Here is a 115,343-nt window from a genome sequence, read left to right as displayed (position 1 = left end):
GCGCGCTCGCCGACCGGCAGGTTCCCGGTGTCCAGCACGAGCATGCTCCCTCCCTCCGTCGGATCGAAACCTAACGCTGGCCCGACGGGGCGGGGAGGGCTGTGAGTGCACGGGCGCGACCGACAGTGCACGGATGCGGGGACGGCCCGTCGCCGTGCGACGGACCGCCCCCGCGGACCGGTCGGTGGGTCAGCCGACCGAGGCGGGGAACCGTTCCCAGACCCGGTGGTCGGCCATCAGCCGGTGCACTGCGGTGAAGACGTCCTCGCCCGAGTCGCCGGTGATGACACCGGGCGTACCGGCGACGCCCGCCTGCTCCAGCACGGAGACACCGGGGCCCCAGGCGCCGATCGCCTTGGCGTGCCGCCAGCACTCCTCGACCATCAGCAGCACCCGGGGGTCCACCGGGGCCGTGCCGGCCGGCGCGTCGGGGGCCGGCGGCGCGTCCGGTGCCGGGGCCGGTGCGGCGGCGACCAGCAGCGCGTCGAGTTCGACCGACCGGCCGGTGGCGAAGCTGCGCTGCGCCGGAAGGTCACCGATCAGGCCGCCGTGCGGGGCGATCAGCAGCGGCACCATGTCGGCAGCGAAGACCGCCTGGCGCACGTCGCGGACCGTGTCGAGATCGGCCTCCGGGTCGACGACGATGCCCACCATCCGCCCGTCGGCCGGCCACTGCCGTCCCACCTGGGACAGCGCGGGGCTGGGCGTGACGTCGGCGAGCGGCACGGTCGGCTCTGGCGCGGGCAGCCCGAGACCGGTGGCGACCCGGGCGCAGAGCACCGGGTCGATGTTGGCCAGGCACTGGAGCTGCCGTTCCTTGATCTCCTGGTGATAGCACCTGCCCAGCTCGAAGGTGTAGGCGGCGACGATGTGCTCCCGCTCCACCGGCGACATGCTCAGCCAGAACAGTCGCACCTGGCTGTAGTGGTCGTCGAAGGAGACCGGGTTGGCCCGGACCTTCGGCGCCTCGGCCACCCGCACCGGCACGTCCACGAAGGCGTTCTCGGCGTCCCCGGCCGGGAACGGGTTGCCGCCGTCGAGCGAGTTCGGCCGGTACGGCGCCACCCCGGCGTGCACGGCGTGCTGGTGGAAGCCGTCGCGCAGCATGTCGTTGACGGCCGCGTGCGGCCGGTTGATCGGGATCTGCGGGAAGTTCGGCCCGCCCAGGCGGGTGAGCTGGGTGTCGACGTACGAGAAGAGTCGGCCCTGCAACAGCGGATCGTTGGTGACGTCGATGCCGGGCGGCAGGTGGCCGACGTGGAAGGCGACCTGCTCGGACTCGGCGAAGAAGTTCGTCGGCGTACGGTTCAACGTCAGGCTGCCCACCAGCTGCACCGGGGCGAGTTCCTCCGGCACGATCTTCGTCGGGTCGAGCAGGTCGATACCGGCGAACGTCTCCTCCGGGGTGTCCGGGAAGACCTGGAGACCGAGTTCCCACTCCGGGAAGGCGCCCGCCTCGATCGCGTCGTACAGGTCGCGCCGGTGGAAGTCCGGGTCCATGCCGGCGAGCATCTGGGCCTCCTCCCACACCAGGGAGTGCACGCCCAGCTTGGGCTTCCAGTGGAATTTGGCCAGCACCGTCTCCCCCGCCTCGTTGACCAGGCGGAAGGTGTGTACGCCGAAGCCCTCCATGGTCCGGTACGAGCGCGGGATGCCCCGGTCGGACATGTTCCAGATGGTGTGGTGCTGCGCCTCGGTGTGCAGCGAGACGAAGTCCCAGAACGTGTCGTGTGCGCTCTGCGCCTGCGGGATCTCGCGGTCCGGGTGCGGCTTGCCGGCGTGGATGATGTCCGGGAACTTGATCGCGTCCTGGATGAAGAAGACCGGCATGTTGTTGGCGACCAGGTCGAAGGTGCCCTCGTCGGTGTAGAACTTCGTGGCGAAGCCCCGGGTGTCGCGCACGGTGTCCGCCGAGCCGCGTGACCCGAGGACGGTGGAGAACCTGACGAACACGTCGGTCGTCCGCCCCTTGCGGAGGAATCCCGCCCTGGTCACGGCCTCGGCCGCGCCGTACGCGGTGAACACGCCGTGCGCTCCCGCGCCTCGCGCGTGCACGACCCGCTCGGGGATGCGCTCGTGGTCGAAGTGCGTGATCTTCTCGCGGAGGTGGTGGTCCTGGAGCAGCACCGGTCCTCGGGGACCGGCCTTGAGCGAGTGGTCCGTGTCGCGCAGCCGTGCCCCCTGCGCGGTGGTCAGGTAGGCGCCCTGCTGACCGTTGGCAGTGGCCGGAGCGCCGGTGCGCGCGCCGGTCGGCGTACGGGTCTGCGGGCTGCCCTGCTCCGGCTTTGGCGGCAGCGGATCCTGCGGCGTGGTCGGCTCCGACACTGTCGGTGGCGCGCTGCCCGGTTTGCCGGGCACTTCCGGCGTGAGGGCGTCGGTGACCTTCTCCGCGGCGGACTCCACCGCGTCCTTGACCACCTTCGCGGGGTTACGGGCATCCATATCGGCAAGTACCTCCTGGAACACAAGTACCGGATGCCACCGCGATACCCTGGCCGGAGTCGGCAAAACAGGGCGAACGGTATGAGTCTGGTAAGGCCCGTTCCTCGGTGCTCGGCTAGGTCCGGCGGGCGTGCACGCGTTCGATGGTGCCGTAGGTGAGTCGTTCGGTGGCGACGACCTCGACGTCGAACTGTCGCAGGGTGTGCAGCGGGCGACGCGTGTAGTGCTCGCCCTGCAACGGCACGCTGACCAGGTCGACGACGTGCTGCGCGGCGCGCAGGATCGGGTGCGCGGCGACGATGTGGTCGGCGAGCAGCAGGTCACCGCCGGGCCGCAGCACCCGGACCGCTTCGGCGAGGGCGGCCCGCTCGTCGGGAACGCAGCACAGCGCGAAGGTGCAGGCGACGGTGTCGAACCGCGCGTCGGGGAACGGCAACGCGGTAGCGTCGGCGACAGCCAGCGCAACCGTACGACCGAGGTCGGCGGCACGCCGCCCGGCCGCACGCACCATCCGGGGACTCCAGTCGACGCCGCTCAGCCGCACGTCGGCCGAGTAGTGCGGCAGGTTGAGGCCGGTGCCGACGGCCACCTCGAGGGTCTGCCCGCTGGCGCGCCGGCACACCCACCGGCGGCTGGTCCCGAGCAGCCGGCGTTCCGCCGAGGCGGTCCGCCGGTCGTACCCGGTGGCCCGGTCGTCCCAGTAGTGGATGAGTCGGTCACGCCGTCGCATGTGCAGCACCCCGCTCTCCCGACCGACCCCGCCGCGACCCGGACATCGGCCCACCCCGATCGTGCCACCCGCCCACCACGCCCGACCAACCCCGGCTCCAGGCCGGCAGCCGGTTGATCAAGAGGTTTTGGCCCTGCGCGCCGAGGTGTCGTGACCAGAACTTCTTGATCGACGCGCCGGAACGGGGGGCGGGCGGTGGGGCGGGCGGTGGGCGGTTTACCGCCTGGAGGAGCGGCGGCGGCGTAGCTCGGCCGCGACCGGCACGAGCAGCGCGAAGCCGAACAGCCCGGCCAGCCCCCACGGGTGGTGGTCGGTGGTCGCCTCCACCCGGCGGGCCGCGCCGGAAGTGACCACCTCGCCGTGGATCCGGTAGTCGCCGACAGCCGGGGCCGGCAGGGCCATCGGGATCCGCACGACGCGTTCCTCCCCGGCGGCGAGATCCGGCGTGTCCGGGGACGCGACGAAGCCGGTCGGCTCCGGTCCCCGACCGACGGTGAACGACAGCGCCACCGCCACCGGCACCGGCTCGTCGTTGCGCAGCCGCAGCACCACGGTCCGCTGCGCGGCGGCACCGAACAGGGCGGGCCAGCCGCCGTCGCGTTCGACGTGTGCTCCGACGACGACCGGGGGGCGGGTTCCGGTCTGCCGGACGGTGCCGCCGGATCGCCGGGTCGCGCCGGTCACGCGCAGCGGCGCGGTCGCCGTGAGCCGGCCCTCCATCGTGCGCACCCGCACCTGGCAGGGGCAGCCGTCGGGTGGCGCGACGACGGTCAGCGGCGTCCCACCGGCACCGGTGCCGGGCAGGTGGATCTGGGCCGAGGTGTCCACCGCGCAGCGGGGCGGCGTACCCGCGTCGCACAGCTCGATCACGACGGTGCCGGCGGGCCAACCGGTGAGCCGGACCAGCACCTGCTCCCCCGGTCTCGCCTCGGCCCGGTCCAGCGTCACCCGAGGGTCCGGCGTCGGGGCGACGGTCAGGGCGAGGCCGGCGAGCAGGGCGGCGGCACCGTACGCGAGCCATCTCATGCCGGTGTCGACCGGCGACGCCGGATCGCCCGCACCCGGCTGACCAGCAGCCCGCCGAGGGTGGCGAGCAGCACCGCCGTCCAGACCCAGGGCACGGCCCAGGTCGCGGCGGTGCGGTGCACGGTGGGCAGCATCCGGTCCGGGGTGGCCGGGTCGACGGCCACGTCGGCGGCCAGCCGTCCGGCCGGCACCACGCCGTTGATCTGTTCGGTGACGGTGATCGCCGCGCCGGGCAGCAACTCGGGCACGGTGACCGGCTCGGTGCGGGCCAGTCCGATGCCGAACGGCGCGGTCAGGCGTACCTGGGTGGTGCCGGTCAGCCGGGTGTTGCCGGTGTTGCGCAGCCGGTAGCTGACCACGACCGGCCCGGTGCCGAACGGGTTGACCGGGTTGTCGTAGCCGATCCGCATCGCCTCGACCTGAAGGCCGGGGCGCACCGGGCCGGCGACCCGCAGATAGATCCGGGCGGCCACGCGACGGTCGAGCCTGACCTGCCCGCCGCCCTCCGCCACCTGGGCGATCGAGGCGACCACACCACCGGCGTGGTCACCGGGGCTCGCGTTGGCCGGTACGCCGATCCGGAACGGCAGGATCACCTGCTCGCCCGCCGGCACCCGGTAGGTGCGCTCGGCGAACTGCGTCCAGGCGCCCACGTCCACCGCCGGACGGCTGGCCGGTTGCAGCGCGAAGCCGCCGTCGTCGGTGGTGAAGGCGTCGGCGCCGTACACCGCGAAGGTCATCGCGGCCGTGCTCAGGTTGGTCAGCGCCACCCGGTCCTCGATCACCTGACCGGGTTCGGCGTCGTGGACGAAGTAGCTGCGGCCGGTGGGGCCGGACGGTCCGGACGGCTGCACCGCCCAGGTGAACCCGGCGTCGCTCGGCGACGGTGACGGCGCGGGAGCCGGCGCGGCGAGGGCGACGGCCGGTCCGCCGGCCAGCACGCCGGCGAGGACGGTGAGGACCAGGGTCGCGGCGACCAGGTGCGGGGAAGGGCACCTCGTCATCGATCTGCGCACAACAAGATGCCCTTCCACGCGTCAGGACAGGGTGAGGGTCAGGGTGGCGGTGTAGTCACCCGGACCGGTGGCGGCCGGGACCCCGAGGCCCAGGTCGGCACCGCACCGGAAGCTGCCGGCGCTGGCACCGGCGGCGGAGCCGCACAGGGTACGGGCGCTGCCCAGACCCGTGCCGTCACCCGGGTTGGCCCGCCCGCCCGGGTTGACCACCCCGGACGAGCCCACCAACTTGTCGGCGAGCACGGACGCGTTCGGCGTCCAGCCGAGGTTGTCGGCGGCGATGGTGCCACCGAGCGCGCTGGTGAAGTCCTCCACCTGACCGACCACGTTCCAGCCGGCGTTGGTGCCGCGCAGGTCGCTGACGGTCACCGCGTTGAGCGCACCGTCGGCGACCCCGCCGGGGTGCACGGCCGACAGCGCCACGGCACTGCCCGACGAGGTCAGCGTCAGCGGACCGGACTGGAGCACCGTGGCGGTGATCTCCTGCTCGGCACCGCTGGGGCCACCGGTGGCCCCACGGAAGGTGATCGGGGTGAAGGTGTCCTGGCTGCGGTCGCTGGAGGCGTGTGCCGCGAACGTCAGCACGTAGCACTGGGTCACGGTGCAGTCGACCGTGTCGCCGTTGCCGTCGGTGTAGCTCGGCACCAGGTCCAACGTGGTGGAGAAGGTGCCGTCGGCGGCGAGCCTGACCTGCGCCGCGGACGACGAGGCGTTCTTGTGCACCCACTTCACCGGCTTGTACGGGCGGGAGTTCACCCAGTGGTTGTCGACCTTCGGGCCGAACGCCACATAGACACCGACGCCGCCGTTGGCGTCCGGGTCGAACCCGGAGCCGGTGACGGTGACCGACGTCCCCTCGGGGTCGAGGGCGGCGGACGGGTCCACGGTGACCGACGGGGTGGCGGGGCCGCCGCCGCCCGTGCCGGTGGTGAAGGTGAACGACGTCGGGTCCATCACCGTGCCGGCGGTGAAGAAGCCGGCGAAGGCGGTGGCCCCGGTCTCGGTCAGCGTGGTGGTCAGGTTGCTCCAGCTCACCGAGTCACCCGAGACGGTCGGGCTGGTGCCGCCGGTGCCGAGGGTGGCGATGGCGGCCTGCTCGATCTGCACCGGCTCGAACCCGCCGCCGCTGACCTCGAGGTCGACGTCGGCGAGCAACGATCCGCCCGCGCCGTCCACCACCACGGTGGGGTTGGCCAGGGTGATCTTGAAGAAGTGCGACGGGTACGAGAACACGACCGTGCCGCCGTAGTTGACGGTGGTCGCGCCGGTGGCGCTGTCGTACGTGCCGCCGGTGACCGGGAACTTGAAGGTGCCGTCCGCGTTACGGGTGGCGCCGTCGGCGACCCCGATCGGCGGGTTGCCGTTACCGGTCGAGACGTACGCCCGGAACGAGCTCTTGAAGCCCCAGTCGAGGCTTCCCGCGGTGACGTCGGCCGGTGCCGCCGTCGCCGGGGCCACCACGGCCAGTGACGCGGCGGCGCCGAGCACGGCTGCCGACGCCCACCGGTACGACCGTCGGCGGATACCGCCGGGTCTGGGTACGGACATGAGTCTTCCTCTCGGAGGGGGTAGGGCTCGATTAGGTTAGGCTCACCTAATCTTTTGCGAAATCCTCCGAACACCCTCTTGCGGAACCCGCAAGATCGACTTAGGTTAGCCTAACCAATCTTCGGAGGTCACTCATGCCTGCCCGCCTCGCCGCCGCCCCGGTCAGCGTGGTGCTGCTGGTCATCGGCGCCCTCGCGGCCGGCCCCGCGTACGCGGACACGGTCGGCAGGGGCCCCGACGGTCAGCGGCTCTCCGTCACCCGGACGAGCGCGATCCCCCTCGCCGGTGCCACGGTCACCGTCGCCGGCTCCGGTTACGACACCGCCAAGGGCGTCTACGTCGCGTTCTGCGTCGACAACGGCGCCAGTGCGCCACCCTCGCCCTGTGGCGGCGGCATCGACACCAGCGGCGCCAGCGGCGCCTCGCACTGGATCTCGTCGAACCCGCCCGCGTACGGCGAGGGGCTGGCCGTCCCGTACGGCTCCGGCGGCTCGTTCAGCGTCCGGCTCCGGCTGACCGCGACGATCGGCGACGTGGACTGCACCGTCCGGCGCTGCGTGGTGGCCAGCCGCAACGACCACACCCGCAGCTCGGACCGCTCGCAGGACGTCAAGGTCCCGGTCACCTTCGCCGCACCGGCGGCCAGCCCGACCACCCGGGCCGCCGCCCCCGCGTCGTCAGCCCCCGGCGGCACCACTCGGACCTCCGCCGCCCCGGCACCGGCCGCCTCCGGCGCGCCCGCCGGTACGACCCCCTCGGCCGGCGCCGTCGAGGGCTCGGCCCCGGCCGACGCGGGTACGCCCACCGGTGCGGGCGGCACCGGCACCGACCCGGTCAGCGGCGACCAGCAACTGCTCACCACCCAGGTCAGCGACAGCGGACCGGCCGGACGCTGGTTCACGGTCACCGTCGCCGGACTCGCCGCACTGCTGGTCCTGCTGGTGGTCCTGCGGATCCGCCGACGTCGGCAGGCGCAGCGGTGAGGCGAGTACTGCCCGCCCTGCTGGCACTGTCCGCGCTGCTCGGTCTCGTCGCCTGCGACGCCGCCGCCGGCACGCCGGGCGCCACCCCGGCGACCGGCTGCGGGCCCGCCACCGCCGTGGTGACCGACACCGACGTGGTCCCGGTCGGCGGCGATCCCGGCAGCAGTCTGCCGGCCACCGTGGACTCGGCCGACGGGACGACGGTCACCGTCACCGACGCCAGCCGCATCCTCGCGGTGAACCTGTACGGCTCCATCGCCGAGATCGTCTTCAGCCTCGGCCTCGGCGGTCGGGTGATCGGGCGGGACACCTCCACCACCTTCGCCGCCGCCGCGCACCTGCCGGTGGTCACGCCGGCCGGACACGACCTGGCCGCCGAGGCGGTGCTGCGGCTGAACCCGACGGTGGTACTCGCCGACACCAGCATCGGCCCGCCCGAGGTGCTCACCCAACTCCGTCGGGCCGGTATCCCGGTGGTCCTGATCGACGACGAGCAGAGCCTCGCCGCGATCCCGCGCAACATCCGGGCCATCGCCGCCGCCCTCGGCGTACCGGCGGCCGGGGAACTCCTGGTGTCCCGGGTGGAGGGTGAGATCGCCGAGGCCCGCCGCAGTGCCCCGGCGGACGGCCCGCCACTGCGCATCGCGTTCCTCTATGTCCGGGGCACCGCCGGGGTGTACCTGATCGGCGGCAAGGGCGCCGGCTCCGACGAGATGATCCGGGCGATCGGCGCGACCGACGCCGGCACCGAGATCGGACTGTCCCGGTTCCGGCCGCTGACCAGCGAGGGTCTGATCAACGCGGCACCGGACGTCATCCTGGTGATGACCGACGGGCTGGAGTCGGTCAAGGGCGTGGACGGCCTGCTCGCCCTGCCCGGCGTCGGCCAGACCCCGGCCGGTCAGCACCGCCGGATCGTGGACATGGACGACGGGATGCTGCTGAGCTTCGGGGCCCGGACCGGCCGCACCATCCAGGCCCTCGCCGAGGCGGTCCACCGACCGTGCACATGAGACGACCTCTGCTGCTGGTCGGGCTGAGCGTCGCCCTGGTCCTGCTCTGCCTCGTCGCGGCCGGCACCGGGCAGGTCCAGGTGCCGCCCGCCGAGGTGCTCGGCTCGCTGCTGCACCGCATCGGGCTCGACGTCGGGCCACTGCCGAGCGCCCCGCACGGGGAGAGCGCCCTCTGGGTGGTGCGCTTCCCCCGGGTCGTGCTCGCCGTCGTCGTCGGTGCCGCGCTCGGCTGCGCCGGTGCGCTGATGCAGGGCGTCTTCGGCAACCCGCTGGCCGAACCGGGCGTCATCGGCGTCTCCTCGGGTGCCGCGGTCGGTGCCGCCACGGTCATCATCACCGGTGTCGCCACCCTCGGCGGCTGGACCGTCGCGGTCGGGGCCTTCCTCGGCGGTCTCGCCGCCACCGCCCTGGTCTATTCGATGTCCCGCACCGGCGGACGCACCGAAGTGGTCACGCTGGTGCTGACCGGCATCGCGGTCAACGCGGTGGCCGGCGCGCTGATCGGCCTGCTGATGTTCTTCGGCGACGCCGACGCCGTACGCGCCATCGCGTTCTGGCAGCTCGGCAGCCTGGCCCAGGCCAACTGGGCGGCTGTGGGAGTGACCCTGCCGTGCGCGGCCGTCGGCATCGCGATCGCCGTCGCCACCGCCCGCCGCCTGGACCTGCTCGCCCTCGGTGACCGGTCGGCCCGGCACCTGGGCGTCCACGTGGAACGGTTGCGACTCGCCATGATCGGGGTGACCGCGCTGCTCGGCGCCGCTGCGGTGGCCTTCACCGGCGTGATCTCCTTCGTCGGGCTGGTCGTGCCGCACCTGGTCCGGATGGTCGCCGGGCCGGGTCACCGGCTGCTCCTGCCGGCCAGCGCGCTGGGCGGGGCCATCGTGGTCGTCGCCGGGGACCTGGCCGCCCGCACCCTGGTCGACTACCAGGAACTGCCGCTCGGCGTGCTGACCGCCGTGGTGGGTGGCCCGTGCTTCTTCTGGCTGCTGCGCCGGACCCGGGCCCGGGCGGGAGGATGGGGATGAGACGGACGGTGCCGGAGGTCGGTCGCGAACCGATCGGTCTGCGGGTGGACCGGTTGGGTGTCCGGCGCGGCGGCCGACCGATCCTGACCGACGTGACTCTCGACGTCCGGGGCGGGGAGCTGCTGGCGCTGGTCGGGCCGAACGGCGCCGGCAAGAGCACCCTGCTCGGCGCCATCTGCGGTGACCTGGCCCCGGCTTCCGGTGACATCGCGTTCGCCGGTCGGCCGCTGCACCGGTGGGCTCCGGTCGAGCTGGCCCGGCTCCGCGCCATGCTGCCGCAACGCGCCACCATGACGTTCCCGTTCACCGTCGGCGAGGTGGTCGCGATGGGCCGCGCCCCGTGGGCCGGGACCGGGTACGCCGCCGAGGACGACGACGCGGTCCGCGAGGCCCTGCGGCTGACCGGCACCGAGTCCTTCACCGACCGGGTCTTCTCCGCGCTCTCCGGCGGCGAGCAGGCGCGGGTGGCGTTGGCCCGGGTGCTCGCCCAACGCACCCCGATGCTCCTGCTGGACGAGCCGACCGCCGCGCTCGACCTGCACCATCAGGAGTTGGTGCTCCGGCTCGCACGCGAGCGGGCCCGCCGGGGCGGCGCGGTGGTGGTCGTCCTGCACGACCTGGCGCTGGCCGCCGCGTACGCGGACCGGATCGCCCTGCTGGCCGGTGGACGGTTGGTCGCCGACGGGCCGCCGGTCGAGGTACTCACCGCCGACCGGCTCAGCGAGGTCTATCAGCACGAGATCGAGGTGCTGCCGCATCCGCGCACGGGTGTGCCGCTGGTGGTGCCGGTCCGCACCGACGAGTGACGGCCCGCCGGTGGTGACCGGTGGGCCGTCGTACGTCGCACGGGATCAGCTCGCGTCGGGACGCGGGGTCACGCCCAGCGCCGTGCACGCCTCCCGGTACATCCGGGCGGCCTCGGCCCGGATCTGCCGCCGCTCGGTGAGCGGGGCGCTGAAGGGCACCCGCACCGGGACCTGAGCACCCTCCACGGTGGCCGCGAAGTACATCGCCTCGGCGTCCATCCCGGACATGGTGGCCGCGGTGGCGGCCGGTGCACCGCCCAGCCCCTGGCAGATCAGCCGGCAGTCGTCGGCGTGGTCGGTGTTCATGTGCCGCATCACGGCCGACACCACCTCGGGCGGGAACGGGTTCGGCGCGCTCACGCGGCACTCCCCCGCACCACGTCCCGGCCCAGCTCGGCGATCATCTCGGTGTTCAGCCGGTACGCCCACGACACCTCGTCGAGGAAGCGTTGCCGCTCGACCTCGTCCCACGGCGCCGTGTCGAGCAGCTCGCGGTAGTGCTGCTTGAAGTCCTTCGCGTCCAGGTCCGGGAAGAGGAAGAACCGGACGCCGTCGGTGTCGAGCCCGAACGTGCGGCGCACCGCCCGCACCATCACCTGCCCGCCGGAGAGGTCACCCATGTACCGCGTGTAGTGGTGGGCGACGAAGCCCGCCGGCCAGGTGAACGCGACCTCGCGCAGGCGTTCGTGGTACTGCCGGGTGGCGGGGCTCGGCGCGATCCGGCTGGCCCAGTCGGGACCGTGCAGGAACCGCAGGTCGTCGACGATGCCGGGCAGGCGGTGCAGTTCCTCGACGACGAACGGCCCGGCCACCGGGTCGTCCCGCATCGCCTCGGCGGCTTCCTCCAATGTCTGGTAGACGACGTGGAGCTGCTCCAACAGTGCCGCGTACCCGTTCCGGTCGAGCTGCCCCGACAGCAGGGCGTCGAAATACGTCACGTTCTGCGCGGCCCGGTGGTCCGCCCTGGTCAACTCGCGCACCTGTGCGGCGAACCCCATGAACACCTCCTGTTGTTAGGTAAGCCTAACCTATCATGATCACGACCTGGTGGGGAGAGGGCACCAGCTCAACATTCCAGGAAGGTAAACCCTTGTACCGCTTGGTCGGCTGGCCTGGCGCGGTCCACGACATCTTGCGACGCTAGTGATCGTGTATGACTACGACCTGTTGGTACTGGGCTCAGGGCCGAGCGGTCAGAAGGCCGCCATCGCCGCCGCCAAACTCGGCAGGCGGGTGGGCGTCGTGGATCGACGCGACATGCTCGGCGGAGTCTGCATCAACACCGGCACCGTCCCCTCGAAGACCCTGCGCGAAGCCGTCCTCTATCTGACCGGACTGAGCCAACGAGACCTGTACGGCAGCAGCTACCGCGTCAAGGACGAGATCACCGTCAGCGACCTGGCGGCCCGCACCCAACATGTGATCAACCGACAGACCGACGTCATCCGCAACCAGTTGACCCGCAACCGGGTCACCCTGATCACCGGCACCGGCCGCTTCGCCGACCCGCACTCGGTCTGGGTCGACGGCGGCTCCGGACGGGACTCGAAGATCACCTTCGACAAGGCCATCATCGCCGCCGGCACCCGCCCGGCCCGGCCGGACAGCGTCGACTTCGACGACCGGACCATCGTCGACTCCGACGGCGTCATCAACCTCCAGGCCGTGCCACGCAGCATGGTCGTGGTCGGCGCGGGCGTGATCGGCATGGAGTACGCCTCCATGTTCGCCGCGCTGGGCACCAAGGTGACCGTGGTGGAACGCCGCGAACGGATGCTCGACTTCTGCGACGAGGAGATCATCGAGTCACTCAAGTACCACTTGCGCGACCTGTCGGTGACGTTCCGCTTCGGCGAGGAGGTCGCCGCGGTGGAGAAGCACCAGAACGCGGCACTGTGCGTACTCAAGAGCGGCAAGCGAATCGTCGCCGACACGGTGATGTACTCGGCCGGACGGCAGGGCCAGACCGACGGGCTGGACCTGGAGTCGGCCGGGCTGACCGCCGACCGGCGCGGCCGGATCGAGGTCGACGCGAACTACCGGACCACGGTGGAGAACATCTACGCCGTCGGTGACGTGATCGGTTTCCCGGCACTGGCCTCCACCTCGATGGAGCAGGGCCGGTTGGCCGCCCAGCACGCCTGCGGCGAGCCGGAACGCCCGATGCACGAGTTGCAGCCGATCGGCATCTACACCATCCCGGAGATCAGCTTCGTCGGGAAGACCGAGGACGAGCTGACCGAGAGCGCCACACCGTTCGAGGTGGGCGTCGCCCGCTACCGCGAGTTGGCGCGCGGCCAGATCGTCGGCGACTCATACGGCATGCTGAAGCTGCTCGTCTCACCGGACGACGGTCGGCTGCTGGGCGTCCACGTCTTCGGCACCGGCGCGACCGAGATCGTCCACATCGGGCAGGCGGTGATGGGCTGCGGCGGCACAGTCGACTACCTGGTCGACACGGTGTTCAACTACCCGACGCTGGCCGAGGCGTACAAGGTGGCGGCGTTGGACGCGTCCAACAAGATCCGCAACATCACCCGGATCGACACCTGACCGACCCGGCCTGGTCTCGCTGCCTCGCGGCCTCGCTGCTTCGCGGCTTCGCGGCCGACGGCGGCGAGACCAGGTCCCCGGGTGGCAGTCCCCCTCGCCACCGGCTTCGTGCCCTCGCGCGCAGGCCAGCCGACGCACGGACCAGCAAGCGCAGCGCAGCCGGGGCGCAGCCGGGGCGCAGCCGGGGCGCAGGGACCAGCCGGGCGATCGTGTGCTGCTGCGATGCTGCCCACGTGGTGTCTGCTGGGAGCACTGTCGAGCTGACCCGTTTGTGCCGTCACCCGTCGCGATCATTCGGCCGGTGGGCCACCGCCACTCCGCGACCGCGACCGCCTTGGGGCCCGCAGCCGTTCAGTCCCACCGGGTCGCTGTCCGTTCTCGTTGACCGCCGTGCCCAGGACGACTGTCCGCCGATCATCCGCCCTGACCACCTCACCGGACGGACGCCGTGGCAGGAGCCCGTTCCCACCGCCGCCCCCGGCACAGGTCCAATCCCGGGCAACGTCCGAGCCTCGGCAGAGTACGTATCTGGGAAAAGGTCCGAGCCTGGACAACGTCCGAGCCTCGGTAAGGTGCGTATCCGGCGACGGTCCGAGCCTGGCCAAGGGTCGAGGTTAGGGAAGGTCCGAGTCCGGGCACGGGTCGAAGTCCGGGCACGGGTCAGCATCGCCCACCGGCAGCCAGAGGAAGTCCCGATCCGTTGACGCTCTCAGCTCGACAGCGCCCCAACCAGCACGACCCGCACCGGCCCGACAACGCCCGACCGCCAGGCTCAGCACGGCACTGCCCAACGCCCGACACGAACCAATCCGATGACGATCCGCCGGCGCTCTCAGCTCGACAGCCCCCCGACCAGCACGACCCACACCGGCCCGACAACGCCCGACCACCATGCTCCTGACGGACGACCGGGCCCGGCCGACACGACCCAGGCACCGGACACCGCTCGGCCACCGGCACGGACGCGGTGAGGACCACGACGAAGGGCAGCGGCGCCGGCCGGACCGGCCACCAGCCCGGCCGGACCGGGCCCACCGCCTACGCCGGCCGGGCCACGCCGGGCCACCGCCTACGCCGGCCGGGCCACGCCGGGCCACCGCCTACGCCGGCCGGGCCACCGTCGGCCCCGGTCCGACCCGCCACCAGCGCCAGTGCCAGCCGGGCCGCCGCCAGCGCCGGTCGCGGCCCGTCGGGCGCTTCCCGTGCGACCGAGGTGCGGAGGCTCAACCGGCGGCCGGAGTCGGGCGGCGCACCGGGCTGAGGTGGCGGGCGTACGCGCCGGTGGTGAAGAAGGCGGGCAGGTCCTCGCCGAGGGCGGTCTCCTCGACGATGCGCGCCGCGTGTCCGGCGCGCTCGCGCACGGCGGCGTCACCGCGCCCCTCCACCAGGGTGGCCAGCTCCTCGTCGAGGATCGCCCGGACCCGCTCCTCGGTCACGCTGCCGCCGCCGGCCAGCGGCGTGCCGTGGTGCAGCCACTGCCAGACCTGGCAGCGGGCGATCTCGGCGGTCGCCGCGTCCTCCATCAGGTTCCACAGGGCCACCGCACCGGCCCCGCCGAGCCAGGCGTCGACGTAATGCAGCGCCACCGCGATGTTGGATCGCAGCCCCACCTCGGTGACCTGACCGGGGGTCTTGTCCACGGCGAGCAGGTCGGCGGCGGTGACCTCGACGTCGTCACGCTGCCGGTCGAGCTGGTGCGGGCGTTCGCCGAGCACCGCGTCGAACTCCTCGCGGCAGGTCGGCACCAGGCCGGGGTGGGCCACCCAGGAACCGTCGAAACCGGCGGCGGCCTCCCGCTGCTTGTCGGCCCGCACCCGGCTCAGCGCCGTCTCGTTCACCTCCGGATCCCGGCTGGGCACGAACGCGGCCATGCCGCCGATCGCGTGCGCCCCGCGCCGGTGGCAGGTCCGCACCAGCAGCTCGGTGTACGCGCGCATGAACGGCACGGTCATCGTGACCTCGGACCGGTCCGGCAGGACGAAGTCCGGCCACTGCCCGAAGTTCTTGATGATGCTGAAGATGTAGTCCCACCGTCCGGCGTTCAGCCCCGCCGAGTGGTCCCGCAACTCGTAGAGGATCTCCTCCATCTCGAAGGCGGCGGTGATGGTCTCGATCAGGGTGGTCGCCCGGATCGTGCCCTGCGGCAGCCGCAGGTAGTGCTGGGCGAAGACGAAGATGTCGTTCCACAGCCGCGCCTCGCGGTGGTCCTCCAGCTTCGGCAGATAGAAGTACGGTCCCGCGCCGGCCGCGAGTTGCCGCCGGGCGCAGTGGAAGAGGTAGAGACCGAAGTCGACCAGGCTGGCCGAGATCGGCCGACCGTCCACCACGATCCCCTTCTCGACCAGGTGCCAGCCGCGTGGACGGACCACGATGGTGGCCAGGTCGCCGCCGATCGCGTACCGCTTGCCGCGCGCGTCGGTGAAGTCGATCCGGCGGTCCAGCGCGTCCATCAGGTTGAGCTGCCCACCGATGACGTTGTCCCAGGTGGGGGCGGTGGCGTCCTCGAAGTCGGCGAGCCACACCCGGGCACCGGAGTTCAGCGCGTTGATCGTCATCTTGCGGTCCGGCGGGCCGGTGATCTCGACCCGCCGGTCTTCGAGGCCGGGGGCGGGCGGCGCCACCCGCCAGCTCGGATCGGCGCGGACGCCGATGGTCTCCGGCAGGAAGTCGGGCAACTGGCCGGTGGCGAACCGGTCCCGGCGGGCCCGCCGGGTGTCCAGCAGCGCCACCCGGCGGGCGGCGAACTCGCTGTCCAGCGTGACCAGGAACTCCAGCGCCTCGGGGGTGAGCACCTCGTCGAAGCGCTCCGCCACCGGGCCGATGATCTCGTACCTCATGCGAACTGCTCCTCCTCGGTCGAGCCGCGCAGGGCGGTGGTCTCGGCGGCCGGGTTGAGCACCGTGCTGATCAGGTCGAAGTAGCCGGTGCCCACCTCGCGCTGGTGCTTGACCGCGGTGTAACCGGCGGCCTCGGCCGCGAACTCCCGCTCCTGGAGCGACACGTACGCCGGCATCCCCTCGGCGGCGTAGCCCCGGGCCAGGTCGAACATCGAGTAGTTCAGCGCGTGGAAGCCGGCCAGCGTGATGAACTGGAACTTGTATCCCATGTGGCCGAGTTCGCGCTGGAACTTGGCGATGGTGGCGTCGTCGAGGTGCTTGCGCCAGTTGAACGACGGCGAGCAGTTGTAGGCGAGCAGTTGGTCCGGGTACTCGTCCTTGATCGCCTCGGCGAAGCGGCGGGCGACCTCCAGGTCCGGCGTGCTGGTCTCCATCCAGAGCAGGTCGGAGTGCGGGGCGTACGCGAGCCCTCGGGCGATGCACGGCTCGATGCCGTTGCGGACCCGGTAGAAGCCCTCCGGGGTGCGCTCGCCGGTGACGAAGGGGCGGTCCCGCTCGTCCACGTCGGTGGTGAGCAGGGTGGCCGCCTGCGCGTCGGTGCGGGCCACCACCACCGTCGGCACCCCGGCGACGTCGGCGGCGAGTCGGGCCGCCTCCAGCGTGCGGACGTGCTGCCCGGTGGGGATGAGCACCTTCCCGCCGAGGTGGCCGCACTTCTTCTCGGCGGCGAGCTGGTCCTCCCAGTGCACCCCGGCGGCGCCGGCCGCGATCATCGCGCTCATCAGCTCGTACGCGTTGAGCACGCCACCGAAGCCGGCCTCCGCGTCGGCGACGATCGGGGCCAGCCAGTCGATGCCCGAGGTGTCGCCCTCGGCGGTGGTGATCTGGGCGGCCCGCAGCAGCGCGTTGTTGATCCGACGCACCACGGCCGGCACCGAGTTGGCCGGATAGAGGCTCTGGTCCGGATAGGTGTGTCCGGCCAGGTTGGCGTCGGCGGCCACCTGCCAGCCGGACAGATAGATCGCCTTGAGCCCGGCCCGGACCATCTGCACCGCCTGGTTGCCGGTGAGCGCCCCCAGGGCGTGGACGTAGTCCTCGCTGGTGAGCAGCCGCCACAGCCGGTTGGCGCCGTGCCGGGCCAGGGTGTGCTCCTCCTGGATGGCACCACGCAACCGGATGACGTCCTCGGCGCGGTAGCTGCGCCGTACTCCCCGCCAGCGGGGGTTGGTCTCCCATTCGTGCTGCAACTGCTCGACCGCGGAAAGCATCGTATTCATCCCCTTCGGATTTCCGATTGACCGTCGTTGCGTCGACGCCGACGCCATCCAGCCGTGTGTCACACACGGTCACACGGCCTGTCGGGGCCGGTCGAGAGACGGAAAGAGCCAATTATTGAAAAGCCGAAGGGCGATTTTGCAAAGTTGCGAAAGGCCCCATTCGCAGCAGTGCTAATGTGGCGACCCAGTCCGCCGATCGGGAGGTTGAGGCGATGACCAAGACCTTTGCCGGTGCCCGCCTGCGCCGGTTGCGCGAGGAGCGTGGGATAAGCCAGACCGAACTGGCCCGGCACCTCGGCATCTCCCCGAGCTACCTGAACCAGATCGAGCACGACACCCGCCCGCTGACCGTGCCGGTGCTGCTGCGCATCACCGAGCTGTTCGGCGTCGACCCGACCGTGTTCGCCGCGCACGACACCCCACGCCTGGTCGCCGGGCTGCGCGAGGCCCTGCCCGCCCGGGCCGGCATCACCGAACTCACCGAGCTCGCCACCCGGCTGCCCGAGGTCGCCGCCGCCGTCATCGACCTGCATCGCCGCTACCAGCAGGCCGACGAGCAGCTCGCCGAGCTGGTCGGCGACCGGGAACGGATCGGGCGCAGCCCGCACGACCAGGTGACCGAGTTCTTCTACCGACGGCAGAACTACGTGCCGGACCTGGACGAGGAGGCCGAGCGGCTGGCCGCCCGGATGGCGTTGCGCCGGGGCGAGGTGCGCGTCCTTCTGCGCGACCGGTTGGCGCAACGACACGGGGTACGCGTCGCCCGCGAGGAGCCCGGCTCGCTCGGGGGCGAGCTGCACCGCTACCGTCCGCAGACCCGCACCCTGCACCTGTCCACCTCGCTGCGGGGCGGGCAGGAGGCGATGCGGATGGCCGCGCAGATCGCGTTGCTGGAGTTCGCCGACGTGATCGACGAGATCGTCGAGTCGGAGAACTTCGACGACGTGCAGACCCAGATCCTGACCCGGGTCGGCCTGGCCAACTACTTCGCGGCGGCGCTGCTGCTGCCGTACGAGCACTTCCTGGCCGCCGCCGAGCAGCGTCGCTACGACATCGACCTGCTGACCCAGCACTACGCGTTGGGCTGGGAGACGGTCTGCCACCGGCTCAGCACCCTGCAACGCCCCCGGGCGCGCGGCGTGCCGTTCTCCTTCGTCCGGGTGGACCGGGCCGGCAACATGTCCAAGCGACAGTCCGCCACCGGCTTCCCGTTCTCCCGCACCGGCGGCACCTGCCCGCTGTGGAACGTCTACGAGGCGTTCGGCGCGCCCGGGCGGGTGGTCACCCAGGTCGCCGCGATGCCGGACGGGCAGCGTTACCTCTGGATCGCCCGTACCATCACCCGGCACCACGGCGGTTACGGCCAGCCCGGCAAGGTGTACGCGATCGGGCTGGGCTGCGAGACGCGGCACGCCGGGCGGTTGGTCTACTCCACCGGGATGGACCTGCACGTGGCCGAGGCGGCCATCCCGATCGGGCCGGGCTGCAAGACCTGCGAGCGGATGAGCTGTCCGCAGCGGGCCGCCCCACCGATCAGCCGGCACCTGGACCTGGACGAGAACCGCAGCACCTTCATCCCGTACCCGCTTCGGGACTGAACCCGGCGCCCGGCGCGCGTAGCCCGGACGCGCACGGCCTGCTATAGATGGTGGTTGATGTCGATGTGATCCGCCCACCCCCGTCGCGCGGGCCACCACCACGCCGCCCCACCGACGGGCCGTCCACATCGGAGACGGCATGACACGTCACGCTCGCGTCCTGTCCCCCCTGGCCGTACTCGTCGTCCTCGCCGCGCTGCTCGCACCGGTCTCCCCCGCCCGGGCCGTGCCACCGAAGACGCCCCCGCTCACCACCCCCTGGACCAGTCAGGCGCTGGCCGGCACCCCGCTGCCGGAGTACCCGCGGCCGCAGATGACCCGACCCGACTGGCTCAACCTCAACGGCGAGTGGCAACTGCGCCAGTCCGCCACCGACGACGCCCCGCAGTTCGGCGTCGACCTGCCGGAGCGGGTCAACGTGCCGTTCCCGGTGGAGAGCGCGCTGTCCGGGGTGCAGCGCGCCGCCGCCGACAACCGTCACTACCTGCACTACCGCCGCACCGTCACGGTGCCGGCCGGGTGGTCGGGCCGCCGCGTCCTGCTGCACTTCGGCGCGGTGGACTGGCAGGCCACGGTCTGGGTGAACGGCACCCGGGTCGGCACCCACAGCGGCGGCTACGACGCGTTCAGCTTCGACGTCACGCCGCAGTTGCGCACCGGCCAGAACGAGATCGTGGTCAAGGTCTGGGACCCCACCGACAGCCGACAGAACGGCAGTCTTCCGCCGATCGGCAAGCAGACCAAGACACCGAACGGCATCTTCTACACGCCGGTCTCCGGCATCTGGCAGACCGTCTGGCTGGAACCCGTACCCGCCGCCTCGATCAGCCGGGTCGACACGTACCCGAACCTCGCCGACGGCACGCTACGGGTGCGGGTGCACACCCGCGGCACCGTCACCGGCCACCGCGTGCTCGCCGAGGCCCTGACCGGCGGCACCGTGGTCGGCACCGCCACCGGCGGCTTCACCGAGTTCACCGTGCCGGTGCCGAACGCCCGCCGCTGGTCCCCCGACGACCCGTTCCTGTACGACCTGCGGATCACGTTGCGCAACGCCGCCGGTACATCCGTGGACCGGACCACCCACTACTTCGGCATGCGGGAGATCACCACCCGGACGGTCGGCGGGGTGTTGCGTCCGCTGCTCAACGGCGAGTTCGTCTTCCAGGCCGGCACCCTCGACCAGGGCTACTGGCCGGACGGCCTCTACACCGCGCCCACCGACGCCGCCCTCGCCTTCGACCTGCAGAAACACAAGGACCTCGGGTTCAACATGGTCCGCAAGCACATCAAGGTCGAACCGCAGCGCTGGTTCTATCACGCCGACCGCCTCGGCCTGCTGGTCTGGCAGGACATCCCGTCGCTGACCGCCCAGGAGGTCGACGCGACCGACGCCCAGCAGGCCCAGTTCGAGGCGGAGGCCCGGGAGATCGTCGACGAGCACCGCAGCAGCCCGGCGGTGGTCGCCTACACCGTCTACAACGAGGGCTGGGGTGAGCGGGCGCTCGCCGACACCCGCCGGGTCGGTCAGAACGTCAAGAACCAGGACCCGACCCGGCTGGTCAACACGCACAGCGGCCACAACTGCTGCCAGTCGCTCGGCGACCCGGGCAACGGCGACATCGACGACTGGCACGTCTACCTCGGGCCCGCCTCCCCCACCCCGTCCGCCTCCCGGATCGCGGTGCTCGGCGAGTTCGGCGGCCTCGGACTGCGGGTGCCCGGGCACGAGTACAGCCCCAGCGGCGGCTTCTTCGCGTACGAGTGGCAGCCCACCTCGACGGCACTGACCGACCGGTACGTCGGCCTGGTCGAGGGCGTCCGGAACCTGATGGTCGGTACCGGGCTCAGCGCCTCGGTCTACACCGAGATCACCGACCTGGAGGGCGAGCTGAACGGCTTCCTCACCTACGACCGCCGGGTGGTCAAGATGGACGAGGCCCGGGTACGCGCCGCCAACCGCGCCCTGATCGACGCGTCCCGGTCGATCACGCCCCGGCAACCGGTCGCGCTGCCGGTGGGCGCCCGCCACTCGTTGCAGGTGACCACGCCCGGACACACCGGACGGTACCTGCGGCACCAGAACGGTCTGGCGTACACCGAGATCGTCACCGCGGGCAGCGCGGCGCTGCTCAAGCAGGACGCCACGTACACGATCCGGGCGGGTCTGGCCGACGGGAGCTGCTACTCCTTCGAGTCGGTGAACTTCCCGGGGCAGTACCTGCGCCACGCCGACTCCCGGGTCCGCAACTCGCCCGACGACGGCTCCGCGCTGATGCGCGCCGACGCCACCTGGTGCGCCCGCACCGGGCTCACCGGCAGCGGCGTGTCGCTGGAGTCGTACAACTATCGGGGGTCCTTCCTGCGCCACTACGACTCGCAGGTGTGGTTGAGCAACGGCGCGGGTGGTGCCGCGTACCAGTCGCCCGCGCTCTGGGCGGTGGACAGCACCTGGCATCTCGCGAGTCCCTGGGCGCCCTGACCGGCCGTCCGCGACCCGGTGGCCCGGACCGGTCGGTCCGGGCCACCGGCGTGGCCACCCACCCCGGTCACGCCGGTCGCGCAGCGTCACGACCGCGACGGAGCTGCCGATACACTTGCCACCCCTCCGCACGTCCAGGGCAGGTGCATTGGCTCGTCGTCGCTTCCGCGTCCCCCGTCCGCTGCGCGCCGCCCTCGGCCTGCTCGCGGCCACCGCGCTGCTGGCCGGCTGCTCGATGACCGCCCCGCCCACCACGCCCGCCCCGCTGCGGGTGCTCCAGATGAACCTCTGCAACAGCGGCATGGCCCTGGGCTGCTACACCGGGCGGGCGGTGGACCAGGCCGCCGAGGTGATCCGCGCCGAACGCCCGGACATCGTCACGCTCAACGAGATCTGCTCCGGTGACGTGGACGCGTTGGAGCGCGCCATGACCGGTGTGCACTCCGGCACCGTGGTCGCGGCCTTCCAGCCCGCCCGCAACGGCCGCACCGGCGAGCCCTACCGCTGCGTCAACGGCCAGCAGTACGGCGTCGGCGTGCTGGCCCACGTCGCCGACCCGTACCGGGGGCACGAGCTGCACCGGGGGGTCTTCCCGGCGCAGGACCCGGCCGACCCCGAGCAGCGCGCCTGGCTCTGCGTGGACGCCAGCACCGTCTTCTACGCGTGCACCACGCACCTGGCGTACACCAGCTCGACGCTGGCGTTGGCCCAGTGCGGGCACCTGCTCGGGGTGGCCGTACCCGAGCTGCACGCCGGTGCCGGCTACCAGCCGACGGTGGTCAGCGGCGACCTCAACCTGCGGCACGGCGGCACGCCCGACGTGCGGTCCTGCGTACCCGCCGACTACCAGCACCTGCACGACGGCGGGGTGCAGCAGTTCATGGCCACCCCGGACCTGACGATCACCGCCAGCAGGTCGATCGACATGCGCGGCACGACCGACCACGCGGCGTTCCTGGTCACCCTCACCACCGAGCGGGCCGAACACCCCGCTGCCTGACGACCCCGACCGTCAGTCCCACCAGAACGCCCAGGTCGGGGCGTTGACGATGCGGTCCGCGTAGCCGGCGATCGTGCACGGGCTCTGCCCCTGCCAGATGTTGTCCGGGCAGAAGGCGAAGTGTTCGGCGGCGATCGGCAGCGCCTCGTCGACGGTCGTCGGCGGGGCGGCGACCGACAGGTACAGCTCGGCGAAGCCGAGGCCGATCACGCGTACCCCGAACCGGTCCTCCCAGCTGCGCAGCACCGCGGAGAGTCGGCCGGCGTCGTTGGTGTAGTTGACCGGCCCCTGCCAGCCGACGACGGCGAGCGCGTCGCTGCCCCGCTCGGCGGCGACCAGACCGAGCCGCATGTCGGGCTGGGCCAGCGACAACTGCTCGGCCCAGTGGTCGGCGTGCTCCTGCGGCGTCACCCGGGGCGACGCCGGTGCGGCCAGGCCGGGCCAGTCCTGGCCGTAGGGCGCGGAGACGGCGAGCTGCCGGCTGGTCGGCTCACCGACCTCGTAGTCGGTGGTGTGGTCGGACCACCACCCGGCCAGCAGCCGCTCGGGGTCGTGCTCCGCCGGGTCGGAACTGCTCGCCGGCCACAGCTCGCCGTCGGCCCAGGGGCGATCCGGGTCGCCGTGCAGGTGGTCGAGGAGCAGCGGCCACAGCCCCGACCAGGCGTGCGCCGCGTGCAGCTCCGGCCACAGTCCGGACGGGGCCGGGCCGTCGCTGAGCCACAGCGCGGGACGCTCGTCGGGTGCCTCCTCGCTGCGGACCGTCCGGCCGGGCGGGAGCGACACGGGCAGGGTGCGGCGGTGCGGCTGCGCGTCGGCGAACAGCTCGGCCAGATCGGTGGGGAGGTCGTTCAACTGCGAGGTCACGAGGCGTGAGGATAGTCGCCTACACCGACAACTCCGGCCGACGAGCCGGTCACTCCGACCCGCACCGCTCCCGCCGTCAGTCGGCCAGGATCTGCTCGCGCAGGATGTCGGCGTGACCGCAGTGCTCGGCCAGCTCGCGCAGCACGTGCAGGTAGACCCAGCGCAGCGGGATCGGGCCACGTCGGTTGCCGGTGAGCACGTCGTCCAACCCGATGGAGGCGGTGGCGCGACGGGACGCCGCACACGCCTGCCGGTGTGCCTCCTGGACGCTGGCGACGGTGTCACCGTCGTCGAGCAGGAACGACTCGTCCGGCGTGGCCGGGATGCCGATCTCGGCACGCGACCGGCGCGTCACCGCCTCGTCGAACCAGACCTTCTCCACGAAGGTCGCGTGCTTGACCAGACCCAGCAGGGTCGTCCGGGACGGCACCAACGATCGGCGGGCCTGCTCCTCGGTCAGCCCGTCGAGACAGTGCTGGAGCTCGGCGCGGTGCTGGTCGATGAAGACCTCGAACTGCTCCCGCAGTGCCGCGTCGATGACCCGCTCGAAGTCGGGCACGGAGGGCGATGACATGAGTGAAGCATGTCAACCCCGCGACGGCGGAGCAAACAGGTTGGCGGATCCTCGCCGCGTGCTGCCGTCAGCAGAATGCCTTGGCCGGTCGCGGCCGGTCCGGACATCCTGGCCGCATGGACCTGGGCTTCGGTGGTGAGGTGGCACGGCTCTACCAACGTTACCGGCGCGGCTATCCGCCGGCCGTCTTCGACGTGCTGGCGACGACGTTCGGTCTGACGCCGCAGGACGTGGTCGTCGACCTCGGCTGCGGTACGGGCCAGCTCACGCTGCCGATCGCCGCCCGGGTGCGTGCGGTCGTCGGGATCGATCCCGAGCCCGACATGCTCGTACTCGCTCGTCGGGCCGCCGAGGACCAGCGGGTCGACAACGTGAGCTGGTTGCTCGGTGCCGACTCCGACCTGCCCGCGTTGGGCCGGTTGTTCGGCGACGGCAGTGTGGGCGCGGTGACCGTCGGGCAGGCTCTGCACTGGATGGCGCATGAGGACGTGTTCGCCGGGCTCCGTCCGCTGCTGCGCCCCGGTGGCGGGGTCGCGGTGGTGGCCAACGGGACGCCGCTGTGGCTTCAGGACACGTCCTGGTCGCGGGCGCTACGTGCCTGCCTGGAACGCTGGCGCGGCACCGAGCTGAGCCGGAGCTGTGGCACCGACACCGACAGCCGACGCCGGTACGCCGACGCGCTCACCCGGCACGGTTACCACGTCACCGAGACCGTGGTCGAATACACCGACGAGATCGACCTGGACGCTCTTCTCGGCGGCGTCTACTCCAGCTTCCCGGTCGACGCCCTGCCCCCGGTGGAGCAGCGGACGGAGCTGTCCACGATGATCCGCGACGCGCTGGGCCCGGCGACCCGGTTCCGCGAGCACGTCCGCGTCTGCGTGCTGACCGGCCGGATCGGGTAGTCCCGACCCGGCCGGTCGCAGGTCAGCGTTGCACGCGGGCGCCGGCTCCGCGCACCAGTGCCTCCACCTCGGCGAGGTTGGCCATCGACGTGTCGCCGGGGGTCGTCATCGCCAGGGCGCCGTGGGCGGCGCCGTACTCCACGGCCTGGGCCAGGTCGCCGTCGCGCTCCAGCAGGCCGTAGATGAGCCCGGAGGCGAAGCTGTCGCCGCCGCCGACCCGGTCCATGATCTCCAAGCCGGGGCGGTGGGTGGCCTCGGCGAACGCGCCACCCGACCACGCCACGGCGCCCCAGTCGTTGACCGTCGCGCTGTGCACGCCGCGCAGCGTGGTCGCCACGACCTTGAAGTTCGGGTACTCCTGGACGACGGCCTCGATCATCGTCTTGAAGTTGCCGGCATCGAGCGCGCCGCTGTGGATGTCCGTGTCCGGCACCTCGAATCCGAGGCAGGCGGTGAAGTCCTCCTCGTTGCCGATCATCACGTCGACCAGGGCGGCGAGCCGACGGTTGACCTCCCGGGCGCGGTCCTGACCACCCACCGCCTTCCAGAGGCTGGGCCGGTAGTTCAGGTCGTAGGAGACGATGGTGCCGTGCCGGCGGGCGGCGGTCATCGCGGCCTCGGCGGTCTGCGCGGCCGTCTCCGACAGCGCCGCGTAGATGCCGCCGGTGTGCAGCCACCGCACCCCGAGCGTGCCGAAGAGGTGGTCCCAGTCGACGTCGTCCGGCTTGAGCTGGCTGGCGGCGGAGTGGCCCCGGTCGGAGGTGCCCACCGCACCGCGTACGCCGAAACCGCGCTCGGTGAAGTTCAGTCCGTTGCGCACGCTGCGGCCGATGCCGTCGTAGGGCAGCCAGGTGACGAAGCTGGTGTCCACGCCGCCCTGCAGGATCAGGTCCTCCAGCAGCCGGCCGACATCGTTCTGGGCGAACGCGGTGACCACCGCGGTCCGCAGGCCGAAACAGCGGCGCAGGCCCCGGGCCACGTTGTACTCGCCGCCACCCTCCCAGGCCCGGAACTGACGGGCGGTGCGGACCCGCCCCTCACCGGGGTCGAGTCGCAGCATGACCTCGCCGAGCGAGACAAGGTCGTACCGGCACTCGTCCTTCGGCCGGGGGGTCAGCTCGCTCCGCTCGCTCATGCCCGACCTCGCGCCGCCGCCACCGCCGAGGCGGTCCGGCTGGTGATCTCGTCCCACTGCTCACCGGCGATCAGGTCCGCCGCCACCATCCAGGTCGCGCCGACGGCCAGCACGGCGGGCAGGGCAAGGTACTCGTCGATCACGGCGGGCGTGATGCCGCCGGTGGGGATGAACCGGATGTCGCGGAACGGTGCCGCGAGCGCCTTGATCATCGGCGCGCCGCCCAGTGGCTGGGCGGGGAAGAACTTGACCACGTCCAGCCCGGCGTCGACGGCCATCTGGATCTCGGTCGCGGTGGCCGCGCCGGGGAAGACCGGCACGCCGGCCTCCTGGCAGAAGCGCACCACCGCGGGGGCGAAACCGGGGGTCACCACGAACCGGGCACCGGCGGCCACGGCCCGCTCGGCCTGCTCGGCGGTGAGCACCGTGCCGGCACCGACCGTGAGATCTCCGCGCCCGGCCACCGACTTGATCGCGTCCAGCCCGGCGGCGGTGCGCAGGGTCACCTCGATCGCCGACAGACCACCCTTGACCAGCGCCGAGGCGAGTGGATCGGCGTGCCGAGCGTCCTCGAGGACCACCACCGGCAGCACCCGTCCGACGTCGAGTCTTCCCGATCCGCGATCAGATTGTTCAGATCCTTGAACGTTAGTCACGTACGTGACCTTACTGGAGGCGTACCGGCTTCGCTAGAGTGGGCCGGTGCCCACCGCGCCCGAGGAGTTCCAGCCCGTCAAGTCGGCCGGGCGCACCCTCGACCTGCTCGAACTGCTCGCCGACCAGCCGCGCTCCTGGGCCCTGGGCGACCTGGCACGGGCCCTCGGCATTCCCAAGAGCAGCCTGCACGGGCTGCTGCGCACGCTGACCACTCGCGGCTGGGTGCAGACCGACGACACCGGCACCCGGTTCCGGCTCGGCCTGCGGGCCCTGCGGGTCGGCGCCGCCTATCTCGACGGGGACGACCGGGTCGGTCTGCTCGGCGGCGTCCTCGACGAGTTGTCCCGCCGGTTCGGCGAGGCCGTCCACCTCGGCCGGCTCGACGGCGACCAGGTGGTGTATCTGGCCAAGCGGGAGTCGGTGCACCGGCTGCGGCTCTACAGCGCGATCGGCCGACGGTTGCCGGCGCACGCCACCGCCCTCGGCAAGGCCCTGCTGGCCGGGCACCCGGAGCAGACGGTCGACACGATGCTGACTTGGCCGCTGCCCCGCCTCACCCCGCACACCGTCTGCGACCGCGACGCCCTGCACGCCGCGCTGACCGACGTCCGGACGGTCGGACACGCGGTGGACCGGGAGGAGAACGCCGAAGGCATCGTCTGCTTCGCGATGGCCGTGCCGCTGTCGTCCCCGGCGGTGGACGCGGTGAGCATCTCCGTCCCGGTCTCCCGGCTGCGTCCAGAGATCGAGGCATCGATCGTCGCGGCGCTGCGGGAGATGGTCGGTGGTCTCACCCAGGCCCGCAGCATGGTGGTCGTGTAGCGCCCGGAAGCGGGTCAGCGCAGTCACGTGGATCGCTGTAGTGTCGGCCTCGATCATCGACAACAGGTGATCGAGCCATCACGGGGGCTCCTCAACTCAATGTTGGGCGCCCATCGACGATCCGTCGGAGGGTACACATGAACACCGCACTGAAGGCTGGCCTGCGCACGGTCGCCCTGGCCGCACTGCTGGCACCGGCACTCGTCCTGGTTCCCGGCGCGGCCCAGGCCGCGCCGAGCGGCTGCTCGGGCGCGTACAACCTGGAGTACCAGAACACCTACGCGGTCTATTGCAGCAAGGGCACCGGCGAGTACCGCGCCAAGGCCCGCTGCTACCGCATCGGCAGCGAGAACTACACCACCAGGTACGGCACGTGGAAGCGCCCTGGCGGCACGGTCTCGACGGTCTTCTGCCAGTCGAACGAGGAAGTGGCGAGCGGAAGCTGGGAACTCCGCGGCTGAGCCTCGACCCCACGAGTTCCGTCAGTGGTCGGGATCGCGGGACCTTAGGCGGCTCTCGCCGCTGGATCTCTGACGTCCGCCAGCTCGCCGCATCCGTGATCGGGCCGGGGGGTTCGGGACAGGATCACCCCTCCTGAACCCCCCGTGTCACCCGACGCGCATCAGGCGGGCAGGCGCCAGACCTGGTTGGCGCCGCCGAAGCAGTCCCAGATCTGCAACCGGGTGCCGTCGGCGGAGCTGTTGCCGGTGGCGTCCAGGCACCTGTTCGACGCTGGGTTGCGCAGCGTGCCGTTGGACTGGGCCTGCCAGACCTGCGCGGTGGTGCCGTTGCAGTCCCAGAGTTGCACGGGCGTGCCGTTGACGGTGCCCGCACTGGCCACGTCCAGGCACTTACCGAGGGCCCGCAGGGTGCCGCCGGAGGCTACCGTCCAGCTCTGCGCATTGGTGCCGTTGCAGGTGTAGAGCTGCACGGCCGTGCCGTTGGCGCTGCTCGCGGCGGCCACGTCCACGCACTTGCCGGCGATGCCGGTGATCGGGCCGGTCCGGCCGGTCGGCGGCGGGGTGCCGCCACCCATGACGGTGTCGTAGATCGCGCTGACCAGTGAGGTCGAGCCGCTGGTGTCCTGGGTCAACTCCCAGTTCATCATGCCGCCGGCGTTCGCCATCGCCCACTGGGTCTTGCGCTTGACGGTCGGGATGCCGTTGTAGCACTGCTGGACGCCGCCAACGCCTGTGCAGTCCCGGTTGGCGTTGGCCGGGTCCATGCCGACCAGTTGGGTGTACGTGTAGTAGCCGGGCCGGCTGTAGAAGGGCACCCCGAGGACGGCCTTGGCGGCCGGCAGTCCGCGCGCCTTCCAACCGTTCACCGCGTTGATCGACCAGTCGTAGTTGGCGTGCGGGCTGCCGCCGTCGTACGCCATGATGTTGAGGAAGTCGACGTGGTTGAAGACCGAGGTCGGCACCCCGTCGCGGTAGTAACCCTCGGCGACCACGGCGGCGGTCAGCAGCTTGCCCTGCGGGCGCAGCGCGTTGCCGAGCTGCTGCATGAGCAGGGCGTAGTTGGCGGCCGAGGCACCCGGGTCCGGGTACTCCCAGTCCATGTCGACGCCGTCGAGGCCGTACTGGTTGACGAAGGAGACCAGACTGTTGACGAACGTGGTGCGGGTGCCGGCGTTGGCGGCGAGAGCCTCGAAGGCGCTGTCGTCGCCGTCGTTCCAGCCGCCCACCGCGATGGAGACCTTGACGTTGTTGGCCCGGGCCAGCGACACCAGCGAGGAGAGCTTGCTCGGGTTCTCCACCGGCCGCAGGGTGCCGTTGCTGTTGGGCAGCACGAACGCGTAGTTGATGTGGGTGAGCTTGCCGTATTGGACCGAGTTGACGTTGCCGGTCCAGGACGGCATGTAGCCGACGCTCTTGAAGTTGTTCGGCAGGACCACGGCGTGTGCGGCGGTCGGGGTGACGGCGAGGGTCGCTCCGGCGGTGACCAGGGCGAGCAGACCGGCGGCCAGGGCCGAACGGGGGCGTGGACGTGGTGAGGACATCGAGGGCCTTCCCGGTGCGGATCACGGCGCCGTGCCGCCGTCCGGCGTCGATGGTCGTCGGCGCCGGACGAGCGTACGGGTGGACAGGGTGGTTTCCTCGAGGCAGCAAAATCTTAAAGAGTGTTAACCGTTAAGGTCAATGACAACTTTCGATGGCGAGCGACGAAAGTCGGACGACCGGCGGCGAAACTCGCCAAGCGCACCACCGTCCCGGCGGCAGCCGCTAGGTTCATCAACGGCGTCCGGTGACCGCAGCGGTGGGGCGAGGTGCCGTCCGCCGGGCTCGACGACGACGGGAGCAGGTCGTGCCGACAGCACAGCACGCCGACGCGTTGCGGGATACCGCGGTCGTGCTGACCGGCGCGACGAGCGGCATCGGCCGCGCCACCGCGCTGGCCATCGCCGACCGGCCCGGCAGTCTCGTCCTGCACGGGCCGGAGCCGGAGAGCGAGGTCGCCGACCTGCTCGACCAGGTGCGGTCCCGGCAACGCCGGGACGCCGAGTTGACGTACGTGACGGCCGACTACCACGATCTCGCCGAGGTCACCCGGTTGGCCGAGCGGATCCGCGTCACGACCGATCCGATCGACGTCCTGATCAACAACGCGGGCCGTCCCGCACCGGCCACCCGAACGGTCAGCGACGCCGGGAACGAGATCACCTTCCAGGTCGACTACCTGGCGCCCTTCCTGCTCACCACCGACCTGATCGACCTGGTCGCCGGCCATGAGCGGGGACGGATCGTCAACATCGTGTCCGCCACCCATCACTCGGCCACGCTGCACCTGGACGACCTCGACCTGACCCGGCAGGCGTACACCCCGTCGGCCGCGTACGCGCACGCCAAGCTCGCCCTGGTCACGTACACCGGCTGGCTGGCCCGGAACCGGCCGTCGCCCTCGCTGGACGTGGTCAGCCTGCACCCCGGGGTCGTCTCGACCGGCCTGCTGCACGCGATGTTCTCCGTCGACGGGCAACGCCCGGAGCAGGCCGCCGACACCGTCGTGCGGGTCGCGGCGCAGCGCGAGGACAACGGCACCTACTACGACGAGCGGGTACCCGGCACGCCCCACCCCCAGGCCGTCGACCCAGAAATCCAGGACCGGTTGTACGAACGCACCGTGGAGTTGTTGCGCGGCCATCTCCCGGAGTGACGGGCGGGCCGCCCGCCGGCGCATAACATCGACCGGGATGGCTGCTTCGCCCAGACGACGAAGGGTGACCCCGAAGTGTCCGCTGCCCCCACGTTCCGCAATCCCGTCGTCGCCGGATTCCACCCCGACCCCAGCGTCTGTCGGGCCGGCGAGGACTACTACCTGGTCTGTTCCAGCTTCGAGTACTTCCCCGGCGTACCCGTCTTCCACAGCCGGAACCTGGTCACCTGGCGGCAGATCGGCAACGTGCTGGACCGCCGCAGCCAGCTCGACCTGCCACCGGACGCGCACGCCTCGGGTGGCGTCTTCGCGCCGACCATCCGCTACCACGACGGCCGGTTCTGGATGGTCACCACCAACGTCAGCATCGGCCGGCACCTGCTCGTCACCGCCACCGACCCGGCCGGGCCATGGTCCGACCCGGTCTACTTCGACCTGCCGCACATCGACCCCTCGTTGGCCTGGGACGACAACGGCGACTGCTGGCTCACCCTGTCCGGGGTGGCGTCGTACCGCATCGACCCGGAGGCCGGCAAGGTCCTCGAAGGCCCGGTGCCGATGTGGTCCGGCAACGGCGGGCAGTACCCGGAGGCGCCGCACCTCTACCGCATCGGCGAGTGGTGGTACCTGCTGGTCTCCGAGGGCGGCACGCACACCGGTCACGCCGTCTCCGTCGCCCGCTCGCGCAGCATCCGCGGCCCGTTCGAACCCGCCCCGGCCAACCCGTTCCTGACCCACCGCAGCACCGGTCATCCGGTGCAGGCGACCGGGCACGCCGACCTGGTGCAGGCGACCGACGGCAGTTGGTGGATGGTGCTGCTCGGCATCCGGGCCAAGGGCCAGTGGCCGCCCTACCACGTGCTCGGGCGGGAGACGTTCCTGGTGCCGGTGCGCTGGGAGGACGACTGGCCGGTGGTCGACCCGGTGCAGGAGGTGACCTCCGCGCCGGCCGGAAGTCCACCCGCCCTGGCCGCGCCGCCCGGCCCGGCCGCGTACCGGGACGACTTCGACACCGCAGTTCTCGCGCCGGAGTGGATCTCACTGCGCGACCGGCCCGCGGACGCCTGGTCGCTGACCGAGCGGCCCGGCTGGCTCACCCTGCGGGCCGCCGGCACGACCCTGGACCGGGCCGGCGTGACCATGATGGCCCGCCGGCAGCAGCACCACGACTGCCGCGCCGCCGTGCGGGTCGACCCGGGCGCGGGTCGGGCCGGGCTGACGGTACGCATCGACGAGGCCCACCACTACGACATCGAGGTCGCCGACGGGCTGGTCCGGGTGGTCGGCCGGGTCGGGCCGTTCCGTCAGGTCTTCGGCGAGCTGCCGGTGCCCGCCGGCCCGGTCACGCTGAGCATCGCCACCCGGACCGACGACCTGCTCCCGCCGACCGTGACCGCCGCCGACCAGGTCACCGCCCCCGGTGCGCCGTTCGGCGTACGCCCCGCCGCCTGCGACACGGTCGGCTTCGAGGTGCTGACCGAGCAGGGGCCGGTCGTGCTCGCCGAACTCGACGGGCGCTACCTGTCCACCGAGGTCGCCGCCGGCTTCACCGGTCGGGTGTTCGGCCTCTATGTGACCGACGGCAGCGCCGCCTTCGACTGGTTCGACTACCGCCCGACCGGCCACGCCTGACGCGCACGGGCGAGCGCCCGCCCCCGGGTCTCGGGGACGGGCGCTCGCGTGGTGGTGGAGGTCGGCCGTAAGGCTCGTCGTCAGCCGGCGGTGCAGGACCGGATCTGCGGGCGGGCCGAGGAGTTGCCGTTCGTCGACGTGGTGAAGCCGAACGTGTTGCCGCTGCCGTTGGAGCGCATCGTCATCACGTTGCCGCTGCTGTCCCAGGTGGGGTTGCCGCTCCAGGTGGCGGAGATGCGCTGCGGTGAGGTGATCACGACGACCACCGACCAGGTGCTGGCCCCGCTGACCGTCACCGAGGTGTTGTAGCGGTCGCCCCAGACCTGGCCCGGGGTGATCGTCGCGGTGCAGCCGCCCGGCGCCGGGGTGGTCGGCGGGGACGTCGGGTCGCCGCCGCCGGGGCTGCCGTTGTTCAGCGCGGTGAGCACCGCGTCGTAGGCGGCCTTCTTGTTGCCGTTGCCGTCGAACAGCAGCGGGCTCTCGTTGGAGCGCCACGAGTCGGAGTCCCGGATGCCCCAGACGGTGATGCCCTTGCAGCGCGCCACGGCGAGACAGTCGTTGACCACGTTGCGGTACGCGTCGGTCGGCGCGTTGCGGATGTCGAGCTCGGTGATGTGCACGTCGACACCGAGGGCGGCGAAGCTGGACAGCGTGGTTCGGTAGTTGCTCGGGTAGTTCGAGCCGCCGGTGAAGTGCGACTGGAGGCCGACGCAGTCGATCGGTACGCCCCGGCTCTTGAAGTCCTGGACCATCCGGTAGACGGCCTGGGTCTTGGCGTCGTTCCAGTTGTCGATGTTGTAGTCGTTGTAGCAGAGCTGCGCGTTCGGGTCCGCCTGACGGGCCGCGCGGAAGGCGGCCTCGATCCAGTCGTTGCCGGTGCGCTGGAGGTTGGAGTCGCGGCGGGCCCCGCTCGACCCGTCCTGGAACGCCTCGTTCACCACGTCCCACCAGGCGATCTGGCCCCGGTAGTGGGTGGCCACCTGGGTCACGTGGTTGAGCATGGCGTTGCGCAGCGTGGTGCCGGACATGTTCTGCATCCAGCCCGGCTGCTGCGAGTGCCAGGCCAGGGTGTGTCCCCGGACCTGCATGCCGCGGCTGAGCGCGTGCTGGACGAGCCGGTCGCCGTTGGCGTAGTTGAACTGGCCCTGGTTGGGCTGCAGCGCGTCGATCTTCATTTCGTTCTCGGCGGTGACCTGGTTGAACTCGCGGTTCAGGATGGTCGTGTACGCCGAGTCGTTGAGCCGGTTCACCGCGACGGCGGTCCCGAAGTACCGGCCGCGCTCGGCGGCCGAGGCACCCAGGGTGCTCGCCGCGCTGGCGTTGCCCGGCAGCACCACGGCACCCGCCACGGCCAGCATGCCGACGGCGGACAGGACGAGAGCCGCCCGCAGTCGTCTCGGCCGCCTGGGTGCGCGGGAAGAGTCGTTGCTCATCTCATGCTCCTTCCGGGTCCGGTGGCCCGAGGGCGGGCAGCATGACTCCGGACACGCGGGATAGGGATGATGCCCGCGATCCCTGACAAAGGGACCGCATCGGCCTTACTGGACGGAAGTATTTCAGCGGGATTTCACGCCCGTCAATGACTTCCGGAAGTTTTCCGCAAGTACCGGTGGTGATGGCGTGCACCCCAGACCGACCTTCAGCAGCCTGTGCACCCCTCCCGCCGCTGCACGGAGCGGCGAAACACGACCGACAGGACCGGCGACTGAAACTTCCGGAGACGGTGGACCCACATCGGACACAGCGCCCGATTCCGGTCACACCTCGACGGTCGCTCGTCGATCTTCCGTCACCGTGGGCAACGGTCCGACCAGCGGCAACGCCCCGGCGGCACGCCGACTGGACCGCCGTCGGCCGAACCTCACCGCCGCCCGCACCGCACCACCCCACGGCGGCGACCCGCCTCGACAGCAACCCTGACCAGCGCCGACGTCCACAGAGGCCCGACTGGCGGCGGGTGTTGCTCGCCCACCGCACCGGGAGGGGACACAGAGAGTTATTGACCCACTTCGATATCCCGTTCTAATATTCCCGGACTACTTCCCGCAAGTTCACCGGAAATTTCAGAGGCGTTCGGCTGGTCCTGCACGGTGCGTCGGAGGTGCCGTGGACGGTCGCCGGCCGGCGCGGTGGCGACCCAGGAGGAACGTACGAGATGTCGCAGCTCATCCTGTTCGCGATCGACATCGGCGCGGTGGCCCTGCTCGTCTTCGGGCTCTATTTCCCCCGGCACCGCCGCCGCGATCTCGTCGTCGCCTATCTGGGCGTCAACGTCGGCGTCCTGGCGGTGGCGAGCGCCCTGAGCGCCAGCAACGTCGGCGCCGGGCTCGGGCTGGGCCTGGCCCTGTTCGGCGTCCTGTCCATCATCCGGCTCCGCTCGACCGAGCTGGACCAGCACGAGGTCGCGTACTACTTCTCGGCGCTGGCGCTGGGCATCCTCGGCGCGCTGAGCACCACCCAGCTCTGGCTCAGCGCCGGACTGATGGGTCTCATCCTGGTGGTGATGTTCCTCGGCGACCATCCCCGGTTGCTGCGGCACTACCGGCACCAGATCCTGGTGCTCGACTCGGCCGTCACCGACCATCTCGCGCTCGTCGCGCAACTGGAACAGCTCCTCGGCGGCCGGGTGCACGTCGTCACCGTGCAACGGCTCGACCTGGTCAACGAGACCACCGTGGTGGACGTCCGGTACTCGGTGAAGGGCCGGGCCAGCACCGTGTCCCCGGCCGGCACCGCCGCACCGGCGGGAGCCCAGCGGTGAGCGGGGCGTCCGTCATCCCGGTCGTCTCGGCGATGACCCCGGTCGGCCTGGCCGACGTCCTCGGGCAGGCGGCCCTGCAGACCAGGGTGGACCGCAAGTACGTCGTGCCGGTCGACGCGTTGCCCGACCTGCTGGACTGGCTCACCGCGTACGCGCAGGTGCTGGAGATCGACGGGGAGCGCAGCTTCCGCTACGAGTCGGTCTACTTCGACACCCCTCGGTTGGCCAGCTACCACTGCGCGGCCTACCGACGACGGCGGCGGTTCAAGGTGCGGACCCGCACCTACCTCGACTCCGCCCAGTGCTGGCTGGAAGTGAAGATCAGCGGGGCGCGCGGCAGCATCACCAAGCACCGGCTGCCCTACCAGCCGCAGCACCGGGCCACCGTCGACCCGGGCCGCGCGTTCGTGGACGAGGCGCTGGTCCGCGAGGCGGTCGCGCCTGCCGCCACCGGCGGCAGCCTGGCACCGGTCCTGGTCACCGGCTACCGGCGTACCACGCTGCTGCTGCCGGCCACCGCCAGCCGGGTCACCATCGACACCGGCCTGACCTGGCAGGACGGCGACCTCGTCCTCCGGTTGCCCGACCTGGCGGTGGTCGAGACCAAGACCGGCTCCGCCGCCACGCAGGCGGACCGGTTGCTCTGGCGCGCCGGGCTGCGCCCGGTCCGCATCTCCAAGTACGCCACCGGTCTGGCCGCCCTCCGTCCGGACCTGCCGGACTCACCGTGGCGACGCACGCTGCGGCGGCACTTCCAGGGCTGCTTCGCACCGGGCACCGCACCGACCACCACCCCCCACCGATCCGTTCAGGAGGCATCGTGCGTCTGACCGTCCGCACCGCGGCGGCACCACTGCGCACCGCCGCGATCGCAACCGTCGCCGTACTGGTCGCCGGCTTGCTCGCTCCCTCACCGTCACCCGCCGGCGCCGAGCCGACCGCCGGCGCCGCCATCTCCAGCGCCGCGGAGGCTGCGGCCACCGTCGCGGCCTCCGCCGCCGCCGACGACCTGGTCGGCGACATCGGCTTCTCGGTGCCCAGCGGCACCTTCCAGGGCGCGGTGACGGTGGCGTTGAGCACCACCGTCAGCGGCGCTCAGATCCGCTACACCACCGACGGGAACCTGCCCACCTCGCAGTCGCCGCTCTACTCGGGCACCGCGCTGCGCTTCACCCGGACCACCCAACTGCGGGCCCAGGCGTTCGTCGGGCAGACCGCCTCCGGCGCGCCGGGCACCGCCATGTACGTCGCCCAGAACACCACGACCGCCCACGACCTGCCGGTGGTCCTGATCGACTCGTACGGTGCCGGGCGGCCGGACCGGGAGTACTTCGACGCCACCACGATGATCTTCGAGCCGGGCGGCGGCACCACCTCGTTGGCCGCTGCGCCCACCGTGGCCACCCGGGCCGGGTTCCGCCTACGCGGCCAGTCCTCGGCGACGTTCGAGAAGACGCCGTTCCGCCTCGAGTTCTGGGACAACGATGACGACGACGCGGACTACCCGGTGCTCGGCATGCCCGCCGACTCGGACTGGGTGCTGCGCGGGCCGTTCACCGACAAGGCGCTGATCCGGGAGGCGTTCGTCTACGACCTCGGTCGCGAGATGGGGCTGCCCGCCCCGCGCTACGCCTTCGCCGAGTTCTATCTGAACACCGACGCCGGGCCGGTCGCGGCCGACGACTACATGGGCGTCTACATGATCGTCGAGACGATCAAGAACTCCAAGAACCGGCTCGACCTCAAGCAGTTGCGCGCCGACGACCGGACGCTGCCGAGGATCACCGGCGGCTACATCTGGAAGTTCGAGTGGATGGCCGCCGAGGAACCGATCCTGCCGTGCACCGGCCCGGCCGCGACCTGCTGGAACTACCTGGAGGTGGCCGACCCGTCGCCGTTGCAGCCGGAGCAGCGGGACTGGTTGCGCAACCACCTCCAGGAGTTCCACAACGTGCTGCGCGCACCGAACTTCGCCGACCCGGTCAGCGGCTATCGGGCGTACATCGACGTGAACTCGTTCATCGACCAGCTCATCCTCAACGAGCTCAGCCGCGAGATGGACTCGTACGTCCGCAGCGCGTACTTCTACAAGGACCGGGACACCAAGATCTTCGCCGGTCCGCTCTGGGACTACGACCTCAGCTTCAGCGTGGGCGGCTTCTTCGCCAACGACCAGACCGCCGGATGGCAGCACCAGCAGGTCCGACAGCCGGTGGCCAACGACTGGTTCACCCAGTTGCTGCGGGATCCGGCCTTCGTCAACGAGGTGCGGCAGCGGTGGCAGACGCTGCGCCGTGGGTTGCTCTCCGACGCGTCGTTGCAGGCCCGGATCAACACGCTGAGCGCACCCCTGGCGAACGGCGCGCAGCGCAACTTCCAGCGCTGGCCCAACCTGACCACCCGGATGGTCAGCTTCTTCGTCACGCCGACCGCCCCCACCTGGCAGGGCCAGGTGCAGGTCATGCGGGACTGGATGCTGCGCCGGGCGGCCTGGCTCGACTCGACCGCCGGTTGGGGCGGCCCCACCACCACGCCCCCGCCGACCACCCCGCCCCCGACGACTCCCCCGCCGACCACTTCCCCGCCGGGTGGTGGTGGCTGCACCGCCACGTACGCGGTGACCAGCCAGTGGTCCGGCGGCTTCCAGGGTGAGGTGCGGGTGACGGCCGGCAGTCGGGCGATCAGCGGCTGGACGGTGACCTGGACGTTCGCCGGTGGCCAGACGGTCAGCCAGGCGTGGAACGCGACCGTCACCAGCCAGGGGTCGGCGGTCACCGCGCGCAACGTCAGCTACAACGGCACGCTGGCCGCCGGGGCCAGCACCACCTTCGGCTTCCTCGGCTCCACCACCGGCACGCCCAGCGCGCCGACACCGACCTGCACGGCGAGCTGAGTGCGGGTGTCCCTGGCACCGGGTCCGCGACGGCCCGGCGCCAGGGGCGTACCGGTCGGCGGGGTGGTCGACGCAGCCGGCTCACCGATCGGCGTCGGCCAGCATCGCCACGAGGTCGTCCAGGGTGTCCAGCCGACGGCCTGCGCCGGTCAGCTCGACCTCCACGCCGTACTCCAGCTCGATCGCGTCGACCAGGCGCAGCAGTCCGAGGGAGTCGACGCCCAACGCGATCATGGACCCACCGGCGAGGAGGTCGGCCGCCTCGACCTCCCCTGCGGTGGCCTCGCTGACCATCTGGGCGATCCGGGCCCGCAGTTCGGGGTCGGCCGTCATCAGAACTCCTTTCCGGACTGCCGCACGATGTCGGCGATCTCGGCGATGGTGGGGGTGTCGAAGAAGGCGTCGAGCGGCACCTCGACCCCGAGCCGCTGCTGGATCCGGCCGCTGATCCGGGTCACCGTCAACGAGTGTCCGCCGAGGTCGAAGAGGTCCTCGTGCACGCCGATGTCGGGGATCCGCAGCACCTCCTGCCAGATCAGGCGAAGCTGCGCCACCACCGGGTCGTCGTCCGCGCCACCGGGTGCCTCGATCACCGCGCCGCCGGGCGTCTCGTCCACCGCATCGCGGGGTGCCGGTGCCGGCAGAGCGGCGCGGTCGACCTTGCCGCTCGGGTTCAGCGACAGCCGGTCGAGCGTCACGTAGTCGGTGGGCAGCACCGCCGTCGGCAGGCTCGACGCCAAGTGCCGACGCAGCTCGGCCGGCTCCGGTACGGCACCGGGCCGGGGCACCACGTACGCGACGAGGCGGGGCTCGTCGGCGTCGCGCCGCAGCACCGTGGCCGCGGCGGCGACCTCGGGGTGCTCCAGCAGCCGGGCCTCGATCTCGCCCAGCTCGATCCGGTGCCCCCGGATCTTGACCTGGTCGTCGGCGCGGCCGAGGAACTCGATCCGTCCGTCCGGCAGCCACCGGCAGCGGTCACCGGTGCGGTAGAGCCGGTCGCCAAGCGCGCCGAACGGGTCGGGGGCGAACCGCTCGGCGGTCAGGTCGTTCCGTCCCCGGTAGCCGACGGCCACCCCGGCACCGCCCAGGTGCAGCTCACCGGGGAGCCCGACGGGCGTGGGCCGGCCCGCCTCGTCCAGCAGGTACGCCCGGACGTTGGGCAGCGGTCGGCCGATGGTGACCTCGTCGGGGTCGGCCGGGATCTCCGCCATCGTCGCGTACACGGTCGCCTCCGTCGGACCGTACCCGTTGATCAGGCGTGCGGTCCGGGAGCGCAGCTCGCGGGCGAGGGCGACCGGTAACGCCTCCCCGCCGGTGACCGCGACCAGCGGGACGTCCCCGTCCGCCGACGCGGCCGGATCGCCGAGGCCGGCCTCCAGCAGCACCCGCCAGCCGGACGGGGTGGCCTGGGCGTGGGTGACACCGGCGGTGCGGATCAGCCGCCGGACAGCCGCGCCGTCCAAGGCGCTGACGCCCGAGGCGACGACCACCGTGCCGCCGGTGACCAGTGGCAGGAACACCTCCACCGTGGAGATGTCGAACGACAGCGAGGTCAGGTGCAGCCACCGGTGCCTCGGACCGCCACCCAGCAGGTCGCGGACGCCCAGCAGCAGGTTGGCCAGCGACCCGTGACGCACCGCCACGCCCTTCGGGTGTCCGGTCGATCCGGAGGTGTAGAGCACGTAGGCGAGATCGTCGGCGGGCGGCGGCGGGTCGGCGACGGGCGTGGTCGGGGCGTCGCGCAGATCGCCCCGATCGAGGGCGAGCGTGGGCCAGGCGGGGTCCGGCGCGGCGACACCGGTCACCACCAGCGTCGGAGCCGCGTCGGCGAGTACGGCCCGCTGTCGGGCCGGCGGGTGGCCGGGGTCGACCGGCAGGTAGGCGGCTCCGCAGCGCCACACCGCCAGCATGGTCACCACCGCCGCCCAGGAACGGTCCAACGCGACCGCGACGACCGAGCCGGGACCGACGTCCCGCTGGCGCAGCAGTGCGGAGAGTCGCGCGGCGGCGGTGTCGAGCTGGGCATAGCTCAGCGTCCGGTCACCGTCGACCACGGCCGCCGCGTCCGGGTCCGCGGCGACCCGGGCGGCGAACAGGGCCGGCACGGTGGCGTCGACCGGGTACGCCCGGGCGGTCTCGTTCCAGGCCCGGGTGACCTGGTCGAACTCGTCGACGGTCAGCAGCGGCAGCTCCGCCACCGGCCGGTCGGGGTCGGCGACCACGGCGGCCAGCAGGGTGCGCAGGTGTGTCCCGATGCGGCCCACGGCGGCGGTGTCGATCGCCGCCGGGCTGTGCTGGAGGCTGACCGTGAGACCGGTCGGCGCGTCCACCACCTGGACGTGCAGCGCGTTGCGGGCGGCACCGCAGAACATCGTCCAGTCGACCTCGCTGGCCACCCCGGGGAAGACGGGTGCGGTGCCGCGTCTCCGGTAGCCGATGCTGACCGGGGTCAACGCCGGTGCGGGACGCAGGCCGGGCACGGCCTGGGCCAACGGCACCGCGCGGTACGGGTACACCTCGCGCAGGCGGGCCCGGACGGTGTGCGCGTGTGCGCGGAACGTCCCGCCGGCCGGGTCGGCGGTGACGGGCAGTTCGTTGACGAACAGGCCGATCCGGTCGGCCTGGTCGGGGGTACGGGTGGAGAGCGCCACCCCGACCGGGGTGCCCCGGTTGCCGTAGCGGGCGAGCAGCACGTGCAGCACCGCGAGCAGCAGCTCGAAGCGGGTCACCCCGAGCGACCGCGCGGTCTGGTCGAGCCCCTGTACCAGGTCGGTGGGCAGGTCCACGGGTACGGCGACACCGGGCTCCGCGCCGGTGGGCAGCCGCCGCAGGCCGGGCAGGACCACGTCGCCGGGCCCGGACCAGTGCCGCGCCCAGTGGTCGCGGGCGGCGGGCAGGTCGACGGCGACGCGTTGCTGTTCGGCGGCGGCGAGGCCGGCGTACTCGTCGGGTCGGGGTGCGGGGACCACGGTGGTGCCGTCGCGGGCGGCGGCGTACGCGGCGGCCAGATCCCGGACCAGGACGTCCTTCGACATGCCGTCGAAGACCAGGTGGTGTGCGGTGACGAGCAGCAGGTGCGTGTCGTCGGCGTCGGTGAGCAGGGTGAACCGGGCCAGCGGTCCGGTCGTCAGGTCGTACGTCCGGGCGATCTCCTCGGTCACCCGGGCGTCGGTCAGCTCCCCGAAGCCGACCGTCGGACGGCTGTCGGCCGGTGCCAGGTGCGGGGTGCCGTCGTCGTCGCCGACGATCCTGGCCGCGAGGATCGGATGCCGGTCGGTCACCGAGGCGCAGGCCGCGACGAGGGCCCGACGGTCGAGTGCGGCGCCGAAGCGTACGCCCACCGCCATGTGGAAGGCTGTGCCGGCGACCCCGGCCCGCTCGGTGAACCAGACGGCGTGCTGTGCGGAGGTCGCCTCGGCGGTGCCCACATCTGCTCCCAGGGTTGTGCGGGTGGTGGTCAGTTCTCGAAGAGGTCGGTGAGTCGCCGCTTGAGCACCTTGCCGCCCTCGTTGCGGGGCAGCTCGTCGAGCAGCAGGAGCCGGGCGGGCAACTGGTAGTCGGCCAGCCGGTCCGCGAGGAATCCCCGCAGCACGGGCAGAGACAGCCCACCCGGCTCGGTCTGTGGTCGGGGCACCACGGCGGCGGCCACGGCCCAACCGAGCACCGGATGCGGGACACCGACGACGGCGACCTGGGCGACCAGCGGATGTTCGTGCAGTGCCGCCTCGACCTCCAGGGTGGAGACCTTGAACGCGCCGGTCTTGATCACGTCCTGGTGCCGGTCGGTGAGGTACAGGTAGCCGTCGGCGTCGATCCGGCCGACGTCGCCCATGCGGACCCACCCGTCGCGGAAGGTGGCCCGGTTGGCCGCCTCGTCGCGGTAGTAGGAACGGGGAAAGGGCGCGCGCAGCCAGACGTCACCGGTCGTGTCGGCGGGCAGCGGATTGCCGTCGGCGTCGGCGACCATGAGCTGACCGCCGACCGACCGACCGACCGCGTCGCGCCGGGACGGGTCCCAGATCATCGTGGTCTGGGCCGGCGCCGCCTCGGTGGAGGTGTAGTAGTTGACGATGGTGGCCTGCGGGAACGTCTCGGCGAGCCGGGCCGCGACCGCCGGTGCGAGGAACGCGGCGGTGGAGCCGATCAGGTGTACGCCGCTGGTGTCGCGCCCGCGCAGGGCACCGGAGTCGAGCAGCTCGACGGCGATCGACGGGACGACGAAGATGGTGCCGGTCCCGGGGGCCTCGACCAGTCGGGCGAACCGGGCCGGGGTGAACCGGGGCAGGGTGAGTGCGGCGGCCTTCGCGGTCACCGCGTTGAGCAGCATGGTCTGCCCGGCGTTGGTGCCGATCGCGAAGGCGTGCAGGAACCGTTCCGAGTGGGCCAGGGCCAGCCGGCGCGGATGGTGCGGAGCACCGGCGGTGAGGTTGGCGTGGCTGGCGGCGACTCCCTTGGGCCGTCCGGTCGTGCCCGAGGTGTAGAGGATCTGCCCGAGGTCACCGGGTCGGGCGACCGACTCCCCGCCCCGGGATGGCTCGGCCAACAGTTCGGCGCAGGACCAGACCGGCAGGCCGGACGGCACCGGCGGGGCCGGAGTGTCGTCGCCGTGCAGCACGGCGGTGGCCGCGCAGTGCTCCAGGGCGTGTTCGAGCTGCCCGGCGGCGAGTCGGTCGGAGAGCGGCACGGCGACGCCACCGGCGCGCAGCACCCCGACGTACGCGACGGCGAACCCGGTCCAGTCCCGGGCGCCGAAGTAGAGGCCGACGCGCTCGCCGCGACGCAGGCCGCGACGCGACAGGGCGGCGGCGACCGCACCCGCACCGGCGGACCAGTCGGCGAAGGTCAACGCGGCCACCCCGTGCACCTCGACCGCGACCCGCTCGGGATGCAGGGCGGTCCGCCAGTCCAGCAGCTCGGGCACGGTGCGGGAAACGGCCCGGCCCGCTGACGCCGTACCCACCTCAGGCCGCCTTTCCGCCGGTCACGGCTACCGGCACCTCGGCACCGGCCGACCGGGCCCGGCGCTCCTCGATGCCGACCAGGTCGTCCGGCGGCGCGTCGGGCACCTCGTCGTCGAAGCGGGACAGCACCGGCGTGGCCAGCGACACCAGCGCCGTCACCGCGATGCAGAGCCCGAACAGCACATAGAGCAGCCCGTGTCCGCGCCCCGGCCCGACCCCGATCACCGCGCCGACCGTGCCGGCCAGCACGCCGTCGGCCAGCAGCATCGGCTCGGTCACCCGGGCGGCGAACGGGGCGACCAGACCCCAGCCCAGCGGCAGGGTGGACTGCGCCACCATCTGGTTGAGCGCGAAGACCCGCCCGTGCACCCGGGGCGGCACCTTGGTCTGGATGATCGTGTTGTAGACGCCGTTGACGATGGCGAGCGCGAGGTACATGCCGAACGCGCCCAGGCCGATGACCAGCAGGTTCGGCCGAAGCCCGGTGACCACGGCGGCCACCGCGATGCCGAGCGTGCCGAGCAGCACCGCTCGCATCCGGCGTTTGCGAGGGCCGCCCCAGAGCAGCATCACCAGACCGCCGGTGGCGGCGCCGACCCCGCCGGCCAGCGCGATCCGCGCCACCTCGGTCAGGTCGGCGAAGCCGAGCACCAGCGGGGAGAGCAGGAACAGCACCGGGAAGAGGAAGAAGTTCAGCGCGGCGAAGAACGCCAGCATGGCGCGGAACTCCCGGCGGCGCAGCGCGTACCGCAGCCCGGCGACGATCTCCGCGCCGATGCTCTCGCGGCGTCGCAGGGCGAGCGTACGCGGGAAGCGCACCACCACCAGCACACCGATCGCGAAGAGGTAGAACGCCACGTCGACGAGCAAAATGCCGCGCAGGCCGACGGCCTGGAGCAGGGCCACGGCGATCAGCGGGACGGTGAACTGGGTGAGGCCGACAGCGGTCTGGGCGAGGCCGTTGGCGTGGCCGAGAAACCGCTTGGGCACGAGTTGCGGCACCGCCGAGACGAACGCGAGCCGTTGGAACGCCAGTGCCACCGACAGCCAGGCGGTGAACGGGTAGAAGTGCCACACCTCAGCGACGTCGGTCAGCACCAGCACCGCCATCGCCGCGTTGCCGCCCCCGGCGGCCACGCAGGCGCAGAGCAGGACGCGTCGCCGGCTGAACCGGTCGATCACCGCGCCGGCCAGCGGTGCGACGAGCAGGCCGGGCATCAACGCGAGCACCGCGAAGAGCGCGAGCCGGGCCAGCGAGCCGGTCTGCGTGTAGATCCACAGGGGTACCGCGAAGGTGGTCAGCGCGGTGCCCATGCCGGAGACGATCTGCCCGGCCGCGACCAGCCCGAAGCGCCGCATGCTCGGCGGCGGCGCGGTGGTCGTACCGCTGCTCCCGCCCGAGGGTCCGTCCGGTCCCCGGTGGGAGACGGCGGCGAGCTGCCAGGCGGGCTGCCCGCCGTCCGACTGCGGCGAGGCGGCCGGCGGCGGGACCGGCTCGGCGCGGACCGGCGCGCCAGGTCCGGGCGACACGGTGGACGGCGGTGCGGTGGACGGCGACACGATCGACGGCGGTGGCGCGGCGAGGTGCCGGTGTACGCCGGTGACGATCTCGGCCAGTTCGGCGGCGCGGTACTTGAGGAAGTAGTGTCCGGCCTCGTCGATCACCGCGAGCGCGGTGCGGTCGGTGAGGAAGTGCCACTCGCGGTAGCGCTCCTCGTGGAAGTCGGTGCTGCGGTCCCGCTCGCCGACCACGGAGACGATCGGTGCTCGCAGCGGGCCGACCCGTTGCCGCATCAACTCGGTGAAGTACTCCTCGGAGACCTCCGCGTCGTGCCGCATGGCGCGGATCAGGAACGCGACCTCGTCCGGTGCCAGCGACCCGACGGAGGTGCCCTGCGCCTGCAACCAGGTGCGGTAGATCCGGTCGCTGCGCAGGCGTTCGGCCAACCGCAGTCGCAGCAGCGGACCGAGCAGGCCGCCGACGGGCCGGGCGAACGGGAAGACCGCGCCGAGGTACACCGCCTCCAGGTCCCGGCCGGCGGCCTCCAGCCGACGGGCGACCTCCACCGCCAACGCCCCACCGGGACCGCAGTGTCCATAGAGGATCAGCGGCCCGGAGACCCGGTGCAGGATCTCCGCGACCACGTCGGCGGCGACCTCCGCGACGGGTGCCGGCTCGTCGGCCAGGCCGATGTCGTGCCCGGGCATGGCCACCGACAGCAGCCGGTACCCGACCGGCAGGGCGTCGGCCAACGGCTGGTACACCACCGCGCTGCCGCCGCCGTACGGAACGCAGACCAGGGTGGCGACCCGGGCGGCGGCGGGCACCGGCGGGGTCAGTTCGTGCAGCAGCCCGCCGCCGTCCGGGCCGTCCCCGGCGACCAGCCGGGCCAGCTCGCGTACGGTGCGGTGGCGGAACAGGTCCATCACGCTGACCGGTGTGCCCCCGTCGACCACGTCGGGCAGCTCCCGACGCAGCCGGGCCACCACCTGGGTGGCCAGCAGGGAGTGCCCGCCCAGCTCGAAGAAGTCGTCGGTGGCACCGACCTCGGCCACCCCGAGGACGGCGCGCCAGACGTCGGCCACCAGCGTCTCCACCGGTCCGGTCGGCGTCTCCCGCTCACCGGTCGGGCCGTCGTCGACCGGCTCGGGCAGGGCCCGCCGGTCCACCTTGCCGTGCTCCTGCAACGGGAGCCGGTCCAGGCACACCCACCGGCTCGGCACCATGTGCTCGGGCAACCGGTCGGCGAGCCGCCGACGCAGCGCGGCCGGCTCGGGCGCGGCCACGTCGGGCGTCGATTCCAGGTACGCCACCAGCCGGTCGTCGCGCACCAGTACCGCCGCCTGCCGCACCCCAGGGCAGTCCCGCAGCGCCGCCTCGATCTCGCCCAGCTCGACCCGGTAGCCCCGGATCTTGACCTGGTGATCGCGACGGCCGAGGAAGACGAGCTGCCCGTCGGCGCGCCAGCGGCCCAGGTCACCGGTGCGGTACAGACGCGCGCCGGGCGGACCGTACGGGTCGGGGACGAAGCGCTCGCCGGTCAGGTCGGGCCGGTGCAGGTAGCCGCGTGCCAGCCGGTCACCGCCGAGGTACAGCTCACCGGGTACGCCGACCGGGACGGGGCGCATCCGCTCGTCGAACACGTACACCCGGGCGTGCGGCAGGGGCCGGCCGATCGGCACCGGCCCGGTGGACGGCGCGTCGGCGGTGACCTCGTACGTGGCGACGCCGACGGTGGCCTCGGTGGGCCCGTAGTGGTTGAACACGCGGGCCGGACCGGCGGCGGCGAGCGGGCCGACCCGGTCCAGCTCGGACGCCTCACCACCGAGGACCAGCGCGCGGGCGGGCAGCAGCTCCCCCGGCTCGACGTCGGCGGTCAGCGCCCACAGGTGCGACGGGGTGATCTTCAGGTAGTCGATGCGCGCGGCGCGCAGCCGCTCGGCGAGTTCGGCGCCGGTGCACCGGCGGGGCAGCAGGTGCACCGCACCACCGGTGGCCAGCGCCAGATAGAAGAGGGTGACGCTGAAGTCGAACGACATCGACTGCATCAGCCCGTACCGGGCGGCCGGGACGACCGCGAACCGGTCGGCCACCCCGTCGAGGTAGCGCAGCACCTGCCGGTGTGCCACGGCGACCCCCTTCGGGGTGCCGGTGGAGCCGGAGGTGTAGATGACGTACGCGAGGTGCTCGCCGGTGGTGCCGGTCTCCGGCGCGGTGCCGGGCTGGGCCGCGACCTCGGCGGCGATCTCGTCCAGGGTGACCGTGCTCGCCTCGACGGGCAGCCGTTCCCGCAGGTCGGGGCTGGTCAGCACCACCGTCGGACGGGAGTCGGCGAGCATCAGGCCCAGCCGGGCGGTGGGCTGCTCCGGGTCCAGCGGCAGGTACGCCCCACCGGCCCGGAGCACCCCGAGCAGCGTCGCGGCCAGGTCGACCGACTGGTCCAGCAGCACCCCGACCAGTCGGTCCGGGCCGACACCACGGCTGCGCAGCCAGTGGGCGAGCCGGTTGGCCCGCCGGTCCAGCTCCCGATAGCTGAGCGCGTCCGGACCGAGGACCACCGCCGGGGCGTCGGGGGTGGCGGCGACATGCGGGCCGATCAGCTCCGCCAGGGTGGTCGCCGCGCCGGTGACCCCGGCCACCGCGTCGTGCTCGGGTCGCCCCAGGGCCAGCATCCGGTCCCGTTCGGCCGCGTCGAGCAGGTCCAGGTCGACGACGGGCAGGTCCGGCCGAGCGACGGCGGCGCGCAGCAGCGTGGCGAGACCGGCGGTCAGCCGGCGTACGGTCGCGGCGTCGAAGAGGTCGGTGTTGTAGACGACCATGCCGCGCAGCCCGTCGGCGGTCTCGCCGACGTAGAGCGACAGGTCGAAGCGGGCGGTGGCCGCATCGGTCCCGACGCCCTCGACGTGCAGGTCCTCGGGCCACCGGGTGCCGCCGTCCGCGTAGTTCTGCAGGGTGAACAGCACCTGGAACACCGGGGAGCGGCTCACGTCCCGGGTGACGTTGAGGTCCTTGACCAGGCGCTCGAACGGGATCTCCTGGTGGGCCAGGGCGCGGACGACGGTGGTGCGGGTGCGCCGCAGCAGGGTCGCGAAGCTGGGTTCGACGGCGGCGGTGTCAGCGGTCGCGGGCTCGGCGGTCCCGGGCTCGGCGGTCGCGGCGACCGGGGAGAGGTCGGCGCGCAGGGCGAGGGTGTTGACGAAGAGACCGACGAGGTTCTCCAGCTCCGGCACCACCCGGCCGGCGACCGGCGAGCCGACGGCGAAGTCCCGCTGGCCGCTGTGGCGGAACAGCACCGCTTGCAGACCGGTGAGCAGGGTCATGTAGAGGGTGGCCCGGTGGGCGCGGCTGAGCCGACGGAGTCCGTCGGTGAGGTCGGCGTCGAGGGCGAAGCGGTGGGTGGCACCGGCGTACGACTGCACGGCCGGGCGGGGCCGGTCGGTGGGCAGCTCCAGCGCGGGTACGTCGGCCAGTGCCCGGGTCCAGTAGGCGAACCCGTCCCCGGTGGCCGGTCCGTCGAGGCGGTCCCGTTGCCAGGCGGCGTACTCCAGGTAGCCGGTGGCCGGTGCCGGGGGCGGGGACGTGCCGTCGCGCAGCGCGCCGTAGGTGGCGGCGATCTCGGCGAGCAGCAGGGTCAGGGACCAGCCGTCGCTGACGATGTGGTGCATGGCCAGATGCACCAGGTGTTCCTGGTCGGCGAGCCGGACGACGAGCACCCGCACCAGGGGCGCGACGCCGAGGTCGAACGGGGTGCGTACCGAGGCGGCCACCAGCTCGCGGGCATCGGCCTCGTCGGGTACGGCGGTGACGGTGACCGGTACCCGTACGTCGGAGGCGACGTGCACGGCGGGTTCGCCGTCGGCGTTCTCGGTGAACCGCATGCGGAGGCTGTCGTGCCGGGCGGCGGTCGCGTCGACGGCGGCCCGCAGCAACTCGACGTCGAGCGGGCCGCGCAGCCGCACGGTCGAGTGGACGACGTACGCGGCGGTGCCGGGAACGAGCTGTTCGGTGAACCAGATCCGTTCCTGGCCGAAGGAGAGTCGGGGCGTTCCGGCGGGCGGAGTCGCCTTCGGGATGATGGTGGTGTCTCGGGCCGGCACGTCGACGTTCGTCACGCTATGCCTCAATCCGATGACGGACGGGAGTCAGTAGTCTGCATCTCGCGTCCCACAGGTCGGATCGGCTGATCGGTCCACTGTGTAAGACTCGATCGATCGATCCAGCGGCGGAACGGACCGTCGTACCGTCGGGAATGCGATTCGCGGATACGGTGATCCCCGCCGAGTGGGCGTCAGAGCCGCTGCGTTATGCCGAGTTCTCCGGCGGTGGTGCCGGGACGGCGCCGCTGACCTGGGCCCAGCAGGTCCTCCTGCGCTCGATCGCCCGGTTCGGCTCCAACCACCGGTTCCTCAACCTGCGGCGGATCGTGCCGGTCTCCCCCCGCGCCGGGGTGGCCGTGACGACCGCGACCCGGGCGGTGGGTGCCCTGGTCAGCCGCCACTCCGCGCTGCGTACCCGGCTCCCGGTCTCCGACGGCGAGGCCCGCCAGGAGATCGCTCCGACCGGGCTGTTCCCGCTGCTGGTCTGCGACGGCACCAGCGACGGCACGCAGGCCGCACGACGGGCCGCCGAGCGGCTCGGCGACGTCGCGTTCGACCATTTGGCCGAGTGGCCGCTGCGGGTCGCACTGGTCACTGTGGACGATCGGGTACGCCAGATCGTGCTGGTGTTCAGCCACACCACCGTGGACGCTCACGCGGTCGAGATCGTGCTGCGCGATCTGCGGCTGCTCCTGCTGCGCGGTGGCCTGCCCACCCCGGCCGGACCGCAGTCGGCGGACGTGGCCCGGCTCCAGCACGGGCCCGACTCTCGGCGTTCGCAGCGGGCGGTGGCGTACTGGCTGCGGGAGTTCGACCGGCTCCCCCGGCAGCCGATGGTCCCGGCCGGGCCGGGGCTGGAGCCGCACCTGCGCCGGGGCGTCCTGGTCTCCTCCGCCCTCGACCGGGCCGCCCGGCTGGTCGCCGCCCGGCATCGGGTCAGCGTCTCCGCCGCGCTGCTCGCCGGCTACCAGGCGATGGCCGCCCGCACCTCCGGACACGAGCTGTCCGGCCTCTTCCCGATGTCCCACAACCGGTTCCGCACCGAGTACGCGCAGGCAGTCGCCAACCTCGGTCAGATCGGCTTCTGCGCGGTGGATCTGGCCGGATGCACCGACTTCGCCGACCTGCTGCACCGCGTCTGGGCGGCCTCGCTGAACGGTCTGCGGCACGCGTACTACCAGCCGTCCGCGCTGCGGCACGCCTTCGAGGAGCGGGGCATCGACTACGAGACGGCGTTCCACCCGCACCACTACTTCAACGATGTCCGGCTGCCGCTCGGCGGCCTCGACCAGCCACCCGAGGTGACCCGGGACGAGTTGCGGGCCGCCACGGCCCGGAGCAGCTTCTCCTGGACCGCCGGGCTGACCGCGGCCTCCTGGCATTTGCTGGCCCACGTCGTGGACGAGCCGGACGCGGTGGGCGTCACGCTCACCGTCGACACCCGGCACCTCGCGATGGACTCCGTCGAGCCGTTCCTGCGAGGCATGGAGGAGTTGCTGGTCGAGGCGGCCTTCGACGACGTGCGATGGCCCTGGTCACCGACGTCCACCGCACCCGCCGAGCCGGTCCCGTCCCGCACCGAGGAGACGGCGTACGCGGACTTCGCGGCCGGACGGGCCGCCAGCGCGCCGCTGACCTGGGGGCAGCGTGCCATGTGGCGGACCGTCGAGGAGTTCGAGTCCCCCGAGGCGTACCGGGTGCTGAGCCTCCCACGCACGCTCGCCGTGTCGGCACGGACCGAGGTGACCGTCCCCGTGGCGGTGCGGGCGCTCGGCGCACTCGTCGCCCGGCACGGATCGCTGCGCACCCGGTTCCGTCGCCGGGACGACGAGGTGCACCAGGAGATGGCGGCCACCGGACGGCTTCCCGTCGGCGTGCACGCCGTACCCCGACCGGTGGACGACCCCGACGGCCGCGCCCTCGCGGCGGAGCTGGCCGCCCGGCTACGCGCGTCGCGCTTCGACCACGTCGCCGAGTGGCCGCTGCGGGTCGCCCTGGTCACCGTCGACGACCGGGTACGCCAGATCGTGCTGGTGTTCAGCCACGCCACCGTCGACTTCCACGCCACCGACGTCGTCCTGCGTGACCTGCGCCGGCTCCTGCGGCACGGCACGCCTGACACGCCGGTCGGCCTCCAGTCGGTGGACCTCGCCGGACGGGAGCGTGACGCCGGACGACGACGGTCGGAGCGGGCGGTGGCGTACTGGGTACGGCAGTTGCCCGGCCTCGCGGCGAACCTCTCCGACCCGGTCGGCTCCGGCGCCTCGCCGCGTTACCGTCGTGGTTCGCTGGTCTCCCGCGCCGTCCACCACGCGGCGGGCCTGGTCGCCACCGGCAACGCCGTCAGCACCTCCAACGTGCTGCTGGCGGCGACCGCCGCCGGGCTGACCGGAACCGGCGGGCAGGACTCCTGCGGAATCGTGGTGATGGCCAGCAACCGCTTCCAGCCGGGGCACCAGGACGCGGTCGGCACCCTCAACCAGATCGGGCTCGCTCGGCTCGACCTGGCCGACCGGCCCGGCTTCGCCGAGCTGCTGTCCCGGGCCCGGCGGGGAGCGCTGGACGCCTACCGGCACGCCTACTACGACCCGGCAGTCTGGGAGCGCACCTTCACCGACCTCGGCCACGACCACCGGACCTTCCTGTCCCCGTACTGCTACCTCAACGACGCCCGCCTGACCCGCGACGTCGACCCGACGGACACGGGCCCGGACGAGACCACGCTGCGGGCGATGGTCGGCGACAGCGAGTTCCGCTGGTTGCCGGAGTTGGCGCGGTTCCCGTGGCGCTGCCGGGTCCAAGTGCTCGACGCGCCCGGTGCGGTCGAGCTGGTCGTCACCGCCGACACCCGGTACTTCCCGGCCGAACGGGTCGAGCCGTTCCTGCGCGGCGTCGAGGCGCTGCTGGTCGAGGCGGCCTTCCGCGACGTGTCCTGGCCGTGGTCCCCCGCTGCGGTCGGCCCGTACGCCGGGGGCTGACCGTCACGCCTCGGTACCGCCGGCAGGAGCAGCCGAATCAGGATTCTCGGCGCGGATCATCGCGGTCGACCGGCTCCCTCGCGCCCTGCCGGGTCAGACCGGCGAGGGCGGCGAGTCGGGCCATGCCAGCGGAGGCAGGGCTGCTGCGGGCCACCTCGGCGATGACGGTCCGGGCGGTGGGGCGGTAGCGGGTTTCGGCGGGTGCGATGGTGTCGGCGTCGACGAGTGCCCGTTCGGCTGCGGCGTAGTTGCCGACGTGGAGGTAGGCACGCGCGGCGTCGATGAGGTGGGCGGCCCGGTGTTCGGAGGACAGTCGCCGCCAGCCGTCGCGGCGGACCGCACTCTCGTGGCGGCACACCGCTTCCGCCATGTCGCCGAGGTGCAGGGCGGCGAGGAAGCGGGCCAGGTGCACGGTCGTGGCGCCGAAGCTGGTGTGGTGTGGGTCGGTGTCGTCAGCATGCCGGTCGGCGAGTTCGGCGGCGTGGTCGATGAGGTCGTCGGCGTTGCGACGGTCGTCGCCACCGGCGGCGGCGATCCCGGCCTCAAGGAGCAGGGTTCCGCGTACGGCGTGGTGTGCTGGCAGGTCGGCGGCGGTGACTGCGGCGGTGAGCGCCAGATGGTCGCGGCCGAGTGCGCGCAGGGCCTGGCTGACGGCGATGGTGGCGGCGCCGGTGGCGTCGGGGTCGCTCGCGGAGGCGGTGACGGCCCGGTCGGCGGCGAGCCAGGCGAGGTCGGCCGCGTCGAGCTTGGTCAGCATCGAGGCGGTGATCCGGTAGGCGGGCACCAGCAGCGCCGGAGCGCGGTGAACCGTGTCGAGCAGAGCCGGTAGGGCGCGCAACAACTGGGCGTAATGAGCGTGCTGATAGGTCATCCACGCGTGCGAGATCTGCTGCCGCGCCTGGTCCGGCGGCGTGGTCCGGCCGGATCGATGGTGGCAGCGGACGAGGGCGGCGCGGATCGCGTCGATCCCGTCAGTGCGGGGTGCTGCCGGCGAGGAGCATTGTCGAGGGCCGAGCAGGGTCACCGGATCTAGGCGCAGGACCGTGGCGATGTCCTGGATGACCGAGTAGCGGTCCAGGCTGCGTACGCCACGTTCGACCTTGTCGACCCAGCTCTTCGACTTGCCGATCCGGTCGGCGAAGACCTGCTGACTCATGCCCCGACGGACGCGTAACTCTGCCACCCGGCGTCCGATCGGCACCGAGTTGTGGTCGCGTCGCTCGCGGCCGGTCACGGCTGCCGTCCTGCTGGCGGCGGGCTCGACATGGTGGACCCTCCGCAGTGGGGGCACCACCGGGACTTGACCCGGAACGCGAAGAGCCCGAGCAGAAAGCCCGGCACCAGACCACCGAACAACGCGACCGACACCAGATCGACGACCACGAGCATTCACCTCCTTATCTCTGCTGACAGGCCCACCCCACACGGCTGCTTACACCCCCTAAGCATTTCAATCGCGCGGCAGCAGCTTCGACGCTTAGGGGGTATAAGCAGGATTACTCGACCAGCCGCAACTGTCAAGGGGGCCTAAACTCGTTGTGTGGAGACTCAAGACGAGAGCTTCGAGCGTGTACGGCATGAAGCAGACCCGCTTCGGCAGGCCAAGCTCGCCGGAGAGTTGATCGCCGTCTACCAGCAGAGATCGGTTGAGCTGGCGAGACTGCGCCGTGAGGCGATCAACACCGCTGCGGCGGAGCGAGGGATCTCGTTCAGCGTGATTGCCAAAGAGTTGGGACTCACGCGAGGACGGATCACGCAGATCCGGCAGACGGCACCGCCTGCGGAACGGGCGTTTTTCGGGGTTGGCCCAGTCACAGTCGCCTTGCCGCTACGCGCGGTGCCCGAACGGGCTCTCCCGATGATCTCTTCCGAGGACGCCCGCGCTGCCGAACGGTTGACGATGCTCCTCACCGACCTGGCGTTCCAGGTGGAGCAGTTCCGCATCCCTCCGAACGGCCTATGGCAGCCGCATGGCGACACTGTCGCGATCTGTGGACCGAAGTCGTCGTCGGTAACCGCGCAGGCAATCTCGTCAGACCCAGTGCTGACGTTCGAGCCCGACGATGATGGGCAGTGGACCATCCGTGAACGCGACGGCAGCCACGTCTACGAGTCGCCCATGGACAGTCAGGCCGCACCGCGATGGGCCGACTTCGCCTATGTTGGCCGACTCGCCCTGAACGAGCAGACCGTCTTCATCGTCGCGGGCGTACACGCCCTCGGATCAGTCGGCGCAATCGACTACCTCGCTCGCAACGTGGCCGATCTCTACGCCCAGGTCGGCACCCGCTGTTTCTCGATGGTCGTCCGCAGCGAACACGACGGCGACACTGTCACCAGGAGCGAACTCGCATGCCCGCCGCGAACTCACGACCGCACGTAGTCACCGCCGAGCGGGCCGGACGAGATCGGCCGACCGAGGACCGCATCTTCACCACACCGAACGCAGTCATCGTGCTCGACGGCGCATCACAGCCAGGCGACCACCGACACGACGGAGGATGGCTCGCCCAACAAGTCGGGCATTACCTTGCGCAGATCCTGACCGCACACCCCGACATCGGCCTCGTCGACGCACTGGCCGAAGCAATCGACCACATCCGCCACCTGCACGGCCTGCGACCCGGTGCCGCACCGTCGACCACAGTCAGCCTGGTTCGATGGACAGACAACGATGTTCACATCCTGGTCCTCGGAGACAGCCCCACCATCGTTCTAACCCGTGCTGGCGAGATCCACCAGGTCCGGGACGACCGGCTCTCACAGGTCGCCCTCGATCAACACGCAGACCTGCACGATGCCATCCAACAGAGGGGCGGATTCGGCTTCCAGCACGCCGTGGAATGGACCACGCTCGTGGAAGCGCAGAGGAAAGCCCGCAATACCCCTGAGGGCTATTGGATCGCCGAAGCCGTACCGGGGGCCGCCCGTCACGCCGTCTACGCGAGGTGGCCCGTCAACGACATCGCAGCAGCCCTGACGATGACCGACGGCGTCTCCGACGGCATCGACAACTACCAGACACCCCCAACCTGGAAAGCCGCATTCGCACTCGCCAACCATCACCCGACACGCCTCATCGAGACCGTGCATCAAGCGGAGAAGGACGACGCGGAAGGGCGACGCTGGCCACGCAGCAAACGACACGACGACAAGGCGGTGGCGCTGATACGGCTCACCTCAGCCGCACACATCGCCGAACTGACCTCATGCTGGCCTGGCTCATCGGCTGGCGGTGGAGCGTGACCACCGACCATCTCCAGGGCCGGACGCCACGGGAACGCACCGAGGTGTTCTGGCCGGGCGACGGTGAGCCGACCGTAGCAGTATTAGCCCGCCCCATTCACCCGATGTGACGGCCCTGATCCACAGGGCCGCCCGGTCCCGCTCAGCATGGCTGACTGCCGCAGTACGGCCTGATCGTCGCGGTCGCGACCTGCGACGGCCCAATTCTGTTCCCATTCTCCCTGTACGAGACGGCGATCCGGATCGTGCTGTCCTGTTTCCCCGAAACTTCAAGCGTGCAGTGGCGCGACGTCCTGGTACATCCGCTCTCCACGCTGCGGCGGAGAGATGGGGGAACTTCCCACCGGTAGTTGTATCCACCGGAACTGTTGCGCAACTCGAACCTCACGGAGTGGGACGACGCCGGCGCGGTGTTGGTACAGGAATTTTGCCAGTCTGAATTGCCCTTGCCCTTCGACGTCACCCGGCATTCGAGCCTCTCACTTCTCAACAAGGGGATGATTCTGTCGCAAGGCAATTTCTCACAGGCCAGTTTGATCGCCTCGTAGACCTGAGGGATCTTGTAACAAGGCAATTTGGCGAGCTTACATGCCACTTCAGCCACCACCGGAACCCCATCGCCGGCAACCCGCTTCCAGGGTTCATCCGCTACGAAGCGCAGCAATATTATTGTCAATATTGCGGCCGTGATCAGCGCAAGCAGCTTGACCGATACGCGCATAAGCCGCACTTTCCTTTGACTTACTCTTCGCCGACGGTGCGCACCTGCCACAAAATCCTACCTAATTGGAGGTATTAGAAGTTGACAGCAGCTTACGCTCAATTTAGATCACCTGCAATGCAGGTAGGCCTTCCACTCATGCGGCAAAGTCATTCGATTGGGCATCGCCGCTGGCCATGATGGTTTCTGTGATTTGGCTGCGAAAACACGGTTGTGGGTCGTGATCTTCTCTGTCCATGAGAAGGCGACCCACGGTCGGGTAGTCGGTTTATACGGCACTTGTCGCTCTGGTCTTGACCCCTGCCGGGGCTGCCCAGGTCCAGTGAGCACGGTCGTTTCAACATCATCCGGTGCGGCCGAGGATGGTAAATGGCCTGGTCATGTCGCGGTTGGCCCATCGGGTGGCTTCGGTGATGTTGGTGCGACCGGCCAGGCGTAGGGCGTTGATGTGGAGGTTGCGGAGTGAGGCCAGGACGCGGGGTCCGGAGCGGGTGCGGACGCGGGAGTGGTCTTCGCGGTAGCAGGTGTCGCGGATGAAGTGGAGGGTTTCGATGGCCCAGTGGCCGCAGTTGAACGCGGCTAGTTCGGCCGGGCCCGCGTGGTCGGCGGGGTGGCTGGTGATCCCGAGTTGCGCAGCGGTCGCCGGATGCCGTCTTCCCGTCGTGAGCTGCTGCGCTGGCAGTTCGACCTGACCTGGTCGCTGTTCGAATACCACCTGACGGAGTGGTTGACCGTACTGGACCCGCCTCGTCCTGACCGATGCCCGGACCGTCCGAGCCGTGCCGTGCCCGAAGCTGAGGGCAGGTGGCCTACAGCGGGGGCCCTGTCGAGCTGAACCGTCTGTGCTCTCAGCTCGACAGCGTCCGCGCTCCACTGCCCCTGCCCCTGCGGACCGCGCATCGGACCAACCATGAGAGCACTCCGACCTCGTACGCCGCACACGCCTCAGCGGTGGGCGAAGACGAACCCGCCCTCGACCTCCGGTTCCGGGTGGTGCACCAACTCGGCCTCGACGGCGAAGCCGGCCGCCGCCAGCCAGGCCGCGACCCGACCGGGTGGGCGGTAATGCACGTAGACGTTCATCGGGTGTCCGCCGTAGCCCTCCGTCTTGTGACGGCTGCCGTCCCCGGTCTGGAACCCGAGCAGCACCACCCCGCCCGGGCGCAGCACGCGACGGAACTCGGCGAGGACGCCGGGCACCTCGTCGTCGGGCACGTGGATCAGGGAGAACCACGCCAACAGCCCGGCCAGGGCTCCGTCCGGCAGGTCGAGACGGGTCATCGAGCCGACCTCGAAGTGCAGGCCGGGAAGGTCCCGTCGGGCCACGTCGATCATTCTGGGCGACAGGTCGACGCCGAACGCGTCCAGGCCGATGTCGCGTAGGTGGGCGGTGATCCGTCCCGGTCCGCAGCCGACGTCGCAGACCGGTCCGTTCGCCTGGGCGCGGACCAACTCGGCGAAGAGGGCGAGGATGCCCCGCTGGAACGGCTCACCGGCGAGAGCCCCGCGCAGCGCGTCGGCGTAGTCGGCCGCCACGGTGTCGTAGGAGGTTCGGGTGTCGTCAAGCCAGCCGGGTACGCCCATGGGCGCCACGATAGGGGCGGTCAGTCGTGTTCGGGGGCACCGGTCACCCGGTGGGAGGCGGCGTGCAGCGTCTCCGCGACCAGTCGGCGTACGTGGCCGTCGCGGGCGCGGTAGAGGGCCCGTCGGCCGTCCCGGCGTACGCTGACCAGCCCGGCGAGGCGGAGTTTGCCGAGGTGCTGGGAGACCGCCGGGCGGGCCGCACCGACTGCCGTGACCAGTGAACCGACGTCGTGTTCGCCCGCGCTGAGCAGCCACATCAGGCGAAGGCGGGTGCCGTCGGCGAGCATCCGCAGCATCTGCACGGCCGCCTCGACCTCACCGTCGCCAGGGACGGGTTGTTGCCGCTCACTGGCTCCTGCAACGTTGTCGCGTGCGTACATGAGCACATATTATCGCCGGGACCACAGGCCCCGCTCTCCTCGGGGGGACACGTGACCCAGGGCCGGCACGACCATCACCACCACGACGACCATCACCGCCACGACGATCACCACGACCACGGCAGCCCCGGCCGGTGGCACCGGCTGCGGCACGCGGCCGTACCGCACTCGCACGACTCGCGTACCCGGGTGGACCCGGCGCTGGAGACCTCCCGCGAGGGACTGCGGGCACTGTGGATCTCGCTGGTCGCGCTCGGAATCACCGCCGCCGCCCAGGCGGTCATCGTGGCGTACTCCGGCTCGGTGGCGCTGCTCGGCGACACCCTGCACAACGTCACCGACGCGCTGACCGCCGTCCCGCTCGCCATCGCCTTCCTGCTCGGACGGAAGGCGGCCACCCGCAGCTACACGTACGGGTACGGGCGGGCCGAGGACATCGCCGGCATCATCATCGTCGCGGCCATCGCCGCGTCGGCTGTCGCGGCCGCGTGGACCGCGATCGACCGGCTGCTGCATCCCAGCGACATGAGCCACATCCCCTGGGTGGCCGGTGCCGGTGTCGTCGGGTTCGTCGGCAACGAGCTGGTCGCCCGTTACCGCATCCGGGTCGGTCGGCGGATCGGATCGGCCGCCCTGGTCGCCGACGGCCTGCACGCCCGCACCGACGGCTACACCTCGCTGGCCGTGGTCGCGGCGGCGGGCGGTGCCGCCCTCGGCTGGCGCTGGGCCGACCCCGTGGTCGGTCTCGCCATCGCCGTCGCCATCACCGTCGTGCTCGTCGACGCCGGGCGGCAGATCTACCGCCGGCTGATGGATGCGGTCGACCCGACGCTCGTGGACCGGGCCGAGCGCACGCTGCGCGACGTGGACGGCGTCCGGGACGTGAGTGCGGTACGCCTGCGGTGGATCGGCCACCGCCTGCACGCCGAGGCGGACCTGGTCGTCGACGCCGGCCTCAGCCTCGTCGCCGCGCACGAGATCGCCGCCGACGCGGAGCACCGCCTGACCCACGCGGTGCCCCGGCTGACCAGCGCGACCGTGCACACCGACCCGGACAGCCACCCGGGCGGGCACCACCACGCCGACCTCTCCCACCGGCGACGGCAGCCGGCCGGCTGACCCGAACCGACATCACGACGCTATGTGATTGTGCGGAGACTCTGGGCAAGGTATCGGTCAGGCGACGTGGTTCGGTGGGGGCCCGCCCTCGTCGCCCGGGGGCCGCCGTCGGGCGGGCGCCACCCCCCGCCGACGGAGGAGGATCTGCCGTGCCCGCGACCAGAGCGGCGAACGTCGCACCCACCGCACACTGCCGGGACCACGTGGCGTCCCGCCCCACCTGGCGGTGCCGAGCCTGCGGGACCGCTTGGCCGTGCGGACGCGCGAAGCGGGATCTGCTCGCCGAGTACGGCACCCGCCGCACCGATCTGCTGGTCTATCTGGCGACCCTCTGGGAGGAGGCGCTCGGGCACCTCACCGAGCGGCACCCCGGGACCGATCCGGCCGAGTCGCACGAGCGATTCCTCGGCTGGCTGCCACCCCGGCCGCCCTCTCGCTGACCGCCGCGCCGTCCGACCTGGACGGACCACGCGCCGGCCGCAATTGGCAGGAGTCTTGACAGTTACGGGTCACATCGACAGACTTGATCGTGAGAGCGCTCTCTTGGCCGAACTCCCGACGATGCCCCCGCATCGTCCCACCCCCATAGGAGGAGTCCCATGCCACGAGCGCCACGCGTCCTGCGCGCGGCCCTGGCCGCCGTCCTGGTCGCCGGTCTCGCCCCACTCGCCGCCCCGCCGGCCGCACTCGCCGCCGACACCGCCGGCACCCCCACCGCCGACACCTCGGTCACCGGCCTCGCGCCGGAAATGGTCCGCGCGATGCGCCGCGACCTCGGATTGACCGACGCGCAGGTGCTGACCCGGCTCCGCGTCGAAGCCGGTGCCGCCACCGTCGAGCGCCGTCTGCGAGCACGACTCGGTACGGCCTTCGCCGGTGCCTGGATCCCGTCCGGCGGAACGCGGCTGACCGTGGCCGTCACCGACCCATCGCTGGCCGCCGCCGTACGTGCCGAAGGTGCCGAGGTGACCACCGCCGCCCGCAGCGAGTCCACCCTGGACGGTGTCAAGCGGACGCTCGACCGGCACGCCGGCAAGGCGCCACCGGACGCCGTGCACGGCTGGGCGGTCGACGTGACGACCAACCGGATCGTGGTGACCGCAGGCCGGGGCGCGACCGCCGAGGCCGCCGCCTTCGTCAAGGCCAGCGGCGTCGACGCGGGCCTGGTCCGGATCGTCGAGTCCGCCGAGGCACCCCGGATCAACTACGACATCCGGGGCGGGGACCAGTACGTCATCAACGGCAACACGCTCTGCTCGGTCGGTTTCGCGGTGCACGGGGGCTTCGTCACCGCCGGCCACTGCGGCCGGGTCGGCAGCCCGACCCTCGGCTACAACAACGTCTCCCAGGGCACCTTCGCCGGCTCGACGTTCCCCGGCCGCGACTACGGCTGGGTCCGGACCAACAGCAACTGGACCCCGCAGCCGTGGGTGAACAACTACTCCGGCGGCAACGTGTCGGTGGCCGGCTCCCAGGACGCCGCAATCGGCAGCTCGGTGTGCCGGTCCGGTCGGACCACCGGCTGGCGGTGCGGCACGCTGCTGGGTCGCAACCAGACGATCAACTACTCGCAGGGCGCCGTGCACGGCCTGACCCGCACCAACGCCTGCGCCCAGGGCGGCGACTCGGGTGGTGCCTGGCTCAGCGGCAACCAGGCGCAGGGCGTCACCTCCGGCGGCTGGGGCAACTGCTCCACCGGCGGGGAGACCTGGTTCCAGCCGGTCAACGAGATCCTCGGCGTGTACGGGCTCACGCTGGTCACCACCGGCGGTGGCAGCGGAAGCCGGCTGATCAGCAACTGGAACAACAAGTGCATCGACGTGCCGAACTCGAACTTCTCCGACGGCGTACCGCTGCAGACCTGGAACTGCAACGGCACGGCGGCGCAGTCGTGGAGCTTCGTCAACGGCACGCTGCGTACCCAGAACAACATGTGCATGGACGTGGCCTGGGGTTCCCGGGACAACGGCGCGGTGATCCAGATCGCGACCTGTAGCGGCAACCCGGCCCAGCAGTTCGTCCTCTCCGCCGCGGGTGACCTGGTCAACCCGCAGGCGAACAAGTGCGTCGACATCAGTGGCTGGGTCAACGCCGACGGCGCCCGCCTGGCCCTCTGGGAGTGCCTCGGCGGCGCGAACCAGAAGTGGCGGCGCGGCTGAGACACGGCACCGGAATGTTAGGAAGGGTCCCCTGCTATCGCCTGGTGTATAGCAGGGGACCCTTCCTAACAACTACAACGGCAACTATTACGACGACGGCGCGGCCCCGTTGTCGTTGAACCGGAAGCTGTCGAACGGGGCGGCGTCACCCAGCTCCTCCATGATCAGGCCGTTGTTCTGCGAGTTCCGCAGGAACGCCGAGTTGTTGCTGATCAGGAAGGTCTCCGCGTTCTCCGGGTTCGGCGCGATGGTGAAGATCTGACGCGGCTCGCTCTCCTTGCACTCGGCGCCCTGCACCACCAGCGGCTGCGAGTTGCCCGGGTTCTGCACCTGCCAGCAGACCGGCTCGCCGGTGCCGGGACCGCCACCGGCACCCCGGTACGACTTGATCAGGAACGTCTGCCCGTCGACCGGGGTCGGTACGAACAACTGCCGACCCTCGTCGCCGTCGACCTCGGCCAGCCGCTGGTCGGTCAACGACAGCCCCGACTCGAACCCGTCGACCCGGGTGATGGTGACCTGGCGGTCGCCGGACAGTACCGGCGGGTTGGCGGTGGTCGGCGACGGCGACGCCTCCGTCGGAGTGGGCGCGGCGGAGGTCGCGCTGGCGGCCGGCGTGCCCGTGACGTCGGGTGTGGCGGCGGCGTCCGGAGTGGCGTCACCGCACGCCGCTGTCGAGACGGCCAACGCCACCACGCCCGCACCGGCAAGCCACCTACGCATCGACATCATCCGCTCCTCCTCCGGCGGCGGGGATTCCCGGTCGGGAGACCGGCGCACCATCCTCGCCACGGTCGCTGAAGATCGACGTACCCCGGGTGTCGGCGCGATATGCAAGGACGCGGCAACGGGGTGGATTTCCGACAAAGGTCGTAGGTCGAATGCCGCCCTGCGCCAGATGGCACCACGCCCTCGTTCCCGCAGGCTTTTCCCAGGCACCGGGTGACGCCGCACGGACCCCTCCGGACACCCGATCGGCCTGGAAGGCAGCAGCCCGACATGTCTCGCCACGATCCTGCCCGGTCCCGGGCGTCCCGCCTGCGTCGACTCGGCGCAGCCCTGGTCGCGACGGTCGCCGTCGCCACCGCCGCCGGGTGCGGCGCCGCACCGACCGCCCGGTCCGTTCCCACGCCACCCGCTCCCGGCGCACCGGCCGACCCGGCCGCGCTGAACGCCGCCGACGTCGACGCCTGGCTCGACGGCCTGCTGCCCGCCGCGCTCCAGCGGACCGGCATTCCCGGCGCCACCGTCGCCGTCGTCCGCGACGGCGAGATCCTCACCGCCCGCGGTTACGGCCACGCGGACACCGGCTCCGGCACGAGCCAGCCCGTACCGGTCGACCCGGACCGGCACCTGTTCCGAGTCGGCTCGGTGGCGAAGCTGGTCACCGCCGTCGCGGTGCTCCAGCTCGTGCAGGGCGGCGACCTGGAACTCGACGCCGACGTCGACGAGTACCTGGACTTCACCGTGCCCCGCCGCTACGACGAGCCGGTCACCCTGCGGCACCTGTTGACCCACACCGCCGGATTCGAGGAGCGGGTCGCCGGCCTGATCGGCTCCGACGGCAACAGCCCGGACCTGCGCACGGTGCTGGCCACCGACCCGCCGGAGCAGATCTACCGGCCGGGTACGACACCCGCGTACTCCAACTACAGCAACGCCCTGGCCGGGTACGTCGTCGAACGCGTCAGCGGCACGCCGTTCGAGGAGTACGTCGACCGCAACGTGCTGGCCCGGGCCGGCATGGCGTCGTCGACGTTCGCGCAGCCACTGCCGCAGGCTTTGGCCGATCGGGTGGCGAAGGGGTACGACGCCGCCGGTGTCGCCGGCCCGTTCGAGATCGTCGGCACCGTCCCGGCGGGCGCGTTGAGCGCACCCGCCACCGACATGGCCCGCTTCATGTCGGCGCTGACCGGCGAGACGGTCGGCGAGGGTCCGCTGCTCGACCCGCCGACCCGCGAGTTGATGCAGCGGCCCGCGCTCGACGCCACCTCGCTCGGCACCCTCGCGGACGGCCCCCGGATGACGCTCGGGCTGTTCGACGAGAGCCGTAACGGCCGACGCATCCTCGGTCACGGCGGCGACACCAAGTACTTCCACTCGCACCTGCAGATCTACCCGCAGGAACGGGCCGGCATCTTCGTTTCGCTCAACGGCGGCGGCCGGGGCGGATTCGACAGCCACGAGCTGCGTCAGGCGGTGGTCAACGGCTTCGCCGACCGCTACTTCCCGGCCACGTCGGACCAGCCGACGGGCGTTGACGCGGAGACCAGTGCCGCACACGCCGCCGCTGCGGTCGGCACGTACGCCGACTCGCGTCGGATCGACAGCAACTTCCTGACCACCATCGGTCTGGTCGGCCGGACCACGGTCAGCGTCGCCGACGACAACCGGCTGCTGTTCGAGCCGGGCCCGCTGTCGGCCACCCCGGCGCTGTACGAGGAGGTGGCCCCCTGGGTCTGGCGCGAGGTGGGCGGGCAGCGCACGATCGCCATGCGGGCCACCGACGACCGGGTGACGGCGATCAGTTACGACTCCGCGTTCACCCTGCTGCCGGTCGAGCCGGCACGGGCCACGGCGGTGGTCGCACCGGTGCTCGGCGTCTCCGTCCTGGTGCTGGCGCTGACGGTGCTCTCCTGGCCGTTCGGTGCCCTGGTCCGGCGGGTCCTCGGTCGACCCCGTCGCGACCGGGCCGGACGTACCGCCCGGGTGCTCAGCCGCGTCGCGGTCGCCGGGGCGCTGCTCGCGCTGACCGGCTGGGCGGTGAGCGTGGTGACCGTCATGGGGTTGCAGGACGTCTCCGCCGCCTCGTTGCGCACCATCCAGGCGCTCCAGCTGATCGGCCTGCTCGGGGTGCTGCCCGCAGGGCTGCGGCTGGTCGACGACGTACGGCGTCGCGTCGGCTGGCACCGGGTCACTGCCAGTGCCCTGGTCCTGCTGGCGCTGGCCGGTACGGGTTGGTTCGCCGTCGAGTTCATGTTGCTCGCGCCTAACATCTCCTACTGACGCGTCGATCCGGGACGGAGCGGAGCAAGGATGTCCACCGCATGAGCACCCACCCTGATCCGCAGACCGAGGCGGCTCCCCGGTCTCCCCGGCTGACCAGGCGGCTCGACGAACAGCTCACCCGGCTCGGCGTGACCGGCCGGTTCGCCCGGGACCTCCTGCTCGCGGCGGCGGTCACCATGGTCACCGTGCTGCTGCTGGCGATGCTGCTCTGGGTCGTTGCACCGGCGGAGGAGCTCTCCGTCGGCCCGGGGCGGGCCGGGCCGCTGCTCGTGCTCTGCGGCGTGCAGGCGATGCTGCTCTGCCTGCGCCGGGTCCGTCCGCTGCTCTGTCTCGCCCTGGTCGTCGCCCTACAACTGGTGGTCGTCGGGCTGTCCCTGCCGGACATGTCGATCCGGGGCATCGCGCCGTTCGTCGCCGCGTACACCGTCGGCACGCTGCGGCCGGTGCGGACGGCGCTGCTGATCGCGGGGGTCGCCACGCTGGCGGAGACGGCCGGCGCGGTGGTCGCCACCGCCGTCCTCGCCGCCCCCGACCTGCTCCTCGCCACGCTCGGCAGCCTCACCGCAGGCGCGCTGACCTACCTCGGGGCGGCCTTCGTCGGCGGTTACGTCGCCACCAACCGGCGCTACGTCGAGCTGGTCCGGGTACGCGCCGACGAGGCGGTCCGGGCGCAGCAGGCAGGCGTGCAGGCGGCCATCGGTGCGGAGCGGTCCCGGATGGCGCGGGAACTGCACGACGTGGCCGCCCACCACCTCTCCGGCATGGTGGTGCAGGCGGCGGCGGTGGAGCGACTGATCGACCGCGACCCGGCGGCGGCCCGCGCCGGGGTGGCCTGGATCCGCGCCCAGGGCAAGCAGACCCTGGACAACCTGCGGTTGGTGGTGGGGGTGCTGCGCGGACGGACCGGGTCGGACGCGGGCGACGGCGCCGTCCCGGTGCCCGGCCTGGCCGTCCTCGACGACCTGGTCCGCACCGCCGGTGACCTCGGCGGCCCGGTCGAGTTCGTGCGGGAGGGGCAGCCGCGCGAGGTGCCGCCGATCGCCGACGTGGCGCTCTACCGGGTGGCGCAGGAGTCGCTCTCCAACGCCCGCCAGCACGCCGCCGGCGCCCCGGTCCGGGTGGCCCTGCGCTACCTCGACCGCCGGGTGACGCTCGAGGTGCGCAACGACCCGCCGTCCCGGCGGCCCGAGCCGGCGCCCCGCGCCACCGGCGGCGTGGGCCTGGTGGGCATGCGGGAACGCGCACAGCTCATCGGCGCCGAGTTCACCGCCGGTCCGACCGCCGACGGCGGCTGGTCGGTCACCGTGAGCCTGCCGACCGCACCGCAGGCCGCGCGCGCCGCGACGGCGACCGCGAAGGGGGAACCGACATGATCAGGGTGATGCTCGTCGACGACCAGGCGGTGGTGCGGACCGGGTTCCGGGTCATCCTGGAGCAGGCCGGGGACATCGAGGTGGTGGCCGAGGCGTCGAACGGCGACGCGGCGGTCGACCTGGCCCGCCGCCACCGGCCGGACGTGATCTGCATGGATGTCCGGATGCCCGGCGGCGACGGGCTCACCGCCACCCGCCGGATCGTCGGCGAGGCCACCGAGACGCCGCCCGCCGTGCTCGTGGTGACCACGTTCGACCTCGACGAGTACGTCTTCGGCGCGCTGGAGTCCGGTGCCAGCGGGTTCATCCTCAAGGACTGCGAACCCGAGGAGCTGATCGAGGCGGTCCGCCGCCTGGCCGGCGGGTACGGGCTCGTCGACCAGGCGGTCACCCGCCGGGTGATCAGCGAGTTCGCCCGCCGTACCGCCGCACCGCGTACCGACGCGGTGGCCGCGCACCAGCTCACCGCACGGGAGGCCGAGATCGTCGGGCTGCTCGCCCAGGGTCTGTCGAACGTGGAGATCGCCGCCGAGCTGTTCATCGAGACGAGCACCGTCAAGTCGCACCTCGGTCGGGCGATGGCCAAGATCGGCGTACGGGACCGGTTGCAGACGGTGGTCTGGGCGTACCAGAACGGCGTGGTGCCGCGCTGACCCACCGACGGTGTGACGCGCACGGCCAGCGCATTGACATCCGGGGATCGTCCGGGGAAAGATCCTCAGCGTGCGAAGCGCCTATCTGACCAAGCGAGGTCACATCGACCTCCTGCGCGTCGCCAGCGCTGCCTGTCGACCCTGCCGCTGACGCCGGGTCCCCCTTCCGCCCGTCGCGGGCGTCGCCATCCGCGTTAGGTCTCCGGCCCTACCGTCGCGCCCGTCACCGGCACCGCTCCATCCCGACAGGAGAGCTGTCCATCGTGCACAAAACGTCCATACGTCTGGCCACCGCCGGGCTCGCCCTCACCCTGCTCGGCACGACGGCCTGGGCCGCACCGGCGAACGCCTCGGCGTTGCCGGCGGTACCGCCGTCCGCGCCCGGCCTGCACGAGATCGCCGGCTACCCCCGGCAGAACGTGCTGCCGGTCTGGCCGGACAACCCCGCCGACGCCTCCATCCCGATCGGCGTCATCCCCTACGACGAGATCGCCCCGAAGCTGAACGCCCTGCAGGCCGCGAGCGACCGGGTCTCCGCCCGGGTGGCCGGCCGGTCCAGCGGCGGCCACGACCTGTACGCGGTCGTCGTCACCGCCCCGGAGTCCCGGAAGGAGGCCCGCCAGCAGGAGGAGTGGAAGCGCCTGATCGAGGAGGACCCGGTCCGGGCCCGCACCGACCGCAAGCTGCTGGCCGGGTACAAGACGCCGCTGTTCGTCAACGCCAACATCCACGGCAACGAGTGGGAGGGCACCGACGCGGCGCTGCGGGTCATCGAGGAGTACGCCACCAGCACCGATCCCGAGGTGGCGACGCTGCTGGAGCGCAACCGGCTGATCGTCAACGTCACCGCCAACCCGACCGGCCGGATCTCCGGCACCCGGGCCAACGCGAACGGTTACGACCTCAACCGGGACCTCACCATCGTCTCGCAGCCCGAGACGAACCTGATCCGCGAACTCACCATCGACACCAAGCCGATCATCACGCTCGACCTGCACGGTTACGTCAACCCGACGCTGCTGCACCCGAGCACCCCGCCGCACAACGTCAACAACGAGTACGACCTGTTCATCAAGCACGCCCTGCCGAACGCGCTGGGCATCGAGAGGGACCTGCGGGCGCTCGGTCACCCCGAGACGCAGCGGGCCCGGATCCCGTTCCGGGACGACGCTCCCGGCGTGTGGGACGACTTCCCGCCGATCTACGTGCCGTCGTTCGCGCTGTTGCAGAGCAGCATCCCGTACACGATCGAGGCGCCGCTCAACCCGCGTGGCGCGAACCTGACGCCGGAGGAGCGCCTCCGCCGATCCGCCATCAACACCGACGTGCACGAGGTGGCGATCAAGTCCTCGTTGCAGTACATCCAGGACAACCGCGCCCAGGTGCTGTTCGACCAGGCGGAGGTGTACCGGCGCGGGTGGGCCGGTGAGCCGCTACGCGACATCCCCGACGACTTCGTGCCGGGTTGGGGTCCGGAGGACAACTACAACACCGTCTTTCCCCGGGCGTACGTCATCCCGACCGGTCCCGGACAGCGTTCCGAGCCGGCCGCCGCACGCCTGGTCGACCTGCTGATCGGCAGCGGCGGTCGGGTGTGGAAGGCGAAGCACTCCTTCCGCGCCGACGGCCGCAGCTACCCCGCCGGTTCGTACGTGGTCGACCTGCACCAGCCCAAGCGCGGCCTGGTCAACTCGTTGCTCGAACCGGGCATCGACCTGACCGACCGGGTGGACGACCTGTACGCCGGCCCGGCCGCGTGGAGTCAGGGGTTGACCTGGGGCGCCACCGTCGACACGCTCTGGGACAAGAAGTTGCCGACGGTGCAGTTGACCCGGGTCTACGACGGGGTGGCCCAGGGCACGCTACCGCCGGCCAGTGCCGATCTCCGGCTGGACATCCAGGACGCCGCCGACCTGCTCGTGGTCAACTCGCTGGTCCGCAAGGGACTGCGGGTGTACCGGTCGGCCGACGGATCGGTGGTGGTGCCGTCCACCCCGGGCAGCCGCAAGCTTCTCCAGGAGGCGGTGCGGACGCACGGTGTCACGTTCGAGCGGGCTCCGGCCCGCTGGCAGGGCACCCCGGTGGGTGAGATCGTCGTCGGGTACCTGGGCGGCGTGGAGCAGCGCGACACGGTGGCCGCCCTCGGTTTCGAGGCGCGGGCGGTGACCGCCGCGACGCTGGCCGGCACGCTGACCGACGAGGTCGACGTGCTGCTGGTGGCGAGCAACCTGAACGTGGCGACGCTGACGACGGAGAACCGGGCCGCGCTGGACGCGTTCCTGGCGCGGGGCGGCGGCGTCGTCGGTCTCGGCACCGCCGGGGCGAACTTCGGCAACGCCACCGCCCTGCTGAGCGTCACCGCGACCGCCGGACCGTCGCTGGCCAGCGGGGTGGCGAACGTGGTCAACCGGGGTGGTCCGGTGAGCACCGACGCCAGTCCGTACACCTTCATCAGCCAGCCGGTCTGGTTCACCGACCTCGGTGCCGGGGTGACCGTGGAGCAGTCGTACGCCGCCGATCCGCTGCTCGCCGGCTGGTGGGCGACCACCGGGGCGAACGGGCAGTCCGCCGCGGCGAACCAGGCCAGCATCGTCCGGAGCGTGAGCCCCGGCGGCAACGGTGTGGTGCTCTTCGGCAGCAACCCGACGTTCCGGCTGCACCCGAAGGGGCTCCAGCCGCAGTTGGGCCGGGCTCTGCTCTGGGCGGCACAACCGTGAGTTGATCCGTCCGTCAGTGTGCGGGCCCGCAGCGTCCACCGCTGCGGGCCCGTTCCCGTTCCGGCCTGACCGGACGCCGGGACCGGCAGCCGCCTGCTCCGCACCGTCGACCAGCAGGCCAGCGGCGGTCAGCTGACGAAGTCGCCGACCGCCCGCCCCAACTGGGTCAGGCCCGGTTCCTCGACGGGCAGGTGTCCGGCCCGCTCCAGCAGCACGAGCCGCTTGTCGGCGGCGATGCGGTCGAAGAACGCGCGGCTGAGCGCGACCGGCGTCCACCGGTCGTCCGCCGGGTGCGTCATCAGCACCGGGCAGGCGGTGAACGCCTCCGGCTCCACCGGCGGGGCGGAGGTGAGGAAGGTCCGCAGGAAGCGGAGCGGAACCCGGTTGCCGCCCCCGGAGGGATCGGCGGCGACCAGCGCGGTGAGGGCCGCGTTGTTGCTCATCGCGCCCATGTTCGCGATCCAGCGCATCGGTATCCGCCAGGCGTCGAACGGCCGGACCGGGCCGAGCAGGGACGGATCGAGGCGGCCCATGGCCGGCAGGCGGGTCATCCGCATCCGCGCGGTGACGTCGCGCGGGTCCAGCAGGCAGGTGACGACCAGGCCGGCGACGTCGACGGTGGCGGCGACCGAGTACGCCAGCATGCCGCCCATGCTGGCACCGAGGAGGAAGACGGGACGGCCGTCGCGGGCCCCTTCCGCCGCCACGAGGTCGGCGACGCAGTCGATCCACTCCGGGTACGCCACCGGCCGGTCACCGCGGGTCAGCCCGTAGCCGGGCAGGTCCGGGGCGAGCACCTCCACCGGGGCGAGGCGGGCCAGCATCCGCGCGTACGGGGCGAGCATCCGCCCGTACCCACCGGCGCCGTGCAGCAGGAGGAGCTTCACCGGGGCGTCCGGGGCGGCGAGCCGGTCAAGGTGCACGTCCAGCCCCCGCCAGCGCCACCACTCCTCGGCCGGTGCGTCGTCGAGGTCGCTGCGCAGCCCCGCCGGATAAAAGCGCTGGTAGTCGAGCCACCGGGTGACCTCCTGGTACGTACGCCTAGTGGGTTCCACACTCCACCTTTCATCGTTTTACCTGCTCAGCACTATGATATGAGGATTACCTCGCTTTTTTTACTCGCGTTTGGAGTCGCTCCGTGCCACCCCGGCCCGCACCGCATCAGCCCAGGAAGACGCCCCGGCAGCAGCGCGCCTGGCAGACCCGTCGACGCATCCTCGACGCGGCGGCTCGCATTTTCGCCGAGTACGGCCACGCCGCCGGCACCACCGACCGGATCGCGGCGCAGGCGCGCCTCTCGGTGGGCTCGCTGTACCAGTACTTCCCCAACAAGGATTCGATCCTGTTGACCCTGGCACTGGAGCACGTCGACGAGACCACCCAGGCGGTGCGGGTCAGCCTCGCCGGTCTCCCTGACGGCCCCGTCCCGCTGCACCGGTGGCTCCCGGCGGTGGTCCGCGCCTGCGCCGAGCTGCACACCCGCGACCCGCGCCTGCACCGAGTGCTGTTCGAGGAGTCACCGCGCCCGCCCGAGCTGCTGGCCCGCTTTCACGAGGCCGAAGGCGAGGCGGTGGCCGCCGTCGGGTCGCTGCTGCGCCGGGACCCCGACCTGGCACCGGCCGACCCGGAGCGCAGCGCCCGGGTCGTGGTCGCGGTCGTCGAGTCGCTGGTGCACCGGTTCGTCGCCCAGCAGCCGGACCGGATCGACGAGCCGGAGCTGACCGACGAGATCGTCGCGGTGGTGACCGGTTACCTGAGCCGCACGACCGTGAGCTGACCCGACCGTCGCGGCCGGAGGGGGAAGGCGGCCCGGTTCAGCGGCCCGGACCGTCACCGAGCAGCCGGAGCGCGTTGCCTCCGGCGACCAGCCGGGTGTCGGCCTCGTCCAGTCCGGCCCGCGCCAGCGCCGACTCGACCCGGGCGCGGTTGGTGGCGCGCGGGCCGATCGGCCAGTCCCCGCCGACCAGCACGTGGTCGGCACCGAGCAGGTCGGTGGCGAACCTGATGGCGGCCGGCGCGAACCCCATCGTGTCGAGATAGACGTGCGCGCGCTGCGACGCGGGCGCCGCCGATGTCAGGACCTCTCCCCCGTCGGTGGCGGCGGCCAGGGACAGCCCGGCGACCCCGAGCATCGGGAAGACCACGTGCAGCCCGGGCAGGTCGGCCAGCACGCCGTCGACCAGCAGCGACAGCAGCGCGGCGGCGTTGATGGTGCCCCGTGCCAGCGAGGTGCCGAACCGGCCGAGACCGGCGAAGGCGGTGGTCATCGCCACCGGGCTGATCGGGTGCGCGAAGACGGGTACGCCGAGTTCCGCCGCGACGGCCAGGGTGGGGCGGGCGGCCTTCGCGCCGAGCAGGAGCCCGTCGGTGGCGCAGTCCACGACCAGCCCGGACAACCCGAGGTCCCGTACGGCGCGGACCGCCTCATCGGCGGCCGGGTCACCGGCGAAGGCGTCGACGGTGGCCAGGCCCCGGAGGCGGTCCGGTGAGCTCGCCACCGCCTCGGCGAGGTGGTCGTTGAGACGCCGCAGGTCGTCCGGGCGGGTGCGTTCGCCGTGCGCGGTCACCAGCGCCGGTGGCGCGCTGAGCACCCGCAGGTCGATGCCGTGCCGACCGCCCTCGGCCAGCAGCCCCTCCAGGTCGGCGATCCGGCGGGCCAGCCCGCGCCAGCGTTCGGCCAGCTCGGGCGCGGCGTGCCGGGGCGGCAGCGCCGGATAGGCCGGACAGGCGTAGTGGGTGTGGAAGTCGGCGACGAACAGCGGCGGCATCAGACCTCGATGAAGGTGTACGTGAAGCCGCGCTCGGCCCGGTGCACGTATCCGGCGGCGGGGAACGGGAAGTGCGTCGGCACCAGCAGGTCACCGGAGTCGGCGGCCCGTTCCAGCAGGCGGCGGCGCTGGTCGGCGGAGTCGCCCGGCACCACGCAGTACCGGATGCTCCACTCGGGACGTTCCAGTTGCACGCCGTGGTGCAGCATGTCCCCGGCGAACAGGGCGCGTCGGCCGGCGGACTCGACCACCAGATAGACGTTGCCGGGGGTGTGCCCGAACGCGGGTACGAGGTGGATCTCCGGCGTCAGCACGTGGTCGGCCGGCACCAGGTCGAGCACACCGGCGTCGCGCAGCGGCAGGATGCTGTCCGCGAGGTAGTCGCCGGTACGCCGCAGCGCCGCCGTGCCCTGCGGGCCGGTCCACCAGTCGAACTCCTCCCGGACCACCAGGTAGCGGGCGTTCGGGAAGGTCGGCACCCAGCCGCCGGAGCCGTCGGCGCTGGTGGCGAAGCCGACGTGGTCGACGTGCAGGTGGGTGAAGACCACCGTGTCGACGTCGTCGAGGCTGACCCCGGCACGGGCGAACTGCTCCAGGAACGGCCGGTCGGCGCGGTCGAAGACGCCGCCGTTGCGGGGTTTGCCGTTGCCGCCACCGGCGTCGACCAGGATCAGCCGGTCCTTGGTCCGGAGCAGGTGGGCCTCCTGGTTGAGCACGATCCGCCCGTCGCGGGTGAACGGCTCGGCGGTGTAGAAGGCGCCGTCGGTCCAGGACTCGGTCTCCAGTTGCGGGAAGAAGTCCGTCGGGAGCGGGAGGTAGTCGACCTCGCGGATCGGGAAGACCTCGACCTCGCCGACGGGGAAGGACCAGAGCGGGCCCTCTCCGCCGCCGGTGTCCTGCCAGCGCGGTGCGGTCTCCGGGGACTGCTCACTCATCGGGTCACCTCGTGTGCTCGCGGGGTTTCGGGTTCGGGTGCGCGGCGGACCCGCGCATAGACCTGGGCGCGCAGTTCGCCGAAGCGGGGCGAGGAACGGGTGCCGAGCTGGTCGCGGTCCGCCGGCAGGTCGACCGGGAACTCGGCGACGACGCCGGTCGGGGCGGCACCGAGGACGACGACCCGCTGGCCGAGGTACACCGCCTCGTCGATGTCGTGGGTGACGAACAGGACGGTCATCGCGTACCGCCGCCAGAGCGTGGCCAGCAGGTCCTCCAGGTCACCGCGGGTCTGGGCGTCGACCGCGGAGAACGGCTCGTCCATCAACAGCAGCCGGGGCCGGTACGCGATCGCGCGAGCGATGGCGACCCGTTGCTGCATGCCGCCGGAGAGCTGCCACGGGTACGCCCGTGCCGTCTGGGCCAGCCCGACCGCGTCGAGCGCCTCGGCGACCAGGTCCCGGCGTTCGGCGCGACCGAGCCCCCGGTGCCGCAGCGGCAGCTCGACGTTCTGCTGCACCGTCTTCCAGGCGAACAGGCTGCGGCCGTACTCCTGGAAGACCACGCCCAGGTCGGCCGGCGGCTCGGTCACCCGCTGCCCGGCCAGGTACACCTCGCCGGTCGAGGCGGGCAGCAGCCCGGCGACGATCTTCAACAGCGTGGTCTTGCCGCAGCCGGACGGCCCGACGACGGTGACGAACTCGCCGTCGCCGACCGTGAGGCTCACCCCGGCCAGGGCGTCCACGGTGCGTTCCCGGGCCCGGTACGACTTGCCCAGCGCGTCGATCCGCAGCAGGTCGGGTCCGACGGTCACGATGACTCCTCTCGTCCGGTGGCGCCTCGGTGCCACCGCAGGACACGCCGCTCGACCAGCTCGAAGACCTTCGCGAGGGCGAAGCCGAGCAGGCCGAGCAGGAGCACGCCGCTCCACATCTGCGGGATGGCGAAGGTGCGCTGGAACCGGATCACGGTGAAGCCCAGGCCGTCGGTGCTCATCAGCATCTCGCTGACCACCATGACGATGAGCGAGATGCCCAGCGCCTGGCGGGCACCGGCGAAGACCTGCGGGCTCGCGGCGCGCAGGATCAGGCCGTGCCGGGTCCAGCTCGGCAGCCGGTACGCGGCGGCGGTCTCCAGGTGGACCTGGTCCACGGCGCGGACGCCGTCGGCGGTGTTCAGCAGGATCGGCCAGACCGCACCGAGCACGATGACGATCAGTTTCGTGGCGTCGCCGATGCCGACCGCGACCAGCAGCACCGGGATCATCACCGGGGCCGGGAGCACCCGGAAGTAGGCGAGGATCGGGCTGGTCAGTGCGCGTACCACCGACCAGCGGCCGACCACGTAGCCGATACCGACGCCGATCACCAGCGCGGCGGCGTAGCCGGTGGCGAGGCGGCGCAGGCTCGGCACCACGTCGCGGACGAAGACGTCGGAGAGCCAGACCTGACCGAACGCCTCGACGATGCGGCGCAGCGGCGGCAGGAAGATGTTGGTGCTGTCCGCGCTGAGCACCCACCAGAGGGTGAACAGCAGCACCGGCAGTCCCAGCGCGAATCCGACGGCGGAGGCACCCCGGGCCAGGCCGGTGAGCAGCGGGGCGGATCGTCGGCCGGTCATCCGGTCGCCACCTCCCGCCGGGTCGCCACGTGCCAGTGCAGCAGCCGGCGCTCGGCCAGGCGGGCACCGAGGTCGAGCAGGACCCCCACCGCGCCGGTCAGCAGCACCAGCGCGTACATGCCGGTGAACTCGCCGGACTCCTGGCTGCTCCAGATCAGCTCGCCGAGACCGGCGGCACCCATCACCAGGCCGCCGGTGATGGCCAGCGCGAGCGCCACCGAGACGATCAGCCGCAGCGCGGTGCCGAGGTACGGCAGCACCGTCGGCCAGGTCACGTGCACGACCCGGGCCAGCGGGCCCAGTCGCATGCTGCGGGCGGTGTCCACGGCCACCCGGTCCACGTCGCGCAGCCCGTACAGCACCTGGAACAGCACGATCCAGAAGCACGAGACCGCGACGAGCAGGACGGTGATCTGGGCGACGTCCAGCACCAGGACCAGCACCGGGATCAACACGATCGACGGGACCGGGCGCAGGAAGTCCAGGGTGGACGAGGTGACCCGCAGCAGCCACGGGACCGAGCCGATGGCGAAACCGACGACGATACCGGCGACCACCGCGATCACCAGGCCGGACGCGGCGGCCAGCAGGGTACGGCCGGTCGCGGTCCAGAACCGGGCCTCGGTGAGCAGGCGGAGCGCCTCCGGGGCGACGGCGGACAGCGGTGGCACGTGCAGCGGCGAGAAGAACGTGCGGGTCACCGCCTCGTACCCGGCCGCCGCGACCAGCAGCCCGACCACGCCGAGCAGCCGGCGACCGGCGACCGGGCCGCCGGCCGACCCCCGGGTGGGGGCCGGCGTGCGGCTGCTCGTGGTCACGGCAGGATCAGCTCGTCGAGGTTCGGCGTGGTGCTGATCAGACCGTCGCGTTGCGCGTACCCGGCCAGCTTCTCGGCGGCCTGCCGGCTCACCTCGTCCCGCCAGCCGGTGATGGTGATGGTGTTCGCCACCTCGGGGCTGATCTGGGTGAAGGTGGGGATCTTCGCGCGCACCTCGTCCTCGTGCTCGCGGGCGTACGCGTACGCCTCCCGGATCGCGTCGCGGAAGGCCGAGACGACCTCCGGGCGCTGCCCGATGTAGGTGCCCGAGGTGTACCAGGCGGAGACGGTCAGGTCCTCGGCCAGGTCGGTGAAGCCCCAGCCGACCGGCACCGCACCCTGCGCCTTGGCCGCCGACAGGAACGGCTCGACCACCCAGGCGCCGTCCACCCGCCCCTCGCTGATCGCGGCCGGGACCTGCGGGAACGGGATCTCGACCAGCTTCACCGAGTCGGAGTCGCCACCGGCGGTGCGGACCGACTCGCGGGCGGCGGCCGCGGCGATGTTGGTCAGGATGTTCACCGCCACCGTCTTGCCTTCGAGCTGCTGGGGGCTGGTGATGCCGGAGTCGCCGGCCACCACGAGCGCGCCGTAGTCCGCACCGGCCTTGCCGGTCGACGCGGACGCGGGCACCACCGCCTTGACGTCCAGCCCCTGCGTGCGCGCCACGATCAGCGTGGTGAGGTCGCCGGTGGCGAAGTCCACCTTGCCGGCCAGCACCGACGGCACCGAGGTCAGGTCGGAGGTCTGGGTGTCCACCTCGACCCGCAGGCCGTGCTTGGCGAAGATCCCGTTGTCCTGGGCGAGGTAGATCGGGGCGAGGTGTCCGAGCGGCGCGGAGGCCAGCCGGACCGTGGTCAGGCCGTCCGTGCCGCCGGCCGCGTCGGCGGAGTCGTCGGCGGCGGAGCAGGCCGCGAGGGCGCTGGTCAGCAGCGTGGCGGCGAGGATGCCGGCCAGGCCGCGACGAAGGGCGGGTGTGGCGGGTACGTGCCGGAGGGTCCGGGTGGTACGGAACATGGTCGGTCTCGATTCTCGGGGGGCTGACGGGGTCGGTCAGAAGCGCAGACGCAGGTCGAGGTCGCGGACGTGCTCCGGGAAGGGCACCGGTCCACCGAGGGGCTGGGCGGCGACGCTCGACACGGCCGCCTCCTCGATGGCCACCACCAGGCTCGCCGCGTGCTTCGCGTCGTCCCCGGCGACGAGCAGGCCGTGGTTGCCGAGCAGGACGCCGTACGTGTCGGGGTGGGCCCGGTAGGTGTCGGCGATGGCGCGGACCGCCTCGGCGGTGCCACGCGGTGCCCAGGGCGCGACCGGGACGTCCACGGCCTGACCGTGCACCAGCAACGCCTCGTACCGGGCGGGCAGGCTGGTCGCGGCGAGGGCGTAGCTGGTGGCGTAGGGCGAGTGGGTGTGGATGACGGCGGACACGTCCGGGCGGGTGCGGTACACGCCGACGTGCATGGTGAGGATGGCGGCCACCGACGGGCTGGGCGTGCCGAACAGCACCTCGCCGTCGAGGTTCACCACGACGACCTCGTCGTTGACGGTCCGCAGAGCGGGTACGCCGACCCGCAGGTCGTCGGCGGGCCACGGGCGCAGCAGCTCACCGGCGTTGATCGCGAGCAGGTCGTGGTGGCCCGGCAGCCGGACGCTGATGTTGCCGTGTCCGCTGGCGGACATCGCCGAGGCGGCGAAGATCCGGTTGATGCCGGTGGTCAGGTCGGTCCGGGCGGCGGCCAGTTCGTCGGCTCCGAACGGCGCGCCCCGCAGTGCCGAGGGGGTGGGGATGTGCTCAGTCATGACGTCACTGCCTTGTCGTAGTCGGGGTGCCGGTCGACGCACCGTGCGGCGGGCAGGCGGAAGCCGCGTCCGAGGTCGGACGCGTGCGTGTACCGGTGCGTGGGGGTGGATGCCTTCGCGCGGGCTCTCGGCGGTCTGCGGCCGGGTCAGCGGCAGGGACAGAGCGCGCTGCCGGTGCGACCGTAGTCGACCGCGCGGCGGGCGGTCAGCGGCGTTGGCATAACCCTAGTATGCCCCTAGGATTTGCAGGAGATCAAGCGGGTGAACGCTGTGACCTGCACCCCAGCCCCCACCATGCCCCGACTCCGGCCCGCCTCCGCCCCGCTCCCGCCCCGACAGGACCCCCCAGATGCCCAAAATCAACGTGTACCTGCCCGACGCGCTGGCCGAGCGGGTACGCCAGGCCCGGCTTCCGGTCTCGCGGATCTGCCAGACCGCGCTGACCCAGGCGCTCGACGGCGCCGACCGGTCCGCGCAGGACGCGGTGGCTGACCTCGCGCTGCCCGAGCCGGTCGACCTGGCACCGCCGCCCAACCACCACGTCGCGGCGATCCTGCGCCAGGCGTACGACGTCGCGGCGGCTCGCGGGTCGGCGGTCGTCGAACCGGTCGACCTGCTCCAGGCGTTCCTCGACGAGGGCGAGAGCCTGGTGCTGAACGCCGTCGAACTGCTCGGCTTCCCGGCCGCCTCGATCCAGGCCGCGATCGACGGAGCGGTCGACCGTCGGCCGGGGCGGTCCCGCGCCTCGCGACGCAACGGCGGGGCAACGCCACCCACGTTGGGCACCGGCGCCCGCACGACGTTGACCACGGCCGCCAGCCAGGCCGCCGCACACGGGTCCGCCACCATCGCCGGCAGCCACCTGCTACTCGGGCTGACCACCGACGACGGCACGGCCGGGGCGGTGCTGCGGGACGTGGGGGTCACCGAGGTGGTCACCCCCGCCGTACTCTCCGCGCTCTACTACGGTGCGACCTTCGGCCGGGTGGCCACGGACCGGGACGCGGACACCGCCTCACTCCGGATCATGATGTTCGACGTGCTCGAACGGCTCGACCGGCTGCACCACCAGATCGCCGCGCCCGCACCACGCCGCCAACGGGCCTGAGGTGTAAGGAGGGGTCCCCTGCTATCGCCTCGTGCATAGCAGGGGACCCCTCCTTACACGCACATCCCTCCCGCCACCCGCCGCCGGTCCGCTGGCGACGGCGGCGAGGCGTTCGCCGGGCGTGGCGTCCGGGTGCCGTACGGTGGATCGATGACCGACTTGGTGGCGACCATCCGGCGGGTGTGCCTGGACCTGCCCGAGGTCACCGAACGACCGAGCCACGGCACGCCGGCCTGGTTCATCCGGGGCAAGAAGTCCTTCGCCCAGGTGTGGCCGGACGGCCATCACCAGAACGACTTCCCGCACCTGTGGTGCGCCGCGCCACCGGGCTCGGCGGAGGAGCTGATCGCGTCCGCCCCGCAGACCTACTTCCGTCCGCCCTATGTGGGGCATCGGGGCTGGGTGGGCGTACGCCTCGACACCGGCGTGGACGAGACCGAACTCGCCGAGGTCGTCGAGGACGGGTACCGGGTGGTGGCGCCCAAGACGCTGCTCGCCCAGCTCGACGCCCGCTGAGATGCTCCGGCTCGACGCCCGCTGAGCAGCACTACCGTGGGCCCGGTCGGCGGCCGGGCCCACGGAGTGCGGCTCACTGGAACGACACGTCGTCCAGGTACAGGCCGTCGGTGCCGGCCGCCGTCTCGACGTAGAGGCGGGCGCCGGTCAGGCTGCCGCTCCACGACACCGTGGCGGTACCGGTGAGCTGGGTCCAGCCGTTCGCGTTCACCGTCGCCGCCGGGGTCAGCTGCACGTAGTTCGTGGTGCCGTCGGCGGTCAGCGCCAGCGTCGGTCGCACCGACGGGGTGCCGCTCTGCGACCGCACCCAGAGCGTCGTGGTGTACGTACGGCCGTTGGTCAGCTTCGACGTCACGTCCTGGCTGGGACCGTTCCACGACGCGGTACGTCCCGAGTGCAGCAGCGACCCCGTACCGCCCCGGACCACGCTGGTGTTCGACGCCACCGTCCCGGCGCCGAAGACCGTCCACCCTGTCGTTCCGCTCTCCATGTCGCCGTTGGTGACCAGGTTGCCGCCGGTGCCGGTGCCGCCGGTGAACCGCCAGTTGTTCATGTTGAACAGGTAGCCGCTGCCGCCGGTGAAGCGCAGGTACAGATCGCGGGTGCCGGTGGCGCCGCTGACGTTGCAGGTGGTGTTCGCCCAGTTCTGCCAGCCTCCGGTGCCCGGCACGGCGCAGGTGCCGACCAGCGGGCCGGTGGTGCTGTCCAGCCGCAGCTCGATGTTCCCGCCGCTGGTGCCTGAGGCCACCCGGGCGGTGAAGGACGAGGCGCCGGTGCCGAACGCGACACCCTTGACCCGGATCCAGTCGCCGTTCTCGATGAACCCGACGTTCATGCCGCCCTCGGTGGAGACCTCGGTCTCGATGCCGTTGGCCCGGTCGATGGTCTCGGCCTCCTGCGTCACGTACGGGTTGAGCGTGCCCACCTGGGGCGGCCCGGCGGTGGTCATGTTCATCGTCGGGATCGACCCGTCGGCGTTGTAGGTGAAGCGTTCCACCGCCACCGACCTGGTGTAACCGCCGCCGCCCGGCAGCGCGCCGTTGTGATAGAAGAAGTACGAGTTCCCGGCGAAGTCGATGATGCCGGGGTGGTTGGTGAAGCTGGCGCCCTGCCTCGGCATGACCGTGCCCCGATAGGTCCACGGGCCGGTCGGGCCGGGCGCGGTGGAGTAGCCGATGAACTCCGAGCAGCACTCGGCGGCGAAGACGTTGTAGTAGACGCCGTTGCGCTTGTAGACCCACGGCCCCTCCTCATAGAGGGTGGGTCGGCTCGCGTTGCCGGTCCGGGTGCCGAAGCCCGCCGTGGTGAGCGGGATCTGCGTCGGGCTGCCGGAGAACGAGATCATGTCCGAGTTCAGCCGGACGTACCACAGGTTCGGGTTGCCCCAGTACAGGTACGCCTGACCGTTGTCGTCGATGAAGGCGTGCGGATCGATCTCACCGTTGCCGGTCAGCGGCCGACCCAGCGCGTCGCGGAACGGCCCGGTCGGCGAGCTGGAGACGCCGACGCCGATCACCATCTGCCCGTTCGAGCGCTGCCGCACCGGCACGTACCAGTAGAACTGGCCGTTGCGGGCGATGACGTGCCCGGCCCAGGCGTTGGCGTCGGCCCAGGCGAACGTGCCCAGGTTCATCGGGACGCCGTGGTCGGTCCAGTTCACCATGTCGGCCGAGGAGAAGACCCGCCACTCCCGCATGGTGAAGTAGGTCGAGCCGTCCTCGTCGCGTCCGGTGTAGAGGTAGACCCGGCCGTTGTGCACCAGCGGCGCCGGGTCGGCCGTGTAGACGTGTTGCACGAGCGGGTTGTCCGCCTTCGCCGGAGCGGCGAAGAAGGTCACCAACATCAACGGAATCGTCAGCCAGGCGATCCCACGTCTGGCTCTGACGCTGCGCGGCAGCGCGGACACGAAGCTCACAACGGACTCCTGTTCCGGTGGTGGCGCGCTCGCCGGACCAGCCGTACGGGGACGGGAACGGCGGGGACGAGCAGTGCCGGTCGACCGTGACCGAGGCGGTGTTAGCGACAACATCAACGCCTCGGCCGCCTGCCGGGAAGCCGCAGAGCGCGTGCTCACCATCACCACCGATGGGAACGCTAACATGTGAGCGATCACACAGACAAGGATGGCCATCTATACCTGGCCACGCCGGGAATGGGCCCGGCACGGCCTGACGCCACAGCCGCCGAGGGGCCGCCGACCGGCACCCGTTACGGTGGCAGGCGTGTCGACGGCGGTGTGGGTGACGGTGTGGTCGAGCTGACCTGGCACGGTCACAGCACCGTGTGGATCGAGGACTCCGGCACCCGACTGCTCACCGATCCGCTGCTCCGCGACCGGCTCGCCCATCTGCGGCGACGACGCGGGCCCACCCCCCGGTTGACGGCCGCACCGGACGCCGTACTCGTCTCGCACCTGCACGCCGACCACCTGGACCTCGCGTCGCTGCGCCGGCTGCCCCCGGACACCCGGCTGGTGCTGCCGGCCGGGGCCGCGCCGCTGGTACGGCGGGCCCTGGGCGACGCCGCCGACCGGTACACCGAGCTGACGCCCGGCGAGTCGACCACGGTCGGCGAGGTCACCGTCACGGCGGTGCCCGCCGCCCATCCCGCCGGGCGCGGCCCCTGGTCACGCCATCGGGCATCGGCCGTCGGCTACCTCGTCGAGGGCCGGGCGCGCACCTGGTTCGCCGGGGACACCGGATTCTTCGCCGAGATGGACTCGCTCGGCCCGCTCGACCTGGCGCTGATCCCCGTCGGTGGGTGGGGGCCCACGCTCGGCCCGGGCCACCTCGACCCGCAGGGCGCGGCCGAGACGGCGCGGCGGGTGGCGGCGGCGTGGGCGGTGCCGATCCACTACGGCACCTTCTGGCCTATCGGATGCGACCGGGTCCGGCCGGACCGGTTCTTCGGGCCGGGCGACGACTTCGCCCGGCACGCGCAACGGATCTCCCCCGACACCCGGGTACGCGTCCTGCAGCCGGGTGAATCCCTCTCCGTGCCCGGCACATGACGGCGGCCCTCGGCACGCTGGCGTGGCTCACGCTGGTGGTGATGTTCGGCGCGGTCGTCCCGGTGGTGCCCACCGGTGCGGCGGTCAGCGGTGCCGCCGCCCTCGCCGCTCACCAGGACCCGGTGACCGTGCTCCTGGTCGTGCTCGCCGGGGCGCTCGGCGCGTACCTCGGCGACCTGGTGGTCTTCGCGGTGCTCGGCTGGGGCGGCGAACGCATCGCCCGACGGCTGCGCTGGCTGCGTGGGCCACAGCGGCTGGACCGGCTGTCGGCGCGGGTACGCGAGGGCGGCGTCCCGATGCTCCTGGTGTCCCGACTCGTGCCCGGCGGCCGGCTCCCGGTGCTGCTGGCTGCGGCGATGGCCGGAATGAACTGGCGGCGGTTCGCCGTGGCCAACCTGCCGGCCACCCTGCTCTGGTCGGTCGTCTACGCCATGATCGGCGTGCTCGGCCGGGCCATCTTCCCCGAGCCGTGGCAGAGCGTGCTCGCCGCGATCGTGCTGGTCCTGCTGGTCACTCAGGTGTTGAGCCGGCTGGGGCGACGCCGGCCCGAGCCGGTCCATCCACCGGCGACGCCATGACCGGTATCCGCCGTCCCGCCTCCCCCGGACGCGCCCCGGTCACCGCCGGACCGGGCCGCGTCGCCGGGTCGGAGCCGTCCACCGCCTCGGACCGGGTCGCCAGGTCGGACCGGTCGGCTGCGCCGGACCCGTTCGCTGCATAGGGCTCGTCCGCCGCGTCAGGCCCCTGCGCCGCGTCGGGGCCGTTCGCCGGGTCACCGGGCTCGTCGGGGCTGCGCAGGCCGAGCCGGGACAGCCAGTCGAGCAACTGGCGGTGCACCGCGTCCGGGCCGACCAGCTCGCCCTCCTGCGGCCAGTCGGCGGGATGCACGAGCAGCGCGTCGTTCTGCCAGCCGCCCAACCCGCCGTGGCTGCCGACCAGCTCCTCGAAGGCGGTCACCTCCTCCAGGCCGGGATCCACGGAACTGATCAGGACCAGGTCACCGACGTGGTCCATGCCCTGGTGCCGCAGCAGGTCGTGCCGGGCCCTCGGCCCGTACGGCAGCAGCGGGTCGTCGCCCTCGACGTGCCCGTCGAGCAGCCGGTGGATGCCGGAGCGCCCCACCGCCAGCGGTCCGGCGGCCGAGTCGACGACGACCACCCCGACGCCGGGATGCGCGGCCAGGCCCGCCACCAGGCCCGGCGCCGCCTCGTCGATCCGGTCACGGGTGAGCCGCCCCGGATGCCGGGTCAGATAGACCATCGCCAGGTTGCCGGAGGCCACCACCACGGTCTCCGGTTCGGTACGCCCCGACGCGGCGGCCCGCTCGTGCGCCCGGTCCGGCTCCGGCGACGGGTGGGGGCCGCGCGCCGCCTCCGGCCGGGCCCGGACCGCCATCCGGGTCGCGGTGGCGGTCACCCCGCTGCGGCCGGACACCTCGCTGAGCAGCGTGTCCACCCGGGCGCGCTCCTCGGCGTTGCGGGTGGTCTCGTGCTCGCCACCGGCGAGCGCCGCGTCCCGACCCGGCCCGCGTGGGCGGCGGCGCGGCGCCGGCACGGGTTCGGCCGCACCCGGTGTCACCAGCCGGGACACCACCTGGGTCAGGGACTCGCCGTACCGCTGGCGGAACGTGGCGCCCTGGCTCTGGCCGTGGTCGCTGAGCACCACGATGTGGTAGCGCCGCCCCGCCTCGGCGGCCAGCCGTTGCAGGATGCCGAGCGTGTGATCGAGCGACTCCAGCGCGGCCATCGCCTCCGGCCGGGCCGGGCCGGCGTGATGGGCCACCTCGTCGTAGTCGACGAAGTCGCAGAAGATGACCGGCGCGCCCCGGGCCATCTGCTCGGCGATGAGCGACACGTTGAGGTCGTTGAGCAGGCTGGCCAGCGGACGCAGCGCCAGGTACGAGCCGCCCCGGTCGGCCCGGGGCTGGACGCCGCGCACCCGTCGCCGCCGGGCGGCGTGCAGTTCCCGCAGCACCTGCCCGGCGCCGAGCACCACCGTCCGGGCGAAGCCGTACGGGCTGGTCATGAACGCCGCGTAGCCGGCCGTGGAGCGGCCGGGCAGGCCGGCACGGCTGACCGTCAACAGGGTGGTGGGGGCGTCGCCGGAGAAGGCGGTGCTGATGCTCACCCCACCGTCGCGCAGCAGCCCCCGGCCGGTGGAGAGTCGCCGCTCGACCTCGGCCGCGTCGCGGGGACGGCTGGTCACCACGAGTCGCCCGGCCGGCGCGGTCCCGTCGGGGCCGGGCGGTGCCTTCTCGTACCAGCGGTAGGCCGGTACCCGACCGAACTCGCCGTGCAGCAGACCGGCCTGGGCGGCGGGGGTGGTGGCCGGCAGCCCGGTGTGCCAGCGGGTCATCCGGTGACTGCGCGACCGCAGCCAGCGGCCCATGGTGGGCAGGTTGCCGGCGCGCACGGCCCACTGCACCACCGGCGCGGCCACCCCGTCGAGCTGGACCACGAGCAGGCCCTCGGGTGGGGCGTCACCGGCCGTGTCGCGCCGGGGCGGGCCGCTGCGACGCCAGCGCCTCCAGCGGGGGCCACCACGGTCGGTGGAGCGCCGGACCCGGCTCATCAGCCGCAGCATCTCGCTGACGAAGGTGTCGTCGGTACCCGCGTCGGCGAGCCAGTTGACGGCGGCGGCCAGCGCCACGGCGAGCCAGGCGGCGGCGAACGCGACGGCGAACCCGGCGACGTGCGCCTCGGGAGCCAGTTGCAGCGCCACGTACATCACCACGGCCTGGACGCCCACGCCGATGGCCAGCGCACCGAGCCCACCGAGCGCGGTGGCCAGGGCCAGCAGCACCGGACGCAGCACCGCACCGACGCCGGTGACCAGGGCGACCAGCCAGAGCAGCCCGACCAGGCCGCTGATGGTCACGCCGGGCAGCAGCCAGAACGTCGCGCTGAGCACCAGGAACGAGGTCGCCATGCTGCGCACCAGGGCGCGTACCCGGGCGAAGGTCGGCCGGTAGTCACGCAGCACCCGCAGGGCGACCCGGACGGGTTCGGGCAGAGCGCGGCGCTCGGCATCCACCTGCGGTTCCATGCCGCCACCATGTCACACGGCACCAACAAGATCACAAAGCCGGACCCGGGATCCCGGACGGTGGAGCGGCCGTGCCGCGCGGGACGGTCAGGGGTCGAGACTGGTGGCGGTCTCCGGCGGTCCGGACAGGCCGGTGGTGACCCAGCGGCGCTGGGTGGCGTCCCACGACAGCAGCAACCAGCCGGGTCGGTGCGGCGGCAGGTGCAGGTTCTCCAACCGCAGCGCCATCTCGGGCGTGACCCGTTCCGGCAGCCGCAGCACCACCCGCGCGCCGGGGGCGGTGAGTGTGACGGTGCCCTCGGCGCGGATCTCGTCCTGCACCTCGCGGCGGGCCCGGCGGGACAGCCTGTCCCGGATCATCTGGTAGACGTCCTCCCCCGCCTTCGTCGCCAGCGCCTGCACGAACGGCAGCAGGGCGGAGCCGGCCAGCGCACCGACGAGGAGTTCGGTGGCGCCACGTTCGGTGTCGTAGCGGGGTTCGGTCACATCGACCATCGTGTCACGGACCGACGTGCAGGAAGGGTGCCCAGAGCGTGGGCCGGTGCGGTTGCGCCGCGCGCAGCGTACGCACCGCCTGGTGCAGGGCCGACGCGGCGTCGTCGACGCCGTCGAGCCGGGCGTAGAAGTCGGCCGCGACGCCGGGGGCGACGGCGTCGTCGATCGCCCAGGCGGTGCCGACCACGTGCCGGAATCCGGCGATGTGGCAGGCACCGGCGACGTGCAGGGCCTCGTCGTCCAGGTCCTCGTGCGAGACCCCGGTGTCGCACGCCGACAGGTAGGCGATCTCGGCACCGGTCAGCCGCAGCCGGGCGATGTCGGCGACGGTCAGCGGGGCGGCGGCGTGGTCGTGCAGGACGAGGTGCCCGTCCGCACTCCCGTCGGCGGCGCTGACGGCGTGGCCGGCGAAGTGCAGCCACGGGTGCCGGGGCAGCGCGTCGAGCACGGACCGCCGGATCGCCCGCTCACCGAGGAGCACCCGGCTCGCCGGATATCGGGTGGTCAGCATCCGCACCTCGGCCGGCACGTTCGGCAGGTCGCCCAGTCCGGGCGTCTGTGGCAGGGCCACCACCAGCGGCGCGGCCGTCCGGGCCACCGGGCGGGACCGCCAGGCGGTGACCAGGCTGCGCACCGTCGGCGCGTACGAGGAGACCACCCGGTCCAGCACGCCCGGTCCGTCCGCCGGTCCGGCGGCGTGCAGCGGAAGGCTGGTCAGCGGCCCGGTCGGCACCCACCACACCCGGGAGCCGGGCGGCGGGGCGAGCGCGTCGAGCACCGGTGCGGCGACGGTGTCCCAGAGCCAGACCAGCGTTGCGGCGACCGTGGCCCGGGCCTCCGCGCGGAGCTGGGCGGGCAGGCTCGGACGCGTACTGCGGGCGACGGCCGCGCGCAGCCGCCGAGCCCGGTCGGTCACCTCGTCGAGGCTCAGCCGCAGCGGCACCACCCGGACCCGGCCCCCGGCGAGCACCAGGGCGTCGCACCGCAGCCCACTGATGTTGAGCACCACGACGGGACCGCGCCGGGCGATCTCGGCGAGCAGGTCGTCGACCGGGGGTGGGCGCAGGAACCCGCCGAGACCGTCGACGCCCCGGATCTCGTCCAGCAGCGCGTCCCAGTCCCGGGCCAGCGTGTGCCGGTCCTCACCGGGCAACGTCAGATCGTCCGGCCGGGAACTGAAGCCGATCCCTTCCGGCCGGTCGAACGCGCTCCGCAGCGCCTCGAAGCGGTCCGCCAGGTCGGCGCGCCGCCGCCGCAGCTCGGTCAGCTCGGTCCGGGTGTCCAGGGCGTGCCCGAGCAGCACCCCTCGGCCGTGTTCCAGCAGCCGCAGCGCGTCGAGCGGGTCACCGGCGGACACGGCGCAGGCGGCGGCGTCCCGGGCCAGACCGACGAAGGCACCCAGATGCCGCTCCCGGTCGGCGTGCGTGACGCGCCTCGGCGCGGTCCGGGGCAGCAGCTCGACCGCGAGGTGGTACGCCTGCCGGGCTTCGGCGAGGTCCTGTCCCCGGCTGCTGGCGAGGACGGCGTTGGCCCACCGCCGAGCCGCCTCGACGCGTACCCGGACCGGTGCGGTCGGGTCCCGTGCGACCCGCCGCAGGATGATGATCGCCTCCCGGTATGCCTTCGGTTCGCCGCTGACCGCCCACACCGTCAACGCGGCGGCCTCGCTGAGCAGGGCGTCGGCGCGCAGGTAGTGCCCCTCCGGCACGGCCGCCGCCGCGTCCCGGGCGGCCCGGGCCATCCGGCGGGCCTCCCGAGGGCGGGGCACCTCGGCCGCGAGCCGGGTCACCTCCGCCCGCCGGATGTTGGCGAGTACGAGCATCCGTTCCGCCCGGTTGGGGTGCCCCTCGGGGGTGGCCCGCACGGCGTGCTCGGCGAGGCGGCCCGCCTCGGCCAGGTCGGCCGGGTGCCGCCCGGCGGCGTACCGGTCGACCAGCACGAGCGCGAGGTTCGACCCGAACCGCGCCCGCAGCGGGTGCCGGTCACCGGCCGCCACCACCGCCTCGCGGCCCCGCTCGACCGCCTCGTCCAGCAGGGCCCGCTCCCGGCCGTTCGTCGAGCGGTACCGCAGTCGCAGGATCTCGGCGAGGTTGGAGAGCATCCCGGCGAGGTCGTCACCGGGTCCGGCCACCGCCACCGCCTCGCGGGACACCTCGACCGCCTCGGCGAGGGCGGACGAGTCGTCGTAGCGCAGCGACAGGGTGAGCAGCCCGTCGGCGAGGTTGGTCAGCCGGGCCGCGCGGCGTGGGTGGGTGGGGCCGGTCGCGGCCAGCGCCGCGCGGACCTGGGCCACCGACTCGACCAGGTCCGCCTCGACGCCGGTACGCCGCCAGCGCAGCCGCAGCACCCCACCGAGGTTGGCGTGGAAGGAGGGCGTGGCGGGGGTGCGCTCGTTCGGGTACATCGCCAGCGCGTCGCGGAACAGCCCGATCGCCGCGTCCAGGTCGGCCAGGTCACCGAAGCGTTCGTAGCGGGACCAGCGGACCGTCCCGAGACCGTTGGCGGCGGTGCTGCGGATGTCGACGTTCCGGGCGACCTTGAGCACCTCGGTGAAGACGGCGAGGGCGAACTCCAGGTCCGGCAGCGACCCGCCGCGCTCGTACGCGTCATGGTGCGCCTCGGCCTGCCCGCAGGCGCTGACCAGCAGGTGGTACTGCGGTGTCCCCCAGGCGTCGGGGATGCCGGTCACCGGTCGGGCGGAGTGTCGGGCTCCGACGACAGCCGGCGTGCGAACGCCTCACCCAGTGGGTCGCCGATGCGGCGGAACCACTCGGCGGCCTCCTGGTTACGGCCCTGTCCCATCAGATAGAGGGCCAGGTTGGCCTTCCCGTCGGTGCTGCCGGCCTCGGCGGCCTTGCGGAACCACTCGGCGGCCTCGTCTGTCCGGCCGGCGAGCTTGAGGGTGATCCCGAGACGGTTCATGTCCTCCGGTGACGCGCCCTCGGCGGCCTGCCGGGCCGCCGTCTCGGTGGGCAGCGGGGTGACGGTGAAGCCCGGTCCGCCGGCACCCGCTGGTCGCGCCTCACCCGCCGGTCGTCGCGCACTCGACGGTGATGCCTTCCGCTTGCGCCAAGGACCGAACACCGCGCACCCCCGAGGCATCGACTGTCGTCCAGTCTGTCACCGCTCCCGTGCGCGACGCAGTCCCCGAGGAGGAAACCCGACACTCGCCGCGTCGCGCCGCGTCACCGAGCCGGGCCGGCCCCGCCCGGCCGACGGCTTGTCACGGGGCAGCGGCGGGTCACGGGGCAGCGGCGGGTCAGCGGACGGCGGCCTCGTCGAGGTCGGCGGTGAGCGACTCCGGCGCGCGCATCCGCCAGGCGTCGGTGACCAGCTCGGCGAGGCGGTCCACCCCCACCGCCGCCAGGCGCAGCATGACCAGGGGCAGTCCGTCGTAGCCGGGGGTGGTGAAGAAGAGGTCGGGCTCGCCGAGCAGCAGGGCCTGCTTCTCGGCCTCGTCCCCGACATAGAGCACGGCCACGTCGGTGCGGATCACGCGCGGCCTGCCGGGCAGCCGCTCGGGGTAGGACCAGACGAACCCCTTGTCGGCCACCCGGAAGTCGAAGCCGTCGCTGTCGTTCTCGACCACGTGCGGCAGCGCGAGCGCCAACCGCCGGACGTCGTCCGCGTCAGCCATCGTCGTCCGCGTCAATCATCGTCGCTCGCGTCAGCCATTCCGGACCTCCTCCGCCCGCGTGGTCACGGCACGGCGACAGGCTAGTCGCCGGGTCGGACATCCCGGCGGTTCGGCTCGGCCGATTCGCCCCACAAAGGGCTAAAAGCACCGATAATCCCTCATGTACGTCTGTCGACGACGGCACCGGGAGGGCGCAGATGGACCGAGACGACGGCGGCAGCCCGCCCGCCCCGACCGCCCCGACCGCCACCGAGGCGGCCCTGACCGTCAACGGCACCGCTCACCACCTGCGGCTCGACGCCCGGGTCACGCTGCTCGACGCGCTCCGCGACGAGATCGGCCTGGTCGGCACCAAGAAGGGCTGTGACCAGGGCGCCTGCGGGGCGTGCACGGTGCTGGTGGACGGTCGGCGGGTGCTGTCCTGCCTGACCCTCGCGGCGCAGTGCGACGGCCGGGAGGTGACCACGGTCGAGGGACTCGCCGACGGCGGCCGCCCGCACCCGATGCAGGAGGCGTTCGTCCGGCACGATGCCTTCCAGTGCGGCTTCTGCACCCCGGGACAGATCATGTCGGCCGTCGCGCTGCTGCGGGAGCGGCGGGCCGCCTCCGACGACGAGATCCGGGAGTTCATGAGCGGCAACCTGTGCCGCTGTGGCGCGTACCCGAACATCGTCGCCGCGATCCGCGAGGTCGCCGGCCAGGGGGTCGGTTGACCGTGCGCGAGTTCGAGTACCTGCGGCCGGAGGACGTCGGCGCGGCGGTGACGCTGGTGAGCGAGCGACCCGCCGCCCAGTACCTCGCCGGGGGCACCACCCAGGTCGACCTGATGCTCAAGGACGGCATCCTGGACCCGGACCGGGTCGTGGACATCACCCGGCTGCCGCTGCGCGGGGTGACCACCGACGGCCGGGCGCTGCGGGTCGGCGCGCTGACCACCATGGAGGAGATGGCCGCCGACCCGACGGTGGCGGTACGGCTGCCGCTGGTGCGGACCGCGCTGCTGGCCGGGGCGTCGACCCAGCTCCGCAACATGGCCACCATCGGCGGGAACCTGTTGCAGCGCACCCGCTGCCGCTACTTCCGCGACCCGACCGTGCCCGACTGCAACAAGCGGCACCCGTCGTCCGGCTGCGCCGCGATCATCGGCGCCGGGGCCCGGATGCACGCCGTCCTCGGCGCCGGGGAGAGCTGCATCGCGCTGCACGCCTCCGACCTCTGCGTACCGCTGGTCGCGCTGGACGCCGTGGTGCACATCCGGGGCACCGACGGCGAACGGACGGTCCCGCTGACCGACTTCTATCTCCTGCCGGGCGAGCGTCCGGACGTCGAGACCGTGCTGCGCCACGGCGACCTGATCACCGCGGTCGAGGTGCCGTTGCCGCCGGAGGCCGTACGCTCCGGCTACCTGAAGGTCCGCGACCGCGCCTCCTACGAGTTCGCGCTCGTCTCGGTCGCCGCCGCCGTCACCGTCGCCGACGGCACCGTCACCGAGGCACGGATCGGTCTCGGCGGCGTCGGCACCATCCCCTGGCGGGCCCGCGCGGCCGAACGCGTGCTCACCGGCGCGCCCGCGACGCCCGAGACCTACCGGGCCGCCGCCGAGGCGGAGCTGCGAAACGCGTTCACCGTGCCCGGCACCGCGTTCAAGCCCGAGCTGGCCCGGCGCACCGTCGTCCGCGCCCTGACCGACATCGTGGGTGACCTGCCATGACGATGACCGAACCGGTGACCGTGGTGGGTGCCGGTGTCGACCGGGTGGAGGGGCCACGCAAGGTCGCGGGCGCGGCGGCGTACCCGTCCGACGTCAGCTACCCCTGCATGGCGTACGCGGCGCTGGTCCGCAGCACCGTCGCGCACGGGCGGATCGAGGCCCTCGACACCACCGCCGCCGAGGCGATGCCCGGAGTCCTGGCGGTGATCACCCATCGCGACGCAGCCCGGCTGGCCGCCGGACCCACCACGCCCATCGGGCCCACGCCACCGCCGCCGATGCAGGACGACCTGATCCGGCACCACGGGCAGTACGTGGCCGTTGTGGTGGCGCAGACCCGGCAGCAGGCCGCCGCGGCGGCCCGCGCCGTCACCGTCTCCTACCGCAGCGCCGAACCGACGGCGGCCCTGGACGACACCGAGCTGCGCGTCGACCCGTTCGGCACCGACGTCACGCGCGGCGACGCCGCCGCCGCGCTCGCCACCGCCGATGTGGTGCACGAGGCGACCTACCGCACCGCGGAGAACACGAACAACCCGCTGGGCCTCTTCACCACCGTCGCGGTCTGGGAGGGCGACACGGTCACGGTGCACGACTCCACCCAGTGGACCTCGAACACCCGAGCCACCGTCGCCGCCGTGTTCGGGCTGCCGGAGGAGGCGGTACGGGTCTACGCGAAGTACGTCGGCGGCGGCTTCGGCGCGGGACTGCGGGTGTGGCCGCACGTGCTGCTGGCGGTGCTCGCCGCGCGTACGGTGCGGCGACCGGTGACGCTGACGCTCACCCGGCCGGAGATGTTCACCGGGGTCGGGCACCGGCCGGACACCGTCCAGCGGCTCCGGATCGGCGCCCGGCGCGACGGCACGATCGTCGCGATCGACCACGAGGCGACCCAGACCGTGGCGGTGGCCGACGAGAACACCGAGCCGGTCGCGGCGGCCGGCGCGACCGCGTACGCCTGCCCGAACGTGACCGCCCGCGACCGGCAGCGACGGCGACACATCCCGTGCCCGGGGTCGATGCGCGCGCCCGGCGAGGCGCAGGCGAACTTCGCCCTGGAGTCGGCGCTCGACGAGCTCTCCTACCGGCTCGGGATGGACCCGCTGGAGCTGCGGCTGCGCAACGACGCCGAGGTCCACCCGGAGTCCGGGCTGCCGTGGTCGAGCAGGGCGCTGCGGGACTGCTACGCGGTCGGGGCACGCCGGTTCGGCTGGTCCCGCCGTGATCCCCGGATCGGCGCGATGCGGGACGGCCGGTGGCGGGTCGGCTTCGGCGTGGCCGGGGTCAGCTACCCGTGGTGGCAGGTGCCCTGCCGGGCCCGCGCCACGGTCAGCCGGGACGGCACCGCCTACGTCCGCAGCGCCGCCACCGACATCGGCACCGGGACGTACACGGTGATGCGACAGCTCTCCGCCGAACTGCTCGGGCTGCGGCTGGGCCAGGTCCGCTTCGACCTCGGCGACTCGCAGATGCCCCCGGCGCCGCAGGCCGGCGGTTCCGGGCTGACCGGCGCCCTGGGCAACGCCGTGTACGCGGCCTGCCAGGCGCTGGTCCGCGCGGTGCTCGACCTGGTCACCACCGACACCCGATCACCGCTGCACGGCTGCACGATGGACGACGTGATGGTCAACGGCGGTCGGCTGCACCATCGGGGCGACGCGCGCCGGGGCGAGAGCTTCGCCGCGATCCTGGACCGGCACGGCCTCGACGAGCTGACCACCGACGGCGCGAGCGCCCCACCCGACCCGCAGCAGATCGGGATGGCCCCGGCCGGGGCGTTCGCGGCCAAGTTCGTCGAGGTGCAGGTCGACCCGGACCTGGGACTCGTGCGGGTGCCCCGGGTGGTCTCCGTGGTCGACGGCGGGCGGATCCTCAACGAGAAGCTCGCCCGCAGCCAGATCGTCGGCGCCACCGTCGGCGGCATCGGGCAGGCGCTGCTGGAGGAGACCGTCACCGACCCGGACACCGGCCGCATCGCCAACGCCACCCTCGGCGACTACCTGATCCCGGTGAACGCCGACATCGGCGAGGTGGACGTGGTCTTCGTCGGCGGTCCGGACCGGGCCACCCCGATCGGCACCAAGGGCATCGGCGAGGTCGGCCTACCGGGGATCGCCGCCGCGATCGCCAACGGCGTCTACCACGCCACCGGCACCCGGATCCGGTCGCTGCCGATCACCCTCGACCAGCTCCTCTGACCCGCCTCCTCTGACCTGCCTCGCCGAACCCACCGCGCCGGCCGGTACGACGACGGCGGGGGCGGGACCTCTCGGTCCCACCCCCGCCGGTCAGGTGCCTGCGCTCAGGAGGTGAACTTGTCCAGGGCCAGCTCGATGGCGCCGTTGTCCGGCTGGGCGTACGACTTCAGGGTCTCCCGGTTGTAGGAGATGAAGCTCGGGCAGCGCCCGGCCGGGGCGTTGATCCGACCGCCGTCGCCGATCTTCTCGCCGGTCTGGGCGTTGTGGAAGGTCAGCGTGTAGCGGGACGAGATGTAGTCGACCGTGACCTGCTTGTCGTCGCGGTCCTTGTACTGGCACTTGCGCGGCTCGCCCTCGCTGCCCTGCACGAAGGTGAGGCAGCCGACGACCGAGACGGTCGCCCAGTCGGAGGTCCGGGCGTAGTACGGCTTGTTGAAGCCGACCGACTTGCTCAGCCAGGAACCGGGGCGGTCCGGGTTGTTGGCGAAGGTGTAGACCTTGGCGCCCTTGGCGGAGGTGTACGGCGCGGCGTTCAGCACCGGGTTGCCGTCGCAGACGGCGTTGAAGTCGCTGGAGTTGCGGGCCGTGACGGCGTTGTTGTTGCCGTTGCCGCCGTCGTTGTCCGGCTCGGCCGGCGTCGGCGAGGGCTCCGGGCCTTCGCCGCCCTCGGTGTCGCCGCCCGGCGACGGGCTGCCGCTGGTGGCGACCTGCGAGGGCTCGTCGTCGTCGCCCAGCACGAAGTAGCCGATGGTGCTGCCGCAGGCGACCAGCACCGCCATGACGGCGGCGCCGATCCCCAGACCGAGCCAGACGCCCCGGTTACCGCCGGACTTCTGCGGCTGGACGGCGTAGGGCGGAGGAGGCGGGGGCGTGGGCGCGCCGTACGGCGACGACGGGTACCCGGGGGCACCGGATCCGCTCGTGGGGTACCCCGGAGCACCGGGCCCGCTGGTGGGGTATCCCGGGGCACCGGGCCCGCTGGTCGGAGAACCCGGCGGCATCGGGTAGCCCGCCGGACTGCCGGGCGGCATCGGCGGCGGACCGACCGGGGAACCGGGCGGGGTACCCCACGGGGCGGCGTTCGGGTCCGGCTGCCCTCCGTACGGAGAGTGGCTGTCGCTCATCTGAAACCCTTGTCAAGTCGAGAGGCTCACTACCGATGATCAGGATCAGGGTAGTGAGCAGCGCAAATCCTGGTGGCACAGCTGTGCCACGGTCCCGTGGGGTGGACGCGCCGCACCCCGGAAACACTCACTCTGGGTATCCACTGTGCTGCGGTACGCCGATCTTCGAGCCGGTGCCACCGAAAATCGGGCCATCCTAGGCACTCAGCGTGATCTTTGCCATACGACAAGCGGATGCAACGATCCGGCAACGATCCGAGATATTGCCGAACTCCACATCACTACTGAGCGTGCGTTCAGGAAAGGGTTCTCCGGGTCGCGCACCCGCCGAAAGTCCGCTCCGGCGCCGAACGGTCCGGGGTGGACGGACGCGTCGGTGTGGGCCGCGCCCTGCCGGGTATCAGAGCAGTACACCGGCGACGAGGAGGACGACATGACCGAGCCCCGCTACACGCCGATCGCGTTCGCCGCGGCCGGCGATCTCGTACGCAACGACGGCGACCCGGAGGCCGGCGAGGTGGTCGGCGCGGACGACGCGGCGGCCGACGCGGCCCGGGCCGGTGCCGACATCGACCTCACCGGAGCGCAGCGGGACACCGACCCGACCCCGGTCGGCGCCGCCGACGCCGAGGCCGACCGACGCCGCGCCGCGGGCGAGCTCTGACGCAGCGCGCGACCGTGCACGGCGACGCCCCGGGAGACGCTCCCGGGGCGTCGTCACGTCCGCATCGCTTCGATGGCGCTAAATGTTGCGCCGGTGTTTCCGGCCATCGTAGGCTCCCGTGGGAGCGCTCCCGGGCCTCCGTCCTTTCTCGTCGGAGGGCCTACCCCACCACGCCCAGATTGCGACGGTTCCCATGAAGCATCCCCCGCGCCGCACCCGGCGCCTCCTGGTCGCGGCCGGTGCCGTCGGCGCGCTGACCCTCGGCACGCTGGCCGCCCTGCCCACGACCGCCGCGATGGCCGCGCCCGGCTGCTCGGTCACCTACACGACGAACAGCTGGTCCGGCGGGTTCACCGCCAGCGTGACCATCACCAACGTCGGCGACGCGGTCAACGGCTGGACGCTCGGTTTCCGCTTCCCCGACGCCGGCCAGCGCCTCGCCGAGGGCTGGTCGGCCACCTGGAGCCAGAGCGGCAGCGAGGTCACCGCGCGGAGCCTGAGCTGGAACGGATCGCTGGCCACCCGCGCCAGCACCACCATCGGCTTCAACGGCACCTTCACCGGCGCGAATCCGTCGCCGACCTCGTTCACGCTCAACGGCACGGTCTGCACCGGCTCGACCACGCCCACCACTCCCCCGCCGACCACGCCGCCACCGACCACCCCGCCGCCCGGCGGGCAGACCCCGGTGGCGATCAACGGGCAGTTGCGGGTCTGCGGGGTCAACCTCTGCAACCAGTACGGCCGGCCGATCCAGTTGCGCGGCATGAGCAGCCACGGCCTCCAGTGGTTCGGCAACTGCTACAACGACGCCTCGCTGGACGCGCTCGCCACCGACTGGCGGGCCGACCTGTTCCGGATCGCCATGTACGTGCAGGAGGACGGGTACGAGACCGACCCGGCCGGCTTCACCAACCGGGTCAACGCCCTGGTCGAGGAGGCCACCGAGCGGGGCATGTACGCGATGATCGACTTCCACACGCTCACGCCCGGCGACCCGATGCACAACCTTCAGCGCGCCAAGACCTTCTTCGCGGCGGTGTCCGCGCGGCACGCGTCGAAGAACAATGTGATCTACGAGATCACCAACGAGCCCAACGGGGTGAGCTGGTCGACCATCAAGAACTACGCCGACCAGGTCATCCCGGTCATCCGTGCCAACGACCCGGACGCGGTGGTCATCGTCGGCACCCGGGGCTGGTCCTCGCTGGGCGTCTCGGAGGGCGCCAACCACACCGAGATCGTCAACAACCCGGTGAACGCGAGCAACGTCATGTACGCGTTCCACTTCTACGCCGCGTCGCACCGGGACAACTACCGGGCCGAGGTCGAGCGGGCCGCCGCCCGGCTGCCGTTGTTCGTCACCGAGTTCGGCACCGTGGACTACACCGGTGACGGCGCCGCCGACCTGGCCAGCAGCACCCAGTGGCTGGACCTGCTCGACCGGCTGAAGATCGGGTACGCCAACTGGACGTTCTCCGACAAGGCCGAGGGCAGCGCCGCGTTGCGGCCGGGCACCTGCAACGGCAGCAACTACACGGGTACGTCCATGCTGACCACCTCGGGCGCGTTCATGCGCGAGCGCATCCGGACCCCGGACAACTTCCCGACGAGCTGACCGACGGCGGCCCCGGCGCGGATCCGCCGGGGCCGCCGCTCACCGGGCGTTCCAGTAGCCCACCCCGGTCAACTGTTGGCGGCCCACGCCGAGTCCGCGCCGGATGTGCTTGACGATGCTGCGGGCGGTGGCCGCCTCGCAGGCCACCCAGTAGTAGCCGCCGTCGCTGGCCGGCATCCCGTCGCGGACGGTGTCGACCAGGTGCTGCCCGTCGTCGCGGCGCGGCACCCACACCACCTCGTGGTGTGCACGGGCGCGGGCGGCCAATTCCTTCTCGTCCTCGTGGGCGTACTCGATCCAGACCGTCGCCGGGATGTCTTGCGCGCTGTCCAGCAGGCTGTTCACCGCCGGCAGCGAGGCCGCGTCACCGACCAGATAGAGGTGCCGGGGCGCCGGGTCGGGCAGGGCGAACCCGGTGCCGTGCACGGTGGCCTCGATGGTGTCGCCGGGGCGGGCCGCGCCGGCCCAGCGGGCGGCGACGCCGTCGTGCAGCGCGAACTCCAGGTGGAAGCGGCCGGTCAGCGGGTCCGGGTCGACGAGCGTGTACGCCCGCTGGTGCGCCCGTCCGTCGTTGTCGAACCAGAGCCGGATCCACATCGTCGGGTGGACCTCGCACTCCTGGAGCAACCCGCCACCGTCGACCAGCAGGCGTTGGTACCGCTCGTTCACCGGCGCGGAGTCCAGGACGGTCAGTCGGAAGTTCCGCCCTCCCATCGCCTTGAGGACCAGCGACTCCCAGTTCCGTTTCACCCGTGCCTCCTGCTACCGTCCGCAAAGTTAGGTTAGGTTAACCTAACTAGCCGATCTTGGCGAGGCACACCGGCGCGGGCTCTCCGACCGCACGACGTGGCCACCCACCCTGCCCATCCGAAGCGAGGCAGCATGTACCAGGAGAAGATCGCCGACCTCGGCACCCTCAGCCTGACCACGGTCGACCCGATGGTCGACGCGGAACTCCTGCACGGCTGGGTCACCCAGCCCCGCGCGGTGTTCTGGGGCATGGGTTCGCACACCCTCGACGAGGTACGCGAGATCTACGAGTTCGTCGACGCCCTGACCACCCATCACGCGTACCTGATCCGGCTCGACGACGTGCCGATCGGCCTCTTCCAGACGTACCAGCCGGCGGCCGACCCGGTCGGCGAGCGTTACCCGGTACGGCCCGGCGACATCGGGATGCACCTGCTGCTCGCCCCGCCACCCGGCCTGCCCCGCGCGCTGGCCGGTCCGGTCGGCGCCGCCCTGGCCCGATTCCTGTTCCTCGACCCGACCCGGGACCGCATCGTCGTCGAGCCCGACGTCCGCAACGACGCGGCCCGACGGCGGCTGCTCGCCGAGGGGTTCACGCTGGCCGAGGAGATCGACATGCCGGACAAGCGCGCCCAGCTCGCCTTCCTCACCCGGGCCCGGTTCGAGGCGGACCGACCGGTGCCGACCTGGCACTGACCCGGCACACGACACCGCCCGGCCACCAGTGGGGAGCCTGGCGACCGGGCGGCCGTCGCGGGTGGACACCCGCTTCGTGGTGACGCCGACGGGGCGACGAGGATCAGCGGCTCACTCCTCGCCGCCGTCGTCGCCCTCGTCGTCACCGAAGGAATCGAAGACCTCCTCGGCGACCATGCCGCCGGCGAATCCGAGCGCCGCGCCGCCGACCACACCGGCGGCGACCGCACCCATGCCCGGCCCGCGCCGCTCGTGGTGCTCCTCCTGGTAGTGCCCGTACGTGGGCTGCTGCGGCGGATAGCCGACCGGCTGCCCGTACCCGGGCTGGGGGTAGCCGGGCTGACCGTAGCCCTGCGGGCCGGGTTGGGCGAAGCCCGCGCCCGGGTGCAGGGTGCGGTACTGGTCGAGCGCCTGACGGAACCAGCCGTCGACCTCGGCGGCCCAGTCCCGCTGGTCGGCGTCGGCGTGCGCCACCCGGTAGCGGCCGTAGGAGTCGTGCCCGCCGGTGAACAGGCCACCGCGCCGGTCGAACTCCAGCACGATGTCGACGCCCTGCTCGTCGGCGAGGAAGGTCAGCTCGACCTCGTTGACCTCGTGGGCGTACTGCGGCGCGGCGAAGAACTCGATCTCCTGATAGAAGGGCAGCGTCTGGTGCGCCCCGGCGATCTGCCCGTGCTCCAGGTCGGCGCCCTTGAACTGGAATCCCAGCCGCCCGAACGCCTCGAGGATCCGCTCCTGCACCGGCAGCGGGTGCACGAACACCGGGTCGAGGTCGCCCTTGTCGACCGCGCCACGGATGGCGACCTCGGTACGCAGGCCCATGGTCATGCCGGGCAGCCGCTGGCCGTACACGTCGGTCACCGGGGTCTGCAACGGCATCGGGATCTGGAACGGCAGGACCAGGTGCTGCCCCTCGGCGAGGCGCAGCCCGCCCGCGACCGGCACCCGGTGGAACTCCACGGTCGCGTCGTGGTCGCCATCCGCGCCATCGACCTCGACCCGGGTGACCAGGCTCAGCACGACCTGGTCGATGTCCACGTCCTGGTTGCCGCCGGTCAGGTTGACCTGGCCGGTCAGCACCGAGCCGGGGCGGGTGCCCGGGTCGGACAGGACCGTGTCGACGCTGGGCGCGCCGATCCCGAAGGCACCCAGCATCTTCTTGAACACCACGAGCTTCTCCCTCGACAGCAGGCGCGACCGTGGCACGGACGTGAAACTTCTACGCCTCAGCCGTTGCGTCGCAACGGAATCAGCGCCGTCCATCATGGATCCCGTCGAGTCGGGAAGCTAGCACCGCTGGCTGAAAAGTAGCTGAGAGATATCACACTGTCACCATCAGTGAGAATCCCTCACGCGGTGCAGCCGCCGGTCGCCCTGGTCAGCCGCGTACCGGGCCGAGCAGCGAGTCGTCCGGGCCGGCCGAACCGGCCGCGTACTCCTGCAACGGCACGCTCCCCGCCTTCCAGGCGGCCAGCACCGGCTCGACGATGCGCCAGCACTCCTCGGCCACGTCACCGCGCACCGACAGCGTCGGGTCGCCCTCGAACGCGCCGCGCAGCACCTCGCCGTACGCGGGCAGCTCGCCGGGGCCGAAGTCCGCCGTCAGGTGCACCTGGTCCAGGTCGAACGGGTTGCCGGGACCGTTGATGTTCAGGTTCAGCCCGAGACAGTCCGGCCCGAACCCGATCCGCAGCCGGTCCGGCTCCTCGTACCCGGTCAGGCCGTCCGGCACCCGGGCCGGCTGCTTGAAGGTGATGACGGCTTCCTTGCGTACCGCCGAAGTGGCCTTGCCGGAGCGCAGCCGGAACGGGACCCCGGCCCAGCGCCAGGTGTCCACCTCCAGCACCACCTCGGCGAGGGTCTCGGTGTTCCGGCTCGGGTCCACGCCCTCCTCGGCGGCGTAGGCCGGCAGGTGACGGCCGTCGATGTCGCCCGCCGTGTACCGGGCCCGGCGGGTCGCCGCCACCGGGTCGTCCTGCCACAGCCGGACGGCCCGCAGTACCTGCGCCTTGCGCCCGCGCAGCTCCTTGGCGCTCAGCGTGGGCGGCGGCTCCATGCCGAGCAGCGCCAGCACCTGGAGCAGGTGGCTCTGCACCATGTCGACCAGCGCGCCCGCCCGGTCGTAGTAGCCGGCCCGGCCCTCCAACCCCAGGGTCTCGTCGAAGACGATGTCCACGCAGGCCACGTGGGTGTTGTTCAGCACCGGCTCGAAGATCCGGTTGGCGAAGCGCAGGCCGAGCAGGTTCAGCACGGTGGACTTGCCGAGGAAGTGGTCGATGCGGTGCACCTGGTCCTCGGGCACCAGGGTGGCCAGCAGCTCGTTGAGCGAGCGCGCCGAGATCCGGTCGACGCCGAAGGGCTTCTCCAACATCAGCCGGGTGCCCGGCGGTACGCCGATGCGGGCCAACGCGGCGGCCGACCGGGCGGTCACGAACGGCGGCAGCGCGAAGAAGATCACCACCGGGCCGGCACAGCCGCTGAGCAGCCCCCGCAGGTCCTCCTCGCGGGTCACGTCGGCGCTCACGTACCGGGTCTCGCGGAGCACCTCGGTCTCCACCGGCCCCTGCGCGTCAACGCTGGCGAAGGAGTCGGCCACCCGGCGACGCCAGCGCTCGTCGTCCCAGTCGTCCATGCCGCTGCCGATCAGCCGCAGGTTCGGCACCGCGCCACTGGCCAGCAACCGGCCCAGCCCGGGCAGCAACAACCGGCCGGTCAGGTCGCCACTGGCGCCCAGCACCAGCAGCGTCTGCCGAGGGGTGGCGGAGGTCGCGGAGGCGGCTGCGGGAGTCTTCGGTGCCGACGTCGTCATGCCTCCACCTTGCCCTGTCCGCTCCGGGACCGGGCAGCGACCCCGCCGACGTCCGCCGCCCGTGCGCGCAGCGCATCGAGACCCGCGCGGATCGTGACCGGTCCGCCCGCGTCCGACCCGGTGCGGCGATCTTCGTGTGGCAGGCTGGTCCCATCCCGCCGGACGGACGACGCCGGCGTGCCTACCCTGCGAGGAGACGATCGATCCGATGGCTGCGGACGTCACCACCACCGACGAGTGGCAGGCCCTGCGCAAGCACGCCGACGAGATCCGCGCGACGCACCTGCGGGACCTGTTCGCCGGTGATCCCGACCGGGGCGAGCGGTTGACCGTCGAGGTGGCCGATCTCTACGTCGACTACAGCAAGAACCTGGTCACCGACGAGACCCTGACCCTGCTGACCGCGCTGGCCGAGCGGGTCGGGCTCACCGACCGCATCGCCGCGATGTTCGCCGGAGCGCACATCAACGGCACCGAGGACCGGGCCGTCCTACACACCGCACTGCGGCTGCCCCGCGACGCCACGCTGACCGTGGACGGTCAGGACGTGGTGGCCGACGTGCACGCCGTCCGGCAGCGGATGGCCGAGTTCGCCGACCAGGTGCGGTCCGGCCAGTGGCGCGGGCACACCGGCGAGCGGATCCGCACCGTGGTCAACATCGGCATCGGCGGCTCCGACCTCGGGCCGGTGATGGCGTACGAGGCGCTCAAGGCGTACCGCGACGCCGGCATCTCCTGCCGGTTCGTGTCGAACATTGACCCCACCGACATCCACGACACCACCGCCGACCTGGACCCGGCCAGCACGCTGTTCGTGATCGTGTCGAAGACCTTCTCCACCCAGGAGACCCTGGCCAACGCCCACCAGGCCCGGCGCTGGCTGCTGGCCGGGCTCGACGCGGGCGACGAGGCGGTGGCCCGGCACTTCGTCGCGGTCAGCACCAACGCCCAGCGGGTGGCGGACTTCGGCATCGACCCGACCAACATGTTCGGCTTCTGGGACTGGGTCGGCGGACGCTACTCGCTGCCGTCGGCGGTCGGCCTGTCGGTGATGCTCTCCATCGGTCCGGCGCGCTTCGACGAGATGCTGGCCGGCTACCACGCCATGGACGAGCACTTCCGCACCGCACCGCCGGCCCGCAACGCCCCGGTGCTGCTCGGCCTGCTGAACATCTGGTACGCCAACTTCCTCGGCGCGCAGACCCACGCGGTGCTGCCCTACTCGCAGTACCTGCACCGGTTCCCGGCCTACCTGCAACAGCTCACCATGGAGAGCAACGGCAAGTCGGTCCGCACCGACGGGCAGCCCGTGTCGTACGACACCGGCGAGATCTTCTGGGGTGAGCCGGGCACCAACGGCCAGCACGCCTTCTATCAGCTGCTGCACCAGGGCACCCGGCTGGTACCGGCCGACTTCATCGGGTTCAGCGAGCCCAACCACGAGATCGGCGACATGCACGACCTGTTCATGTCGAACTTCTTCGCCCAGACCGCCGCGCTGGCCTTCGGCCGCACCGCCGAGCAGGTCGCGGCGGAAGGCACCCCGGCCGAACTCGTACCGCACAAGGTGATGGCGGGCAACCACCCCACCACCTCGATCACGGCCGACCGGCTCACGCCCGCGACCCTCGGCCAGCTGGTCGCCCTCTACGAGCACATCGTCCTCACCGAGGGCGCGATCTGGGACATCAACCCCTTCGACCAGTGGGGCGTCGAACTCGGCAAGGTGATGGCCAACCAGCTCGCTCCCCTGCTGACCGGCGACGAACCCGACCTGACCACCCTGGACAGCTCCACCGCCGCCCTCATCCGCCGCTACCGCACCCAACGCAACCGCCCCTGACACCCGACGCGGGCACCCCCAGGGGCGCGCACCGCACGCCGGGCGCACGGCACGGCACGCCAGGCGCACGGCACGCCGGGCAGGCCGCAGGCGGGGGCACGCCGGGTACGCGGCACGCCGGGTACGCGGCACGCCAGGCAGGCGCCACAGAGGAAGGCGGGCACGGCGGGCACCCGGGGCACGGCGGGCACCGGGCTAGGCACGTCGGACGCTCGTTTGCCGCTCGCTTGCGCCGGCCCACGCAAGATCCGCGCAACTTCATCGAAGTTGCTGCCTCCAGGCGCCTCCGAGGCAGCAACTTCACCGAAGTTGCGCGGATCTTGGCGAACTCGCACCGGACACCGGACCGGCACCTCACCCCGCCCCGCCCTCACTGCCCTACCCTCACTGCCCTACCTCGCCCTGCCCCGCCCTAGCGCGTTGATCAAGGAGTTTTGGTCACGCCACCTCGGTGTGAACAACCAAACTCCTTGATCACCCGGGTCGGGGGCCTTGGACCCCGCGATCATGGAGTTGTGGCGGTTACAAAGTTGGTCGAAGCTACGCAAAACAGCTGCCACGCCTCCATGATCGGCACAGGAGATCGAGGGCGGGCACGAAGGCCGGGGTAAGGCCAAGGCCGGGGCAAGATCGGAAGGCCGGGGGCAAGTCAGCGGGGCTCTGGAAACTACGTGCGCGACCGGACCCAGCTCATCCGTCGCGCCCATTCCCGAGACATGCGCAAGCGCCTCGGCAGCTCATCGTCGTGCGCTCGGGACAGCGAAGCGCCCGGGCGAACGGCGATCGATCTGGGAGGCGGCGAGCGAGAAGGTCCCCGTGACGCCACGCATCGCAGGACGACTCGGCATCCAGGCCGGCGCGCCGGCGACCCCCTGGTCGCCATCCGCGCAGACCGAGCCGCACTGAACCGCCCGCCGCCCAAGCTGGCCCGCCAGCACTCTCGTCGGAGACGGGCGAGACATCGACTCGTCCCGGACCTGCTACCGCTGTAGCGCCCACGCAAGCCCACCCGCGCCTTGACATAAAGGTCATGCTCGATCCTGGATCGAGTGGTCATCACCCTACAACGGGGCCACTCGATCCAAGATCGAGCGTGATCTTGGCGAGGCGGGGCGCAACTTCACGACCGGAGACGGCGTACATCTGTGGGTCTGAGCCCTGTCGAGCTGAACCGTTTGTGCTGTCGCGACGGGCATTGTCGTGCGCAACGGCGAGCCATCCTCCAAAGCGATCCGTCTGCGCTATCAGCTCGATAGCGCCCGCACACCCCACTCCACCTGCCCAGACGCTCTGCTCACCAACCCACCGCGTCCACAGGGCACCCCACAACTCGCCGAATCCGGTCCATCGACCTCGCGGTGCCCGGCCTTCACGGTCGTCGTTCGGTTGGCTTTCGGGGGGCTCTGGCCCAATGGGTCAGGAGCGGGTACCCGGCCTTCCCCGTGGGTCGGGTGCCCGCGTCCCTGACGCGACCGAGGAGCGACTGCGTGACGACGACCGACATACGCGAATTCGACGTCATCGGCGAGCACGCCGGGGCGGCCCGACTGTTGGAACAGACCCTGTTCGAGGTGAAGCGGGTCATCGTCGGGCAGGACCGGCTGGTGGAGCGGCTGTTGACCGCGCTGTTGGCCCGGGGGCACTGCCTGCTGGAGGGCGTACCCGGGGTGGCGAAGACGCTCGCCGCCGAGACCCTGGCCACGGCGGTGGGCGGCAGCTTCGCCCGGATCCAGTTCACCCCGGACCTGGTGCCGTCGGACATCCTCGGCACCCGAATCTATCGCCCGTCGACGGAGAGCTTCGACGTGGAACTGGGACCGGTGATGGCCAACCTGGTCCTTGCCGACGAGATCAACCGGGCTCCGGCGAAGGTGCAGTCGGCGCTGCTGGAGGTGATGGCCGAGGGGCACGTGTCGCTCGGTGGACGCACCTATCCGGTGCCGACTCCGTTCCTGGTGCTGGCCACCCAGAACCCGATCGAGTCCGAGGGGGTGTACCAGCTCCCGGAGGCGCAGCGTGACCGGTTCCTGATGAAGGTCGTGGTCGACTACCCGACGGACGACGAGGAGCTGGGCATCCTCTATCGGATGGGCACCAGCAGCCCGGCCGCCCGGCCGGTGCTGGACCCGGCCCGGCTGGTGGCGCTCCAGGCCCGGGCGCGCGAGGTGTTCGTCCATCATGCGTTGGCCGAGTACGTCGTACGCCTGGTGCTGGCCACCCGGGACCCGCGCCGCTTCGGGTTGGCCGACGTGGCGGACCAGCTCGCGTACGGTGCCAGCCCCCGGGCCACGCTCGGCCTGGTCGCCGCGGCACGGGCGCTGGCCCTGCTGCGGGGCCGCGACTACGTTCTTCCCGCCGACGTGCGGGAGATCGCCGCCGACGTGCTGACCCACCGGCTGGTGCTCAGCTTCGACGCGGTCGCCGACGACGTGGACGCCGGTGAGCTGGTGCGGCGGATCGTGGAGGCGGTGCCGCCGCCGCAGATCGCCCCGGCGCAGGAGCAGCAGGGGCCCGGCCTGGGGGCGGCGGCGTGAACTCCCACACGACGAGTATCGGGCGGCTCGCGCCGCAGGGTCGGCTGCGCCGGTTGGAGTTGACGATCAACCGCCGCCTGGACGGCCTGCTGCACGGCCAGCACCTGGGGCTGCTGCCCGGTCCGGGCAGCGAGCCGGCGGGCAGCCGCGAGTACCGGGCCGGTGAGGACGAGGTCCGGCGGATGGACTGGTCGGTGACGGCGCGGACCGCCGTGCCGCACGTGCGGACCGTGGACGCGGACCGGGAGCTGACCACCTGGACGCTCGTGGACGCCACGCCCAGCATGGACTTCGGCACCGCCGAGCTGGAGAAGCGGGAGCTGGCGGTGGCGGCCGTGGCCGCCGTCGGGTTCCTCACCGCCGGCACCGGCAACCGGCTCGGCGCGCATCTGCTCGGTGACGCCGGGGTACGTCGCTTCCCCGCCCGCACCGGACGCCACCACCTGATCAATCTGCTGCGGACGCTGATGGAGGTGCCCCGGGGCCGGCCCGCCACCCAGCCGGTGGCGCTGGCCGACGGGATCGACGGGCTGCGCCGCTCCGCCGGTCAGCGCGGTCTCGCCGTGGTGGTCTCCGACTTCCTCGACGGCCTGCCCGACGAGGGGATGGGCGGCGCGGACGGGCCACCGCCGGACTGGGAGCGACCGCTGCGGCGGCTGGCCGCCCGGCACCAGGTGCTCGCGGTCGAGGTCCGCGACCCGCGCGAGCTGGAACTGCCCGACGTCGGCCTGATCACGCTCGTCGACCCGGAGAGCGGTCAACGCCGTGAGGTGTCCACCGGCAGCCGCAAGCTGCGGGAGCGGTACGCGGCAGCCGCCGCCGCCCAGCGCCTCGCGGTGACCCGGGCGTTGCGGCGGGCCGGTGCGTCGCACCTGCCGTTGAGCACCGACCGGGACTGGATCGCCGACATCGTCCGTCACGTCCACGCCCAACGACGGCTCGCCCGAGCCACCCGACCCGGTGGAGGTAAAGCGTGAGCTGGGAGTCTCCTGAACGGTTGTGGCTGCTCGCCGGGGTGGTCGCGCTGGTCGTCGGCTACCTGGTGATGCAGCGGCGACGCAGCCGGTACGCGGTGCGGTTCACCAACCTGCGACTGCTGGACAAGGTCGCGCCGGCCCGTCCGGCGTGGCGGCGGCACGTACCGGCCGGTCTGTTCATCGCCATGTTGGCGCTGCTGGTGGTCGGTTTCGCCCGGCCCACCGACGAGGTACGCGTACCGCGTGAGCGGGCCACCGTGATGGTCGCGGTGGACGTGTCCCGGTCCATGCTCGCCGACGACGTACCCCCGGACCGGTTGATCGCCGCCAAGGACGCGGCCCGGGAGTTCGTCGCGGACCTGCCGGAGGAGTTCAACGTGGGGCTGGTGGCGTTCGCCGGCAGCGCCTCGGTGATGGTGCCGCCGACCGGCGACCGGGAGGTGATGGCGGCCGGTATCGACCGGCTCGACGAGGGCGTCACCGGCGTGCAGGGCACCGCGATCGGCGATGCCATCGACGCCTCGCTGGAGTCGATCCGCACGCTTGACGCGCAGGCGGTCGAGGAGCCGCCGCCGGCCCGGGTGGTGATCCTCTCCGACGGGGCCAACACCACCGGGCGCAACCCGACCTCGGCGGCGGGCGACGCGGTGGAGGCCGGGGTACCGGTCGACACCATCTCCTTCGGCACGCTCGACGGCCAGATCGGCGCGGGACAGCGCGTCCCGGTCGACGGGGAGACCCTGCGGGTCGTCTCGGAGCAGTCCGGGGGCGGCTACTACGAGGCGGGCAGCAGCGCCGAGCTGCGCGAGGCGTACGCCGACATCGGCTCGTCGGTGGGTTACCGGATGGAGCGGCAGGACGTATCGGCCCGGTTCATCGGTGGCGGGCTGGTGCTCGCGCTGCTGGCCGCGGCGGCGTCGATGCTCTGGTTCTCCCGCCTGCCGTGACGACTTCGAAGGGACAGTTCATGACGAGCACGATTCCGGGCCTCGGTGAGCCGCGTGGGCCGCGGTTCGTCTCCCCGAACATGTATCCGGGCTCGGCGGGCACCCCGACCGCCGTACCCGCGCCGCCGGTCGGACCGGCCCCGCCGGTCGTACCCGCCGTGCCGGGTGGGTCGGTCGGGCCGGACACGCCGCCGGACCTCTCCCCCGGCGGCGGCCCGTCCCGGTGGCCCCGGTTGTTGCTGGTCGGATTGACGCTGGTGGCGGTCTCGGCGGGCGCCGGTGGGGTGGCCGGTCACCTCGCCGCCCGCGACGACGCGCCGGAGGCGGCGGAGGCCGCCGCGCCGCCGCTCGCCCTCGGGCCCGGTGGCGACCTGGTGGCCGCCGCCGACCGGGTCCTGGCCGGGGTGGTGTCGGTGCAGACCTCCTCCGGCGGGCGCGGTGCCTCCGGTTCCGGTTTCCTGATCGACGACCGGGGGCACGTGGTCACCAACGACCACGTGGTGGCCCGGGGTGGCACGATCCAGGTGGTCGGTCAGGACGGCCGTCGGTTGACCGCGCGGTTGGTCGGCCGTGACCCGGGTACGGACATCGCCGTGCTGCGTGTCGATCCGGGCAACGGGCTGCGCCCGCTGCCGCTCGCCCCCACCGGGCAGACTCGGGTGGGCGAACCGGTGCTGGCCGTCGGTTCGCCGCTGGGGCTCTCCGGCACGGTGACCGCCGGGATCGTCAGCGCGTTGGACCGCCCGGTCCGGCTCGGTGGTGGCGCTCGACAGCCGGCGGTGCAGACCGACGCATCCATCAACCCCGGCAATTCGGGCGGGCCGCTGGTCAACGGGCGGGGCGAGGTGGTCGGAGTGAACACCGCCATCGCCACACTGGAGGGGGGCGGCAACATCGGGATCGGCTTCGCGGTCCCGATCGACCGCGCGTCACAGGTGGCGCAGAGGCTGATCGCGAGAGGGTGACGGGGACATGCGGCTGCTCGTGGTGGAGGACGAGGAGGACCTGGCCGGCGCGTTGCGGGTCGGGCTGGTCCGCGCCGGTTACGCCGTCGACGTCGCGGTGGACGCGGCGCAGGCGTACGAGCTGCTGCTGGTCAACGCGTACGACCTGATGCTGTTGGACGTCAACCTGCCCGACGAGGACGGGTTCGCGGTGTGTCGGGCGATCCGCTCCGGCGCGGTCGAGGTCGCCGCTGGGCAGGACCTGCGGGTGTTGATGCTGACCGCCCGGGGCGCGCTCGGCGACCGGGTACGCGGGCTCGACGAAGGCGCGGACGACTACCTGGTGAAGCCGTTCGCCCTCGTCGAGCTGCTGGCGCGGGTACGGGCCCTGTTGCGGCGGGACACCGGCGGCACCGGGGTGGTACTGACCGTGGGGGCGTTGACCCTGGACGTGGCGCGGCAGGAGGCCCGGCGGGGCGTACGGGAACTCCAGCTCACCCGCAAGGAGTTCGGGGTGCTGGAGTACCTGATGACGCATCCCGGTCGGGTGGTGCCCGCCGAGGAGCTGTTGGAGCACGTCTGGGACGCCAACGCCGACCCGTTCACCGAGACGGTCCGGGTCACCGTGGGTACGCTGCGGCGCAAACTCACCGGCGCCGACACCGAGCCACCGATCGAGACGGTGATCGGGCGCGGCTACCGGTTGCGAGAGGTGGCGGCGTGAGCGAGCGGACTGGGGTGTAGACGTGAGGCTGTTCCGGTCGATCCGGTTCCGGTTGACGGTGCTCTACTCGACGCTGCTGTTCGCGCTGGCCGGGGCGGGGCTGGCGGTGGCGTACGTGGCGGTGGACCGGGCGGTGGACCCCAAGCCGATCAGCAAACGGTACGAGGCGCAGCTCTACAAGCAGAAGGAGGACGGCCGGACGGTGGCCACCGGGACCACCATCGAGGTGGCCGAGGTGCAGCAGATAGAGGACGAGGTCAACCTGCGGCTGTTGCAGACCGTCCGGGACTACTCGCTGATCGCGCTCGGTGGGCTCTTCGTGGCCAGCCTCGGCATCGGGTGGGTGCTGTCGGGGCGGGCGTTGCGTCCGGTGGGCGCGATCGCGCGTACCGCCCGGGACATCCAGGCCACCGACCTGTCCCGCCGGATCCGGCTGGCCGGTCCCCGCGACGAGCTGCGGGATCTCGGCGACACCATCGACTCGATGCTGGATCGGCTGGACCACGCCTTCCACGCCCAACGTCAGCTCATCGACGACGCCTCGCACGAGTTGCGCAGTCCGCTGGCGATCATCCGGGCGAACCTGGACGCCTCGCTGAACTCGCCGGAGGCGACCGAGTCGGAACGTACGGCGGCGGTGGCGACGATCGACCGGGCGACCACCCGGATGTCGCGGTTGGTCGAGGACCTGCTGGCCACCGCCCGCCGGGACGCCGACGCGATGGCCGACACCGACGTCGACCTGAGCGCGGTGGCCCGCGAGGCGGGCGAGGACTTCGCCCCGCTGGCCGCCGGGCGCGGGCTGCGGTTGCGGTACGCGCTCGACACCGACCTGGGGCTCATCGGTGACCCGGACGCGCTGCGCCGGGCGGCGGGCAACCTGCTCTCCAACGCGGTACGCCTCTCCCCGCTGGGCGGGGCGGTGCAGGTGGCGACCGGCCGGGCGGGCGGATGGCTGTGGCTGGCGGTGGCGGACGAGGGACCGGGTATCGCCGAGGACGACCAGCGCCGGGTCTTCGACCGGTTCTGGCGTGGCGAGACCGGGCGGGGCGACTCGGGGGACCGGCGTACCGGACTCGGGCTGGCCATCGTGCGGCAGATCGTGGAGTCGCACGCCGGGCAGGCGGCGGTCTTCTCCCGGCCCGGCGCGGGCAGCGTCTTCGTGTTGTGGTTGCCCGCCGCGGACCGGGCCGACGACGCGCCGCCGCCGGTCACCTCGCCGCTCTGACCTGGCCTTCTGCCCCCTGGCCGCCGTGTCGGGACGGGCCCGACCGGCGGGCGCGGGCACCGGTGGGCGGCGGGCATCGGCAGGATCTGTCATGCAAATGTCATCCAACCGTGCGGTCCACTCCAAGGTCGTTGCGCAGTGTGGTGGTCGATCGGGACGGCGCCTCGCGTCGCCGGCGTCGACGACGAAGGAGACCGCTGTGGTGATGCCGTGGCCCTGGCCGATGCCGGACGACCACTCCTTCCGCGCGCTCTGGGACGAACCGCAGCACCATGACGAGGACGTCCGCCTGGCCGCCCTGGTCGCCCAGCGACTCAGCGCCGACTGGACCACCCGACGGCAGCAGATCACCGTGATGGTGCAGAACAGCGTGGTGATCCTCACCGGGCTGGTCGGCAGCGCGGAGACCCGCCGCGCCGCCGGTGAGCTGGCCTGGGACGTCGAAGGTGTGGTGGACGTCTGTAACGCCCTGCGGCTGGCCAACACCCGGCGCAGCCGCCGCTGAACTCCGGCTCGCCCGTACCGCCAGGCACCGGCTGGTGCGGGCGGGCCGGATCTGTTCACACCGTGTCGCCTATCCCCCGGCCAGGTCCCGCGGCCGGTCCGATCCCGGGCCCCTCCCCCAGGGCCCGGGGTCGGGCGACACGACCGTCCCGGCCTCGGGCGGCCGGCGGAGTCGACCGTCGGTCAGCGGGTGGAGTCGGAGGTCACGTCGTCGAGGTGGGCCAGCGCGTCGGCGCGGGTCTCGACGAGCGGGAAGACCTCGTCCAGACGGGTGACCCGCAGCACCTGACGGATCAGCGGCGATCTCGTCGCGACACAGAGCGTCGCGCCACGCTCGGCGACGCGGTGGTGGGCCCGGACGAGCAGCCCCAGCGCGGTCGAGTCGATCAGGTCGGTGCGGCCGAGGTCGACCACCACGTGACCGCCCATGTCGGTCGCGTGCCGCAGGGCCAACTCCAGGGCGTCGCCGGTGTCGAGGTCGACGTCACCGGCGATGGTCACCACGGTCACGCCGTCGAGGTGCTCGATGCCGGTGACGCCTCCGGGTACCCCGTCGGAGGCCGGGCCGAGTCGGGTGCAGTGGGCGCATCGGTGCGGACCGTCGGCGAGCGGGGAGCCGCTCCAGCCGTGCTCGGAGAGCAGCGTCCACACCACCTCGCCGCCCGAGGGCGCACCCGACCCGGTGACGATGTCACCGCAGTTGTCGCAGGTCAGAGTGACCAGTTGGTCGTCCAGTGCAACGGCCATAGCGCGCTCCTTTCCACGTAGAGGGGTCGTCCCCACCCTGCCGACGGCAGGTGGCGGGTACCGCGCGGACGCATGACGGTTACGTGACGAATGAATTTCCGGCCGACGGCGGGTCGGATGGCTGACGCGAGGTGTCCGACCCCCTGCCCGATTTGCAATGATTGATACAGAGAGATCAACCGATGCCGGGATCTTCCGGGAGGTCGCAGATGCGCAACGGACTACCCACCGACGAACCGGTCGGCACGCTGGACGTGGTGCACCGGTTCCGAGGCCCGATGCCGACCGGGGTCACCGTCTCGCACCGGGGACGGATCTTCGTCAACTTCCCCCGCTGGGGCGACGAGGTGCCCGCGACCGTGGTCGAGCTGCGGCGCGGACGCGAGGTCGCCTACCCCGACCGGGCGTGGAACACCCCGTCCGGCAACGACGACTCCTCGGCCTTCGTGTCGGTGCAGAGCGTCGTGGTCGACCCCGCCGACCGGCTCTGGGTGCTCGACACCGGCAGTCCGATGTTCCAACCGACCGAGCCGGGCGGGCCGAAGCTGGTCCGCATCGACCTGCGTACCGACCGGGTCGTCCAGGTGATCACGTTCCCGCCCGACGTGGCACTGCCCACCTCGTACCTCAACGACGTCCGCTTCGACCTGCGGCGCGGCGAGGCGGGCCTGGCGTACCTCACCGACTCGGCCGACGGGGCGCCGAACGCGCTGATCGTGGTGGACCTGGCCAGCGGCGAGTCGTGGCGTCGGCTCAACGACCACCCGTCGACCAAGGCCGCGCCACTGGCCGACTTCCGGCCGGTGGTCGAGGGCCGCCCGTTCCTGGTCCGGCCGCCGGACGGCCCGCCGCAACCGGTGGGCGTCGGCGCGGACGGCATCGCCATCTCCGCCGACGGTTCCCGGCTCTACTACTGCGCCCTCGCGACCCGCCGCTGGTACAGCGTCGCCACCGACGCGCTGGCCGACCGCGCCCTGACCGACGCGGCGGTGGCGGCGACCGTGGTGGACGAGGGCGACAAAGGCGGCGGCGCCGACGGGCTGGAGTCCGACGACGCCGGACGCCTCTACCTGACCAACTACGAGCACAACGCGGTGCTGCGCCGACGACCCGACGGCGAGTACGAGACCGTGGTGCACGACGCGCGGCTGCTCTGGCCGGACACGCTGAGCGTGGCCGTCGACCGGCACCTGTACGTGATCGCCAACCAGGTGCACCGGCAGCCGCCGTTCAACCGGGGACGGGACCTGCGACGCAAGCCGTATGCGCTGTTCCGGACCCGGATCGACGCCGGTCCGGTGCTGTTGCGGCCCTGACCCCGTTCGGGTGGTCGGCGACACCGCCGCACCTGGCGTGCCGTCGGTCGCACGTAGCGTCGAGAAGCAACGCCCACGAGCGGAGGAGCGGGTCGTGACCGAGCCGGAGGAAGAACACGAGAAGACCGCGAAGACCGACCAGGTGCTCTTCTCCCCCGACGGCGACCCGCACCACGACCCGGCGCAGGCACCGCAGCCCGACCAGCACCTGCCGTCGCTGTTCTCTCACGACGGCGAGACCGACGTGGTCGACGACGAGCAGTGAGCACGGGCACCCCTGCCCGGCGGCGCTGACGGCGACCCTCACCCGGGACGGGTCGGCAGCGCGGCGGCGAGCTCGTCGTCGTAGGTGGCGAGTACCCGTCCGTCGGCCGCGTACGCGACCAGCCGCCCGTGCGTCATGGTCGCGGAGCGGAACGAGAAGGTCCGCACTCCCGGGTACGCGGACAGCAGCGGGATGTGCCGGGCCGACCCACCGGGCGCGGAGTGGTACTCCAGGCGGGCCACCTGTGCGGAGACGACGCCGTTGACCCGTACCTTGGTCTTCTCGGCCCGGGTGCCGAAGGTGACCGGCGCGTCCGTGCCGTAGCGGGCGCACTCCTGCGGGCCCCGGCACACGAAGAAGTAGCGCGGGTTGACCACGTCTTCCGACCGGTACGCCTTGAAGGTCGGGTCGGCCCCGGCGGGCAGCGGCTGCACCGCGAAGAAGGCCAGGACACCGGCGGTCGCGACGCCCGCACGCAGCCACGCCCGCCGCCGCATCGGCGGGCGGCGGCTGCCGACGGCGACCGCCGCGCCGAAACCCGCCACGCAGAGCAGACAGACGCCGAGCGCGCGGGCGTTCTCGAAGAGGAACTGCACGCCGGGCCGCGCGGAGAACGGCGCCAGCACCACGCCCAGGGAGAACACGGTGCCGGCCAGCAGCGCCACACCGGCCACCCGTCGGGTCACGCCGACAGCACCGACCAGCAACATCGCCGCCAGCACCGTCCACACCTGGTGATGGGTCCAGGACACCGGTGACGCGGCCACGCTCGCACAGCCCACCAGCACCACGGCGTGTCCGGGTCGACCGGCGGCGGCCAGCCACCGGGCCCGCAGCAGCGCCAGCCCGCAGACGAGGGCCACCATGGCCGCCCAGACCAGCGGCAGGGTGCTCTCGTGGACACCGAGGCGCAGCAACATGCCGTGTACGGACTGGTTGCCCAGCGAGGCCAGGTTGCCGATCCGCTCGGTCTGCGCCACCGTGCCGGCCCAGTACGTCAGGCTCTCCTGCGGCAGCAGCACCACGGCGAGGACCCCGCAGGCGAGAAAGGCGCCGGTCGCCCGCGCCGCGTCGCGATAGCGGCCGGACACCACGAAGTACGCCACAAAGATCAGCGGGGTGAGTTTGATCGCCGCCGCCACCCCGATCAGCACGCCACGGAACCGCGACGGTCGACCGATCGCGTCCAGCAACGCCATCAGCACGATGAAGATGCTCACCTGACCGAACCGCAGGTTGCTCTGCACCGGCGCGGAGAGCATGAGCACGCCGGCCGTCACCGCGACCGCCACCCGACGGTCGGTTCGGTCGGCGGCCAGCGCCCGGCCGACCGGTACGGCCACGGCGACCACGGCCGCGCAGGTCGCCGCCAACCACAGCGCCTCGGCGACGCCGAGCGGCACGGCGGTGACCGGCAGGAGCACCAGTGCGGCGAACGGCGGATAGGTGAACGGCCCCCCGTTGGCCGCCACGTACTCGTAGAGCGGTCGTCCGGCCCGCAGGTCGGTCAACGCGCCGTGATAGATGTGCAGGTCGGAAAGGCGGTCCGGGCGGCGCAGCACCAGCGTCACGGAGATCAGGGCGAGCACCCCGAACCCGATCCAGAGCAGTGTCACCCGACGATCCCGCATGGACCGAGGATAGGAAGCGGCGGCCGGTTCCGATGCCCCGTACGGCGGTCGGCGGCTTGCCACCCACCACCTCGCCAACTGATAATCGTCGATGTAAATGAGCCGGACGACCACGGGCACCGGGCAGCCCACGATCGGAACACCACCCTGTCCGCACCCCGTCCGGAGGACACGTCCCGATGAGAACGGCGATCAGACTGTGCTGCGCCGCCCTGGCGGCCATCGCGTTGACGGCGCTGGCCGCGCTGTCGATCCCGACACCCGCTTCGGCAGCGACCCTGACCGAGGTCACCAACTTCGGCACCAACCCGAGCAACCTGCGCATGTACCTCTACGTGCCCGACCGGGTCGCACCTCGGCCGGGGCTGCTGGTCGCGGTGCACTACTGCACCGGCAGCGGGCCGGCGCTGCACTCCGGCACCCAGTTCGCGTCACTGGCCGACCGGTACGGCTTCATCGTGGTCTACCCGTCGGTGACCCGCAGCAGCCAGTGCTTCGACGTCTCCTCGCCGCAGGCCTTGCGCCGGGGTGGCGGCAGCGATCCGGTGGGCATCATGTCGATGGTGGACCACGTCCGGCAGCGCTTCCCGGTCGACGCGTCGCGAATCTTCGTCACCGGCGTCTCGTCCGGCGCGATGATGACCAACGTGCTGCTCGGGGTCTATCCGGACGTGTTCGCCGCCGGGGCGGCCTTCGCGGGCGTACCGTTCGGCTGCTTCGCCACCACCAACGGCTCGGAGTGGAACAGCGAGTGCGCCAACGGGCAGGTGACGCGCACTCCGCAGCAGTGGGGCGACCTGGTCCGCGCCGCGTACCCGGGCTACACCGGAGCACGACCGCGCATGCAGATCTGGCACGGCACCAACGACGACATCCTGCGGTATCCGAACTTCGGTGAGCAGGTCAAGCAGTGGACGAACGTACACGGGTTGAGCCAGACCCCGACGATGACCGACAGCCCGCAGGCCGGATACACCCGGACCCGGTACGGGGGTACCGGCGGCACCGCGCCGGTCGAGGCGATCAGCATGCAGGGGGTGTCGCACAACCTGCCGGTCGACGCCGCCGGGGCGGTGCGGTTCTTCGGCCTGGACAACGCGCCGCCGCCGACCACCACCCCGACGCCGACGATCACCCCCACCACCCCACCGCCGACCCCGACCGTGCCGCCGACCCCGACCCTGCCGCCGGGCACCGGCTGCCGGGTGGGGTACACGGTCAACGCCTGGAACACCGGGCTGACCGCCTCGGTGACGATCACCAACACCGGCCCGACCGCGGTCAACGGCTGGAGCCTGGCCTTCACGCTGCCCGGCGGGCAGAGCATCACCGGCGGCTGGAACGCCACCTACGCCCCGACCTCGGGTGCGGTGACCGCCCGTAACGCCGCCTACAACGGGACCATCGCGCCCAATGCCTCGGTGACCATCGGCTTCCAGGCCACCCACGGCGGCAACACCGCCGCACCGTCGGCCTTCACCCTCAACGCCACGCCCTGCGCGATCGCCTGACCCCGGACCGGCGCACCCCTCGCCACCCGGCGGCGACGCCCGCGCGGTCCACGTCCGCGCGGGCGTCGCCACGTTGTAATTAATCGCTTTATGTCGATATATTGGTGGCAGGGAAAGCGTTTGCCCGTCCCACCGCTCCGCCGGCAGGCGCGCCACCACCGATCCACACCCCGGAGGAACCGCATGCTGCTCAGGACAACGAAGGGACGACCACGCCTCGGCCTGGTGGTCGTCGCCGCGCTGGTGCTCCTCGGCACCGCCGAGACGGTCACCGCGCCGGCCGCACGGGCCGCCACCGTCGACCCCAACGCCACGTACGTGTTCGTCAACCGGCACAGCGGCAAGGCGATGGACGTGTGGAACTGGTCCACCGCCGACAACGCCCCGGTCAACCAGTTCACCCGCAACGACGCCGCGGTGCAGCAGTGGCGCTTCGTCGACGTGGGCAACGGCTACTACCAGATCCGCTCGGTGCACAGCGGCAAGGTCCTCGAACTGCCCAACGCCAACGACGGCGTGCAGCTCGTACAGAACGCGCCGGTCAGCGGCAACAACCGGCAGCACTTCCGGTTGGCCGACTCCGACAGCGGTTTCGTCCGCTTCGTCAACCGGCATTCCAA

General features: G+C 72.1%; 98 protein-coding genes (2 of these 98 cut by a window edge). 51 read left to right on the top strand and 47 right to left on the bottom strand.

What is annotated here, in order from left to right; all coding sequences use genetic code 11:
* From ACIBO1_RS19945 to ACIBO1_RS19920, 6 genes are all read right to left on the bottom strand, one after another.
* On the bottom strand, positions 1-44 hold the start of the coding sequence (locus ACIBO1_RS19945; RefSeq protein WP_396748524.1) for a helix-turn-helix domain-containing protein. 934 nt of this gene lie to the left of the window's left edge; 44 of the gene's 978 nt are visible here — the first part of the coding sequence; it begins with the start codon at positions 42-44; its stop codon lies off the left edge, out of view.
* A gap of 145 nt (positions 45-189) precedes the next feature.
* A complete protein-coding gene (locus tag ACIBO1_RS19940) occupies positions 190-2,442 on the bottom strand; it encodes a catalase (protein WP_396748522.1) in 2,253 nt (750 codons plus the stop codon).
* 115 nt (positions 2,443-2,557) lie between these two features.
* Entirely contained in the window at positions 2,558-3,172 is a 615-nt protein-coding gene (locus ACIBO1_RS19935) for a class I SAM-dependent methyltransferase (RefSeq protein WP_396748520.1), read from the bottom strand.
* Between the two features lie 216 nt (positions 3,173-3,388).
* Positions 3,389-4,198, bottom strand: coding sequence for a hypothetical protein (locus tag ACIBO1_RS19930; protein WP_396748518.1), 810 nt, complete (start codon positions 4,196-4,198; stop codon positions 3,389-3,391).
* Positions 4,195-5,202 (bottom strand): WxL protein peptidoglycan domain-containing protein, encoded by a 1,008-nt coding sequence (locus ACIBO1_RS19925; protein WP_396748516.1) that lies wholly within the window; start codon positions 5,200-5,202, stop codon positions 4,195-4,197. Before ACIBO1_RS19925 ends, ACIBO1_RS19930 begins: the two co-directional genes overlap by 4 nt.
* A gap of 33 nt (positions 5,203-5,235) precedes the next feature.
* On the bottom strand, positions 5,236-6,762 hold the full coding sequence (locus ACIBO1_RS19920) for an HtaA domain-containing protein (RefSeq protein ID WP_396748514.1): 1,527 nt from the start codon (positions 6,760-6,762) through the stop codon (positions 5,236-5,238).
* A gap of 134 nt (positions 6,763-6,896) precedes the next feature.
* On the opposite strand from ACIBO1_RS19920, the gene ACIBO1_RS19915 reads away from it, so the two are divergent.
* The 4 genes from ACIBO1_RS19915 to ACIBO1_RS19900 are packed head-to-tail and all read left to right on the top strand — an operon-like array spanning position 6,897 to position 10,589.
* The gene (locus ACIBO1_RS19915; protein ID WP_396748512.1) at positions 6,897-7,745 is read left to right on the top strand and encodes a hypothetical protein; all 849 of its coding nucleotides are present in this window, start codon (positions 6,897-6,899) and stop codon (positions 7,743-7,745) included.
* Positions 7,742-8,758 (top strand): hemin ABC transporter substrate-binding protein, encoded by a 1,017-nt coding sequence (locus tag ACIBO1_RS19910; protein WP_396748510.1) that lies wholly within the window; start codon positions 7,742-7,744, stop codon positions 8,756-8,758. Before ACIBO1_RS19915 ends, ACIBO1_RS19910 begins: the two co-directional genes overlap by 4 nt.
* Entirely contained in the window at positions 8,755-9,783 is a 1,029-nt protein-coding gene (locus ACIBO1_RS19905) for a FecCD family ABC transporter permease (RefSeq protein WP_396748508.1), read from the top strand. Before ACIBO1_RS19910 ends, ACIBO1_RS19905 begins: the two co-directional genes overlap by 4 nt.
* The gene (locus ACIBO1_RS19900) at positions 9,780-10,589 is read left to right on the top strand and encodes a heme ABC transporter ATP-binding protein (RefSeq protein ID WP_396748506.1); all 810 of its coding nucleotides are present in this window, start codon (positions 9,780-9,782) and stop codon (positions 10,587-10,589) included. Before ACIBO1_RS19905 ends, ACIBO1_RS19900 begins: the two co-directional genes overlap by 4 nt.
* Positions 10,590-10,634: 45 nt before the next feature.
* On the opposite strand, the gene ACIBO1_RS19895 is transcribed toward ACIBO1_RS19900, so the two are convergent.
* Positions 10,635-10,949, bottom strand: a complete 315-nt coding sequence (locus ACIBO1_RS19895) for a DUF2470 domain-containing protein (RefSeq protein WP_396748504.1) — start codon at positions 10,947-10,949, stop codon at positions 10,635-10,637.
* Positions 10,946-11,587: a heme oxygenase (biliverdin-producing) gene (locus ACIBO1_RS19890; protein WP_396748502.1), complete on the bottom strand. Its 642-nt coding sequence runs from the start codon at positions 11,585-11,587 to the stop codon at positions 10,946-10,948. The genes ACIBO1_RS19895 and ACIBO1_RS19890 overlap by 4 nt, the downstream gene beginning before the upstream one ends.
* Before the next feature lie 151 nt (positions 11,588-11,738).
* Here ACIBO1_RS19890 and sthA point away from each other — a divergent pair, with 151 nt between their 5' ends.
* Positions 11,739-13,142, top strand: a complete 1,404-nt coding sequence (gene sthA / locus ACIBO1_RS19885; protein WP_396748500.1) for a Si-specific NAD(P)(+) transhydrogenase — start codon at positions 11,739-11,741, stop codon at positions 13,140-13,142.
* 1,223 nt (positions 13,143-14,365) lie between these two features.
* Here the strand turns inward: sthA and aceB are convergent.
* Both aceB and aceA read right to left on the bottom strand, forming a co-directional pair.
* Positions 14,366-15,979, bottom strand: coding sequence for a malate synthase A (aceB, locus tag ACIBO1_RS19880; RefSeq protein WP_396748498.1), 1,614 nt, complete (start codon positions 15,977-15,979; stop codon positions 14,366-14,368).
* Positions 15,976-17,256, bottom strand: coding sequence for an isocitrate lyase (gene aceA, locus ACIBO1_RS19875; protein WP_396748496.1), 1,281 nt, complete (start codon positions 17,254-17,256; stop codon positions 15,976-15,978). Before aceA ends, aceB begins: the two co-directional genes overlap by 4 nt.
* A 212-nt stretch (positions 17,257-17,468) precedes the next feature.
* On the opposite strand from aceA, the gene ACIBO1_RS19870 reads away from it, so the two are divergent.
* The 3 genes from ACIBO1_RS19870 to ACIBO1_RS19860 all read left to right on the top strand — a co-directional run bounded on the left by ACIBO1_RS19870 (position 17,469) and on the right by ACIBO1_RS19860 (position 22,336).
* Positions 17,469-18,854: a short-chain fatty acyl-CoA regulator family protein gene (locus ACIBO1_RS19870; protein WP_396748494.1), complete on the top strand. Its 1,386-nt coding sequence runs from the start codon at positions 17,469-17,471 to the stop codon at positions 18,852-18,854.
* Positions 18,855-18,993: 139 nt separating this feature from the next.
* Entirely contained in the window at positions 18,994-21,336 is a 2,343-nt protein-coding gene (locus ACIBO1_RS19865; RefSeq protein WP_396748492.1) for an AbfB domain-containing protein, read from the top strand.
* Positions 21,337-21,484: 148 nt separating this feature from the next.
* The gene (locus ACIBO1_RS19860) at positions 21,485-22,336 is read left to right on the top strand and encodes an endonuclease/exonuclease/phosphatase family protein (protein WP_396748490.1); all 852 of its coding nucleotides are present in this window, start codon (positions 21,485-21,487) and stop codon (positions 22,334-22,336) included.
* A gap of 12 nt (positions 22,337-22,348) precedes the next feature.
* Here the strand turns inward: ACIBO1_RS19860 and ACIBO1_RS19855 are convergent, their stop codons facing one another.
* Entirely contained in the window at positions 22,349-23,200 is an 852-nt protein-coding gene (locus ACIBO1_RS19855; RefSeq protein WP_396748488.1) for a DUF4253 domain-containing protein, read from the bottom strand.
* A 76-nt stretch (positions 23,201-23,276) separates the two neighbouring features.
* Positions 23,277-23,774 (bottom strand): DinB family protein, encoded by a 498-nt coding sequence (locus ACIBO1_RS19850; RefSeq protein WP_396748486.1) that lies wholly within the window; start codon positions 23,772-23,774, stop codon positions 23,277-23,279.
* A gap of 116 nt (positions 23,775-23,890) precedes the next feature.
* Between ACIBO1_RS19850 and ACIBO1_RS19845 the strand changes: the two genes are divergently transcribed.
* Positions 23,891-24,679 (top strand): class I SAM-dependent methyltransferase, encoded by a 789-nt coding sequence (locus ACIBO1_RS19845; protein WP_396748484.1) that lies wholly within the window; start codon positions 23,891-23,893, stop codon positions 24,677-24,679.
* A gap of 22 nt (positions 24,680-24,701) precedes the next feature.
* Here ACIBO1_RS19845 and ACIBO1_RS19840 read toward each other — a convergent pair whose 3' ends face one another.
* Complete coding sequence (locus tag ACIBO1_RS19840; protein WP_396748482.1) at positions 24,702-25,814, bottom strand: sugar kinase; 1,113 nt, start codon at positions 25,812-25,814, stop codon at positions 24,702-24,704.
* Positions 25,811-26,470, bottom strand: a complete 660-nt coding sequence (eda, locus tag ACIBO1_RS19835; protein ID WP_396748480.1) for a bifunctional 4-hydroxy-2-oxoglutarate aldolase/2-dehydro-3-deoxy-phosphogluconate aldolase — start codon at positions 26,468-26,470, stop codon at positions 25,811-25,813. Before eda ends, ACIBO1_RS19840 begins: the two co-directional genes overlap by 4 nt.
* A 46-nt stretch (positions 26,471-26,516) precedes the next feature.
* On the opposite strand from eda, the gene ACIBO1_RS19830 reads away from it, so the two are divergent.
* The gene (locus tag ACIBO1_RS19830; RefSeq protein WP_396748478.1) at positions 26,517-27,293 is read left to right on the top strand and encodes an IclR family transcriptional regulator; all 777 of its coding nucleotides are present in this window, start codon (positions 26,517-26,519) and stop codon (positions 27,291-27,293) included.
* Positions 27,294-27,430: 137 nt separating this feature from the next.
* Positions 27,431-27,754 (top strand): hypothetical protein, encoded by a 324-nt coding sequence (locus ACIBO1_RS19825; protein WP_396748476.1) that lies wholly within the window; start codon positions 27,431-27,433, stop codon positions 27,752-27,754.
* A gap of 161 nt (positions 27,755-27,915) precedes the next feature.
* Here the strand turns inward: ACIBO1_RS19825 and ACIBO1_RS19820 are convergent, their stop codons facing one another.
* Entirely contained in the window at positions 27,916-29,295 is a 1,380-nt protein-coding gene (locus ACIBO1_RS19820; RefSeq protein WP_396748474.1) for a glycosyl hydrolase family 18 protein, read from the bottom strand.
* A gap of 305 nt (positions 29,296-29,600) precedes the next feature.
* Between ACIBO1_RS19820 and ACIBO1_RS19815 the strand changes: the two genes are divergently transcribed.
* Positions 29,601-30,449: an SDR family NAD(P)-dependent oxidoreductase gene (locus tag ACIBO1_RS19815; RefSeq protein ID WP_396748472.1), complete on the top strand. Its 849-nt coding sequence runs from the start codon at positions 29,601-29,603 to the stop codon at positions 30,447-30,449.
* A 75-nt stretch (positions 30,450-30,524) separates the two neighbouring features.
* Complete coding sequence (locus tag ACIBO1_RS19810) at positions 30,525-32,081, top strand: glycoside hydrolase family 43 protein (protein WP_396748470.1); 1,557 nt, start codon at positions 30,525-30,527, stop codon at positions 32,079-32,081.
* A gap of 80 nt (positions 32,082-32,161) precedes the next feature.
* Here the strand turns inward: ACIBO1_RS19810 and ACIBO1_RS19805 are convergent, their stop codons facing one another.
* On the bottom strand, positions 32,162-33,514 hold the full coding sequence (locus ACIBO1_RS19805; RefSeq protein WP_396748468.1) for an endo-1,4-beta-xylanase: 1,353 nt from the start codon (positions 33,512-33,514) through the stop codon (positions 32,162-32,164).
* Positions 33,515-33,875: 361 nt separating this feature from the next.
* Here ACIBO1_RS19805 and ACIBO1_RS19800 point away from each other — a divergent pair, with 361 nt between their 5' ends.
* The 4 genes from ACIBO1_RS19800 to ACIBO1_RS19785 all read left to right on the top strand — a co-directional run bounded on the left by ACIBO1_RS19800 (position 33,876) and on the right by ACIBO1_RS19785 (position 37,735).
* Positions 33,876-34,001, top strand: a complete 126-nt coding sequence (locus ACIBO1_RS19800) for a hypothetical protein (protein ID WP_396748466.1) — start codon at positions 33,876-33,878, stop codon at positions 33,999-34,001.
* A 235-nt stretch (positions 34,002-34,236) separates the two neighbouring features.
* Positions 34,237-34,842 (top strand): DUF4956 domain-containing protein, encoded by a 606-nt coding sequence (locus tag ACIBO1_RS19795; protein ID WP_396748464.1) that lies wholly within the window; start codon positions 34,237-34,239, stop codon positions 34,840-34,842.
* Positions 34,839-35,672, top strand: coding sequence for a polyphosphate polymerase domain-containing protein (locus tag ACIBO1_RS19790; protein ID WP_396748462.1), 834 nt, complete (start codon positions 34,839-34,841; stop codon positions 35,670-35,672). Before ACIBO1_RS19795 ends, ACIBO1_RS19790 begins: the two co-directional genes overlap by 4 nt.
* Entirely contained in the window at positions 35,663-37,735 is a 2,073-nt protein-coding gene (locus ACIBO1_RS19785; RefSeq protein WP_396748460.1) for a CotH kinase family protein, read from the top strand. Before ACIBO1_RS19790 ends, ACIBO1_RS19785 begins: the two co-directional genes overlap by 10 nt.
* An 81-nt stretch (positions 37,736-37,816) precedes the next feature.
* Here the strand turns inward: ACIBO1_RS19785 and ACIBO1_RS19780 are convergent, their stop codons facing one another.
* The 4 genes from ACIBO1_RS19780 to ACIBO1_RS19765 are packed head-to-tail and all read right to left on the bottom strand — an operon-like array spanning position 37,817 to position 48,309.
* Positions 37,817-38,068 (bottom strand): phosphopantetheine-binding protein, encoded by a 252-nt coding sequence (locus ACIBO1_RS19780; RefSeq protein WP_396748458.1) that lies wholly within the window; start codon positions 38,066-38,068, stop codon positions 37,817-37,819.
* Entirely contained in the window at positions 38,068-41,163 is a 3,096-nt protein-coding gene (locus tag ACIBO1_RS19775; protein WP_396748456.1) for an amino acid adenylation domain-containing protein, read from the bottom strand. Before ACIBO1_RS19775 ends, ACIBO1_RS19780 begins: the two co-directional genes overlap by 1 nt.
* A gap of 29 nt (positions 41,164-41,192) precedes the next feature.
* The gene (locus ACIBO1_RS19770; RefSeq protein WP_396748454.1) at positions 41,193-42,695 is read right to left on the bottom strand and encodes a class I adenylate-forming enzyme family protein; all 1,503 of its coding nucleotides are present in this window, start codon (positions 42,693-42,695) and stop codon (positions 41,193-41,195) included.
* 1 nt (position 42,696) lies between these two features.
* Positions 42,697-48,309: an amino acid adenylation domain-containing protein gene (locus ACIBO1_RS19765; protein WP_396748452.1), complete on the bottom strand. Its 5,613-nt coding sequence runs from the start codon at positions 48,307-48,309 to the stop codon at positions 42,697-42,699.
* A 137-nt stretch (positions 48,310-48,446) separates the two neighbouring features.
* On the opposite strand from ACIBO1_RS19765, the gene ACIBO1_RS19760 reads away from it, so the two are divergent.
* On the top strand, positions 48,447-51,272 hold the full coding sequence (locus tag ACIBO1_RS19760; protein WP_396748450.1) for a condensation domain-containing protein: 2,826 nt from the start codon (positions 48,447-48,449) through the stop codon (positions 51,270-51,272).
* A gap of 37 nt (positions 51,273-51,309) precedes the next feature.
* On the opposite strand, the gene ACIBO1_RS19755 is transcribed toward ACIBO1_RS19760, so the two are convergent.
* Both ACIBO1_RS19755 and ACIBO1_RS19750 read right to left on the bottom strand, forming a co-directional pair.
* A complete protein-coding gene (locus ACIBO1_RS19755) occupies positions 51,310-52,506 on the bottom strand; it encodes a helix-turn-helix domain-containing protein (RefSeq protein WP_396748448.1) in 1,197 nt (398 codons plus the stop codon).
* Positions 52,503-52,661 carry a hypothetical protein gene (locus ACIBO1_RS19750; protein WP_396748446.1) on the bottom strand — a complete coding sequence of 53 codons (159 nt, stop codon included), beginning with the start codon at positions 52,659-52,661 and terminating at the stop codon, positions 52,503-52,505. Before ACIBO1_RS19750 ends, ACIBO1_RS19755 begins: the two co-directional genes overlap by 4 nt.
* Positions 52,662-52,812: 151 nt before the next feature.
* Here ACIBO1_RS19750 and ACIBO1_RS19745 point away from each other — a divergent pair, with 151 nt between their 5' ends.
* Both ACIBO1_RS19745 and ACIBO1_RS19740 read left to right on the top strand, forming a co-directional pair.
* Complete coding sequence (locus ACIBO1_RS19745; RefSeq protein ID WP_396748444.1) at positions 52,813-53,655, top strand: hypothetical protein; 843 nt, start codon at positions 52,813-52,815, stop codon at positions 53,653-53,655.
* The gene (locus ACIBO1_RS19740) at positions 53,625-54,518 is read left to right on the top strand and encodes a protein phosphatase 2C domain-containing protein (protein WP_396748442.1); all 894 of its coding nucleotides are present in this window, start codon (positions 53,625-53,627) and stop codon (positions 54,516-54,518) included. The genes ACIBO1_RS19745 and ACIBO1_RS19740 overlap by 31 nt, the downstream gene beginning before the upstream one ends.
* Positions 54,519-54,660: 142 nt before the next feature.
* Here the strand turns inward: ACIBO1_RS19740 and ACIBO1_RS19735 are convergent, their stop codons facing one another.
* The 4 genes from ACIBO1_RS19735 to ACIBO1_RS19720 all read right to left on the bottom strand — a co-directional run bounded on the left by ACIBO1_RS19735 (position 54,661) and on the right by ACIBO1_RS19720 (position 57,203).
* Positions 54,661-55,239, bottom strand: a complete 579-nt coding sequence (locus ACIBO1_RS19735; protein ID WP_396748440.1) for a hypothetical protein — start codon at positions 55,237-55,239, stop codon at positions 54,661-54,663.
* A gap of 343 nt (positions 55,240-55,582) precedes the next feature.
* A complete protein-coding gene (locus ACIBO1_RS19730; protein WP_396748438.1) occupies positions 55,583-55,954 on the bottom strand; it encodes a hypothetical protein in 372 nt (123 codons plus the stop codon).
* 230 nt (positions 55,955-56,184) lie between these two features.
* Entirely contained in the window at positions 56,185-56,823 is a 639-nt protein-coding gene (locus ACIBO1_RS19725) for a class I SAM-dependent DNA methyltransferase (protein ID WP_396748436.1), read from the bottom strand.
* Between the two features lie 20 nt (positions 56,824-56,843).
* Positions 56,844-57,203: an ArsR/SmtB family transcription factor gene (locus ACIBO1_RS19720; protein ID WP_396748434.1), complete on the bottom strand. Its 360-nt coding sequence runs from the start codon at positions 57,201-57,203 to the stop codon at positions 56,844-56,846.
* A gap of 51 nt (positions 57,204-57,254) precedes the next feature.
* On the opposite strand from ACIBO1_RS19720, the gene ACIBO1_RS19715 reads away from it, so the two are divergent.
* From ACIBO1_RS19715 to ACIBO1_RS19705, 3 genes are all read left to right on the top strand, one after another.
* A complete protein-coding gene (locus ACIBO1_RS19715) occupies positions 57,255-58,322 on the top strand; it encodes a cation diffusion facilitator family transporter (protein ID WP_396748432.1) in 1,068 nt (355 codons plus the stop codon).
* A 149-nt stretch (positions 58,323-58,471) separates the two neighbouring features.
* Positions 58,472-58,762, top strand: a complete 291-nt coding sequence (locus ACIBO1_RS19710; protein WP_396748430.1) for a flavin reductase — start codon at positions 58,472-58,474, stop codon at positions 58,760-58,762.
* A 159-nt stretch (positions 58,763-58,921) separates the two neighbouring features.
* The gene (locus ACIBO1_RS19705; RefSeq protein WP_396748428.1) at positions 58,922-60,481 is read left to right on the top strand and encodes a ricin-type beta-trefoil lectin domain protein; all 1,560 of its coding nucleotides are present in this window, start codon (positions 58,922-58,924) and stop codon (positions 60,479-60,481) included.
* An 87-nt stretch (positions 60,482-60,568) separates the two neighbouring features.
* Here ACIBO1_RS19705 and ACIBO1_RS19700 read toward each other — a convergent pair whose 3' ends face one another.
* Positions 60,569-61,264, bottom strand: coding sequence for a hypothetical protein (locus tag ACIBO1_RS19700; protein ID WP_396748426.1), 696 nt, complete (start codon positions 61,262-61,264; stop codon positions 60,569-60,571).
* Between the two features lie 216 nt (positions 61,265-61,480).
* On the opposite strand from ACIBO1_RS19700, the gene ACIBO1_RS19695 reads away from it, so the two are divergent.
* From ACIBO1_RS19695 to ACIBO1_RS19675, 5 genes are all read left to right on the top strand, one after another.
* Positions 61,481-63,487: a serine hydrolase domain-containing protein gene (locus ACIBO1_RS19695; RefSeq protein ID WP_396748424.1), complete on the top strand. Its 2,007-nt coding sequence runs from the start codon at positions 61,481-61,483 to the stop codon at positions 63,485-63,487.
* Positions 63,488-63,528: 41 nt separating this feature from the next.
* A complete protein-coding gene (locus tag ACIBO1_RS19690) occupies positions 63,529-64,863 on the top strand; it encodes a sensor histidine kinase (protein WP_396748422.1) in 1,335 nt (444 codons plus the stop codon).
* On the top strand, positions 64,860-65,516 hold the full coding sequence (locus ACIBO1_RS19685; protein WP_396748420.1) for a response regulator: 657 nt from the start codon (positions 64,860-64,862) through the stop codon (positions 65,514-65,516). Before ACIBO1_RS19690 ends, ACIBO1_RS19685 begins: the two co-directional genes overlap by 4 nt.
* A 70-nt stretch (positions 65,517-65,586) precedes the next feature.
* A complete protein-coding gene (locus ACIBO1_RS19680; protein WP_350697899.1) occupies positions 65,587-65,667 on the top strand; it encodes a putative leader peptide in 81 nt (26 codons plus the stop codon).
* Between the two features lie 112 nt (positions 65,668-65,779).
* Positions 65,780-68,233: a M14 family zinc carboxypeptidase gene (locus tag ACIBO1_RS19675; protein WP_396748418.1), complete on the top strand. Its 2,454-nt coding sequence runs from the start codon at positions 65,780-65,782 to the stop codon at positions 68,231-68,233.
* Between the two features lie 128 nt (positions 68,234-68,361).
* Here the strand turns inward: ACIBO1_RS19675 and ACIBO1_RS19670 are convergent, their stop codons facing one another.
* Positions 68,362-69,288: an alpha/beta hydrolase gene (locus tag ACIBO1_RS19670; RefSeq protein ID WP_396748416.1), complete on the bottom strand. Its 927-nt coding sequence runs from the start codon at positions 69,286-69,288 to the stop codon at positions 68,362-68,364.
* An 83-nt stretch (positions 69,289-69,371) separates the two neighbouring features.
* On the opposite strand from ACIBO1_RS19670, the gene ACIBO1_RS19665 reads away from it, so the two are divergent.
* A complete protein-coding gene (locus tag ACIBO1_RS19665) occupies positions 69,372-70,010 on the top strand; it encodes a TetR/AcrR family transcriptional regulator (RefSeq protein WP_396748414.1) in 639 nt (212 codons plus the stop codon).
* A 37-nt stretch (positions 70,011-70,047) separates the two neighbouring features.
* Here the strand turns inward: ACIBO1_RS19665 and ACIBO1_RS19660 are convergent, their stop codons facing one another.
* The 7 genes from ACIBO1_RS19660 to ACIBO1_RS19630 are packed head-to-tail and all read right to left on the bottom strand — an operon-like array spanning position 70,048 to position 76,171.
* On the bottom strand, positions 70,048-71,001 hold the full coding sequence (locus tag ACIBO1_RS19660; protein ID WP_396748412.1) for an amidohydrolase family protein: 954 nt from the start codon (positions 70,999-71,001) through the stop codon (positions 70,048-70,050).
* The gene (locus ACIBO1_RS19655) at positions 71,001-71,936 is read right to left on the bottom strand and encodes an MBL fold metallo-hydrolase (protein ID WP_396748410.1); all 936 of its coding nucleotides are present in this window, start codon (positions 71,934-71,936) and stop codon (positions 71,001-71,003) included. Before ACIBO1_RS19655 ends, ACIBO1_RS19660 begins: the two co-directional genes overlap by 1 nt.
* Positions 71,933-72,748: an ABC transporter ATP-binding protein gene (locus ACIBO1_RS19650; protein ID WP_396748408.1), complete on the bottom strand. Its 816-nt coding sequence runs from the start codon at positions 72,746-72,748 to the stop codon at positions 71,933-71,935. The genes ACIBO1_RS19655 and ACIBO1_RS19650 overlap by 4 nt, the downstream gene beginning before the upstream one ends.
* Positions 72,745-73,554 (bottom strand): ABC transporter permease, encoded by an 810-nt coding sequence (locus tag ACIBO1_RS19645; RefSeq protein ID WP_396748406.1) that lies wholly within the window; start codon positions 73,552-73,554, stop codon positions 72,745-72,747. Before ACIBO1_RS19645 ends, ACIBO1_RS19650 begins: the two co-directional genes overlap by 4 nt.
* Positions 73,551-74,372, bottom strand: a complete 822-nt coding sequence (locus ACIBO1_RS19640; protein WP_396748404.1) for an ABC transporter permease — start codon at positions 74,370-74,372, stop codon at positions 73,551-73,553. Before ACIBO1_RS19640 ends, ACIBO1_RS19645 begins: the two co-directional genes overlap by 4 nt.
* Entirely contained in the window at positions 74,369-75,388 is a 1,020-nt protein-coding gene (locus ACIBO1_RS19635; protein WP_396748402.1) for an ABC transporter substrate-binding protein, read from the bottom strand. The genes ACIBO1_RS19640 and ACIBO1_RS19635 overlap by 4 nt, the downstream gene beginning before the upstream one ends.
* A gap of 36 nt (positions 75,389-75,424) precedes the next feature.
* The gene (locus ACIBO1_RS19630; protein ID WP_396748400.1) at positions 75,425-76,171 is read right to left on the bottom strand and encodes a class II aldolase/adducin family protein; all 747 of its coding nucleotides are present in this window, start codon (positions 76,169-76,171) and stop codon (positions 75,425-75,427) included.
* Positions 76,172-76,520: 349 nt separating this feature from the next.
* On the opposite strand from ACIBO1_RS19630, the gene ACIBO1_RS19625 reads away from it, so the two are divergent.
* Both ACIBO1_RS19625 and ACIBO1_RS19620 read left to right on the top strand, forming a co-directional pair.
* Positions 76,521-77,279 (top strand): Clp protease N-terminal domain-containing protein, encoded by a 759-nt coding sequence (locus ACIBO1_RS19625; protein ID WP_396748398.1) that lies wholly within the window; start codon positions 76,521-76,523, stop codon positions 77,277-77,279.
* A 150-nt stretch (positions 77,280-77,429) separates the two neighbouring features.
* Positions 77,430-77,795, top strand: a complete 366-nt coding sequence (locus tag ACIBO1_RS19620) for an MmcQ/YjbR family DNA-binding protein (RefSeq protein WP_396748396.1) — start codon at positions 77,430-77,432, stop codon at positions 77,793-77,795.
* 73 nt (positions 77,796-77,868) lie between these two features.
* Here ACIBO1_RS19620 and ACIBO1_RS19615 read toward each other — a convergent pair whose 3' ends face one another.
* Positions 77,869-79,638 carry a family 43 glycosylhydrolase gene (locus ACIBO1_RS19615; protein ID WP_396748540.1) on the bottom strand — a complete coding sequence of 590 codons (1,770 nt, stop codon included), beginning with the start codon at positions 79,636-79,638 and terminating at the stop codon, positions 77,869-77,871.
* A gap of 405 nt (positions 79,639-80,043) precedes the next feature.
* Here ACIBO1_RS19615 and ACIBO1_RS19610 point away from each other — a divergent pair, with 405 nt between their 5' ends.
* Both ACIBO1_RS19610 and ACIBO1_RS19605 read left to right on the top strand, forming a co-directional pair.
* On the top strand, positions 80,044-80,805 hold the full coding sequence (locus tag ACIBO1_RS19610) for an MBL fold metallo-hydrolase (protein WP_396748394.1): 762 nt from the start codon (positions 80,044-80,046) through the stop codon (positions 80,803-80,805).
* Positions 80,802-81,383, top strand: coding sequence for a DedA family protein (locus tag ACIBO1_RS19605; RefSeq protein WP_396748392.1), 582 nt, complete (start codon positions 80,802-80,804; stop codon positions 81,381-81,383). Before ACIBO1_RS19610 ends, ACIBO1_RS19605 begins: the two co-directional genes overlap by 4 nt.
* Here ACIBO1_RS19605 and ACIBO1_RS19600 read toward each other — a convergent pair.
* The 5 genes from ACIBO1_RS19600 to ACIBO1_RS19580 form a co-directional block, all read right to left on the bottom strand.
* The gene (locus ACIBO1_RS19600; protein WP_396748390.1) at positions 81,316-83,850 is read right to left on the bottom strand and encodes an alkaline phosphatase family protein; all 2,535 of its coding nucleotides are present in this window, start codon (positions 83,848-83,850) and stop codon (positions 81,316-81,318) included. The genes ACIBO1_RS19605 and ACIBO1_RS19600 overlap by 68 nt on opposite strands.
* A gap of 87 nt (positions 83,851-83,937) precedes the next feature.
* A complete protein-coding gene (locus tag ACIBO1_RS19595) occupies positions 83,938-84,336 on the bottom strand; it encodes a hypothetical protein (protein ID WP_396748388.1) in 399 nt (132 codons plus the stop codon).
* A 13-nt stretch (positions 84,337-84,349) separates the two neighbouring features.
* Entirely contained in the window at positions 84,350-87,034 is a 2,685-nt protein-coding gene (locus tag ACIBO1_RS19590) for a CHAT domain-containing protein (RefSeq protein ID WP_396748386.1), read from the bottom strand.
* The gene (locus ACIBO1_RS19585) at positions 87,031-87,429 is read right to left on the bottom strand and encodes a tetratricopeptide repeat protein (RefSeq protein ID WP_396748384.1); all 399 of its coding nucleotides are present in this window, start codon (positions 87,427-87,429) and stop codon (positions 87,031-87,033) included. Before ACIBO1_RS19585 ends, ACIBO1_RS19590 begins: the two co-directional genes overlap by 4 nt.
* Positions 87,430-87,604: 175 nt before the next feature.
* On the bottom strand, positions 87,605-87,982 hold the full coding sequence (locus tag ACIBO1_RS19580) for an MmcQ/YjbR family DNA-binding protein (RefSeq protein ID WP_396748383.1): 378 nt from the start codon (positions 87,980-87,982) through the stop codon (positions 87,605-87,607).
* A 197-nt stretch (positions 87,983-88,179) separates the two neighbouring features.
* Between ACIBO1_RS19580 and ACIBO1_RS19575 the strand changes: the two genes are divergently transcribed.
* Genes ACIBO1_RS19575 through ACIBO1_RS19565 form a run of 3 tightly spaced genes read left to right on the top strand, consistent with a single transcriptional unit; the run spans position 88,180 to position 91,891 of the window.
* Positions 88,180-88,695: a (2Fe-2S)-binding protein gene (locus tag ACIBO1_RS19575; protein ID WP_396748381.1), complete on the top strand. Its 516-nt coding sequence runs from the start codon at positions 88,180-88,182 to the stop codon at positions 88,693-88,695.
* 2 nt (positions 88,696-88,697) lie between these two features.
* Entirely contained in the window at positions 88,698-89,693 is a 996-nt protein-coding gene (locus ACIBO1_RS19570; protein ID WP_396748538.1) for an FAD binding domain-containing protein, read from the top strand.
* Positions 89,690-91,891, top strand: coding sequence for a xanthine dehydrogenase family protein molybdopterin-binding subunit (locus ACIBO1_RS19565; protein WP_396748380.1), 2,202 nt, complete (start codon positions 89,690-89,692; stop codon positions 91,889-91,891). Before ACIBO1_RS19570 ends, ACIBO1_RS19565 begins: the two co-directional genes overlap by 4 nt.
* Before the next feature lie 104 nt (positions 91,892-91,995).
* On the opposite strand, the gene ACIBO1_RS19560 is transcribed toward ACIBO1_RS19565, so the two are convergent.
* Entirely contained in the window at positions 91,996-93,015 is a 1,020-nt protein-coding gene (locus ACIBO1_RS19560) for a hypothetical protein (protein ID WP_396748378.1), read from the bottom strand.
* 433 nt (positions 93,016-93,448) lie between these two features.
* Here ACIBO1_RS19560 and ACIBO1_RS19555 point away from each other — a divergent pair, with 433 nt between their 5' ends.
* Complete coding sequence (locus ACIBO1_RS19555; protein WP_396748376.1) at positions 93,449-93,679, top strand: hypothetical protein; 231 nt, start codon at positions 93,449-93,451, stop codon at positions 93,677-93,679.
* Between the two features lie 193 nt (positions 93,680-93,872).
* Positions 93,873-95,297, top strand: coding sequence for a cellulase family glycosylhydrolase (locus tag ACIBO1_RS19550; RefSeq protein WP_396748375.1), 1,425 nt, complete (start codon positions 93,873-93,875; stop codon positions 95,295-95,297).
* A gap of 39 nt (positions 95,298-95,336) precedes the next feature.
* Here ACIBO1_RS19550 and ACIBO1_RS19545 read toward each other — a convergent pair whose 3' ends face one another.
* Entirely contained in the window at positions 95,337-96,047 is a 711-nt protein-coding gene (locus ACIBO1_RS19545) for a siderophore-interacting protein (RefSeq protein ID WP_396748373.1), read from the bottom strand.
* A 132-nt stretch (positions 96,048-96,179) separates the two neighbouring features.
* Between ACIBO1_RS19545 and ACIBO1_RS19540 the strand changes: the two genes are divergently transcribed.
* Positions 96,180-96,743 (top strand): GNAT family N-acetyltransferase, encoded by a 564-nt coding sequence (locus ACIBO1_RS19540; protein WP_396748371.1) that lies wholly within the window; start codon positions 96,180-96,182, stop codon positions 96,741-96,743.
* Between the two features lie 111 nt (positions 96,744-96,854).
* Here the strand turns inward: ACIBO1_RS19540 and ACIBO1_RS19535 are convergent, their stop codons facing one another.
* Positions 96,855-97,913 (bottom strand): sporulation protein, encoded by a 1,059-nt coding sequence (locus ACIBO1_RS19535; protein WP_396748370.1) that lies wholly within the window; start codon positions 97,911-97,913, stop codon positions 96,855-96,857.
* Between the two features lie 208 nt (positions 97,914-98,121).
* Entirely contained in the window at positions 98,122-99,552 is a 1,431-nt protein-coding gene (locus tag ACIBO1_RS19530; protein WP_396748368.1) for a glucose-6-phosphate dehydrogenase, read from the bottom strand.
* 208 nt (positions 99,553-99,760) lie between these two features.
* On the opposite strand from ACIBO1_RS19530, the gene pgi reads away from it, so the two are divergent.
* The 8 genes from pgi to ACIBO1_RS19490 all read left to right on the top strand — a co-directional run bounded on the left by pgi (position 99,761) and on the right by ACIBO1_RS19490 (position 109,254).
* Positions 99,761-101,395: a glucose-6-phosphate isomerase gene (gene pgi, locus ACIBO1_RS19525; protein WP_396748367.1), complete on the top strand. Its 1,635-nt coding sequence runs from the start codon at positions 99,761-99,763 to the stop codon at positions 101,393-101,395.
* A gap of 1,502 nt (positions 101,396-102,897) precedes the next feature.
* Positions 102,898-103,929 carry an AAA family ATPase gene (locus ACIBO1_RS19520; protein ID WP_396748536.1) on the top strand — a complete coding sequence of 344 codons (1,032 nt, stop codon included), beginning with the start codon at positions 102,898-102,900 and terminating at the stop codon, positions 103,927-103,929.
* Positions 103,926-104,906 carry a DUF58 domain-containing protein gene (locus ACIBO1_RS19515; protein WP_396748365.1) on the top strand — a complete coding sequence of 327 codons (981 nt, stop codon included), beginning with the start codon at positions 103,926-103,928 and terminating at the stop codon, positions 104,904-104,906. The genes ACIBO1_RS19520 and ACIBO1_RS19515 overlap by 4 nt, the downstream gene beginning before the upstream one ends.
* A complete protein-coding gene (locus ACIBO1_RS19510; RefSeq protein ID WP_396748363.1) occupies positions 104,903-105,853 on the top strand; it encodes a VWA domain-containing protein in 951 nt (316 codons plus the stop codon). Before ACIBO1_RS19515 ends, ACIBO1_RS19510 begins: the two co-directional genes overlap by 4 nt.
* A gap of 20 nt (positions 105,854-105,873) precedes the next feature.
* On the top strand, positions 105,874-106,818 hold the full coding sequence (locus ACIBO1_RS19505; protein ID WP_396748361.1) for a S1C family serine protease: 945 nt from the start codon (positions 105,874-105,876) through the stop codon (positions 106,816-106,818).
* A gap of 7 nt (positions 106,819-106,825) precedes the next feature.
* Positions 106,826-107,521 (top strand): response regulator transcription factor, encoded by a 696-nt coding sequence (locus ACIBO1_RS19500; protein WP_396748360.1) that lies wholly within the window; start codon positions 106,826-106,828, stop codon positions 107,519-107,521.
* Between the two features lie 22 nt (positions 107,522-107,543).
* The gene (locus ACIBO1_RS19495; RefSeq protein ID WP_396748358.1) at positions 107,544-108,749 is read left to right on the top strand and encodes a sensor histidine kinase; all 1,206 of its coding nucleotides are present in this window, start codon (positions 107,544-107,546) and stop codon (positions 108,747-108,749) included.
* A 205-nt stretch (positions 108,750-108,954) separates the two neighbouring features.
* On the top strand, positions 108,955-109,254 hold the full coding sequence (locus tag ACIBO1_RS19490; protein WP_350697897.1) for a BON domain-containing protein: 300 nt from the start codon (positions 108,955-108,957) through the stop codon (positions 109,252-109,254).
* Between the two features lie 182 nt (positions 109,255-109,436).
* Here the strand turns inward: ACIBO1_RS19490 and ACIBO1_RS19485 are convergent, their stop codons facing one another.
* Positions 109,437-110,000 (bottom strand): STAS domain-containing protein, encoded by a 564-nt coding sequence (locus tag ACIBO1_RS19485; RefSeq protein ID WP_396748356.1) that lies wholly within the window; start codon positions 109,998-110,000, stop codon positions 109,437-109,439.
* Between the two features lie 209 nt (positions 110,001-110,209).
* Here ACIBO1_RS19485 and ACIBO1_RS19480 point away from each other — a divergent pair, with 209 nt between their 5' ends.
* Both ACIBO1_RS19480 and ACIBO1_RS19475 read left to right on the top strand, forming a co-directional pair.
* Complete coding sequence (locus ACIBO1_RS19480) at positions 110,210-111,316, top strand: L-dopachrome tautomerase-related protein (protein WP_396748355.1); 1,107 nt, start codon at positions 110,210-110,212, stop codon at positions 111,314-111,316.
* Between the two features lie 94 nt (positions 111,317-111,410).
* Positions 111,411-111,581, top strand: coding sequence for a hypothetical protein (locus tag ACIBO1_RS19475; RefSeq protein WP_396748353.1), 171 nt, complete (start codon positions 111,411-111,413; stop codon positions 111,579-111,581).
* Between the two features lie 38 nt (positions 111,582-111,619).
* Here ACIBO1_RS19475 and ACIBO1_RS19470 read toward each other — a convergent pair whose 3' ends face one another.
* Complete coding sequence (locus ACIBO1_RS19470; RefSeq protein WP_396748351.1) at positions 111,620-113,212, bottom strand: glycosyltransferase 87 family protein; 1,593 nt, start codon at positions 113,210-113,212, stop codon at positions 111,620-111,622.
* 179 nt (positions 113,213-113,391) lie between these two features.
* On the opposite strand from ACIBO1_RS19470, the gene ACIBO1_RS19465 reads away from it, so the two are divergent.
* Positions 113,392-114,723 (top strand): PHB depolymerase family esterase, encoded by a 1,332-nt coding sequence (locus ACIBO1_RS19465; RefSeq protein WP_396748349.1) that lies wholly within the window; start codon positions 113,392-113,394, stop codon positions 114,721-114,723.
* A 183-nt stretch (positions 114,724-114,906) separates the two neighbouring features.
* A protein-coding gene (locus ACIBO1_RS19460; protein WP_396748347.1) for an RICIN domain-containing protein crosses the window boundary here: on the top strand, positions 114,907-115,343 show its start. 1,165 nt of this gene lie beyond the right edge of the window; only the first 437 of its 1,602 coding nucleotides appear in the window; it begins with the start codon at positions 114,907-114,909; the stop codon falls past the right edge of the window.

Origin of the sequence: Micromonospora sp. NPDC049903 (genome assembly GCF_044460945.1) — a bacterium.
Classification (GTDB): Bacteria; Actinomycetota; Actinomycetes; order Mycobacteriales; family Micromonosporaceae; genus Micromonospora.
This window is presented reverse-complemented; position numbering and strand designations above follow the sequence as displayed.

Excerpts from the sequence above, each read along its gene's own strand:
- ACIBO1_RS19850 (WP_396748486.1), bottom strand. The coding sequence starts at position 23,774 with ATGTCATCGCCCTCCGTGCCCGACTTCGAGCGGGTCATCGACGCGGCA.
- ACIBO1_RS19900 (WP_396748506.1), top strand. The coding sequence starts at position 9,780 with ATGAGACGGACGGTGCCGGAGGTCGGTCGCGAACCGATCGGTCTGCGG.
- ACIBO1_RS19635 (WP_396748402.1), bottom strand. The coding sequence starts at position 75,388 with ATGTTCCGTACCACCCGGACCCTCCGGCACGTACCCGCCACACCCGCC.
- ACIBO1_RS19690 (WP_396748422.1), top strand. The coding sequence starts at position 63,529 with ATGAGCACCCACCCTGATCCGCAGACCGAGGCGGCTCCCCGGTCTCCC.
- pgi (WP_396748367.1), top strand. The coding sequence starts at position 99,761 with ATGGCTGCGGACGTCACCACCACCGACGAGTGGCAGGCCCTGCGCAAG.
- ACIBO1_RS19930 (WP_396748518.1), bottom strand. The coding sequence starts at position 4,198 with ATGAGATGGCTCGCGTACGGTGCCGCCGCCCTGCTCGCCGGCCTCGCC.
- ACIBO1_RS19695 (WP_396748424.1), top strand. The coding sequence starts at position 61,481 with ATGTCTCGCCACGATCCTGCCCGGTCCCGGGCGTCCCGCCTGCGTCGA.
- ACIBO1_RS19725 (WP_396748436.1), bottom strand. The coding sequence starts at position 56,823 with ATGGGCGTACCCGGCTGGCTTGACGACACCCGAACCTCCTACGACACC.
- ACIBO1_RS19805 (WP_396748468.1), bottom strand. The coding sequence starts at position 33,514 with ATGAGCAACGACTCTTCCCGCGCACCCAGGCGGCCGAGACGACTGCGG.
- ACIBO1_RS19750 (WP_396748446.1), bottom strand. The coding sequence starts at position 52,661 with ATGCTCGTGGTCGTCGATCTGGTGTCGGTCGCGTTGTTCGGTGGTCTG.
- ACIBO1_RS19540 (WP_396748371.1), top strand. The coding sequence starts at position 96,180 with ATGTACCAGGAGAAGATCGCCGACCTCGGCACCCTCAGCCTGACCACG.
- aceB (WP_396748498.1), bottom strand. The coding sequence starts at position 15,979 with ATGAGGTACGAGATCATCGGCCCGGTGGCGGAGCGCTTCGACGAGGTG.
- ACIBO1_RS19620 (WP_396748396.1), top strand. The coding sequence starts at position 77,430 with ATGACCGACTTGGTGGCGACCATCCGGCGGGTGTGCCTGGACCTGCCC.
- ACIBO1_RS19735 (WP_396748440.1), bottom strand. The coding sequence starts at position 55,239 with ATGCGCGTATCGGTCAAGCTGCTTGCGCTGATCACGGCCGCAATATTG.
- ACIBO1_RS19555 (WP_396748376.1), top strand. The coding sequence starts at position 93,449 with ATGACCGAGCCCCGCTACACGCCGATCGCGTTCGCCGCGGCCGGCGAT.
- ACIBO1_RS19795 (WP_396748464.1), top strand. The coding sequence starts at position 34,237 with ATGTCGCAGCTCATCCTGTTCGCGATCGACATCGGCGCGGTGGCCCTG.
- ACIBO1_RS19615 (WP_396748540.1), bottom strand. The coding sequence starts at position 79,638 with ATGTTGGTGACCTTCTTCGCCGCTCCGGCGAAGGCGGACAACCCGCTC.
- ACIBO1_RS19925 (WP_396748516.1), bottom strand. The coding sequence starts at position 5,202 with ATGACGAGGTGCCCTTCCCCGCACCTGGTCGCCGCGACCCTGGTCCTC.
- ACIBO1_RS19935 (WP_396748520.1), bottom strand. The coding sequence starts at position 3,172 with ATGCGACGGCGTGACCGACTCATCCACTACTGGGACGACCGGGCCACC.
- ACIBO1_RS19720 (WP_396748434.1), bottom strand. The coding sequence starts at position 57,203 with ATGTACGCACGCGACAACGTTGCAGGAGCCAGTGAGCGGCAACAACCC.
- ACIBO1_RS19905 (WP_396748508.1), top strand. The coding sequence starts at position 8,755 with ATGAGACGACCTCTGCTGCTGGTCGGGCTGAGCGTCGCCCTGGTCCTG.
- ACIBO1_RS19645 (WP_396748406.1), bottom strand. The coding sequence starts at position 73,554 with ATGACCGGCCGACGATCCGCCCCGCTGCTCACCGGCCTGGCCCGGGGT.
- ACIBO1_RS19780 (WP_396748458.1), bottom strand. The coding sequence starts at position 38,068 with ATGACGGCCGACCCCGAACTGCGGGCCCGGATCGCCCAGATGGTCAGC.
- ACIBO1_RS19700 (WP_396748426.1), bottom strand. The coding sequence starts at position 61,264 with ATGGTGCGCCGGTCTCCCGACCGGGAATCCCCGCCGCCGGAGGAGGAG.
- ACIBO1_RS19840 (WP_396748482.1), bottom strand. The coding sequence starts at position 25,814 with ATGAGCGAGCGGAGCGAGCTGACCCCCCGGCCGAAGGACGAGTGCCGG.
- ACIBO1_RS19820 (WP_396748474.1), bottom strand. The coding sequence starts at position 29,295 with ATGTCCTCACCACGTCCACGCCCCCGTTCGGCCCTGGCCGCCGGTCTG.
- ACIBO1_RS19550 (WP_396748375.1), top strand. The coding sequence starts at position 93,873 with ATGAAGCATCCCCCGCGCCGCACCCGGCGCCTCCTGGTCGCGGCCGGT.
- ACIBO1_RS19940 (WP_396748522.1), bottom strand. The coding sequence starts at position 2,442 with ATGGATGCCCGTAACCCCGCGAAGGTGGTCAAGGACGCGGTGGAGTCC.
- ACIBO1_RS19485 (WP_396748356.1), bottom strand. The coding sequence starts at position 110,000 with ATGGCCGTTGCACTGGACGACCAACTGGTCACTCTGACCTGCGACAAC.
- ACIBO1_RS19740 (WP_396748442.1), top strand. The coding sequence starts at position 53,625 with ATGCCCGCCGCGAACTCACGACCGCACGTAGTCACCGCCGAGCGGGCC.
- ACIBO1_RS19825 (WP_396748476.1), top strand. The coding sequence starts at position 27,431 with ATGAACACCGCACTGAAGGCTGGCCTGCGCACGGTCGCCCTGGCCGCA.
- ACIBO1_RS19890 (WP_396748502.1), bottom strand. The coding sequence starts at position 11,587 with ATGGGGTTCGCCGCACAGGTGCGCGAGTTGACCAGGGCGGACCACCGG.
- ACIBO1_RS19625 (WP_396748398.1), top strand. The coding sequence starts at position 76,521 with ATGCCCAAAATCAACGTGTACCTGCCCGACGCGCTGGCCGAGCGGGTA.
- ACIBO1_RS19575 (WP_396748381.1), top strand. The coding sequence starts at position 88,180 with ATGGACCGAGACGACGGCGGCAGCCCGCCCGCCCCGACCGCCCCGACC.
- ACIBO1_RS19920 (WP_396748514.1), bottom strand. The coding sequence starts at position 6,762 with ATGTCCGTACCCAGACCCGGCGGTATCCGCCGACGGTCGTACCGGTGG.
- ACIBO1_RS19655 (WP_396748410.1), bottom strand. The coding sequence starts at position 71,936 with ATGAGTGAGCAGTCCCCGGAGACCGCACCGCGCTGGCAGGACACCGGC.
- aceA (WP_396748496.1), bottom strand. The coding sequence starts at position 17,256 with ATGAATACGATGCTTTCCGCGGTCGAGCAGTTGCAGCACGAATGGGAG.
- ACIBO1_RS19470 (WP_396748351.1), bottom strand. The coding sequence starts at position 113,212 with ATGCGGGATCGTCGGGTGACACTGCTCTGGATCGGGTTCGGGGTGCTC.
- ACIBO1_RS19490 (WP_350697897.1), top strand. The coding sequence starts at position 108,955 with ATGCCGTGGCCCTGGCCGATGCCGGACGACCACTCCTTCCGCGCGCTC.
- ACIBO1_RS19565 (WP_396748380.1), top strand. The coding sequence starts at position 89,690 with ATGACGATGACCGAACCGGTGACCGTGGTGGGTGCCGGTGTCGACCGG.
- ACIBO1_RS19630 (WP_396748400.1), bottom strand. The coding sequence starts at position 76,171 with ATGACTGAGCACATCCCCACCCCCTCGGCACTGCGGGGCGCGCCGTTC.
- ACIBO1_RS19705 (WP_396748428.1), top strand. The coding sequence starts at position 58,922 with ATGCCACGAGCGCCACGCGTCCTGCGCGCGGCCCTGGCCGCCGTCCTG.
- ACIBO1_RS19580 (WP_396748383.1), bottom strand. The coding sequence starts at position 87,982 with ATGGCTGACGCGGACGACGTCCGGCGGTTGGCGCTCGCGCTGCCGCAC.
- ACIBO1_RS19505 (WP_396748361.1), top strand. The coding sequence starts at position 105,874 with ATGACGAGCACGATTCCGGGCCTCGGTGAGCCGCGTGGGCCGCGGTTC.
- ACIBO1_RS19600 (WP_396748390.1), bottom strand. The coding sequence starts at position 83,850 with ATGGAACCGCAGGTGGATGCCGAGCGCCGCGCTCTGCCCGAACCCGTC.
- ACIBO1_RS19480 (WP_396748355.1), top strand. The coding sequence starts at position 110,210 with ATGCGCAACGGACTACCCACCGACGAACCGGTCGGCACGCTGGACGTG.
- ACIBO1_RS19845 (WP_396748484.1), top strand. The coding sequence starts at position 23,891 with ATGGACCTGGGCTTCGGTGGTGAGGTGGCACGGCTCTACCAACGTTAC.
- ACIBO1_RS19500 (WP_396748360.1), top strand. The coding sequence starts at position 106,826 with ATGCGGCTGCTCGTGGTGGAGGACGAGGAGGACCTGGCCGGCGCGTTG.
- ACIBO1_RS19660 (WP_396748412.1), bottom strand. The coding sequence starts at position 71,001 with ATGCCGCCGCTGTTCGTCGCCGACTTCCACACCCACTACGCCTGTCCG.
- ACIBO1_RS19530 (WP_396748368.1), bottom strand. The coding sequence starts at position 99,552 with ATGACGACGTCGGCACCGAAGACTCCCGCAGCCGCCTCCGCGACCTCC.
- ACIBO1_RS19915 (WP_396748512.1), top strand. The coding sequence starts at position 6,897 with ATGCCTGCCCGCCTCGCCGCCGCCCCGGTCAGCGTGGTGCTGCTGGTC.
- ACIBO1_RS19865 (WP_396748492.1), top strand. The coding sequence starts at position 18,994 with ATGACACGTCACGCTCGCGTCCTGTCCCCCCTGGCCGTACTCGTCGTC.
- ACIBO1_RS19560 (WP_396748378.1), bottom strand. The coding sequence starts at position 93,015 with ATGAGCGACAGCCACTCTCCGTACGGAGGGCAGCCGGACCCGAACGCC.
- ACIBO1_RS19605 (WP_396748392.1), top strand. The coding sequence starts at position 80,802 with ATGACGGCGGCCCTCGGCACGCTGGCGTGGCTCACGCTGGTGGTGATG.
- ACIBO1_RS19465 (WP_396748349.1), top strand. The coding sequence starts at position 113,392 with ATGAGAACGGCGATCAGACTGTGCTGCGCCGCCCTGGCGGCCATCGCG.
- ACIBO1_RS19685 (WP_396748420.1), top strand. The coding sequence starts at position 64,860 with ATGATCAGGGTGATGCTCGTCGACGACCAGGCGGTGGTGCGGACCGGG.
- ACIBO1_RS19870 (WP_396748494.1), top strand. The coding sequence starts at position 17,469 with ATGACCAAGACCTTTGCCGGTGCCCGCCTGCGCCGGTTGCGCGAGGAG.
- ACIBO1_RS19760 (WP_396748450.1), top strand. The coding sequence starts at position 48,447 with ATGCGATTCGCGGATACGGTGATCCCCGCCGAGTGGGCGTCAGAGCCG.